At 60.8% G+C, this 114,676-nt stretch carries 107 protein-coding genes and 1 tRNA gene; 51 read left to right on the plus strand and 57 right to left on the minus strand.

Going from position 1 to position 114,676, the window contains the following annotated elements; genetic code table 11:
• Positions 1 to 797 precede the first annotated feature (797 nt).
• The gene (locus FMN63_RS08180) at positions 798 to 2,678 is read left to right on the plus strand and encodes a M23 family metallopeptidase (protein WP_209001015.1); all 1,881 of its coding nucleotides are present in this window, start codon (positions 798 to 800) and stop codon (positions 2,676 to 2,678) included.
• Between the two features lie 229 nt (positions 2,679 to 2,907).
• Here FMN63_RS08180 and FMN63_RS08185 read toward each other — a convergent pair whose 3' ends face one another.
• The 9 genes from FMN63_RS08185 to FMN63_RS08225 all read right to left on the minus strand — a co-directional run bounded on the left by FMN63_RS08185 (position 2,908) and on the right by FMN63_RS08225 (position 17,107).
• Positions 2,908 to 6,141: an efflux RND transporter permease subunit gene (locus FMN63_RS08185; protein WP_148583478.1), complete on the minus strand. Its 3,234-nt coding sequence runs from the start codon at positions 6,139 to 6,141 to the stop codon at positions 2,908 to 2,910.
• The gene (locus FMN63_RS08190) at positions 6,138 to 7,151 is read right to left on the minus strand and encodes an efflux RND transporter periplasmic adaptor subunit (RefSeq protein WP_148583479.1); all 1,014 of its coding nucleotides are present in this window, start codon (positions 7,149 to 7,151) and stop codon (positions 6,138 to 6,140) included. Before FMN63_RS08190 ends, FMN63_RS08185 begins: the two co-directional genes overlap by 4 nt.
• A gap of 13 nt (positions 7,152 to 7,164) precedes the next feature.
• Entirely contained in the window at positions 7,165 to 7,368 is a 204-nt protein-coding gene (locus FMN63_RS08195; protein WP_148583480.1) for a YgaP family membrane protein, read from the minus strand.
• Positions 7,369 to 7,574: 206 nt separating this feature from the next.
• Complete coding sequence (gene clpB, locus FMN63_RS08200; RefSeq protein ID WP_148583481.1) at positions 7,575 to 10,172, minus strand: ATP-dependent chaperone ClpB; 2,598 nt, start codon at positions 10,170 to 10,172, stop codon at positions 7,575 to 7,577.
• Between the two features lie 253 nt (positions 10,173 to 10,425).
• A complete protein-coding gene (locus FMN63_RS08205) occupies positions 10,426 to 11,154 on the minus strand; it encodes a DUF4167 domain-containing protein (RefSeq protein ID WP_205513925.1) in 729 nt (242 codons plus the stop codon).
• Positions 11,155 to 11,545: 391 nt separating this feature from the next.
• Positions 11,546 to 12,394: a peptide chain release factor N(5)-glutamine methyltransferase gene (gene prmC / locus FMN63_RS08210; protein ID WP_148583483.1), complete on the minus strand. Its 849-nt coding sequence runs from the start codon at positions 12,392 to 12,394 to the stop codon at positions 11,546 to 11,548.
• 2 nt (positions 12,395 to 12,396) lie between these two features.
• Positions 12,397 to 13,470, minus strand: coding sequence for a peptide chain release factor 1 (prfA, locus tag FMN63_RS08215; protein ID WP_148583484.1), 1,074 nt, complete (start codon positions 13,468 to 13,470; stop codon positions 12,397 to 12,399).
• Between the two features lie 54 nt (positions 13,471 to 13,524).
• A complete protein-coding gene (gene ptsP, locus FMN63_RS08220; RefSeq protein ID WP_148583485.1) occupies positions 13,525 to 15,792 on the minus strand; it encodes a phosphoenolpyruvate--protein phosphotransferase in 2,268 nt (755 codons plus the stop codon).
• Between the two features lie 64 nt (positions 15,793 to 15,856).
• Positions 15,857 to 17,107, minus strand: a complete 1,251-nt coding sequence (locus FMN63_RS08225) for an aspartate kinase (RefSeq protein WP_148583486.1) — start codon at positions 17,105 to 17,107, stop codon at positions 15,857 to 15,859.
• A gap of 194 nt (positions 17,108 to 17,301) precedes the next feature.
• Between FMN63_RS08225 and ubiG the strand changes: the two genes are divergently transcribed.
• The 3 genes from ubiG (at position 17,302) to FMN63_RS08240 (ending at position 19,531) form a co-directional block, all read left to right on the plus strand.
• Positions 17,302 to 18,063, plus strand: coding sequence for a bifunctional 2-polyprenyl-6-hydroxyphenol methylase/3-demethylubiquinol 3-O-methyltransferase UbiG (ubiG, locus tag FMN63_RS08230; protein ID WP_148583487.1), 762 nt, complete (start codon positions 17,302 to 17,304; stop codon positions 18,061 to 18,063).
• Positions 18,063 to 18,758 carry an alpha/beta fold hydrolase gene (locus FMN63_RS08235; RefSeq protein ID WP_148583488.1) on the plus strand — a complete coding sequence of 232 codons (696 nt, stop codon included), beginning with the start codon at positions 18,063 to 18,065 and terminating at the stop codon, positions 18,756 to 18,758. Before ubiG ends, FMN63_RS08235 begins: the two co-directional genes overlap by 1 nt.
• A 218-nt stretch (positions 18,759 to 18,976) precedes the next feature.
• Positions 18,977 to 19,531, plus strand: coding sequence for a phasin family protein (locus FMN63_RS08240; RefSeq protein WP_148583489.1), 555 nt, complete (start codon positions 18,977 to 18,979; stop codon positions 19,529 to 19,531).
• A gap of 177 nt (positions 19,532 to 19,708) precedes the next feature.
• Here the strand turns inward: FMN63_RS08240 and FMN63_RS08245 are convergent, their stop codons facing one another.
• From FMN63_RS08245 to FMN63_RS08280, 8 genes are all read right to left on the minus strand, one after another.
• On the minus strand, positions 19,709 to 22,255 hold the full coding sequence (locus FMN63_RS08245; protein ID WP_148583490.1) for an HWE histidine kinase domain-containing protein: 2,547 nt from the start codon (positions 22,253 to 22,255) through the stop codon (positions 19,709 to 19,711).
• A complete protein-coding gene (locus FMN63_RS08250) occupies positions 22,242 to 22,811 on the minus strand; it encodes a biliverdin-producing heme oxygenase (RefSeq protein WP_148583491.1) in 570 nt (189 codons plus the stop codon). Before FMN63_RS08250 ends, FMN63_RS08245 begins: the two co-directional genes overlap by 14 nt.
• A 24-nt stretch (positions 22,812 to 22,835) precedes the next feature.
• On the minus strand, positions 22,836 to 23,225 hold the full coding sequence (locus FMN63_RS08255) for a response regulator (RefSeq protein WP_148583492.1): 390 nt from the start codon (positions 23,223 to 23,225) through the stop codon (positions 22,836 to 22,838).
• Positions 23,226 to 23,468: 243 nt separating this feature from the next.
• Entirely contained in the window at positions 23,469 to 24,224 is a 756-nt protein-coding gene (locus FMN63_RS08260; RefSeq protein WP_148583493.1) for a Crp/Fnr family transcriptional regulator, read from the minus strand.
• A 119-nt stretch (positions 24,225 to 24,343) separates the two neighbouring features.
• Positions 24,344 to 24,871, minus strand: coding sequence for a DUF1178 family protein (locus tag FMN63_RS08265; RefSeq protein WP_148583494.1), 528 nt, complete (start codon positions 24,869 to 24,871; stop codon positions 24,344 to 24,346).
• Positions 24,868 to 25,722, minus strand: coding sequence for a carbon-nitrogen hydrolase family protein (locus tag FMN63_RS08270; protein WP_148583495.1), 855 nt, complete (start codon positions 25,720 to 25,722; stop codon positions 24,868 to 24,870). The genes FMN63_RS08265 and FMN63_RS08270 overlap by 4 nt, the downstream gene beginning before the upstream one ends.
• A gap of 47 nt (positions 25,723 to 25,769) precedes the next feature.
• Positions 25,770 to 26,027 carry a glutaredoxin 3 gene (gene grxC, locus FMN63_RS08275; RefSeq protein WP_006932400.1) on the minus strand — a complete coding sequence of 86 codons (258 nt, stop codon included), beginning with the start codon at positions 26,025 to 26,027 and terminating at the stop codon, positions 25,770 to 25,772.
• Positions 26,028 to 26,139: 112 nt separating this feature from the next.
• Positions 26,140 to 26,901 (minus strand): ComF family protein, encoded by a 762-nt coding sequence (locus tag FMN63_RS08280; protein ID WP_148583496.1) that lies wholly within the window; start codon positions 26,899 to 26,901, stop codon positions 26,140 to 26,142.
• A gap of 223 nt (positions 26,902 to 27,124) precedes the next feature.
• On the opposite strand from FMN63_RS08280, the gene FMN63_RS08285 reads away from it, so the two are divergent.
• Positions 27,125 to 28,024, plus strand: coding sequence for a methyltransferase domain-containing protein (locus FMN63_RS08285; RefSeq protein ID WP_209001044.1), 900 nt, complete (start codon positions 27,125 to 27,127; stop codon positions 28,022 to 28,024).
• 109 nt (positions 28,025 to 28,133) lie between these two features.
• On the opposite strand, the gene FMN63_RS08290 is transcribed toward FMN63_RS08285, so the two are convergent.
• The 4 genes from FMN63_RS08290 to FMN63_RS08305 form a co-directional block, all read right to left on the minus strand.
• Positions 28,134 to 28,361: a Flp family type IVb pilin gene (locus tag FMN63_RS08290; RefSeq protein ID WP_148583498.1), complete on the minus strand. Its 228-nt coding sequence runs from the start codon at positions 28,359 to 28,361 to the stop codon at positions 28,134 to 28,136.
• A gap of 29 nt (positions 28,362 to 28,390) precedes the next feature.
• The gene (gene mutT, locus FMN63_RS08295; protein WP_148583499.1) at positions 28,391 to 28,792 is read right to left on the minus strand and encodes an 8-oxo-dGTP diphosphatase MutT; all 402 of its coding nucleotides are present in this window, start codon (positions 28,790 to 28,792) and stop codon (positions 28,391 to 28,393) included.
• 85 nt (positions 28,793 to 28,877) lie between these two features.
• Positions 28,878 to 30,119 carry a bifunctional glutamate N-acetyltransferase/amino-acid acetyltransferase ArgJ gene (gene argJ, locus FMN63_RS08300; RefSeq protein ID WP_148583500.1) on the minus strand — a complete coding sequence of 414 codons (1,242 nt, stop codon included), beginning with the start codon at positions 30,117 to 30,119 and terminating at the stop codon, positions 28,878 to 28,880.
• Positions 30,120 to 30,376: 257 nt separating this feature from the next.
• Positions 30,377 to 31,285, minus strand: a complete 909-nt coding sequence (locus FMN63_RS08305; RefSeq protein WP_286192559.1) for a peptidylprolyl isomerase — start codon at positions 31,283 to 31,285, stop codon at positions 30,377 to 30,379.
• Positions 31,286 to 31,554: 269 nt separating this feature from the next.
• On the opposite strand from FMN63_RS08305, the gene secA reads away from it, so the two are divergent.
• From secA to FMN63_RS08340, 7 genes are all read left to right on the plus strand, one after another.
• The gene (gene secA, locus FMN63_RS08310) at positions 31,555 to 34,326 is read left to right on the plus strand and encodes a preprotein translocase subunit SecA (RefSeq protein WP_148583501.1); all 2,772 of its coding nucleotides are present in this window, start codon (positions 31,555 to 31,557) and stop codon (positions 34,324 to 34,326) included.
• Positions 34,327 to 34,434: 108 nt separating this feature from the next.
• Positions 34,435 to 35,484, plus strand: a complete 1,050-nt coding sequence (locus tag FMN63_RS08315) for a glycosyltransferase family 2 protein (protein ID WP_209001016.1) — start codon at positions 34,435 to 34,437, stop codon at positions 35,482 to 35,484.
• Positions 35,474 to 35,905 carry a GtrA family protein gene (locus FMN63_RS08320; protein ID WP_148583503.1) on the plus strand — a complete coding sequence of 144 codons (432 nt, stop codon included), beginning with the start codon at positions 35,474 to 35,476 and terminating at the stop codon, positions 35,903 to 35,905. Before FMN63_RS08315 ends, FMN63_RS08320 begins: the two co-directional genes overlap by 11 nt.
• Before the next feature lie 6 nt (positions 35,906 to 35,911).
• The gene (locus FMN63_RS08325; protein WP_148583504.1) at positions 35,912 to 37,429 is read left to right on the plus strand and encodes a glycosyltransferase family 39 protein; all 1,518 of its coding nucleotides are present in this window, start codon (positions 35,912 to 35,914) and stop codon (positions 37,427 to 37,429) included.
• Positions 37,430 to 37,498: 69 nt separating this feature from the next.
• Positions 37,499 to 38,689 (plus strand): adenylate/guanylate cyclase domain-containing protein, encoded by a 1,191-nt coding sequence (locus FMN63_RS08330; protein ID WP_209001017.1) that lies wholly within the window; start codon positions 37,499 to 37,501, stop codon positions 38,687 to 38,689.
• Positions 38,690 to 38,742: 53 nt separating this feature from the next.
• The gene (locus FMN63_RS08335) at positions 38,743 to 39,537 is read left to right on the plus strand and encodes an alpha/beta fold hydrolase (RefSeq protein WP_148583506.1); all 795 of its coding nucleotides are present in this window, start codon (positions 38,743 to 38,745) and stop codon (positions 39,535 to 39,537) included.
• Positions 39,538 to 39,666: 129 nt separating this feature from the next.
• Entirely contained in the window at positions 39,667 to 40,629 is a 963-nt protein-coding gene (locus tag FMN63_RS08340) for a hypothetical protein (protein WP_148583507.1), read from the plus strand.
• An 80-nt stretch (positions 40,630 to 40,709) separates the two neighbouring features.
• Here the strand turns inward: FMN63_RS08340 and FMN63_RS08345 are convergent, their stop codons facing one another.
• The gene (locus FMN63_RS08345) at positions 40,710 to 41,894 is read right to left on the minus strand and encodes an NAD(P)/FAD-dependent oxidoreductase (protein ID WP_148583508.1); all 1,185 of its coding nucleotides are present in this window, start codon (positions 41,892 to 41,894) and stop codon (positions 40,710 to 40,712) included.
• A gap of 170 nt (positions 41,895 to 42,064) precedes the next feature.
• Positions 42,065 to 44,071, minus strand: a complete 2,007-nt coding sequence (locus FMN63_RS08350) for a methyl-accepting chemotaxis protein (RefSeq protein WP_148583509.1) — start codon at positions 44,069 to 44,071, stop codon at positions 42,065 to 42,067.
• A 258-nt stretch (positions 44,072 to 44,329) separates the two neighbouring features.
• Between FMN63_RS08350 and FMN63_RS08355 the strand changes: the two genes are divergently transcribed.
• Positions 44,330 to 45,205, plus strand: a complete 876-nt coding sequence (locus tag FMN63_RS08355; RefSeq protein WP_148583510.1) for a DMT family transporter — start codon at positions 44,330 to 44,332, stop codon at positions 45,203 to 45,205.
• A gap of 24 nt (positions 45,206 to 45,229) precedes the next feature.
• On the opposite strand, the gene FMN63_RS08360 is transcribed toward FMN63_RS08355, so the two are convergent.
• A complete protein-coding gene (locus tag FMN63_RS08360) occupies positions 45,230 to 46,120 on the minus strand; it encodes a YihY/virulence factor BrkB family protein (protein ID WP_148583511.1) in 891 nt (296 codons plus the stop codon).
• 163 nt (positions 46,121 to 46,283) lie between these two features.
• Here FMN63_RS08360 and FMN63_RS08365 point away from each other — a divergent pair, with 163 nt between their 5' ends.
• A complete protein-coding gene (locus FMN63_RS08365) occupies positions 46,284 to 47,972 on the plus strand; it encodes an acyl-CoA dehydrogenase family protein (protein WP_502706267.1) in 1,689 nt (562 codons plus the stop codon).
• Positions 47,973 to 47,975: 3 nt separating this feature from the next.
• On the opposite strand, the gene FMN63_RS08370 is transcribed toward FMN63_RS08365, so the two are convergent.
• Positions 47,976 to 48,542, minus strand: a complete 567-nt coding sequence (locus tag FMN63_RS08370; RefSeq protein WP_209001018.1) for an MgtC/SapB family protein — start codon at positions 48,540 to 48,542, stop codon at positions 47,976 to 47,978.
• 88 nt (positions 48,543 to 48,630) lie between these two features.
• The gene (locus FMN63_RS08375; protein WP_148583513.1) at positions 48,631 to 49,062 is read right to left on the minus strand and encodes a DUF4399 domain-containing protein; all 432 of its coding nucleotides are present in this window, start codon (positions 49,060 to 49,062) and stop codon (positions 48,631 to 48,633) included.
• Between the two features lie 205 nt (positions 49,063 to 49,267).
• On the opposite strand from FMN63_RS08375, the gene FMN63_RS08380 reads away from it, so the two are divergent.
• Positions 49,268 to 49,720 (plus strand): host attachment family protein, encoded by a 453-nt coding sequence (locus FMN63_RS08380; protein ID WP_148583514.1) that lies wholly within the window; start codon positions 49,268 to 49,270, stop codon positions 49,718 to 49,720.
• Positions 49,721 to 49,836: 116 nt separating this feature from the next.
• Complete coding sequence (locus FMN63_RS08385; protein ID WP_148583515.1) at positions 49,837 to 50,424, plus strand: exopolysaccharide biosynthesis protein; 588 nt, start codon at positions 49,837 to 49,839, stop codon at positions 50,422 to 50,424.
• 17 nt (positions 50,425 to 50,441) lie between these two features.
• Here the strand turns inward: FMN63_RS08385 and FMN63_RS08390 are convergent, their stop codons facing one another.
• The gene (locus FMN63_RS08390; RefSeq protein WP_148583516.1) at positions 50,442 to 51,473 is read right to left on the minus strand and encodes a sodium:calcium antiporter; all 1,032 of its coding nucleotides are present in this window, start codon (positions 51,471 to 51,473) and stop codon (positions 50,442 to 50,444) included.
• 144 nt (positions 51,474 to 51,617) lie between these two features.
• Between FMN63_RS08390 and FMN63_RS08395 the strand changes: the two genes are divergently transcribed.
• From FMN63_RS08395 to FMN63_RS08405, 4 genes are all read left to right on the plus strand, one after another.
• Complete coding sequence (locus FMN63_RS08395) at positions 51,618 to 51,821, plus strand: hypothetical protein (RefSeq protein WP_148583517.1); 204 nt, start codon at positions 51,618 to 51,620, stop codon at positions 51,819 to 51,821.
• Positions 51,822 to 52,009: 188 nt separating this feature from the next.
• Positions 52,010 to 52,171, plus strand: a complete 162-nt coding sequence (locus FMN63_RS29380) for a hypothetical protein (RefSeq protein ID WP_153297096.1) — start codon at positions 52,010 to 52,012, stop codon at positions 52,169 to 52,171.
• 129 nt (positions 52,172 to 52,300) lie between these two features.
• Positions 52,301 to 52,549, plus strand: a complete 249-nt coding sequence (locus FMN63_RS08400) for a hypothetical protein (RefSeq protein ID WP_148583518.1) — start codon at positions 52,301 to 52,303, stop codon at positions 52,547 to 52,549.
• A gap of 110 nt (positions 52,550 to 52,659) precedes the next feature.
• Positions 52,660 to 53,034: a YkvA family protein gene (locus tag FMN63_RS08405; protein WP_148583519.1), complete on the plus strand. Its 375-nt coding sequence runs from the start codon at positions 52,660 to 52,662 to the stop codon at positions 53,032 to 53,034.
• A gap of 47 nt (positions 53,035 to 53,081) precedes the next feature.
• On the opposite strand, the gene FMN63_RS08410 is transcribed toward FMN63_RS08405, so the two are convergent.
• Positions 53,082 to 53,522, minus strand: a complete 441-nt coding sequence (locus FMN63_RS08410) for a translation initiation factor IF-3 (protein WP_148583520.1) — start codon at positions 53,520 to 53,522, stop codon at positions 53,082 to 53,084.
• 330 nt (positions 53,523 to 53,852) lie between these two features.
• On the opposite strand from FMN63_RS08410, the gene infC reads away from it, so the two are divergent.
• A complete protein-coding gene (infC, locus tag FMN63_RS08415) occupies positions 53,853 to 54,392 on the plus strand; it encodes a translation initiation factor IF-3 (protein WP_148583521.1) in 540 nt (179 codons plus the stop codon).
• Between the two features lie 168 nt (positions 54,393 to 54,560).
• Positions 54,561 to 54,737 carry a hypothetical protein gene (locus FMN63_RS29635; protein ID WP_205513926.1) on the plus strand — a complete coding sequence of 59 codons (177 nt, stop codon included), beginning with the start codon at positions 54,561 to 54,563 and terminating at the stop codon, positions 54,735 to 54,737.
• A gap of 113 nt (positions 54,738 to 54,850) precedes the next feature.
• Here the strand turns inward: FMN63_RS29635 and FMN63_RS08425 are convergent, their stop codons facing one another.
• The 18 genes from FMN63_RS08425 to FMN63_RS08510 all read right to left on the minus strand — a co-directional run bounded on the left by FMN63_RS08425 (position 54,851) and on the right by FMN63_RS08510 (position 74,789).
• Positions 54,851 to 55,441, minus strand: a complete 591-nt coding sequence (locus FMN63_RS08425) for an HAD family hydrolase (RefSeq protein WP_148583522.1) — start codon at positions 55,439 to 55,441, stop codon at positions 54,851 to 54,853.
• A 114-nt stretch (positions 55,442 to 55,555) separates the two neighbouring features.
• Positions 55,556 to 56,569 carry a LacI family DNA-binding transcriptional regulator gene (locus FMN63_RS08430; RefSeq protein ID WP_148583523.1) on the minus strand — a complete coding sequence of 338 codons (1,014 nt, stop codon included), beginning with the start codon at positions 56,567 to 56,569 and terminating at the stop codon, positions 55,556 to 55,558.
• A gap of 7 nt (positions 56,570 to 56,576) precedes the next feature.
• Positions 56,577 to 57,740 carry a dihydrodipicolinate synthase family protein gene (locus FMN63_RS08435; RefSeq protein ID WP_148583524.1) on the minus strand — a complete coding sequence of 388 codons (1,164 nt, stop codon included), beginning with the start codon at positions 57,738 to 57,740 and terminating at the stop codon, positions 56,577 to 56,579.
• A 28-nt stretch (positions 57,741 to 57,768) separates the two neighbouring features.
• Complete coding sequence (locus FMN63_RS08440; protein ID WP_148583525.1) at positions 57,769 to 58,083, minus strand: Dabb family protein; 315 nt, start codon at positions 58,081 to 58,083, stop codon at positions 57,769 to 57,771.
• A complete protein-coding gene (locus tag FMN63_RS08445) occupies positions 58,080 to 59,672 on the minus strand; it encodes a GMC family oxidoreductase (RefSeq protein ID WP_148583526.1) in 1,593 nt (530 codons plus the stop codon). Before FMN63_RS08445 ends, FMN63_RS08440 begins: the two co-directional genes overlap by 4 nt.
• 25 nt (positions 59,673 to 59,697) lie before the next feature.
• Positions 59,698 to 60,456, minus strand: coding sequence for a 3-ketoacyl-ACP reductase (locus FMN63_RS08450; RefSeq protein ID WP_148583527.1), 759 nt, complete (start codon positions 60,454 to 60,456; stop codon positions 59,698 to 59,700).
• Positions 60,453 to 61,937 (minus strand): GMC oxidoreductase, encoded by a 1,485-nt coding sequence (locus tag FMN63_RS08455; RefSeq protein ID WP_148583528.1) that lies wholly within the window; start codon positions 61,935 to 61,937, stop codon positions 60,453 to 60,455. Before FMN63_RS08455 ends, FMN63_RS08450 begins: the two co-directional genes overlap by 4 nt.
• 3 nt (positions 61,938 to 61,940) lie before the next feature.
• On the minus strand, positions 61,941 to 63,050 hold the full coding sequence (locus tag FMN63_RS08460) for an ABC transporter ATP-binding protein (RefSeq protein WP_148583529.1): 1,110 nt from the start codon (positions 63,048 to 63,050) through the stop codon (positions 61,941 to 61,943).
• A 4-nt stretch (positions 63,051 to 63,054) separates the two neighbouring features.
• Positions 63,055 to 63,918: an ABC transporter permease subunit gene (locus tag FMN63_RS08465; RefSeq protein WP_498927068.1), complete on the minus strand. Its 864-nt coding sequence runs from the start codon at positions 63,916 to 63,918 to the stop codon at positions 63,055 to 63,057.
• Positions 63,919 to 63,926: 8 nt separating this feature from the next.
• Positions 63,927 to 64,832 (minus strand): carbohydrate ABC transporter permease, encoded by a 906-nt coding sequence (locus tag FMN63_RS08470; RefSeq protein ID WP_148583531.1) that lies wholly within the window; start codon positions 64,830 to 64,832, stop codon positions 63,927 to 63,929.
• Between the two features lie 165 nt (positions 64,833 to 64,997).
• The gene (locus tag FMN63_RS08475; RefSeq protein WP_148583532.1) at positions 64,998 to 66,242 is read right to left on the minus strand and encodes an ABC transporter substrate-binding protein; all 1,245 of its coding nucleotides are present in this window, start codon (positions 66,240 to 66,242) and stop codon (positions 64,998 to 65,000) included.
• A 239-nt stretch (positions 66,243 to 66,481) separates the two neighbouring features.
• Complete coding sequence (locus tag FMN63_RS08480) at positions 66,482 to 66,676, minus strand: hypothetical protein (RefSeq protein WP_148583533.1); 195 nt, start codon at positions 66,674 to 66,676, stop codon at positions 66,482 to 66,484.
• 54 nt (positions 66,677 to 66,730) lie between these two features.
• A complete protein-coding gene (locus tag FMN63_RS08485) occupies positions 66,731 to 68,251 on the minus strand; it encodes an aldehyde dehydrogenase family protein (protein WP_205513927.1) in 1,521 nt (506 codons plus the stop codon).
• A complete protein-coding gene (locus FMN63_RS08490) occupies positions 68,248 to 69,021 on the minus strand; it encodes an enoyl-CoA hydratase/isomerase family protein (protein ID WP_148583534.1) in 774 nt (257 codons plus the stop codon). Before FMN63_RS08490 ends, FMN63_RS08485 begins: the two co-directional genes overlap by 4 nt.
• Positions 69,018 to 70,592, minus strand: a complete 1,575-nt coding sequence (locus FMN63_RS08495) for an acyl CoA:acetate/3-ketoacid CoA transferase (protein ID WP_148583535.1) — start codon at positions 70,590 to 70,592, stop codon at positions 69,018 to 69,020. Before FMN63_RS08495 ends, FMN63_RS08490 begins: the two co-directional genes overlap by 4 nt.
• A 3-nt stretch (positions 70,593 to 70,595) precedes the next feature.
• The gene (locus tag FMN63_RS08500) at positions 70,596 to 71,594 is read right to left on the minus strand and encodes a Gfo/Idh/MocA family protein (RefSeq protein WP_148583536.1); all 999 of its coding nucleotides are present in this window, start codon (positions 71,592 to 71,594) and stop codon (positions 70,596 to 70,598) included.
• A 333-nt stretch (positions 71,595 to 71,927) separates the two neighbouring features.
• Positions 71,928 to 74,045 carry a sensor histidine kinase gene (locus FMN63_RS08505; RefSeq protein ID WP_148583537.1) on the minus strand — a complete coding sequence of 706 codons (2,118 nt, stop codon included), beginning with the start codon at positions 74,043 to 74,045 and terminating at the stop codon, positions 71,928 to 71,930.
• Positions 74,046 to 74,789 (minus strand): response regulator transcription factor, encoded by a 744-nt coding sequence (locus FMN63_RS08510; RefSeq protein WP_148583538.1) that lies wholly within the window; start codon positions 74,787 to 74,789, stop codon positions 74,046 to 74,048.
• Between the two features lie 212 nt (positions 74,790 to 75,001).
• Here FMN63_RS08510 and FMN63_RS08515 point away from each other — a divergent pair, with 212 nt between their 5' ends.
• The 5 genes from FMN63_RS08515 to FMN63_RS08535 all read left to right on the plus strand — a co-directional run bounded on the left by FMN63_RS08515 (position 75,002) and on the right by FMN63_RS08535 (position 81,634).
• Positions 75,002 to 76,042, plus strand: a complete 1,041-nt coding sequence (locus tag FMN63_RS08515; protein ID WP_148583539.1) for an ABC transporter substrate-binding protein — start codon at positions 75,002 to 75,004, stop codon at positions 76,040 to 76,042.
• Between the two features lie 198 nt (positions 76,043 to 76,240).
• Complete coding sequence (locus tag FMN63_RS08520) at positions 76,241 to 77,269, plus strand: ABC transporter substrate-binding protein (RefSeq protein WP_148583540.1); 1,029 nt, start codon at positions 76,241 to 76,243, stop codon at positions 77,267 to 77,269.
• Positions 77,270 to 77,503: 234 nt separating this feature from the next.
• A complete protein-coding gene (locus tag FMN63_RS08525) occupies positions 77,504 to 79,735 on the plus strand; it encodes an ABC transporter permease (protein ID WP_148583541.1) in 2,232 nt (743 codons plus the stop codon).
• A complete protein-coding gene (locus FMN63_RS08530; RefSeq protein WP_148583542.1) occupies positions 79,732 to 80,793 on the plus strand; it encodes an ABC transporter ATP-binding protein in 1,062 nt (353 codons plus the stop codon). The genes FMN63_RS08525 and FMN63_RS08530 overlap by 4 nt, the downstream gene beginning before the upstream one ends.
• Positions 80,794 to 80,800: 7 nt before the next feature.
• Positions 80,801 to 81,634 carry an inositol monophosphatase family protein gene (locus FMN63_RS08535; RefSeq protein ID WP_286192571.1) on the plus strand — a complete coding sequence of 278 codons (834 nt, stop codon included), beginning with the start codon at positions 80,801 to 80,803 and terminating at the stop codon, positions 81,632 to 81,634.
• Between the two features lie 27 nt (positions 81,635 to 81,661).
• Here FMN63_RS08535 and FMN63_RS08540 read toward each other — a convergent pair whose 3' ends face one another.
• The gene (locus FMN63_RS08540) at positions 81,662 to 82,585 is read right to left on the minus strand and encodes a GlxA family transcriptional regulator (RefSeq protein ID WP_148583544.1); all 924 of its coding nucleotides are present in this window, start codon (positions 82,583 to 82,585) and stop codon (positions 81,662 to 81,664) included.
• A gap of 96 nt (positions 82,586 to 82,681) precedes the next feature.
• Between FMN63_RS08540 and FMN63_RS08545 the strand changes: the two genes are divergently transcribed.
• Positions 82,682 to 83,521: an MBL fold metallo-hydrolase gene (locus FMN63_RS08545; RefSeq protein ID WP_209001020.1), complete on the plus strand. Its 840-nt coding sequence runs from the start codon at positions 82,682 to 82,684 to the stop codon at positions 83,519 to 83,521.
• Between the two features lie 118 nt (positions 83,522 to 83,639).
• Here the strand turns inward: FMN63_RS08545 and FMN63_RS08550 are convergent, their stop codons facing one another.
• Positions 83,640 to 84,647 carry a Gfo/Idh/MocA family protein gene (locus FMN63_RS08550; protein WP_148583546.1) on the minus strand — a complete coding sequence of 336 codons (1,008 nt, stop codon included), beginning with the start codon at positions 84,645 to 84,647 and terminating at the stop codon, positions 83,640 to 83,642.
• 289 nt (positions 84,648 to 84,936) lie between these two features.
• On the minus strand, positions 84,937 to 85,845 hold the full coding sequence (ppk2, locus tag FMN63_RS08555) for a polyphosphate kinase 2 (RefSeq protein WP_148583547.1): 909 nt from the start codon (positions 85,843 to 85,845) through the stop codon (positions 84,937 to 84,939).
• A gap of 222 nt (positions 85,846 to 86,067) precedes the next feature.
• On the opposite strand from ppk2, the gene FMN63_RS08560 reads away from it, so the two are divergent.
• The 9 genes from FMN63_RS08560 to FMN63_RS08600 all read left to right on the plus strand — a co-directional run bounded on the left by FMN63_RS08560 (position 86,068) and on the right by FMN63_RS08600 (position 95,037).
• Positions 86,068 to 86,685, plus strand: coding sequence for a TetR/AcrR family transcriptional regulator (locus FMN63_RS08560; RefSeq protein WP_148583548.1), 618 nt, complete (start codon positions 86,068 to 86,070; stop codon positions 86,683 to 86,685).
• 99 nt (positions 86,686 to 86,784) lie between these two features.
• Positions 86,785 to 88,392, plus strand: coding sequence for a carboxyl transferase domain-containing protein (locus tag FMN63_RS08565; RefSeq protein ID WP_148583549.1), 1,608 nt, complete (start codon positions 86,785 to 86,787; stop codon positions 88,390 to 88,392).
• A gap of 4 nt (positions 88,393 to 88,396) precedes the next feature.
• Entirely contained in the window at positions 88,397 to 88,822 is a 426-nt protein-coding gene (locus FMN63_RS08570; protein ID WP_148583550.1) for an ASCH domain-containing protein, read from the plus strand.
• The gene (locus FMN63_RS08575; RefSeq protein WP_148583551.1) at positions 88,819 to 89,340 is read left to right on the plus strand and encodes an O-acetyl-ADP-ribose deacetylase; all 522 of its coding nucleotides are present in this window, start codon (positions 88,819 to 88,821) and stop codon (positions 89,338 to 89,340) included. Before FMN63_RS08570 ends, FMN63_RS08575 begins: the two co-directional genes overlap by 4 nt.
• Positions 89,330 to 89,659, plus strand: a complete 330-nt coding sequence (locus FMN63_RS08580; protein ID WP_148583552.1) for a hypothetical protein — start codon at positions 89,330 to 89,332, stop codon at positions 89,657 to 89,659. The genes FMN63_RS08575 and FMN63_RS08580 overlap by 11 nt, the downstream gene beginning before the upstream one ends.
• A gap of 3 nt (positions 89,660 to 89,662) precedes the next feature.
• Positions 89,663 to 91,657 (plus strand): acetyl-CoA carboxylase biotin carboxylase subunit, encoded by a 1,995-nt coding sequence (locus FMN63_RS08585; protein ID WP_148583553.1) that lies wholly within the window; start codon positions 89,663 to 89,665, stop codon positions 91,655 to 91,657.
• Positions 91,644 to 93,275: an acyl-CoA synthetase gene (locus FMN63_RS08590; RefSeq protein ID WP_148583554.1), complete on the plus strand. Its 1,632-nt coding sequence runs from the start codon at positions 91,644 to 91,646 to the stop codon at positions 93,273 to 93,275. Before FMN63_RS08585 ends, FMN63_RS08590 begins: the two co-directional genes overlap by 14 nt.
• Before the next feature lie 116 nt (positions 93,276 to 93,391).
• Positions 93,392 to 94,252 carry a hydroxymethylglutaryl-CoA lyase gene (locus tag FMN63_RS08595; protein WP_148583555.1) on the plus strand — a complete coding sequence of 287 codons (861 nt, stop codon included), beginning with the start codon at positions 93,392 to 93,394 and terminating at the stop codon, positions 94,250 to 94,252.
• Positions 94,249 to 95,037: a crotonase/enoyl-CoA hydratase family protein gene (locus FMN63_RS08600; RefSeq protein ID WP_148583556.1), complete on the plus strand. Its 789-nt coding sequence runs from the start codon at positions 94,249 to 94,251 to the stop codon at positions 95,035 to 95,037. Before FMN63_RS08595 ends, FMN63_RS08600 begins: the two co-directional genes overlap by 4 nt.
• A 206-nt stretch (positions 95,038 to 95,243) precedes the next feature.
• Here the strand turns inward: FMN63_RS08600 and FMN63_RS08605 are convergent, their stop codons facing one another.
• From FMN63_RS08605 to FMN63_RS08625, 5 genes are all read right to left on the minus strand, one after another.
• Positions 95,244 to 96,068, minus strand: coding sequence for a hypothetical protein (locus FMN63_RS08605; RefSeq protein WP_209001021.1), 825 nt, complete (start codon positions 96,066 to 96,068; stop codon positions 95,244 to 95,246).
• A 191-nt stretch (positions 96,069 to 96,259) separates the two neighbouring features.
• Complete coding sequence (locus FMN63_RS08610; protein ID WP_209001022.1) at positions 96,260 to 97,081, minus strand: response regulator; 822 nt, start codon at positions 97,079 to 97,081, stop codon at positions 96,260 to 96,262.
• A gap of 442 nt (positions 97,082 to 97,523) precedes the next feature.
• Positions 97,524 to 97,599 (minus strand) — tRNA-Thr (locus FMN63_RS08615).
• 200 nt (positions 97,600 to 97,799) lie between these two features.
• Positions 97,800 to 99,797 (minus strand): heme biosynthesis HemY N-terminal domain-containing protein, encoded by a 1,998-nt coding sequence (locus FMN63_RS08620; RefSeq protein WP_148583557.1) that lies wholly within the window; start codon positions 99,795 to 99,797, stop codon positions 97,800 to 97,802.
• 78 nt (positions 99,798 to 99,875) lie between these two features.
• Positions 99,876 to 101,192 carry a COG4223 family protein gene (locus FMN63_RS08625; RefSeq protein ID WP_148583558.1) on the minus strand — a complete coding sequence of 439 codons (1,317 nt, stop codon included), beginning with the start codon at positions 101,190 to 101,192 and terminating at the stop codon, positions 99,876 to 99,878.
• A 76-nt stretch (positions 101,193 to 101,268) separates the two neighbouring features.
• On the opposite strand from FMN63_RS08625, the gene FMN63_RS08630 reads away from it, so the two are divergent.
• Positions 101,269 to 101,973, plus strand: a complete 705-nt coding sequence (locus tag FMN63_RS08630) for a hypothetical protein (protein ID WP_148583559.1) — start codon at positions 101,269 to 101,271, stop codon at positions 101,971 to 101,973.
• A 20-nt stretch (positions 101,974 to 101,993) separates the two neighbouring features.
• Here the strand turns inward: FMN63_RS08630 and FMN63_RS08635 are convergent, their stop codons facing one another.
• Together FMN63_RS08635 and hemC are read right to left on the minus strand one after the other, a co-directional pair.
• The gene (locus tag FMN63_RS08635; protein WP_148583560.1) at positions 101,994 to 102,713 is read right to left on the minus strand and encodes a uroporphyrinogen-III synthase; all 720 of its coding nucleotides are present in this window, start codon (positions 102,711 to 102,713) and stop codon (positions 101,994 to 101,996) included.
• 7 nt (positions 102,714 to 102,720) lie between these two features.
• The gene (gene hemC / locus FMN63_RS08640) at positions 102,721 to 103,647 is read right to left on the minus strand and encodes a hydroxymethylbilane synthase (protein WP_148583561.1); all 927 of its coding nucleotides are present in this window, start codon (positions 103,645 to 103,647) and stop codon (positions 102,721 to 102,723) included.
• A gap of 129 nt (positions 103,648 to 103,776) precedes the next feature.
• Here hemC and tsaD point away from each other — a divergent pair, with 129 nt between their 5' ends.
• From tsaD to FMN63_RS08705, 13 genes are all read left to right on the plus strand, one after another.
• Complete coding sequence (gene tsaD, locus FMN63_RS08645) at positions 103,777 to 104,847, plus strand: tRNA (adenosine(37)-N6)-threonylcarbamoyltransferase complex transferase subunit TsaD (RefSeq protein WP_209001045.1); 1,071 nt, start codon at positions 103,777 to 103,779, stop codon at positions 104,845 to 104,847.
• 103 nt (positions 104,848 to 104,950) lie between these two features.
• Positions 104,951 to 105,454: an NUDIX hydrolase gene (locus tag FMN63_RS08650; RefSeq protein WP_148583563.1), complete on the plus strand. Its 504-nt coding sequence runs from the start codon at positions 104,951 to 104,953 to the stop codon at positions 105,452 to 105,454.
• 25 nt (positions 105,455 to 105,479) lie between these two features.
• Positions 105,480 to 105,956, plus strand: coding sequence for an NUDIX hydrolase (locus FMN63_RS08655; RefSeq protein ID WP_162855006.1), 477 nt, complete (start codon positions 105,480 to 105,482; stop codon positions 105,954 to 105,956).
• Positions 105,943 to 106,950: an NAD(P)H-dependent glycerol-3-phosphate dehydrogenase gene (locus tag FMN63_RS08660; RefSeq protein WP_148583564.1), complete on the plus strand. Its 1,008-nt coding sequence runs from the start codon at positions 105,943 to 105,945 to the stop codon at positions 106,948 to 106,950. The genes FMN63_RS08655 and FMN63_RS08660 overlap by 14 nt, the downstream gene beginning before the upstream one ends.
• A gap of 173 nt (positions 106,951 to 107,123) precedes the next feature.
• On the plus strand, positions 107,124 to 107,414 hold the full coding sequence (locus FMN63_RS08665; protein WP_148583565.1) for a YciI-like protein: 291 nt from the start codon (positions 107,124 to 107,126) through the stop codon (positions 107,412 to 107,414).
• A complete protein-coding gene (locus tag FMN63_RS08670; protein ID WP_006937746.1) occupies positions 107,415 to 107,840 on the plus strand; it encodes an EVE domain-containing protein in 426 nt (141 codons plus the stop codon).
• 28 nt (positions 107,841 to 107,868) lie between these two features.
• A complete protein-coding gene (locus FMN63_RS08675) occupies positions 107,869 to 108,540 on the plus strand; it encodes a class I SAM-dependent methyltransferase (RefSeq protein ID WP_148583566.1) in 672 nt (223 codons plus the stop codon).
• A 151-nt stretch (positions 108,541 to 108,691) separates the two neighbouring features.
• The gene (locus tag FMN63_RS08680; RefSeq protein WP_148583567.1) at positions 108,692 to 109,864 is read left to right on the plus strand and encodes a M20 aminoacylase family protein; all 1,173 of its coding nucleotides are present in this window, start codon (positions 108,692 to 108,694) and stop codon (positions 109,862 to 109,864) included.
• 122 nt (positions 109,865 to 109,986) lie between these two features.
• A complete protein-coding gene (locus FMN63_RS08685; RefSeq protein ID WP_148583568.1) occupies positions 109,987 to 110,781 on the plus strand; it encodes an AlbA family DNA-binding domain-containing protein in 795 nt (264 codons plus the stop codon).
• A 1-nt stretch (position 110,782) separates the two neighbouring features.
• Positions 110,783 to 111,553: a sulfite exporter TauE/SafE family protein gene (locus FMN63_RS08690; RefSeq protein ID WP_148583569.1), complete on the plus strand. Its 771-nt coding sequence runs from the start codon at positions 110,783 to 110,785 to the stop codon at positions 111,551 to 111,553.
• 180 nt (positions 111,554 to 111,733) lie between these two features.
• The gene (gene leuB, locus FMN63_RS08695; RefSeq protein ID WP_148583570.1) at positions 111,734 to 112,846 is read left to right on the plus strand and encodes a 3-isopropylmalate dehydrogenase; all 1,113 of its coding nucleotides are present in this window, start codon (positions 111,734 to 111,736) and stop codon (positions 112,844 to 112,846) included.
• Positions 112,847 to 112,926: 80 nt separating this feature from the next.
• Positions 112,927 to 113,346, plus strand: a complete 420-nt coding sequence (locus tag FMN63_RS08700; RefSeq protein ID WP_148583571.1) for a hypothetical protein — start codon at positions 112,927 to 112,929, stop codon at positions 113,344 to 113,346.
• A gap of 13 nt (positions 113,347 to 113,359) precedes the next feature.
• A complete protein-coding gene (locus tag FMN63_RS08705) occupies positions 113,360 to 113,749 on the plus strand; it encodes a VOC family protein (protein ID WP_148583572.1) in 390 nt (129 codons plus the stop codon).
• Between the two features lie 3 nt (positions 113,750 to 113,752).
• On the opposite strand, the gene FMN63_RS08710 is transcribed toward FMN63_RS08705, so the two are convergent.
• Positions 113,753 to 114,649 carry a LysR family transcriptional regulator gene (locus tag FMN63_RS08710; protein ID WP_148583573.1) on the minus strand — a complete coding sequence of 299 codons (897 nt, stop codon included), beginning with the start codon at positions 114,647 to 114,649 and terminating at the stop codon, positions 113,753 to 113,755.
• Positions 114,650 to 114,676 lie beyond the last annotated feature (27 nt).

Genomic DNA, 114,676 nt, shown 5'->3' on the forward strand with positions numbered 1-114,676 from the left:
TTCCTTGTATGAAAGATCAGCGTACCTGCGTAACTCCTTAAAACCCCAAACCCCCGAAAGAGCCTGAGATCGCAAGGCCAACGCCGCCTACGCTTCCCTTCCTTCAATAATCAAATTGTCAAAGAACCATTCGCCAATCAGCAAATGCGGCTTAAAAGCCTTCAACCAGAGACGCCTAACCGCTATCCTGTTGCCAGGTCGATGCGGCAAAGTTGTCTGGTAGAACCAACAGCGAAGAGCGCCGTGTTGGCGGCGCCGCCGTCGATGGAGGGCGTTATACGCATGGCCTGAAGATGAGTCAACAGACTTTGTCAAAAAAGATTCACATAGCCAGAAACGCCCAGAATCCCCGAGGTAAATCATAGCCTTACCCCCCGGGGCATCACCGTACCTCGCGATTTTTTCTGGATTCTTTTGCCTCGTTTCTGACTGGGGCGGACCGATTGCTCCAAGGCGGCTGCACGAGCCCCTTATAAAGATGGTGTCAGGTCTCCTTGCGACCACAGAACCGACAAATTCTGCTCGTAACCAACCTTCGCAACGCAGTTCGCCCGAAGGGCATCCGTGCAGAAACAATTGACGATTTAAATCAAACACTGCATGTAGCAGGATCTGTTATGTTTATCGCTGCTGAAACAAACTGGCCGCACCTAAAGGATGCGGCCTTCGGATTGACGCGATAGCTTAAAAGGACCGGACAGGTATTAATGCATTTTGGGCCCTTCCATAGCGCGCAGTCCCTTAGCATAGAGTTGGGTGAGGAACCGCCTCTGCGCGGTTACGAAGGCCGCAGTGGCATGTCTGACCGGCGTCAGGTGTCTCTGCGCTGGTTTGCCGGCACCGTCCTGACTGGCGTCACGTCACTGTTTCTGATGGGTGGCGCTCTCATGGCCGCGCTCGACGGACAGTATAGTGTCGAAGCCGCGCCCTCTTCCGAGGCATTTTGGAACGGCTTTTCTCTGTCCAGCGGCGGCACCAAGGGTGACCGGGCCCTGCGCACCGCGGCCGAATACTCCAGCAAGCATGTCATTGACGTCAACGTGGTCACACGCGACGGCGACCGGGATCATATCCGCGTCCAGCCGCATATCTTCGTCAGCGCGACACTCGCGACCCGCAAGGATCCTGAACTGGCCGAGCAAATTCCGCCGTTCAATCCTTTGAACATGTTCGCCGACAACGACGATGACGGCGGTACAAATGTTGCCGAGACCGGCACACCCCTTCCGGCCGATTCCATATACGGTGCGAAACTGGAAAGCGAAGTCAGCATTTCGCTTGCCCCCTTCCCATCCTCCAGTGAGGATATCGACCTAGACCGGACACCATCTGAGACCGAGGTCGAGCTGGCTGTTCGCGAAACCGCGCGCACCATGTCCATTGACGCTGTCGAAATGGCTGCCAAAACGCTTGTCGACCCGGGTCGCTTCGATTTCAATCTCGCTCTTCAGCCGGATCTGGAACGTTACGCCGTGCGCATCACGCCGGAAAACGTCTCCTTCGTTTCCAAGCAGGACGAGGATGTCCGCTTCGCCGGCATGGACGAAAGCATCGTCCCCGTGACCAAGGACCAGGATCTGGTCGATGTCATGATGGACTACGATGCCACCGAGGACGAAGCCGTTGCCATTTCGGACGCCTTCTCGAACCTGTTCGGCATAACCGAGCTGACAGAAGGCCAAAGGTTGCGGATCGCCTATGCGCCTTCGCCGGACGATATGGAGCGGATGCGGCCCGAGCGCGTCAGTCTCTACGAGAATACCGAACACCAGGCCACCGTCGCCCGTTCCGACAGCGGCGCCTATATCGAAGCCAAGGAGCCGAGCACGTTCCTGGCCGATGCGTTTGAAGAAGCCGACCGCGTCTCCTATGGCGGCCCGACGCCGGCCATCTACGACAGCCTCTACCAGACCGCGCTCGAGCAGGACATGCCGGAAGAAATCATCAACGATCTGGTGCGCATGTTCTCCTTTGATGTCGATTTCAATGCGCGCGTCCAGCCTGGAGATGCTGTCGAGCTGTTCTTTACCGATGGCGACGCCAATTCCCCGCCGAAGATCCTGTACGCCGCGCTTAACACCGGCAACACCACGCGGGAATTCTACCGCTTCCGCACACCTGACGACGGCGTGACCGATTTCTATGACGAAACCGGCCAGAGCGCGAAGAAATTCCTGATCCGCAAGCCGCTCAACGGCGGCAGGTTCCGCTCCGGCTTCGGCATGCGCCGGCACCCGATCCACGGATACACCAAGATGCACACGGGTGTGGACTGGGCGGCTCCGCGCGGGACGCCGATCATGGCGGCGGGCAACGGCACGGTCATCAAGGCCGGCTGGAGTTCCGGCTACGGCCGCCGTGTCGAACTGCGCCACACCAACGGCTACACCACCACCTACAACCACATGAGCGGCTTCGGCAAAGGCATCAAGCAGGGGGCACGCGTCACCCAGGGCCAGATCATCGGCTATATCGGCTCGACCGGCCTGTCCACGGGGCCTCATCTCCACTATGAAGTGCTGGTCAACGGTCGCTTCATGGATCCAATGCGCGTCAAGCTGCCCAAGGGCCGGACGTTGGAGGGTGAAATGCGCACCGCGTTCGAAGCCGAACGCTACCGTGTCGATGCCTTGCTGGACCGTGTCCGCAAGCCTTCCCGGATCGCTGCAGTCAACTGACACGCACGACACCTGTTCGGCCGGGTCTTCCTGACCGCGGCCGAATTGAGGTGTGTGTGATTTCCTGAAAAGTACCGACGACACATCGAACAAATCCGGCGCGACCCGTCCTTGGGCCATCGGTCGGTCGGTTTTCGACCTGCGCTCAGGAGCAGGAGAAAGGACCAAAGCCAGCCTGCCGCGCCCCGGCTGTTTGGAGCCGGGCGACGCTGAATGCTGCGGCGGCCCGTCAACTTTCCGCCTGTCCCGTTTCGGACATCGGTTCCTGAGGCACCCGCCCATGGCGCAAGGCCATATAGATGGCGGGAATCACCAGGACAGTCAGGATTGTCGATGACGCCAGACCGAACAGCAGCGAGATCGCCAAACCCTGGAAGATCGGATCGCTCAGGATCACCGCAGCACCGATCATGGCGGCAAGCGCCGTCAGCAGGATCGGCTTGAAGCGGATTGCCCCAGCTTCCAGCAAAACGTCCAGAAGCGGTTTTTCCGGTGTGCGCGAATGCTGGATGAAATCGACCAGCAAAATGGAATTGCGTACGATGATGCCGGCAAGCGCGATAAAACCGATCATCGATGTCGCCGTGAACGGTGCCGCAAACAGCCAGTGCCCCAGCATGATGCCGATCAGCGTCAGCGGAATAGGCGTCAGGATAACCAGCGGCAGCTTGAAGGAACCGAACTGGGCGACCACCAGAAAATAGATGCCCAGGATCGCGATCATGAAGGCGCCGCCCATATCCCGGAAGGTGACCCAGGTGACTTCCCATTCGCCATCCCAAAGCAGGGTCGGTCGTGTTTCGTCTTCGGGCTGACCGTGAAATGCGATCACCGGTGCTCCGTCGGCGCCCCAGTCCATATCGCGGATCTTCTGGCCAACCGCCAGCATTCCATAGACGGGCGCTTCGAACGCACCGGCCAGTTCGCCGGTCACCATTTCAACCGCACGACCGTTGTGACGGAAGACGGGATAGGACGTCTTTTCCCGGCGAACCGTTACCACATCGCCAAGTTCGATTACGCCCCGGCCGCCAGGCAGAGCGTTGGCCGGCACCGGCGTTGCAAGCACCGCCTCCCCCGTCACCATGTCGCCCTTGGCAAGATGGATCCGGATCGGAACGGGATAACGCGCGCGTCCCCGGTGGGAATAGCCAACGTCGGTTCCAGCATAAAGACGCCGGATCGTGTCAAACACATCACCCTGTTCGACACGGTGATATTCCAGCCGGTCCTGATCAATAGCGATGCGCACCCGGTCAGCCTGAGCTCCGAAGCTGTCGTCGACATCAACAATGAACGGCACATCCTCGAAGGCCTGGCGAACCCTGCCTGCAACAGCCCGTCTGCTGTCGGCATCGGGTCCATAGACTTCCGCAAGCAGCGTTGCCAGAACCGGCGGCCCGGGCGGCGGTTCCACAACCTTCAGAACGGTGCCGTCAGGCAGGTCGACGTCGGCAAGCATGTTCCGGATATCCAGGGCAATCTGATGGCTGGTCCTGTCCCGTTCGCCTTTCTCGGTGAGATTGATCTGCACGTCGCCCTGCTCAGGCAATGCCCGCAGGTAGTAGTGGCGCACTAGACCGTTGAAATTGAAAGGCGATGCGGTGCCGGCATAGGTCTGGAACGACAGGATCTCCGGAACCTCTCCCAATCGGGCAACAATCTCCTGCAGAACCCTGTCCGTGTCCTCGACAGAAGCCCCTTCCGGAAGATCCGCAAGCACCTGCAGTTCCGCCTTGTTATCAAACGGAAGCAGCTTCACGGTGACGTCGGTGGTGTAGAACAGCGCCAGCGAACCTATGGTGCAGATCCCGACGAGCAGCAGAAAGACCCAGGACCGCAGGCGCGAGCCGATCAGCGGCCTGGCTGCCAGAACGTAAAGCCGGCCAAGAGCCCCGCCATGGGCGGCCGGAACGTGGCTATGCCCTCCATCGCGGCCCGCGAATTTCATCATCAGCCAGGGTGTCAGTATCACCGCAACGAAAAAGGAAAACAGCATCGCGGCCGAAGCATTGGCCGGGATCGGCGCCATATAGGGGCCCATCAGGCCCGAAACGAACAGCATTGGCAGAAGCGCGACGATCACCGTCAGAGTTGCGATGATGGTCGGATTGCCGACTTCCGCCACGGCCTCCACCGCCGCTTGAGTACGGCTGCGGCCATCCGCCATTCCCCAGTGCCGGGCGATATTCTCGATCACCACAATGGCATCGTCCACCAGAATACCGATGGAAAAGATCAGGGCGAACAAACTGACACGGTTGATGGTGTAGCCCATCAGATAGGCTGCAAAAAGCGTGAGCAGGATCGTGGTCGGGATCACCACCAGCGTGACCAGCGCTTCACGCCAGCCAATTGCAAGCGCGATCAGGACGACGATGGAGACGGTTGCAAGGCCCAGGTGAAACAGCAGTTCGTTGGCCTTTTCGTTGGCTGTCTCGCCGTAGTTCCGGGTGATCTCCATGTCCACGTCTTCGGGAAACAGATCTCCACGGATCGCTTCCAGCCGTGAGACGATTTCATCGGAAATCACCACCGCATTTGTGCCCGGGCGCTTGGCGATGGCCAGCGACACGGCCGGAGCCCGGGTCAGCTTTCCCTCATCTTTCCGGATGTTGGCAACCCTGTGCTCCGCCGCGTGGGTGGTCAGGCCAATGCGGGCGACATCGCGCACATAAACCAGCCGGGCATCGCGGGCGGTCAGGAACAGGTTGCCGATCTCTTCGGCCGATTGCAGCGTCTCGCCAGCCACCAGCACACGCTGTTCGCCTGCCTCGCGCACATAGCCTGCGCGAAAGGACTTGTTGGCCCCTTCGATCTTGGCAGCCAGTTGCTGCAGCGTGATGCCATAGAGCGACAGCTTTTCAGGATCGGGCTCCACCTGGATGGCTTCCGGCTGCTCTCCGACAATGAAGGTCAGGCCGATGTCCGGCAGCTTGGCGATTTCAGTCTGAAGTTCGCGTGCAATCCGGGTCAAACCGTTCGCGGTCCATCGGTCCGCCGCCTGCGGTGCGGGTGTCAGCGTGACGACGACAATGGCAACATCATCGATACCCCGACCGACGATAAGCGGCTCGGGAATACCGACAGGGATCCGGTCCATGTTGGCGCGGATTTTTTCGTGTACCCGCAAAATGGCAGCATCCGCATCGGTCCCGACGAGAAACCGGGCCGTTACCAGCACACGGTCGTCCTGGGTCTGGGAATAGATATGCTCAACCCCGTCGATCGCCTTGACGATTGTCTCCAGCGGCTCCGTCACCAGTTTGACCGCATCCTCCGCATTCAGCCCATTGGCCTCCACATGAATGTCGACCATAGGCACGGAGATTTGCGGCTCTTCTTCACGCGGCAGGGCGACGAGAGCAATCAGCCCCAGAGCGAGAGAGGCCATCAGGAACAGGGGGGTGAGCGGCGACCCGATGAAAGAGCGGGTCAGCCATCCGGCAAGTCCAAGCCTCATGGCAGCACCACCCGGTCGCCTGCGCGCAGTCCGGTCAGGATCTCGACCAGAACCGTCCCGTCATGAAGAACACGGGCGCCCGGAACAACGGCAACATCCTGTGCGCCGCCGTCTACGGCAACCTGCACGTAATCGACACCGTGCCGGATGGAAAGGGCCGCCTCCGGCACGGCAATGACTTCGCGCGTGCCGACTGGAACATGAACGAGCGTGCGTTCGTTGACGAAATAGTCTCCCAGCCCCTCGACCTCGACGTCCGCCGTGACGCGGCCTTCGGCTATTTCAGGATAGATCTTGACGATGGTTCCGAAGGTTTGCTGGTTCCCGTCTGCATTTTGCGTTGGATCCAGGCCACGCCCGCCCAGCAGAACTTTCGCACCTGACGTGATTTGGGCGGCATGTCGCTCGGGAATGGAGAGGCGCAGGAAATAGCGGCCGCTCGCAATTCTGGCAACTTCCTCTCCCGGCAGAATAACCGAGCCTTCCGTGACCGGCACCGTCAGAACACGTCCGGCATTCGGCGCCAGGATATTCCCTTCGCTGGCACGCTGGCGAATGACCGCCATCTCCGCTTCCGCCGCCACCGTCTGGTTGGTGACCACATCAAACTGGGTCCGTACCTGATCAAGCCTGCTTTGCGCCGCGCTGCCGCGCGCAACCAGTTGCTCGGCCCGTTCAAGCTCGGTGCGGGCGTTGTGAAGCTGGGAGTGCAGAACCTCGATCCGGGCCTTGGCGGCCTCCAGTTCCAGTGCAATTTTTTCGTCGACGACCACGGCGATAACCTGATCCGCCGTCACCATGTCGCCTTCGCGCACGGAAATGGTCTTGATGGTTCCGCCTATCCGGGCGCGGGCGGGCACCACCGTCCGGCTCTTGACCTCGGCAAACACTGCCTTGGTTTCCGGCACGGTGATCGGCTCGGCCAGAAAGTCGTCGGCACGAGCCACCGACACGGCACCGGACGTTACCGCCAGCATCAGCAGCAGGAAAATGGAGATACCGCGCCTCATTTTGTCCCCCACCTTACGAGAAGGCCACTCCCGGCTTCATACCGAGCTTCTTGAGGATGATCGCCGCCGGGCAAAAGCCGGTGACAGATGCCTGCATCAGGTTCAGGCCGACAAAAGCATTGAGAAGGTACCAGTAGGGCGAAACGTAATATCCCAATGCCAGGGACAAGAGCACCATGGCACCCGCGAACATCATTACCGCACGATCGACTGTCATTTGACCCTCCTAAACCGAATTGGCCACCCTCGCGGTTACATCAAGGTACGGCTCTAGTTTCATATTTATGAATGTATGAATACCACATCTTTTCTCGGGCCCGTTTGACAAAACGCAAATGAGGCAGGCAATCGAAGCGCAAAAAGAAAAACCCGCGGAAGTTTCCTTCCGCGGGTTTTCTATTCAATCGGTGCAGGCGGCGCTGATTAGGCGGCGACGCTTTCCGATCCGTCCACCTGGAACATCAGGCGGTCCGAACCGGCCGAGACTTCGACCGTCTGGCCGTCGAGGATTTCGCCGGCGAGCAGTTTCTCGGCAAGCGGATCCTGGACGTCCTTCTGGATCACCCGCTTCAGCGGCCGGGCACCATAGGCAGGGTCGTACCCCTTCTGCGCCAGCCAGCCGAGAGCACCGTCGTCCAGCTTCAGCGTGATCTTGCGATCGCTGAGGAGAGCCCGCAGACGCTCCAGCTGGATCTTGACGATATCGGCCATCTGCGCCCGCTGCAGGCGATGGAACAGCACGATCTCATCGAGACGGTTCAGGAACTCGGGCCGGAAATGGCCCCTCACGGTGCTCATGACCTCGTCGCGAACACCATCTGTATCCTGACCTTCCGGCTGGTTGACCAGATACTCGGCCCCCAGGTTCGAGGTCATGATGATCAAGGTGTTGCGGAAGTCGACCGTCCGGCCCTGACCATCGGTCAGGCGGCCATCGTCCAGAACCTGCAACAGCACGTTGAACACATCGCTATGCGCTTTTTCGATCTCGTCGAAAAGCACAACCTGATACGGCCGCCGGCGAACGGCTTCCGTCAACGCGCCCCCTTCCTCATAACCGACATAACCGGGAGGTGCGCCGATCAGCCGGGAAACGGAGTGCTTCTCCATGTATTCCGACATGTCGATCCGCACCATTGCGCTGTCGTCATCAAAGAGGAACGACGCAAGTGCCTTGGTCAGCTCGGTCTTGCCGACACCGGTCGGTCCGAGGAACATGAACGAGCCGATAGGCCGGTTCGGATCCTGCAGACCGGCACGGGACCGGCGCACCGCAGTGGCAACCGCATGGATGGCTTCTGCCTGGCCAATGACCCGGTTCGCCAGCATGTCTTCCATCTGAAGCAGCTTTTCGCGCTCACCTTCCAGCATCTTGTCGACCGGGATACCGGTCCATTTCGAAACCACCTGGGCAATATGAGCCGGCGTTACGGCTTCATCGACCATGGCATCGGCATCCTCGGAAGCTTCCGCTTCCGCGAGTTTGCGCTCCAGCTCCGGAACCACGCCATAGGCAAGCTCACCGGCCTTGGCCAGATCGCCGCGCCGCTGCGCGATTTCCAGGTCGATGCGGGCCTGTTCCAGCTGTTCCTTGATCTTCTGTTCAAGGTGCAGCTTTTCCTTCTCGCCCACCCAACGGTTGCTGAGTGCCTGCGACTTCTCTTCCAGATCCGTCAGCTCTTTCTCGAGCCTCGTCAGACGGTCCTTGGACGCGTCGTCGCTTTCGGCCTTCAGGGCTTCGCGCTCGATCTTCAGCTGGATGATCCGGCGATCCAGTTCGTCCAGTTCCTCCGGCTTGCTGTCAACCTGCATCCTCAGCCGGCTGGCGGCCTCGTCCACAAGGTCGATTGCCTTGTCCGGCAGGAACCGGTCGGTGATGTAGCGGTTCGAAAGAGCAGCAGCCGAAACGATGGCACTGTCGGTGATACGGACCCCGTGATGGAGCTCGTATTTCTCCTTGATGCCCCGCAGGATCGAGACCGTATCTTCAACCGTCGGCTCGCTCACGAACACCGGCTGGAACCGGCGGGCAAGAGCGGCGTCCTTTTCGACATGCTTGCGGTACTCATCCAGCGTGGTCGCACCGACACAGTGCAGCTCGCCGCGGGCCAGCGCAGGCTTCAGCAGGTTGGACGCATCCATGGCCCCGTCTGCCTTGCCGGCTCCCACAAGCGTGTGCATTTCGTCGATGAACAGGATCACCTTGCCCGCAGCCGCCTGGACTTCGGACAGAACGCCCTTGAGGCGCTCCTCGAACTCACCGCGGTATTTCGCACCGGCAATCAGAGAGCCCATGTCGAGCGCCAGAAGCTGCTTGTCCTTGAGCGATTCCGGCACGTCGCCATTGACGATCCGCAAAGCGAGACCTTCGGCGATCGCGGTCTTGCCGACGCCGGGTTCACCGATCAGCACCGGATTGTTCTTGGTACGGCGCGACAGAACCTGGATGGTCCGGCGGATTTCCTCGTCACGGCCAATCACCGGGTCGAGCTTGCCTTCCCGGGCCACCTGGGTCAGATCCCGCGCAAATTTCTTCAGTGCATCGTACTGGTTTTCAGCAGTCGCGGTATCGGCCGTCCGGCCCTGACGAAGCTGGTTGATAGCCTCGTTCAGTGCATTGGGGGTGATGCCGTGCCGCTTCATCAGCTTGCCGGTTTCACTGTCGGTGTCCATGGCAAGCGCAAGCAGCAGTCGCTCGACGGTGACGAAACTGTCTCCCGCCTTGTCGGCGATCTTCTCCGCCTGCTCGAACAACCGCGCAGTTGCCTGGCCCATGTAAAGCTGTCCGGAACCACCGGATACTTTCGGCATCTTGTCCAGAAGGCCTTCGAGATCGCCCTTCAGTGCCTTGGCGTTGCCGCCGGCACGGTCGATCAGGCCGCTGGCCATACCTTCCTGGTCATCCAGAAGCACCTTCAGGATGTGTTCGGGTGCGAATTGCTGATGGCCCCGCCCCAGGGCAAAGGTCTGAGCAGACTGGACAAAACCGCGCGCACGCTCAGTGTATTTTTCAAAGTTCATAAGATACCTCCTACCCGTTCGCACCACCCGAAGCGTGGGGAACGATCTGGAATACGGACCCCTGATACGGGCATCCGCACAGCCTTTTACCGGGCTGCTCCTTCTATATAGTGTTGCATTTTCACCACAAAAGCCCCTGCGGCATCTTATTCTGCACTGCTGGGACAGATCGCAACAAGCCAAACAAAAACGGCGCCCATAACGGACGCCGTTTTATCTGTTTCAGCTTGTTAGAGGCTGACCCGCTACCGGATTATTCTCCGGCAGGTGCCTCGGCAGGAGCATCTTCAGCGGCCTTGGGGCGGCGCGGACGCGCAACCCGGCGGCGTGGCTTCGGCTGTTCCTCTTCTTCGGAACCAGCGGCAGCTTCTGTGCTCTGCGTGGCTTCGCCAGCGGCCTGACCTGCATCCGCCTGCTCGCCGGAAGCCCGGCGCGGCGTGCGTGCACGAGGTGTCCGGGCCCGGCGGCGCGGTTTTTCATCCGCTTCGTCGTCACCGGCTTCGGCTTTCTCCGCCTTCTTGGCGGCGCCGTTGACCTTGCCTTCCTGATCGATGACAGGCATGTCGTCGATAAAGGGCTGCGGGCTGTCGGCATCCATCAGGTCGCCATCCGAAGCGGACACATCCTGGGAAGGCCGTTCCGGCCGATCTGACCGATCACGATCCGGCCGATCCGCGCCGTTGGAATGGCCAGAGCCATTCGTTACCGCGGCTTCTGAACCGTCTTCGGCTTCGGAGCGGGAAGATGCATGCGCCGTCGGCTGCGGTTGCGGCTGCGCGGCAGCCACAATGCGCAGATAATGCTCCGCATGCTGGTTGTAATTCTCGGACATTACTCGGTCGCCGGATGCCTGGGCATCACGTGCAAGCTGCTGGTACTTCTCTGCAACATGCATCGCAGTACCGCGGATCTTCACATCAGGACCGTTGGATTCGTAAGTCCGGGTTAACGGATTAGGGCCCTTGCGGCCCCGTCCGCGCATACGCTTATTGCTTTGATTTCCTGGTCTCATCCTGCCGTTTTCTCTTGCGGAACGGCGGTCAGCTTTACACTGACCCAACATCGGAATTGCCTAAAACCGACACGAAATACCCGCCGAAACCAACAATGCTGGTTAGCGGCTGTCATTGAAAACATACGCAGCGCGCTAAAGGCCGCAGGCCAACGCGATTGTCTTTTTCTTCGACAGTCCGAAACACCGGATAGTCCGATATACAACGGTTTCCAAAACGCTGAATTGGCGCCGGTACCCTGCTGCCGGATGCGCATGCCCCGCTAAACGCTGATAACATCTCCGGTTTCGGCAAGAGGAACGTACCCCTTTCCGTTACGATTTCCAAGTGCTTTTTCGACTTTGGATCAAATCCGCGAAATTAGGGTCTGCGGGCCACTACAACCCGGTCGTTTCCGGAAAGATCCCTAATGATTTCAATCTCTACAAAGCTATGATGACGCAGCTGTTTTTTTAGATCTTCCGCCTGATCAAAGCCAATCTCGAGCGCGATTCGCCCCCCTGGACGAAGCAGTTTTTGCGCATCCGTGAGAATACTTACGTAGGCCGTCAGCCCGTCTTCGCCGCCATCAAGCGCAAGCTTTGGGTCATGCTGAATCACTTCGCGTGAAAGCTCCGCGAGCACGGCAGTGCGGATATAAGGCGGGTTGCTGACCACCCAGTCAAAACCGCCTTCAGGCCTGAGAGCCGACGTATAATCCGCGCGCACCGTCAGAAGCCGGTCACCGACCCCATGCAGCGCCGCGTTGCCCATAGCGCACTCCAGCGCCTGTTCCGAAAGATCCACCGCGATCATCCGGCTTCGGGGAAGTTCGGCCAGCAAGGTAACGGCGATGGCGCCCGTGCCCGTGCCGATATCGCACATGACAGGCGCCTCATCGGTGGAAGTTCTTTCCAGCACGGCATCGATCAGGGCTTCAGTGTCCGGCCGGGGTTCCAGCGTGGCCGGGTTCAACAGAAACCGTCGGCCGTAGAACTCCCGTTCCCCGAGTATCCGTCCGACAGGCATGCCGGCCAGACGTTTCTGCGCATGGGCTTCGACAAGCCCGGCCGCTGCAAGCGCAGCGTCTTCATGTTCGCGAAAGACAAGATCCGAGAGAGGCAGGCCGAGGGCCGCGCTGACCAGCAGCCTGGCATCCAGGTCCGGCGTCGGCAATCCGGCCGCCCGGAACCGGTCACGCACGGACCGGTAAAGCTGGCCGATGGTCACCCTCAGGCCTCTTCCGTTGCCAGAAGGTTGGCCTGGTGGTCCAGGGTCAACGGTTCGATGACCTCACCAAGCGCTTCGCCGGACAGGATCTGTTCCAGCTTGTAAAGCGTCAGACCGATGCGATGGTCGGTCACGCGGCCTTGCGGGTAGTTGTAGGTGCGGATGCGCTCCGACCGGTCGCCGGAACCAACCTGCAGCCGGCGCGCTTCTGTCCGTTCGCTCGCCGCCCGCTCACGCTCTTCATCGTAAATGCGTGCGCGCAAGAGCTGCATGGCCCGCGCCTTGTTCTTGTGCTGCGAGCGTTCATCCTGAACGGCAACGACGATCCCCGTCGGCAAGTGCGTGATGCGCACTGCGGAATCGGTGGTATTGACGTGCTGCCCCCCCGCGCCGGACGCGCGGTAGGTGTCGATCCGCAGATCGCTCTCCTGAACATCGATATCCACATTCTCGGCCTGCGGCAGCACGGCAACCGTCGCGGCGGACGTATGAATACGGCCACCCGATTCGGTCGCGGGCACACGCTGGACTCGGTGAACACCGGATTCGAATTTCAATTTGGCAAAGACGTTTTCACCCGAAACGGATGCGATCACTTCCTTGTAGCCGCCCACTTCGCCTTCGCTGGCAGACAGGATTTCAACCTTCCAGCCCTGCAATTCGGCATAGCGCTGATACATGCGAAAGAGATCGCCGGCAAAGAGCGCCGCTTCGTCGCCCCCGGTGCCTGCCCGCACTTCCAGAATGGCATCGTTGGAATCCGCCTCATCCTTCGGCAGCAGCCCGATGCGCACATCCTGGGCCAGTTCCTCGACGCGGCCTTCCAGCTCGTCGCACTCCATCTGAGCCAGCTCACGCATTTCCGCGTCGGAAGACGAATCCTGCAGCAGCGCCTTCGCACCGGCCAGATCCTGTTCCGCCTTGATCAATGCACGGATCTTGCCGACAAGCGGCTCCAGCCCGGCGTATTCCCGCGACAGCTTGACATAAGCGCCCGGATCCGGATTGGCGGACATCATGTGTTCGAGTTCCGCGAACCGGTCCAGCAGGGTATCGAGTTTGTGACGCGCCAGCATACGCGCTGATTCTCCAGAAATAATCGCTATGACGGTGAGTTACGCCCGTTAGCGCTAAAGGGCAACATCGGTTTCGGCAGCAAACCGCTTCAACACGTCCCGGATGTTGCTGTCGTCGTGTCCCGGCTCCAGCCGCGGCAGCAACCTGGCAGACAGACGTCCCGCATCAAGGGTTCTCAGCATGGCCTTCACCGGACCAAGAGAAGCCGGTGACATCGAAAGGTCCCGGAAGCCGAGGCCGATCAGCGCCATGGCTTCCAGCGGCCGGCCTGCCAGTTCTCCGCACAACGTCACGGGCACATGAGCCTTATTTGCGGCATCGACGATGGATTTCAAGGCCCGCAGGAAGCCGACGCCCAAAGTATCGAACCGGTCGGCGACGCGTGTATTGCCCCGGTCGACCGCACAGAAAAACTGGAACAGGTCATTGGAACCGACCGACACAAAGTCGACGTGGGACATCAGTTCTTCAAGCTGGAACAGCAGCGAGGGCACTTCCACCATCACGCCCAGGCGGATGTTTTCCGGCGTGGCGTGGCCATGGCGGCGCAGGTGCTTGACTTCCTTGTCCACCAGAGACTTGGCCTGCCGAAACTCGTCGACCATAGCCACCATCGGGAACATCAGCTTCAGGTCCCGCCCGGCAGCCGCATGCAGCAGCGCCCGGATCTGGGTTCTGAGCAAGCCCGGCCGGTCGAGCCCCAGGCGCAGCGCGCGCCAGCCCATCGCCGGGTTTTCTTCCTGGATGGAACGCAGATACGGCAGCACCTTGTCACCGCCGATATCCAGCGAGCGGAAGGTGACCGAACGGCCAGCGGCCGCATCCAGCACCTGGCTGTACTGCGACTGCTGCTCGCGCATGCGCGGGAACGAAGACGCCACCATGAACTGCAATTCGGTGCGGAACAGGCCGACACCGGCCGCGCCCGCCTCGTCCAGATGCGGCAGGTCAACCAGAAGGCCGGCGTTCATCTGCAGCGAGATGTCGACACCGTCCCGGGTAACAGACGGTTTGTTGCGCAAGCGCCGGTACTGGGCCTGGCGCCGCGCCCGGAAGCGAACCTTTTCCGCGTAAGCGTTTTCCAGATCCACGGCCGGGCGCAGATGCACTTCGCCAGAATCGCCATCGACGATGATCGCGTCGCCGCCATCAGCCAGGCTGACGATGTCGTCAACGAGACCGACCGTCGGAATGCCGAGTGCTCTTGCGACAATGGTCACGTGGCTGGTCGGCCCGCCTTCTTCCAGAACCAGACCGCGAATGCGGTCCCGGCCATAGTCCAGCAGTTCCGCCGCGCCCATGTTGCGGCCAACGACAATCGCGTCCTGCGGCAGTTCATCAATCCCGGGGCCGTGCTCGCGGCCCATGAGTTCGCGGATCAGCCGGTGGGCAAGATCATCAAGGTCGTGCAGTCGCTCGCGCAGGTAAGGATCGGTCTGGCGCAGCATGCGGGCTCGCGTGTCGCTCTGCACCTTTTCCACGGCCGCCTCGGCGGTCAGGCCGTTACGGATCGCTTCTTCGATCTTCCGGATCCAGCCGCGGTCGTAAGCGAACATGCGGTAGGCTTCCAGCACCTCGCGATGTTCGCCAATGGCTGCAATTTCACCGCTCGCCAGCAGATCGTCGATGGAAAGGCGCAACCGGTTGATGGCCGCATCCAGACGGCTTTTTTCCCGGTCCGAATCTTCTGCGATCAGGTTGGTGACAACAACACGCGGCTCGTGCAGAACCACGTGCCCAAGACCAACGCCTTCCGCGAGGCCGGTACCTTTGGAGGTGATCGGCCGGGAAAGATCCAGGCCTGTGGCCTTCTGGGAAATGGCTTCCAGTTCACCGGCCGCCACCATTTCGGCAATCACCATGGCGGTCGTCTGCAGCGCTTCGACTTCGTCTTCCAGATAGGTCCGGTGAGACTGATTCTGAACCACTAGAACGCCAAGCGTACGGCCCGCCCGCAGGATCGGCACACCAAGGAACGAGTTGTAGGCCTCTTCGCCTGTTTCCGGCAGGTAGGCAAAGCCCGGGTGGGCACTGGCATTGGGCAGGTTGAGCGGCCGGGCTTCGGCTGCAATCAGACCGACAAGACCCTGGCCGACGCGCAGCGACGCGTTGTGGACCGCTTCGCTCTTCAGGCCTTCGGTTGCATAAAGCTCAAGAACGCCGTCGGCGCGCAGGATATAAACGGAACAGACTTCTGCGACCACGTTCGAGGCGATTAAAACCACGATCTTGTCGAGTCGCTCCTGCGCCGTGATCGGCTCCGCCATGACTTCGCGAAGCCTGCGGAGCAAAAGGCGCGGTCCGGCTAGGTTGCTGCGCATTGCGCCCCCGTTGATCCCGCTTCAAACAGGCCCCATGCTCGCCGGGGCCTGCCTTTCGGATGAACTATCCGTCCAACCCGTATAGCGAATGCAGAGTCCGCACCGCAAGTTCCGCATATGCTGAATCAATAAGCACAGAGATTTTGATCTCGGATGTGGTGATGGCGCGGATGTTGATTCCCTTGGAAGCAAGCCCCCGGAAACACTGTGCCGCGATACCCGCATGCGAGCGCATGCCGATGCCGATGACGGAGACTTTCACGACGTCTCGCGCACCTTCAAGGTTCTGGAAACCGATGGCACCCCGGTTGTTTTCGAGCACCTGATTGGCCCGTTCGAAGTCGCCTTCGGGAACCGTGAACGTGATGTCGGTGGTCTTGCCATCGGGCGAAATGTTCTGGACGATCATGTCGACGTTGATGTTGGCATCCGCCAGCGGGCCGAATACGGATTCAGCGACACCCGGCTTGTCGGCAACGTCACGGAGAGAGATCTGGGCTTCGTCCTTGGCATAGGCAATGCCGGTGACAACCTGCTGTTCCACGAGTTCTTCCTCGTCGCAAATGAGAGTTCCAATCGGAAGGCCGTTCTCGCCGACCTGGGGCGCATCCGGATCGTCAAAGCTGGAGCGCACGAAAGTTCTGACGCCATGAACCATGGCCATTTCCACCGAGCGCACCTGAAGCACCTTGGCACCAAGCGAAGCCATTTCGAGCATTTCCTCGAAAGACACCCGGTCAAGACGTTGCGCCTTGGGCACGATGCGCGGGTCGGTCGTGTAGACGCCATCGACGTCGGTATAGATATCACACCGGTCGGCCTTGATGGCAGCGGCAATGGCAACGGCACTGGTGTCGGAACCGCCGCGACCCAGGGTCGCGATCCGATTGTCCGGCGCCACGCCCTGGAAACCGGCAAGCACGGCCACCTGGCCCTGCTCGAGACGTTCGCTCAGGAAGCTGCCGTCGATGTCGCGGATACGGGCCGCGCCATGGTTCTCGTCGGTATTGATCGGCACCTGCCAGCCCTGCCAGGACCGGGCGTTCACGCCCATGTCCTGCAGCACGATGGCCAGAAGGCCGGACGTCACCTGCTCGCCGGAAGCAACCACGGCATCATACTCGCGGGCATCGTGGAGCGGGGATGCCTCACGGCAAAACTCCACCAGCTTGTTGGTCTGCCCGGCCATGGCCGAAACTACCACCGCGACCTGATGGCCGGCGTCCACTTCCCGTTTGACATGGCGGGCGACGTTGCGGATGCGATCGAGATCGGCAACCGAAGTTCCGCCAAATTTTAAAACCAGTCGGGCCATACCACTCGTATTCTTTATAGTCGTGTCTGGAAGCGCCTGTTGCGCCTCTGGGATCGGCGCACATGCATACAGTCTGTGTTCCATTGCTGCAACTGGGTCTCTTGACAAATAGTCCCAGACCTTGGAACGACTTCGAACCGTTGAATGACCAGGCGAAGCGCAATGCCGCTTCAAGCTCTTGAAAGGACCGTCCGATGACTGGCAGGGCTCAGGAAACCAAAAGCACGATCGACAGCGAGGAAGTCGCGCGCTTTTCCGCCATGGCAGAGGAGTGGTGGGACCCGACGGGCAAATTCAAACCCTTGCACAAGTTCAGCCCGGTGCGGCTGGAGTACATCAAGGATCATGTCAGCCGGCACTTCGGCCGCGACCCGAAAGCATCCGACGCTTTCAAGGGGTTGCGCTTCCTCGATATCGGCTGCGGCGGCGGCCTCCTGAGCGAACCGATGGCAAGGCTTGGCGCTGAAGTGGTTGGAGCGGATCCTTCCGAAACCAACATCAAGATCGCCCGCCTGCACATGAAGTCCTCCGGCCTTGAGATCGACTACCGGGCAGAGACGGCGGAAGCCCTGGCGGCGGCGGGCGAGACCTTTGACGTGGTGTTCAGCATGGAGGTGGTCGAGCACGTGGCCGACGTGCCGCTGTTTCTGGAAGCCAACGCGCAAATGGTCCGTCCGGGCGGTCTGATGTTCGTTGCGACCATCAACCGCACGCTGAAAGCCTACGCACTTGCCATCGTCGGCGCCGAGTATGTTCTGCGCTGGCTGCCGCAGGGTACGCATACCTATGAAAAGCTTGTCCGCCCTTCGGAAATCGAAGGTCCGCTCCAGGCCGCCGGATTGAGCGTGATCGACCGCTGCGGCGTCACCTACAATCCGCTGACCGACACCTGGGCCAAATCGCGGGATATGGACGTGAACTACATGCTGCTGGCGGAACGGGCGAAAGAGAACTGATGAGCGACCCGATCCTGTTCATTCCGGGCCTCCTGTGCACAGAGGCCCTCTATGCTCCGCAGATCGTTGCCTTTGCCGACCGGCCGATCATGGTGGCGAACCACCGCGAACACGACAGCATCGATGCCATTGCCGCCAGTATCCTGGAAAAGGCACCCCAGCGGTTTTCCGTGATCTCGCTGTCGATGGGCGGTTACATCGCCATGGAAATCATGCGCGAAGCGCCCGAGCGGGTCGGCAAGCTTGCCCTCCTGGACACCAACGCCCGGCCGGACACGCCCGAACAGTCCGAACGCCGGCAATTCCTGATCGACCTGACCCGCAAGAAGGGCTTTTCCAAGGTTCCGCATCTGCTTTACCCCGGCTTCGTTCACGAAAAGCGTGAGGAAGACGAGGATTTGAAGGCAATCGTCGTCGACATGGCAAAAGAGACCGGGCCCGAGGCGTTCATCCGCCAGCAGACCGCCCTGATCCAGCGCATCGACGCTCGGCCCCGCCTTGGCGACATCGCCTGTCCGACGCTGGTTCTCGTCGGTGATGGCGACCGTCTGACACCAGTAGACATCTCTGAGGAGATCCACAGCCACATTCCCCAAAGCGAATTGGCCGTGATCGAAGGCTGCGGCCACCTGTCCACGCTGGAAGCTCCTGAAAAGGTGACGGCGGTCCTGCGCGATTTTCTCAATCGCCCATGAAGCCTTGAGGCGCCTGAACACGCCGTATTCGACCAAAGAATCGGCAAGGGATTTGATCCGTGTCAAAGCTTGGCCTTGATGCCAAGCTACAGTAACGTCACCTTTGAGGCGGGGTCCTGCGCGTGTTGCTAAACCGTTTGCAGGTCGGGGGACGGCAAGCCGGCGAAAACCGTCGTGGCCAGCCGCAGGATATCAGACGAACAACCGGAGGATCTATCATGCCGACGAAAAGCAATACCGGTGCCTTCGACTTCAGCGCCATGATGGCCGAATGGCCGAAATTGCCAGAATGGCCGGTACCGACCGAGTGGCCCATGCCCACCTTTTCCAATTGGGCGTTCGCCGAACGGGAAGACCGGATCGAAGCCAAGACAATCGAAAGTTTCCAGAAAATGGGCCAGACCATGTGGTCCCATGCCGAAAAGGCGTTTGACGATCACATGAATTTCGTCAGCCACCGGCTGCACGAAGATTTCGAATGCGCCAAATCCCTGAGCCAATGCGCCGCGCCGGAAGAAACGATGGCGAAGCTGCAGGAATTCTACTCCAGGATGGCAAGCGAATACCAAACCCATTTCGAAAAGCAGGCGACGCTGTTCCGCAACAGCTTTTCCGAAGGCGCAGCCACTGTCGAGGAACTGAACGAGACCGCGATGGAAAGCGTCAACGAAATGAGCCGGGCAGCGGAAGAAAGCCTGACCGAGGTGAAGGCGGCTGCGGCGGCAGCAGCAAAGCCGAAAACCTCCCCAAGGACGTCCAAAGCGAAGTCCTGACACAGACGGAGCATCCGCGTCAGCCCCGCGCGCGCCTTCGGCCCTCGTCCGGCGGCGAGGCTTCTGCCACCGCCGGTCTTGGTGGAAGCCTTGGTCGAACACACTGCCGAACCCGGAAGACGCCGTTGCACCGCTTTTACAATCGGTCAACGGCGCCGCGCAAGGGACGTTAGTCCCTCAAGCTTCAAGCACCTGAGAGAACAGGGACGCCAGCACGTCCTTGTCGTAAGGTTTGCTGATCCTCAAGGCGTTCGCGAGCTCCTCCGGCGCGTCAAGGTCTTCTCCGTAACCGGAGGCAAAGGCGAACGGTACGTTAATCTCCATGAGACGACGGGCGATTTCATAGCTCGTGTCCGACCCGAGATTGACATCCAGAAGCGCGAACTGGAACGGAGACGTCCGGTTTTCGATTTCCATGATCGCAGCTTCGACGGTTGCCACAACGCTGACCTCATCGGCGCCGAGAGACTGGAAGATATCCTCTGCGTCCATGGCGATGATCAGGTTGTCCTCAACGATGAGTATCGATTGGGGAACGTCGATCTGCTGAATGGTTTTCGCGCTTTTCTTTGTGGCCATGGCAACGCCTGCACGGCCCGGGATTACATGGGTCGACGGCAGTTTGAAGGACGCGGTCACACCTTCAACTGGATACTGAATCTCCGCCTCGCCCTTCAGTTCGAAGGGCACCGTGCGCTCGATGATGGTGGAGCCGAAGCCGCGGCGCTCCGGCACCTTCACCGGCGGTCCGTCCACATCTTTCCAGGACACCAGCAAGGCCCCGGCGTCATCGATCTCCAGATCGATTTCGACACTGCCGTGCTGATCCGATAATGCTCCGTACTTCGCGGAATTGGTGATCATCTCGTGCATGACGAGCGCCATGGCGGAAAAGGCCGGCGGCGTGAGCAGGACTTGCGGACCGGTCACGATCACCCGGTCCTTCTTGTCCAGCAGATAGCTTTCCGCTTCCGTGTCGATCAGTTCCAGGAAAGAGGCCGGCGACCAGTTGTGCCGCGTGATCTGGTCATGCGCACGCGCCAGCGACTGAACCCGGCTGTCGAGTTTCCTGACGAAGTCCGCCGTCGAATCGATGCCCGAATTCGTCTGCGAAATCAGGCCGCGCACAAGGCCGAGAATATTGCGAACCCGGTGGTTGAGTTCCGCGATCAGCAGTTCCTGCTTTTCATTGGCAGCCTTCCGTTGTCGCCCGGCTTCGTCGGCCATCCGCAGCACGACTTCAAGCAGCATGATCCGCAGTTGCGACGCCACCCGCATGTCGGAGGAATTCCAGTCTTCGCTCTGTCCATGAACCGTCTGCTGCCAGGCCTCGAAACTCTTGCGAGGCGTCAGGCGCGAATCGTTCGGCCCCACGGTCACCGGCTTTTCCGGGTTGCCCGCCCAATTGACCTTCTGCAAGACTTCCTCGCGGAAAAACAGGATGTAGTCACGGGGCGAGCGGGAAATCGGGATCGCCAGCACACCGGCGATCGACGCACCCCCGCCATCCCATCCTTCGATGATCGACGCAAGGCTGTTGGTCGCGAAAACCTCGTTCCCCGGAAAGGCGTTCAGAGCATCGCACACGGCGCGCACGGCATCGTCTTCGGGGGTCGATCCGGAGTGCTGAATAACATCTTCCTGGACGACGCAGAAACCGTCAGCCTGCAGTATTTCCCTGAAAGCATCCGCAGAAGACCGCAGGACCTCCGGCGAAGACACCTGCGAGGACAAGGCCCGTGAGATTTCCGTGGTCAGTTCGGCGACGCGCGCGTCCTTCGATTTCTCTTCCGCTGCCAGCCGGCTCTGCAAGACAAGTGAGAGCATCTGCCCGAACAGGAGCGCGCAGTTCCGGTAGCGCATGCTCGGCACAAGAGCGGTGTTGTGATGGCAGGCAATCAGCCCCCACAGTTCACCGTTGACGATCACGGAGATCGACATGGACGCACCCACACCCATGTTGCGCAGATATTCCAGATGGATCGGAGAAACTGAACGCAAACGGCTGCCGGAGAGGTCTATCGGCACACCGGCTTCCGACTTACGATGCTCGATTACAGGGTATCCGTCGTCGGCTACGTCCGCGATCAGCCGTATCGGGTTTTCCAGGTAAAGTGCGCGGGCCTGCTTGGGAATATCCGTTGCCGGATAGCGCAGATTGAGAAACGGCTCCATACCGTATTTCTTTGCTTCCGCAACGACTTCGCCGCTGCCATCTGTCGCAAACTTGTACAGCATGACACGGTCGAACCCGGTCACCATCTTGATGAAGCGCACAGCCTGGGAATAGATCGCCTCGACCTTCGGAAGGTCGGCCATCCTGTCGATGGCGTTGCGCACATTGGCAGTATCGTTGCTCTCGCTCTCGCGGGCACCGGCAGGCTCGAACTCCATCACGATGTTGGATTCGAGCGCGTGAATCGAAACGTCGAAAAGACGATCCGTTCCCTCCAGATTCAAATTGTAGACAACCTCCACACCGCGGCGCGGATGGATGAACTGCAGGCGATTTCGGATCGCGTGAATGCTCTCGGCCGGGATGAAGTCAAGCGCCCGCTTGCCGAGCAGGTCCTCTGGCGTAACGGGCACATACTGTGCAACATTTCTGGAAACGTGAGAAATAATCCAGTCCGGTGTCGTCGCGATCAGGAAGCCGAAGGACTGGACCTTACCAAGCAGATGAATCGGCTCTCGGTCACAGTTTGTGAGATCAACTTGTTCCAAACACTCGCTTCCTGTTGTTGTCCTGTTCGAGCAGCGCCTTGAGATAGCTATCGAACACCTGTCTTGCAGAGAAGACGGCCTGGCCGGTCGCTAACCCTGAGCGATCCTGCTCCGTCAACCACGCCAAAAAGGTCTTCCAATGGCTGCGCCCGCTACCGTGACGCAGAAACGCCGTTGGTAGGGTCGCGTCCGATTTGCCAAGCAAGGAGCACAGATAGGCGGCACCCAGCCGGGAGCCCTCAAGCACGTAACAAATACCTACTACGGAGGACTCGTCATTTAAAAAAGACATATCTCGCATCTTGGGCATGGGCAGCTTCAAGGCACTCAGGTCGCGCCGCAACGCATCCGTGCGCAACCGGTCCCGGAACTCGGGCAGGGTTGCAAAGTCGCGAGACCGCAGCAGCCAGTCTTCGACCGCAGGCAAGATCTCGGCGTGCATCGACAAAAACCTTGCGTAACCCGAGAGGGTTTCGATCGGCTGCGCGGAGACCGCATCGTCAAGACGGCGGTGCAGAGGCCCTGTGGCCTCTCGTAGAGCTTGGAGGAGTTGCATGGAACCTGACCCGGGAACCGGCGCCTAGGAGGTGAGGCGGCTGCAGGCGTCTTCAACGACACTCTGAAGCTTGGTCACGTTCGAGGGCTTCAATACCACGCAGGACCCGTCATAGCGCCCCTTCAGATCGACACGATCCGTATTCGCCGTGTGAAATATGATCGGGACGTTCTTCTTGTACAGCGCATCCGCAAGCGGATAGACCGCCCCGTCAGCGAGATCGACGTCCAGAACGGCAAGCTGAGGCTCCTCGCTCATGGCACATGTGCTTGCCTCTGCGACAGTCGCAAACGGCCCGACCACCTCAAGACCCATTCCCGATAGGGCATCTTCCAGCATCCAGGCGATAAGAGGCTCGTCCTCGGCCACGATAACCTTTATACTCTCGGAATTATTCAGCAAGGACAACGACATACTGGGGCCTCGGCACAGATCAGGTATGATTTCTATTTTGCTCTTCGGAAAGTCAACGCCTGAAGTCTATTTGAGTTCCCCTAATAGCAAAAGATTTTCATAAAAAGCAACACATTAACGAATATTAACATTACCTGATAGAATAATAAATATCCGACTTCCTCTACCAGATCAGCAATATTTGCTACGCAAGACTGAAGTAATCGTAATGTTGCATTCGAAAATCTTCTAATATCGCATACATCACAGAAACGGCCGGCTGACCGGCGTAGTATCGCCCCAGCCAGCAACTTTACACAGGCCCTCAATGTCCAGCACTTCACAACGGCTGCCCAGCCAGCGGATCAACCCGCCTTGCGCGAGCTTGCGCAGTGTCTTGTTCGTGTGAACCAGCGACAGGCCGAGCGTGTCGGCCACATGGGCCTGCGTGAGCGGAAGCACCCTGTCCACTTTGGTCAGGTTCTGGAGCTTGTCTATGCGCTGCTGCAGAAAGGCCAGTAGATAGGCGGCGCGTTCCGAGGCCGAGCGCCGTCCGATACTCAGAAGATGCTCGTCCAGGATACGTTCCTCCCGCGCCGCCATCCAGGTGACGTCGAAGGCAAGCGAGCCAAACCGCTCCCAGATCTCCCCCAGCCGGTTCCGGTCGAAGACACAGACCCTCAACGGTGTCAGCGCTTCGACCGTGTGTTGCATTTCACCGAGCAGCGACCCCTGCAAACCAATCAGATCTCCCGGCAGTGCATAGTTCAGGATCTGGCGCCGTCCGTCTTCCAGCGCCTTGGAGCGGAAAGCCCATCCGGACAGGATCGTGTAAAGGTGTGCGGACCGCGCGCCCTCCATCAACAAGGTAGACCCCTGATTGATGGTCAGTTCGCCCGTCTTGAACCGGCTGATGAACGCCAGCTCTTCCGGAGTGAATTCCCGGAAGTGACTGTTCGAACGCAAAGGACAATTGCTGCAGGATATCTTTCCGCCCTTCGCAGCACTTTGCATTTCCATCTTATTGCCCCCGATCGGTCTCCCGAACAGCGAAACCGGTTCCGGGATAGAAACTTCTTTTTGCCGCCCCGCACCCTGTTCGGCAAGTCTGGCGGTTCAACGAGCCGGTACCTTCCGGCTCAGTTCTTGTCTTCCGGAAGAGTTGGCAGTGGCACCACTGCGATTCCTTCTTCCATCAACTCTTGTGCGTCTGCAGGTGTTGTTTGTCCGTATATGCTGCGCTTTTCCGCTTCACCATAGTGGATCTTGCGCGCCTCGTCCGCAAACCCGGAACCAACGTTTTCAGACGTCTCCAGAATGTGGCTCCGAATCAGGCGGAGCGCCTCCACAACTTCACTCTGCCGCAAATCGTTGGGAATCAGCGCAGCCGATTGAGCAGGCGCACCGGAATCGGACACTGGCACCGGATCGGAGCCCGTTGCCGAGGCGGACGGCGTCTCTGCCGCAGGAGGTTGCTCCCGCGGCCGGTTGGCCTTCTTTCTGGAGGTCGCAACCGCTGGTGCCATCAGGGCCTTGCGAACCTCGGCGCTGCCACAGGCCGGACAGGTTACGAGCCTGCGGGCGCACTGCCCCTCGAAATCCTCGGAATTGCGAAACCAGCCTTCAAAGCTATGCGACGCCTCACAGACGAGCGTGTATCTGATCACGCGGGCATCTCCCCGGCGGGTTCTCTCAGCGTGCAGGAAAACCCGCGCTCGTTCGCAATGGCGGGAATGCGCTGGCGGGCCTTGGCGACAGCATCCGTGTCAATGTCCGCGAGCACGTAGCCCGGCTCGTCGTGATCAAGTTCTGCGATCACCGATCCCCACGGATCGACGATCAGGCTGTGGCCGAAGGTCTCCCTGCCGTCTTCATGGGTACCGCCCTGGGCTGCAGAAATCACGAACGCGCCGTTTTCGATTGCCCGGGCCCGTTGCAACACGTGCCAATGCGCTTCGCCCGTCTGTCGGGTAAAGGCCGCCGGCCCGGTAAGAACCTGCGCCCCCTCGCGGGCCTGCGTGCGGAAAATCGCCGGAAACCGGATGTCGTAGCAAACAGCCATGCCGACCTTCGCAAACGGCAGATCGGCGATCACCGACTGCGTTCCCGGCTCATAGGTTGCCGACTCGCGCCAGCTCTCGCCATTGGGCAAATCCACATCGAACATGTGGATCTTGTCATAGGTCGCCAGGATATTGCCATTCGGCTCGATCAGAAAGGCGCGGTTGGCGATCTTGCCATTGCCCGCAAGAACGGCCAGCGATCCCAGATGCAGATAGATCCCCAGGTCGGCGGCAAGCGCACGCGCTCTCTTCAGGAACCGATCGTCTTCGGCATCCGAGATCCGCTCCTGCAATTCCTGACGACTGCGCACCAGAACGTTGGACATCTCAGGCGTTTGCACAAACTGCGCGCCATCCTTCGCCGCTGCCCGGATCAGGCTTTCCGCGACATCCGCGTTGTCCGAAACTGTCTTGCCGGTGCGCAACTGAATGCATGCTGCCGTGAATGAAGTCATCCCACCACTGTCTCCGTCCTGGTAGGTAAAATTATGCAGTCAGTAAATCAGGACGCAAGCAGGGCGTCCAGTTTGCCCGCACGTTCCAGATCGTGAAGATCATCGCAACCGCCCACGTGGGTCTTGCCGACGAAGACCTGCGGAAACGTGGAATGTCCGTTGGCTTTCTGCACCATTTCCTTGCGCAGACCCGGATCGAACGTGGCATCGTGTTCCGTGTAGGCTACGCCCTTCTTGTCCAGCAGCCGCTTCGCCGCTGTGCAGAAGCCGCAGAGCTGGCGCGTATAGATCACCACTTCAGCCATCAGATCTTTTCCTTGTTCTTGGCAGCAGCACGCTTTTCCGCACCGCCGCACACCAATTGCCGGGCGTTATATGCGGGTGCGTGAAAAAAACTCAAGAGGACGCGTAACAAGATCAGGTCTTGTTGCCTGCCCGCAAGGCAGGGTCAACCTGCGCAAACGTGAGCACATCGACAGACGCTGCGCCCGCAGACAGCAGGCATTTGCAGCAGGCGGACACAGTGGATCCCGTCGTCAGAACATCATCGATCAACACAACGTGACGCCCCTGAACCAGATCAGCCCGAGAGCCGTCGACCGTAAAGGCGGACCGGACATTCCTGTGGCGGTCCTTGGCCGACAGGCCAACCTGCCGGCGAGTTCTCTTTTGCCGCCTGAGCAGCTGCGGCTCGAATTGCCCGCCGCATTCGCGGGCAACTTCCCTCGCCAGATCCGCCGCCTGGTTGAAGCGACGGGACAGCAACCGCAACCAGTGCAGCGGCACTGGCACCAGCAGGCTGTCTTTGCCGAGAAGCTCGCTGCCGGAACGCGCCATCCAGCGTGCCATCGGCCGGGCCAGCTCACGCCGCCCGGAAAACTTCAGCGCATGAACCATCTGCCGGGCCGGACCGTCATAAAAGGCGACCGCCCGCAGCCTGTTGAACACCGGCGGCGCAGCAATCGCCTGCGGGCTCCATGCACCTTCACCGACATCATAGGCGAACGGAATGCCGAGCCGCTGACACCAGGGCCGTTCCAGGAAAGGCACCTGAGACCAGCACTCGGCGCACAGTCCGGTCTGCTCGGACACACGCGCATCGCAACTGAAACAGCGTTGCGGCAGCACAAAATCGAGCGCGAACCGCGCCGCGATTTCCGGAAACCCGGCTATGTTCATCGCAAGACTTCGCAAAACCACTCCCGAAAAACGCTTGCAGAAAATGCACCTTCCATCCAGCAGCCACCTTGGCACCGAAACCGCAATCGATGCCAGCCCAAACAGGCAACAACTGTCCTGATGGCACCGGAAGACGGCTTATCAGACAGCCGGTGCGACCTTGCACCTTTGACCTTGGCGAACGGATACCATATGTGACCGCGAGAGTTAGTCCACAGCCGGGATTGCCGTGACCGCACAACCAGATCTCTTCGACCGCCCTTTCTTTCGCGCCTGCCGTCTGCGGGCGCTGAAGGCTGCCAAACCGGGTGCGGATTTTCTTTTGAAAGCTGTCAGCGAAGATCTTCAGGACCGCCTGTTGCTGGTCAACCGACGGTTCCCGGTTGCAGTTGATCTAGGCGGCCACCGTGCGCACGTGGGCGACGCGATCCGGCAGTCCGGCAAGGCTGACCTTGTTCTGCGAGCCGATCTCTTTGCCGCCGACCCCGGCCTGCCCGCGCCTGATCTCATCTTCGATGATGCGCTGATCCCCTTTGGCGACCAGACCGTGGATCTGATGGTCTCGGCGCTCAACCTGCAATTCGTCAACGATCTGCCCGGCACGCTCGTGCAGATCCGTCGTGCCCTCAAACCGGATGGCCTGTTTCTGGCCACCCTGCCGGGCGCCGGCACCTTGAGCGAACTGCGAGACAGCCTCACGCGGGCGGAACTGGAAATCAAAGGCGGCGCAGCCGCGAGGGTTCTGCCGTTTGCCGACACGCGTGATCTGGGCAGCCTGCTGCAGAGGGCGGGTTTTGCCCTGCCGGTAACCGACCTGGACAATCTGACTGTACGCTACGACAGCATGTTCGCTCTTCTGGCAGATCTCAGAGCCATGGGCGCAACCTCCGTCCTGAAAGACCGCAGCAGGCTTCCCCTGTCCCGTCAGGTTCTCTTGCGCGCGGCCCAGCTTTATGCCGAAAACCACGCCGATGCGGACGGACGGATCCGGGCGACGTTTTCGCTGGTGACCCTGTCGGGATGGGCGCCGCATGAAAGCCAGCAGAAACCGCTGCGTCCCGGCTCCGCCAAGACGCGGCTTGCCGACGCCCTCGGCGTCCAGGAACGCAAAGTCGGCGACTAGGGTGTCGGGTTCAGGTGGAAGTATCCTGCATCGCTTTTTGCGTTGAACTCCCTGATTTCAGGCAGTGAAAAGCGATACCGATAAGACGTGGCATGTTCTGAAGAACGGCTTAAGTGGAGCCGAGCACACCTTGAAGGGTGGTCGTGACTTTACCGAAGATGTCGTCACGCATGGTGGTACCGATTGTGGCCATCGAGATCAGGATGATGATGCTGATGAAACCGACAATCAGGCCATATTCAATCATGGTAGCGCCACGCGTATCGTGGACGAACTCCCGCCGCCTGGAAAAGGCCGAAAAAACACGGTCCGTGACGGATTGAAATCGAAACGGCATGCGCCCCCCGGGGAAATGAACAAACGGCCTTAAACAGCATCCTGCAAGTGCGGTATCAGAGGTTCATCGGCGGCAGGCATCGGGTAATCCCTCAACCTGGCAGCACGCACCCACTTCAACGCCTGGTTTTCCTTGCCCTGCGGTGTTCCATTCCACCTGCGGCAAATAAACAATGGCATAAGTAGGTGAAAATCTTCGTAAGAATGGCTGGCAAAGGTCAACGGCGCCAGACACGCTTCGTTAACCTCTATACCGAGTTCTTCGTCCAGCTCCCGGATCAGCGTTTCTTCCGGACGCTCGCCTTCCTCAACCTTTCCACCGGGGAATTCCCACAATCCGGCCATGGATTTTCCTTCGGGCCGTTGCGCCAGAAGAATGCGGCCATCCGCATCCACAAGGGCGCAAGCGGCAACGAGCACGATCTTGGTCATTGGCAAGGTGTCCAATCCTGGAACGCTGGTTTAAGGCACGGTTAAGCACGTTGGCGGACAACACCGTCAGAACTGCGAATGTCGTTCAGCTCCGGTAGTCGCCGTTGATGGCGACATATTCCTTGGTGAGGTCACAAGTCCAGATCGACGCCTGGCCGTCTCCCAGGCCAAGATCGACCCGGATGACGATGTCTTCCTGCTCCATCACGGCAGAGGCAGCAGCTTCGCTGTAGTCGGGATCTCGCTCGCCTTCGACCGCCACCCGCACATCACCAAACCAGATGGCCAGCTTGTCGCGGTCGGCCGGCTCGCCGGCCTTGCCGACAGCCATCACGACGCGGCCCCAGTTGGCGTCCTCGCCGGCGATTGCCGTCTTGACCAGCGGCGAATTGGCAATCGACAGTGCGATCTGCTTGGCGGACGCATTGCTTTCCGCGCCTTCCACCCGCACTTCCACGAATTTGCGCGCGCCTTCGCCATCGCGGACGATCTGATGGGCGAGGTCCAGCATGACGTCACCAAGGGCTGCCCGCAGGATGTCGACACGCGGATCGTCGAGAGAGGCAACGCTCTCCACGCCCTTGTCGGCGGCTGCGCCGGTTGCGAACAGAAGCACCGTGTCGGACGTGGACGTGTCGCTGTCGACCGTGACCGCATTGAAGCTGCCGCCAACTTCGCTGCTGAGCAGCGCTTGAAGAACCGCCGGAGCAATCGGAGCATCGGTGTAGACGAAGGACAGCATGGTGGCCATGTCCGGCGCGATCATGCCGGCCCCCTTGGCGATGCCATTGATCGTCACGGTGACGCCATCCAGCTCGACACTTGCGGTGGAGACCTTGGGATAGGTGTCGGTGGTCATGATTGCCTTGGCCGCATCCAGCCAGCTTGCGCTGCCCTGGTTGGTCTTCAGCTCTTCGATGACGCCGGAAAACTTGTCGGCCGGCAGCGGTTCGCCGATCACGCCGGTCGATGCCAGGAAGATTTCGCCTTCGCTGCAACCAAGCGCCTTGGAAACGATTTCCGCAGACAACTCGACGGCCGCCTTGCCCTTCTTGCCGGTGAAGGCGTTTGCGTTGCCGGAATTGACCAGCAGAGCACGGGCCTTGCCGCCGCCAACCCGCGCCTTGCACCAGTCAACCGGTGCGGACGAGCATTTGGAGCGGGTGAACACCCCGGCCACCGCCGTTCCCTCGGTTACCGTCGCCAGCAGAACGTCGGTCCGGCCCTTGTACTTGATCCCGGCGGACGCGGTCGCGAACTGAACGCCCTCGATCTCCGGCATCTCGGGATAGGACTTGGGCGCAAGGGGAGATACGGTGGTCGACATCGTGGCGGTCCCGGTCAGATGATATTAAGCTCCGGACCAACCGGCGCTCAGTCGAGATCGTTTGACCGTCCGCAAATTGATCCATTCAAATGGATGCGAGCACATTGTCCGCACTCGCCTGAACACAGGATGCTCTTGCCGTAAGCATGTGACAAACGCAAGCCTTTTCAAGCCATGTCGGGCGTGGTGCACAGCGCTGTAAAAAAGCCCGGCAGCCTGGCTGCCGGGCTCATCACGCGTTTCAGGCAAAGCCTGCCTTATTCGGTTTTGGCCGCACCGTCTTCGGCTGCAGCCCCTTCCTCTTCAGCAGCAGCGGCGCCGGCCTCTTCGGCCTTGGCAAGGTTCTCATCGAGGATCTCGACGGCAACCTGATCCTTCAGCTCGGTCATACGGGCGTCATAACGCTCACGCATCAGCTGCTGACGCAGACCGTCGGCAACGGCCTCAAACGGAGGCTTTTCCTGTTGGCGCTTGTCTTCCAGCTTGATCACGTGCCAGCCGAACTTCGTTTCAACCGGTTCCTTGGTGTAGGTGCCGGGTTCCAGAGCGAAGGCTGCGGTTTCGAACGTGGGAACCATCTGGCCCTTGACGAAGTAACCCAGGCTACCGCCGTTCGGACCGGACGGGCCGGTGGACTTTTCGCGGGCCAGTTCAGCAAAATCCGCACCGCCGTCCAGCTCGGCAATGATGGCTTCGGCCTCAGCCTTGTCCTTCACCAGAATGTGGCGGGCGTTGATTTCTTCCGGACCTTCGAAATCGGCGAATTCCTTGTCGTAGGCCGCCTTAACCTCTTCGTCGGTCACTTCAGCGTTGATTTTCTGGGCGAGGTAGGCGTTGCGCAGGGCGCGCAGCTTCAGGAAGTCCAGCTGACGCTGGAAGTCCGGATCCTTGTCCAGGCCATCTTCACGGGCGGCCTTCGCCATCAGCTCCATATCGACCATGACGTCCAGCAGAAGCTTGCGCCATTGTGCCGGCGGGAACCGCTGCAATTCCTTGCCCAGGTCCTGTGCGGCAAAGGCGAGATCGGCTTCGGTGATTTCCGTATCGCCAACTTTCGCGACCACATCGTCCGGCTCTGCAGCGGACAGGACGGTGGATCCGAGCGACAGCGCCAGGAGAGAAACGGCAAGCGCCTGAGCCGGCCTGCGCATCGAAATTCGGAACATGAGTAGTCCTTTACGTATCGGAACAGTAATCTTTCTTACCCCTGTATTACGGGGGCGTGGGTACATTGCGCATTCCTGCGGCGTTGACAAGCATTCAGCCCCCTCTTATCTGTCGGGCGTCCTGGCAGTCGTGCCGGGAAGGCATCTTTTCGGCCGCGATTGCCGGCCAGCGCTCTGCGCCAGGCGGCAACGTGGACAGCAATTGAGACGATTTCATGGGCAGGCGCCTCTTTGCCAGTTGGCGCCGCCTTGTAGGGAAGGACCGCCACATGGCTGGCCTTGGCGCATTAGCACGTAAGATTTTCGGTTCGGCGAACGACCGTAGAGTGAAGTCATTTCGGGCAAAGGTCGATCAGATCAACGCCCTGGAGCCGGAGATTCAGGCTCTGTCGGACGAGGCCCTCAGAGCCAGAACCGACGAGTTCCGAAACCAGCTGAAAAACGGCGCAAGCGTCGACGATCTTCTGGTCCCCGCCTTCGCCACAGTTCGCGAAGCGGCGCGTAGAGCGCTCGGCCAACGTCATTATGACGTGCAGTTGATCGGCGGCATCGTGCTCAATTCGGGCCAGATCGCCGAAATGCGCACGGGTGAGGGCAAAACCCTCGTCGCCACCGCACCGGTCTATCTGAACGCCCTGACCGGAAAGGGCGTTCACGTCGTCACCGTCAACGACTACCTGGCACAGCGAGACAGCGACTGGATGGGCCAGGTCTACAGATTTCTGGGCCTCAGCGTCGGCTGTATTACCCACGGACTGAGTGACGAGGAACGCCGGGCGGCCTATGCCGCCGATGTCACCTACGGCACCAACAACGAATTCGGCTTCGATTATCTCCGTGACAACATGAAACATGACCGTGAGTCCATGGTTCAGCGCGGACATGCCTATGCCATCGTCGATGAAGTGGATTCGATCCTGATCGATGAAGCGCGTACGCCTCTGATCATTTCCGGCCCGCTGGAAGATCGGTCCGAGTTCTACAATTCGGTCGACGCCTTCATTCCGCATCTGACCGAGGAAGACTACGAACTCGACGAAAAACAGCGGTCGACATCTTTTACCGAAGCCGGTAACGAAAAACTGGAACAGCTGCTCGGCGAAGCCGGTCTGTTGAAGGGCGAGTCGCTTTACGACGTCGAGAACGTCGCCGTCGTGCACCACCTGCAGCAGGCGCTGAAGGCGCACAAGCTCTTCCAGCGCGACAAGGACTACATCGTCCGCAACGATGAAGTCGTCATCATCGACGAATTCACCGGCCGCATGATGCCGGGCCGCCGTTTTTCGGAAGGCCTGCACCAGGCATTGGAAGCTCGCGAAAAAGTGCGCATCCAGCCGGAAAACCAGACGCTGGCCTCCATCACGTTCCAGAACTACTTCCGCATGTACGGCAAACTGGCCGGCATGACCGGTACCGCGTCCACCGAAGCCGACGAATTCGCCGACATCTACAAGCTGGAAGTGGTCGAGATCCCGACCAATGTGTCCGTCAAGCGTATCGATGACGACGACGAGGTCTACCGGACCGTTCAGGAAAAATTCCAGGCCATCGTCAAGCTGATCGACGACTGCAAGAAGCGTGCGCAGCCGATCCTGGTCGGCACCACGTCCATCGAGAAATCCGAGTATCTCGCCGAGATGCTCAAGAAGCACGGCTACAAGCAGATCGATCTCAGCGATCCGGCGGCCTTTGCCGCCGCGCAGAAGAGCGAAGGCGGCAAGAGCGAAGTCTTCGCGGTTCTCAATGCGCGCTACCACGAGCAGGAAGCCTTCATCGTCGCGCAGGCCGGTCTGCCGGGCGCCGTCACCATCGCCACCAACATGGCCGGCCGCGGTACCGACATTCAGCTCGGCGGTAACGCCGACATGCAGATCGCAATGGAACTGGGCGACATGCCGGAAGGCGAAGAGCGCACGGCGCGCGAAACCCAGATCCGTGCCGAAGTTGAAGACATGAAGCAGAAGGCACTGGCTGCCGGCGGTCTTTACGTCATCGGCACAGAGCGCCACGAAAGCCGCCGCATCGACAACCAGTTGCGCGGCCGTTCCGGCCGTCAGGGCGACCCGGGCCATTCCAAGTTCTTCCTGTCCCTGCAGGACGACCTGATGCGCATCTTCGGGTCCGAGCGCATGGATTCCATGCTGCAGAAGCTTGGCCTGGAAGAAGGCGAAGCCATCATCCACCCCTGGATCAACAAGGCTCTGGAAAAGGCGCAGCAGAAGGTCGAAGCCCGCAACTTCGACATTCGTAAGAACCTTCTGAAATTCGATGACGTGATGAACGACCAGCGCAAGGTGGTCTTCGATCAGCGTATCGAACTGATGGACAGCACGGCGATCCAGGACGCGGTTGCCGAGATGCGTCACGACGTGATCGACGATCTCGTTTCCGGGCATATTCCCGAACGCGCCTATCCCGAACAGTGGGATACGGAAGGTCTTCAGGAAGAAGCGCGCAAGTACCTGAACCTCGACCTGCCGATCAAGGATTGGGCGGAAGAGGAAGGCATCGCCGACGAAGAGGTCAAGGATCGCCTGCGCAAGGCCGCAGATGCCGCCATGGCCCAGAAGGTCGCCAAATACAGCCCGGACATCATGCGCCAGGTGGAAAAGGCCGTGTTGCTGCAGACACTCGACAATCTGTGGCGCGAGCACCTGGCCAATCTCGATCACCTGCGCTCCGTTGTCGGGTTCCGTGGCTACGCCCAGCGCGATCCGCTGCAGGAATACAAGACCGAAGCCTTCACGCTGTTTGAGTCCATGCTCACCCAGCTTCGCCAGATAACCACCGCGCAGTTGATGCGGGTTGAGCTGGTGACGGAGCAGCCGCCGCAGATGCCGGCCGAACCGGAGATGCACCCGCATCACATCGACCCCTCGACCGGGGAAGACGAAATGGCCATTGCCGACGCCCAGTTGGCGGTGTCCCCGGCACAGCGCGACCCGAACGACCCTTCGACCTGGGGCAAGGTTGGCCGCAACGAGGCCTGCCCTTGCGGCTCCGGCAAGAAGTTCAAGCATTGCCACGGCGTGCTTGTCTGACGGCAATCGACCCAAATGACCATGACGAAGGCCAGCCTGTTAAAGGGCTGGCCTTTTTCGTGAAATTCCGGCAGGTTGCCGCCGACTTCAACCGGCTAACGAATGTTCATGCACACCACAGCGGCTAACACAGTCTATGTCACCCGGCGGGAAAGCGCTCGCCCACAGGCACCGCTGCTGAGCATCATCGTGCCGGTCTACAACGAAGAAGAGGTCATTCTCCCCTTCCTGCAGGCGACCCGCCCGGTGCTCGAGCGGACCGGTCTTCAATACGAATATGTTTTCATCGACGACGGCAGCCGCGACAGGACGGCCGATATCCTCTCCGAACAGCTGGCGAACGACCTGCCCGGACGGCTTCTGGGCCTGTCCCGCAATTTCGGCAAGGAAGCAGCCCTGTCCGCGGGGCTGGAAGCGGCCAGGGGAGATATCGGCATCATCATCGACGCCGACCTGCAGGATCCGCCTGAGCTCATCCTGCAGATGCTGGACGGATGGCGTGCAGGCTACGACGTCGTTTACGGTCTCAGGGTCGACCGCTCTTCCGACACAGTCATGAAGCGCTCCACGGCGGGCATGTTCTACAGCCTTTTCAACCGGCTCGCCAACATCGACATGCCGGCCAATGCCGGCGATTTCCGTCTGATCGACCGCTGCGTGATTGACGCCCTGCTGCGCCTTCCCGAGCGCAACAGGTTCATGAAGGGGCTGTTCGCCTGGGTCGGCTTTCCGGCCATGGCGCTGCCTTACGAACGCCCTCCGCGCCTCGCCGGTACGGGCAAGTTCAATTACTGGAAACTCTGGAATTTCGCGCTGGACGGCCTGACCGGCTTCACCACGCTGCCGCTGCGCGTCTGGTTCTATGGCGGAGCGCTGATCTCTGTCGGTGCCTTCGCCTATGCGCTTTATCTGACCCTGCGGGTTATTATCGAGGGCATCGACCTTCCGGGCTATGCCTCGCTCATGGTCGCGATCCTGTTCTTTTCTGGCGTGCAACTGCTGTCGATCGGCATGATCGGGGAATATGTCGCGAGGCTCTTCAACGAAGCAAAGCAGCGGCCGGTGTTCATCGTTCAGGATGTGATCGAAGGCAGCTCCGCCCCCCAACCCGCCAAACAATCCGCCAAAAAACCGGACGACGCCGCCAATGGTGCCTGAGGCCCGTCACGGCAAGCTGAAATCCGAGACCGCGGCGGCCGGCAAGTTTGCGGTGATCGGCGTACTGGCGACCCTCACCCATGCCTCGGTAGCCGGCAGCCTGCTGCAATCGGGATTGCTATCGCCCTATCCGGCCAACATCTGCGGCTTTCTGGTGGCCTTCTGCGTTTCCTTCACCGGCCATTATTTCTGGAGTTTCTCGCATTTGCGCCGGAAGGGGACCGCGATCAGAAGCATGCTCCGCTTCCTGGTGATCGCCGTTTCCGGCTTTCTACTGAACACCACCGTTCTGGCCCTGTGGCTGACCCTGACACCCTGGCCGGATCTCATCGGCCTCCTCTTTTCCATCGCGATTGTGCCTGCCCTCTCCTTTGCCGGTGCCCGGCTCTGGGCGTTCTCGCACCATCCAGCCGGAACCTGACCCCCGATGCGCCTGATCGACACTACACCCGCACGGGCCGCCGTCTATTACGCTGCAGGTCTCTGCCTGCTCTATGCCCTGGTACCGGCCCTGACCTTTCCCAATCCGCCACTAGATGTGGTGGAGGGTTTTGCCTGGGGACGGGAGCTTCAGCTCGGCTACACCAAACACCCGCCGATGCAGGCCTGGCTTCTGGAGCTGACCTATCGCCTGACCGGTGGCACAAGCGGCGGCTATTGGCTGAGTGCGGCGTCTGTCGCCCTTGGCTATCTGTTCATCTGGCGGCTCGGCCGCCGTCTTGGCCTTTCCGACCAGCAGGCCTTCTGGTCTCTCGTTCTGACCAGCGTCACCTTCTACTTCACGCTGCCCCTGCCCGAATTCAACCCGAACATCCTGCAGATCCCGATCTGGGCCGGCATGATGCTGCTGTTTCACCGGGCATTGGAGAAAGGCCGGCTGCTCGACTGGGTCCTGCTCGGCGCACTTGCCGCGTTCGGTCTCTATACGAAATATTTCGTGCTTCTTCTGATTGGCGCCATTGGACTCTACGCCCTGGTGTTCGCCGACGCCCGGCGGCACATCCTGCGCGCCGGCCCCTGGGTGGCGATTGCCGTCTGTCTCGTTCTCATGCTGCCGCACGCCGCCTGGCTTCTGGATACGGATTTCCTGACGCTGCGCTACGCGGCAAGCCGCAGCAAGCCGGCAACCGGTTTCATCGACCACCTGTTCAATCCGCTGAACTTCCTGGCCGCCCAGATCGGCAATCACGCCGGCCTGTTCCTGGTCATCCTGGCCGGTCTTGGCTGGCGTGGCCTGAAACGGATTCGACAGCGCAGACGCGAAACAATCACGACCCTGCCTGTACCTTCGGACCGCTTTCTGCTCTGGTTTGCCATCCTGCCGCTAGCCGTCGTTCTTCTGGCTTCGGCCATCACCGGCAACGAGTTCGAACACATGTGGGGCACACCCATGTTCGTGCTGTCCGGCATCCTGGCGGTGCGGCTTCTGGCGTTGCCGGATTTGTGGCCCTTTCCTGCCCGCGCGCTCGCAGCGGCCATCGCAATCCAGGCGATTTTTCTCGGTGTCCTCTTCGGGCAGGCGGTTCTGGAGCCCTATTGGAAACACAAACAGACCCGGCTCCACTATCCCGGCAAGACAATCGCGGAAGAGTTGGCCCGTGTCTGGAAAGACCGCATGGGCACCGATCTTGCCTATGTGGCCGGCGACATGTGGTCGGCCGCCAATGTCACCATTCAGGCGCCCGTCCGTCCCTCCATGTTCTATCTTCATGACCTGACCCTCAGCCCCTGGATCGACCCCAAGGACGTTCAGGAAAAGGGCCTGATGATCGTCTGGCGCGGAGACCGGGAAACGCCGCTTGAGGAAATCCGGCGCTACTATCCCGACGCCGTCCGTGAGGGGGCGCAGACCTTCGCTTACCAGACCTACGGCAGCATCCCAGATGTGACCGTCAACTGGCTCATCGTCCCGCCCGGCAAGGTGAATTTCGAACCGGGGCAATAATCGCGCAACGCCCACACAAGCTGTCTGGAAACCGGACGAAAACCCCACTACCTTGGCGCCATGATCAGTATGGCGGAAATTGACAACGTCGAGGACTGGTTGATCGACCAGTCTCTTGGCTCGCCCGATCTCGGGTCCATGTTCGGCGAGATGTGTGAACGCCTGCGCACCTGCAAGGTGCCGGTCGATCGCGCGATGATCGGCTGGTCGACCCTGCACCCGTTGATCGAGGCAGAGACCGCCATTTGGGAAAACGGCTCCGAAATCTACCGCGAACAGATTGCCCACGACGCCGAGGAATCCAACGAGTGGCTGCAAAGCCCTGTCCGTGCTGTGCTCGTGAATCAGGAGCCGGTCCTGCGGCGACGGCTCGCGAATGCCAATTCTGCGCCCGAATTCCCGCTGCTCGTTCGCCTGAAGGAAAGCGGGTACACCGACTACATCGTGATCACCACGGAATTCGACCTGCCGACCATCAAGGACCCGATCTCCGCTTCCGGCATCGTGATCAGCTGGGCAACGCGGGAAACGGAGGGCTTTTCGGACGAGGCGCTGACCGCGATCCGCTACATTCAAAAACGCTTTGCCCTGGCCGCCCGCGCCACGATCCAGGGCCAGATCAACCAGACAATCGCCGAGACCTATCTGGGCAAGATCGCAGGCAACAAGGTGCTGAACGGTCAGATCCGCCATGGCGACGGCCAGACCGTCGATGCCGTGATCTATTTCAGCGACATGCGCGATTCGACCGCCATTGCCGAACTGCTCGGCCCCGATGCCTACCTGTCGTTCCTGAACACCTATTTCGACGCGACAGCGGGCGCGATTCTGGCCAGTGGCGGCGAAGTGCTCGACTTCATCGGCGACGCCGTTCTGGGCGTTTTTCCCATCGGCTCGCAAAGTCTGGACAAGGCCGTGGTGCAGGCGCTTTCGGCTGCCGATGAAAGCCGGCACCGTCTGAAGGCAATCAATGCCGACCCGGGGCTGCCGCATCTTCTGAAGGCGGGCATTGCCCTGTCCGTCGGGTCTGTCATGTTCGGCAACATCGGCGTGCCGCACCGGCTCACCTTTTCGGTGATCGGCCAGACAGTGCACGCTGCTGCCCGTATCGAAAGCCTCACCAAGACCGTTGGAGCCGACGTGCTGATGACCGAAGACGTCGCCCGCTTCGCCAGTGAAAGATCGAAGCCGGCCGGGTCGTTTGACCTCAACGGCTTCACCGATCCCCAACCCCTGTTTATCCTGGAACCGCTTTCCTGAGACGTTTCCCGCCTTCGGACAATTCCCCATTCCCTCGACAAGCAAAGACCGACATGACCGATTTACGTCCCGACGCCCCTTCCCACCTGCCCTTCAGAGACCAGGCTGCCACCGGTCCAGACGACGGCGCTCCGGTCGTGCTTCTGCATGGGTTCGGCGGCGACCGGCAGACGTGGCTCAACATCCAGACGGCGCTGGCCTCGAAGAAACGCTCCATAGCCTTCGACCTGCCGGGTCACGGCGAGGCTCTGGACTGGCCACGGATCGGCAACGCAGGCGTTTCCGCAAAGGCCGTTGGCCAGTCGCTCAAGGCGCTAGGCCTGACGAAGGTCCACCTCGTTGGTCATTCCATGGGCGGCGCGGTCGCCGCGCTGATTGCCCTGCGCAATCCTGAACTGGTCGCCAGTCTCACCTTGCTGGCACCAGGCGGTTTCGGCCAGGAGATCAACCACCGCCTGCTACGCCGCTACGCGGCCGCAACCGATGCCGACACCATGGAAACCCTGCTCGAACAATTCTTCGGGTGGGAGTTCAAGCTGCCGAAATTCCTCGCTAGAACGGCTGCCGAAAGCCGCGCACGACCGGGAGCGGCGGTAACGCTGGAGGCAATTGCGGACGAGATCATCGACGGCAGCGTGCAAAGGACCCTGCCGCGCGACGAGCTCGCAGCCCTGCCCATGCCGATCAAGGTTCTCTGGGGCACGCAGGACCGCGTCCTGCCAACGCGCCAGGCCCACAAGCTGCCGGGCGTCGTTGCCACGCATATCTTCGAGCGAACCGGCCACATGCTGCATCTGGAACTGCCCAAGGAAGTAACCCGGCTCATCCTCCAGAACGCAGGGTGCTGAGCCGGGCCATCGTCCAGCCTCCAGAAATTTTCGCCATGATATGGCCCCCGGGCGCGGTTTGGGATAGGTAGCAGGCCGAAACCCGGGCAGCCAGTCGCCGGGGCCAGTTTGAACCGAGCCGGAGCGCGCATGTCAGCCGAATTGTCCTCAGCCAACGATGTCATCGTCACGGCGGTGTCGGGCTATGAGCCGAAACACATGGCTGCCTGGTACAATTCCCTAAAGGCAACGGGATATCGCGGCCGGACGGTCGCCGTGGCTTATGACGTCAGCGAAGCCCTCGTGGAGTACATGAAGCACATGGGCTCGCTCGTCATCACGTTCAATCATGACGCCGGCAAGAAGCGCTATTCCTACTCGCAGCTTCAGGAAGAGATCGCCGACCATTCCGATGGCGGCAAACTTTATACCGACAGGCGCTGGACCTGGAACAAGCGCTTCCTGCGCTTCAAGGACAAGATCTACGATCGGCGCTTCTTTCACGCCAGCCACCTTGTGAAACAGCGTCTCGATGCAATTGGCGAGCCCGTGCGCTTCGTCGCCTTCTCGGATGCCCGGGACGTGGTCTTCCAGTCAGATCCATTTGCCTGGATGGAAGATAATCTTGCTCCCGCCAAGGATCTGCTGATCGGCGAGGAAAGCATCACCCATGAAGATCCCTGGAACCGTCGGAACGTTCTGAAAACCTATGGTCGCCATGCCTATGATCGTGTGGCCAAGGTTCCCGTATGCTGCGCGGGCTATTTCGCGGGCCGCTATGAGGCCATGATGGATTTCATGCTGGCGGTCTACTATTTCGACCAGACAAAACGCAGTGGCGATCAGGCCGCCTTCAACCAGCTTCTGACCTTTTGCGGCTGGAAGGAAAAGGCAGAGAAGGTGAACTGGCAGGTTCCCTGGCTGCTGCATGCGGTCAGTGCGAACGTCGGCCCGAATGCGCCGGGTTTCTGCATGCCGAGGGAAACCGCACCGGTGTTCGAGGACGGCTTGGTCAAGACCTTCGACAAGCAGCCCTACGCGATCGTCCACCAGTACGACCGCAACGAGGACATGACCGCCTATTTCCTGGAGAAATTCGGCAAGGTCGAATAATCGGCGCTATCGGCCGCGGGCAGTGAGACCACCTGGATCCCAGGCCCGCCGCCTCCGTCAATCCTTTCAGACCGGGGAGCTCAGGCCTCCGGCAGCAGATCGTCGCGCCATTGCTCGCCGACGACCCGGCGGGCCATCATGTGCGAACGCGGCGAATTGATGCTGTCGACAGCAATCAGCCGGCCGTCCTGCAGATAGGCAACATAGAACTTGTTGTTCTCAGTCGACCCCACGACGCGGATATCGTCATAGCCTTCCGACAGACCCGCGATCTGCAGCTTGATGTCATACTGATCGGACCAGAACCACGGCAGCGGATCGTAATCGACCTCGTGCCCCAGAAGGGCCTGGGCAACCGCCTTGGCCTGGTCAATCGCATTGTGCACGCTTTCCATGCGAACCGAGCGCTGGTAGCGATTGGAGTAAAAGCGCGTGCAGTCGCCTGCGGCAAAGATGTCCGGATCGCTGGTCTGGCCGCAGCCATCCACCAGAATCCCGTTGTCGACCTCCAGGCCGGCTTCGGCGGCAAGGTGATCATTGGGCTCGGCGCCAACGGCAACCAGCACCAGCCCGGCCGGAACCGTCTCTCCCGTCGACAACCGCACACCGGTGACGCTGTCACCGCCCTCGATTGCCTCAATGCCCGTGTTGAGAAGCAGGTTGATCCCATGCCCCTTGTGCAGGCCGGAGAAATAGTCGGAGACGGCCTGGCTTACCACACGCTTCATCGGACGGTCCTGCGCCTCGATGACCGTGACCGACTTGCCGAGGGTCTTGGCGACGGCGGCAACTTCCAGACCGATATAGCCTGCACCGATGATGGCAACCCGGCTGTTCGTCTGCAGGATCTCCCGAATCTTGTCGACATCGGCAATCGAACGCAGGGTGACCACGCCCTTCTTGTCGGCACCGTCCAGTTTCAGCATACGGGCGTTGGTACCGGTCGTCAGAACCAGCTTGCCATAGGACAGCGTGTCACCGTTCGCCAGGGTCAGCCGCTTGGCACCCCGGTCGATGGCAACGACTCTCGTGTTGGGAATATGGTCGATGTTGTTGGTCGTGAAGAAAGCCGGCGGGCGCAACCACAGGCCTTCGGCGCCGATCTCCCCGGCGAGAAATTTCTTGGAAAGGGGCGGACGTTGATACGGAGGATGCGGTTCGTCGCCGATCAGGCGCAACGGCCCCTCGAATCCACCCTGCCGCAGGGACTGAGCGACCTGGGCTCCGGCTTGTCCTGCTCCGATGATGACGATGTCTTCCTGCATTCCGCTTCGCCCTCTTTGCGCTTGGCCGGTCCGGCGGAGTGCATGCCGGCCGATTGTTTGTGTGCATGGCTAGCACGAAGAAACGCGGGCCGCCAGAATGGCGAAACGCCGCGTCGGGTTCGACACGGCGTTTTTGTGATTTTCTGCGCTTGAGGCGAAGCAGTTCGGGCTCAGGCGCTGCGCACGCCTTGCAGGAATTCGGCAACTTCCTGCCGGATCAAGGCCCCCTGCTCGCCGAGCGATTCCGCAAGCTGTTCCACCTCGGAACCATTGCAACGCGCAATCTCGGCCGCTGAGCCGACAGCCTCCATGCTCGAAACCCCCTGTTCGGAGCGGGCGGAGGCACTGGACACATTCTGCGAGATCGCCTGAACGGCTTCGTCCTGCTGCTGCACTGCGGCCGAAACGGCCGAAGCCAGGCCTTCCATGTCGGAGATGATCCGGTTGACGTCCTCGATAGCCTGAACCGCCTGACCGGAAGATCCCTGGATGGCCTCAATCTGGATGGCGATATCCTCGGTGGCTTTCGAGGTCTGGTCAGCAAGCTGTTTCACTTCGGCGGCAACCACCGCAAAGCCCTTGCCGGCCTCGCCCGCGCGGGCGGCCTCGATGGTCGCGTTCAGTGCCAGCAGGTTGGTTTGATCGGCAATATCGCGGATCAGCCCCATGACCTCGCCGATCCGGTCGGCCGCGCTGGACAATTGCTGCATGGTGGCCACGGTGGAAGACGCACTCTGCACCGCCTGCTGCGCCACTTCGGTGGATTTGTTGGCCTGCCCCGCAATCTCGGCGATGGACGCGGCAAGCTCTTCTGCCGAATGCGCGGCGGAGGTGACGTTTTCCGCAGCCGTGCGCACGGCCTCGGCCGCCTCTCCGGACTGGGTGGCAACATCGTCGGCCGACTGTTCCATAGACTGGGAGGTCTGGCGCAACTCATCGTTGGCCCGGTCGAGACTGTTCAGCGCGGAAGACACTGTGCCATCGAACCGGCCGATTAGCGCATCGAGACGGGCAACGCGCTCTTCGCGCCGGCGGTTTTCCTGATCCTGAGCCGATGCAAGCTCTGCCCGCTCCACAGCATTGTCGCGGAAGACCTGAACGGTCCGGCTCATGGAGGCCAGCTCGGTGTTGCCGTGATCGTCCGGCAGGTCGAGGTCGGTCTGGCCACTGGCAAGCGCCTCCATGGCCGACTGCAGCCGCGCCAGCGGACGCGCCACCGATTGACCGATCACAAGAGCGATGGCCGGAAGCAGCACAAGCAGGACCAGGATAGTCCCGCCGATTGCGTAGGTTGCGATAGCCCGGGCTGTCTCAAGCTGCTCGGCGGCCTCTGCCTGGATCCTCTTTGCGGCAGCGCTCAGGGCGTCAACATGCGGCGGAACAAGTTCAAACAGGCTTCCCAAAAGCTCCGAATGTTCGCTCCGCTCCTTCTTGGTGGCGGTGTAGTCGTCAAAAGTCGTCTTGTATTTGGCCATGTTTTCGGCCAGCTCTGCCTTGACGGCGTTGGACATGTACACTTTCTGCAAGAACTCTTCGAAGGCGGTGTACTCGCTTTGAAACGCCTCCTGCGCAGCCTCTGTGTTGGCGAGCGTGAACTCCCTTTCGGCCAGTTGTACGGCCAGAATAGCGCGGGCCAGCTTCTCGAAATCCGGCCCACCGCCGAACTTCATCTCTTCCGACAGGCGATGCTTGAACGCCCCGGCGTAGTCGTTGAGCGCCGCCAGATAGCCCTGCGTCGCGTCATATCCGATCTTCTGCTGTGCCGCGTCGAGCATTTCGAAAGCACCTCGGGTGCCTTCCAGCGTATCCCTGACATCGGCAATCTCTGCGGCATAGGCGGCAGCTGCGGGATTGGTCGAGACCGTCTCCAGAACCGCGCCAGCTTCGTCGAGCTTGACGTTGAAGCTCTGGAACGTCTCGACGGACGGTTTGCTGAGGTAACGCTCTTCAATCGCACGCAGTGTCGCGGCGCCTTCCGACAAAGTACCGACCTGCTCAGCCAGTTCCGAACTGCTGCTCATGCGGGCGAAGGCTGAATTCAACTCCCCCTGACTCCAGAAGAAGACGCCGCCGATGGCCAACAGACCGACAATGGTGAAAAGACTCAGGGCCAGGATTCGGGCCTTGACGGACAGGTTTGAGAATAATTGAAAAGACGATTGAGATCTGACGTCCACCAGCGTATGTCCTCTGGACCAACGGATGGGCCATCGCCATCGATGTTTGCATCCACATGTTGATCGATCTGAAAGTGTCCACGCACTTTGTCTACGCTTGTTTTCCCGTAGGGTGAGCAAACACTTATGTTTGCGCGTAAGTTACGATTATAAGTGCCAATTTACGGTTAACATGCCCGTAAACACTGCCGAACCGACGTTAACCTAGGTGTGGACCCTTAACTCTCGTCATCTTCGACATCGTCACTGAGGCTGCAATTGAATCTCCTCGCCAGAGCCGCACCGGCCATTTTTGTTCTTCTGTGGTCCACGGGCTTCGTCGGGTCGAAACTCGGCGCACCCTACATTGAACCCATGGTGTTTTTGACCGTACGCTTCGCTGCGGTGCTGCCGGTGCTTGTCCTGCTGGCAATCGTCCTGTCGAAGTCCTGGCCGAAAACGCCCGCCACAATTCTCCACTGCATCTTCACCGGCATGCTGGTTCACGGAATATATCTTGCCGGCGTGTTCTGGGCGATAAAGCAAGGCATGCCGGCTGGTGCATCTTCGATCATCGTCGGTCTTCAGCCCGTGACGACCGCCCTGATTGCGGTCGCGATGGTTGGAGAAAGCATTTCCCGCAGGCATTGGCTCGCGATGGCTATCGGCGCTATCGGCCTTGCATTCGTTCTTGGCCCGAAACTCGACCTGGCCGGATCGGGCATCACGCCTGTAACGATTTTCGTCGTTCTGCTTTCCGTGGTGGCCATCAGTCTGGGTACCGTCTACCAGAAGCGCTTCGTGCAGCAGACAGACCTCATGTCGGCAACCGTCTGGCAATACGTCGGCGCTCTTCTGGTCACGATCCCCCTCAGCCTTACGGAAAGCTGGCAGATCACCTGGTCGGGTGAACTGATTTTCGCAATGACCTGGCTTGTGCTCGTCCTGTCCGTCGGCGCGATACTGCTGCTGATGCTGCTGATCCGCGAAGGCGCTGTCTCCCAGGTCGCCAGCCTGTTCTATCTGGTGCCCGTGGCAACAGCGGTGGAAAGCTATTTTCTCTTTGAAGAATCTCTTTCACCCATGCAGATCGCCGGCATGGTTCTGGTGATCAGCGCGGTTTTGACCATCCGCAAGCGGCCTGCAAAAAGTTAGAGCCGGCTTACTGCAAATCCGCGGTCAGGCTTCGGTTTCCAGCGCCAGTGCAAGCTGCTCCTGACGGCGGCGCCAGAAGCGCCGCTGGCGGGCAATCGCGGCATTGAGCTCGCCCCCCAGAATGAACACCAGCGAGCAGATATAGAGAAAAATCAGCGCGGTCATGATCCCCGCCAGACCGCCGTAGGTGGAAACGTAATTGGCAAAGCTGGCGAGATAGGCACCGAAGGCGCTGCCTGCGATGATCCACATGAACAAAGTGGCGAACACTCCCGGCCAAAGATCGCGGAAGGTGCGATGCCCCGCCGGCAACAGCCAGTGGGTGATGAAAAGGCCGATGATGAGCAGCGATCCCGCCAGTGTGTATCGGGCGACGTTGATGGACAGCAGGAAGGTCTCGATCTGCGGCACCACAACCTTCAGTCCCTCGATGGCGAGCGGCGCCAGAATCACCAGAAACGTGTAGGAAAGCAGAATAGCGGCCCCCAGCAGCACAAGTCCGATCGACTGCAACCGCAACAGCACGAAGGAGCGGTGTTCGTGCTGCCGGTAGGCCCGGTTGAGCGCCGTGCGCAGCGCCTCCACCCCGTTGGAGGAAAACCACAGGGCGGCAACGGCACCGAACGTCACGAGGTCGCCGCGGCGAATGGTCAGGACGTTCTGGATTTCCTGCACGACCGGTGAGGCAACACTTTTCGGCCAGGCGTCGAACAACAGTTCCGACACCGTATCGGCAGCACCGTTCATTCCCAGAAAGGCCGCCAGAGAGGCGATGAAGATCAAGAGCGGAAAGATGGCCATCAACCCCGACAGCGCCACATGACTGGCCATTGCAAAGCCGTCGTCACGGGCGAAGTGACCTATGGCGTCCTTCAGCACGGCATAGATCAAGAAAACTGTCTGTCTTGCGCTCATGGTTCATGATGTGGCCCGCGCCGGCGCAATTCGTCAAGTCTGGGTGGCGAAAACCGCATCCTCCAAAAGGTCTATAAATTCAGGCTCGACAAATGAGGGTGTGCAACGCAACATAGCTTCAACAAGAAGCGCTGCTGCGCAACAAATGAAAACGGAGACCGCCATGCCAACCGCAGCCATGCCAGCCGCAGACACACCCGCAAGCCTGAGCGAGCGTACGGAAGCCGCTGTCGCTACGCTTGACCATCTGCTCAATCTTGCAGCGCAGCGGGTGCGCGCCCGCGTGAGCAAGGACGGCCGCATCTCCTCCCGGCGGATGGAAGAAGAACAACGGGCAACGCACGGCCTGGCCTGGTTCGCAACCTATGTGGAATCCCTGCGCCAACTGGATGCCTATGCGAAACGGCTGAGTTCCGAGGGCCGCTACGGCACTCTTGAAGACCACATCGTCCAGCTGGGTTTTGCGGAATTCCTGGCTCAGATCTTCGGTGGCATTCCCATGAACCAGGGCGAAATCGTGCGCCTGCCGGATCTGGGCGTTTCGAGCGAAGAAGCGCTGGATTTCCAGACAGCGGAGATCCTGTCCCTGATCGAAAGCGGAAGCCGGCCGGAGATCCGCAGCGAAATCACGCGCCTGATCCGCGACCAGGCCGGTCATTCCACCTTCGGCGACCCCGGTCTCGACGAGACCATGGAGCAGATCCGCAACGAAATGCGGCGCTTCGCGGAGGACAACGTCGTCCCCAACGCCCATGATTGGCACCTGAAGAACGACTACATCCCGCTAGAGATCATCGAGCAGATGTCCGAACTCGGCGTGTTCGGTCTCACCATTCCCGAAGAATACGGCGGGCTCGGGCTTGGCAAGGAGGCGATGTGCGTCGTCTCCGAAGAACTTTCCCGCGCCTACATCGGTGTCGGGTCACTCGGCACACGGTCGGAAATCGCGGCGGAACTTATCCTGTGCGGAGGCACCGAAGAGCAGAAACAGCATTGGCTGCCGAAAATCGCCTCCGGCGAGATCCTGCCGACAGCCGTCTTCACCGAACCCAACACCGGCTCCGACCTGGCCTCCCTGAAGACCCGCGCCGTGAAGGATGGAGACGTCTGGAAGGTATCGGGCAACAAGACCTGGATCACCCATCCGGTCCGCGCCGATATCATGACCCTGCTGGCGCGCACGAACCCGGAAGAGCCCGGATACAAGGGCCTGTCGATGTTCATCGCGGAAAAGCCGCGCGGCACTGACGAGGAGCCTTTCCCCGCGGAAGGCATGAGTGGCGGCGAGATCGAGGTGCTCGGCTACCGGGGCATGAAGGAATACGAAATTGCTTTCGACGGCTTTGAGGTGAAGGGCGAAAACCTGCTTGGGCAGGTCGAGGGCGAAGGCTTCAAACAGCTTATGCAGACCTTCGAGGGCGCCCGCATCCAGACTGCCGCCCGGGCGTTGGGCGTCGCCCAGTGTGCTCTGGACCTCGGGCTGAAATATGCGGAAGAACGTGTGCAGTTCGGCAAGGAACTGGTCAATTTCCCGCGTGTCGCTGACAAACTGGCCATGATGACGGCCGAACTGATGATTGCACGACAGCTCACCTATTTCTCGTCCTGGCAGAAGGATTCCGGCAAGCGCTGCGATCTGGAAGCTGGAATGGCAAAGCTGCTCGGAGCCCGCGTTGCCTGGGCGGCAGCTGACAATGCGCTGCAGATCCATGGCGGCAACGGCTTTGCGCTGGAATATGCGATTTCCCGTGTCCTGTGCGATGCCCGCATCCTGAACATTTTCGAGGGCGCTGCGGAAATTCAGGCGCAGGTCATAGCCCGCCGCTTGCTGGAGACGCGCGGCAACGCCTGATATTCAGCGCGCCGCACGCTCGCCTGCAGGCGTTTCAGCCTGCGCATCGCGATCCCTGTCTGATCCCTTGTCCGGGGCACTGCCCCGGACCTGAGGACCGAGTAAGCCTTGCACACGGCCGATGACCGCCAGGACAATCACCACCATGAGTGTTGCAAGGCCTGCCAGGCCGATCTGACCGACACCACAGGCCGTACCGATCGCGCCGGCAAGCCACATGGATGCACCGGTGGTGACATTCTTCACTGAACCGTTGCGGGAAAAGATCAGACCGGCAGAGAGAAAGGCGACGCCAGCGGTAACCGCTTCGACCAGACGGAGCGGATCCACGTTGACGTTGCTCGCCCCGGAGAAGGGAAGATCGGCAAGTTCCTGACTGATCAGGAGAAACAGGCACGAAGCAAACGCGATCAGCATGTGGGTCCTGAGCCCGGCATCCTTGCCGCGCTCTTCGCGCTCGAACCCGATGACACCGCCCAGAACAATGGCCGCAATCATTCGCAGAACAAGCACGTCCAGAGGCACCGCTCCGAACCCGAGGTCCATCTCAGCGACAAGCCGGTCTACCATGGTCGTTCCTTGTTGCGGGTCAGTCAGCATGAGAGAGCAACGCCGCAACAAGGTGTTCGTTCCGGAAAGCTACCGGCTTTGACAGCCCCTATTCGACGGTAACAGTGATCTTTTCGGACATCACCGGCGGGTTGTGCGGAATGTGCGACCAGTCGCCCAGAACAAGTTGCAACGTGTGCGTGCCTGCCGGAAGCTCGATGGTGGTTTCCGTCTGCCCGCCGCCAAAATGCCTGTGGTTGTCATCGGCCGGAATAGGTTCGTTGAGCTCCTCACCCTCAAGGCTGTCATCGATGATCAGATGATGATGACCGGTGTTTTCCTTTTCCGTACCAGCCGGTGCGACACCCATGCCGGCAAGGCCGAACTTGATGTTGACCGGATTTTTGACGGTATCGCCGTCTTTCATATTGATGAAATAGAGCTTCACGCCGTCCGGCGCCGGGGTTTCCCCAGCCTGGGCAGCAACACTGGCGAGGCCGAACACGGCGGCAGCTGCAAACCCGATTGCAAGTTTCTTCATGGTTTTTTCCTTTCAAGAACGGATTGCGTGATTGGTCCGTATGACCTTTTTCAAATAGGGCGTAACAGCAGTCACCGTAAGCCCCGTTCCGCCTTTCCCGCGCAGGTCGTCTTATCACGCGTCCAAATTGTCACAGGCATTCGCAGGAACGCTTCCGGCAGTTCGGCGTTTTCAGATAACGAACCCAAAACTGCAGGAGTGCGACATGAAGGATTCGATCCGACTGAAACATGATGGCTGGGTGGTCGTCGCCGACGGCTCCAAGGCACTTTTCCTGACCAATGCTGGCACGGCGCAGCATCCCAACCTTACGGTGTTCCGGAAGGAAACGCAGGACAACCCGCCCAATCGCGAACAGACGTCAGACCGCCCCGGGCGCATGAGCGACGGCCCCCAGGGGCATCGCAGCGCCGTACAGGAAGCTGACTGGCACGCACTTGCGGAAGACGATTTTGCCACCGACCTTGCCGACCTGCTTTACAAGCGCGCGCACAAGGGCAAATTCGACGAGATCGTTCTGGTTGCCGCACCTTCGGTTCTCGGGCAGGTTCGCAAACACCTTCACAAGGAAGTCAGCGACCGCATCGTTGCGGAAATCGACAAGGATCTGACCAACCATCCCGTCGATCGCATCGAAAAGCTTGTTTTTGGCGGATAGCCCCAAACCCGGCTGACTACGGACACGCCGCCCGGCAAACTCAGGCCGGGCGGCAAACGGTCGGCCGCAGCGACATCGCTGCCGAACAGATCGCACCCACCCGAACAGGAAAGACGATGACCGCTGATCCGGACACGGACCGGCCCCTGACATCGATTATCGACCGGGTCGCAGAAATCACGAGAGAGGGCCCAGTCTCGCTGGATCGCGTCGTCGGCGCATTCCAGCATGCCGGATTCGCGGCGATGCTGCTCGTGCCCGCGGCAGCAGTCGTGACCCCGCTGAGCGGCATTCCCCTGTTCTCAAGTCTGTGCGGAGTGACCATCTGCCTGATCGCGGCGCAGTGGCTGCTGAAACGTGACCGGATCTGGCTACCGGCCTGGCTGGGCCGGCAGAGCCTTGAGGGCGACAAGGTTCGGCTGGCAATGCTCAAGCTGCGGCCTGCCGCCCGATGGCTGGACGACCACTCCAGAAAGCGGGCCCGGTTTCTTTTCCGGCAACCGTTGCGGGCCCTGTTACCGATCGCCTGCCTCATGTTTGGCGCCCTGATGCCTCTTCTGGAGCTTGTGCCGTTTTCATCATCGCTTCTTGGCGCGGCGGTCTGCCTGATTGCTGTCTCGCTCCTGACGCGGGACGGGCTGTTCGCCCTGATTGCGCTTCTGCCCGTCGCGGCCGTCGCCTGGGCGTTGACTGTCTTGCTGTAACGGCTTCCGCCTACGGATCAACCCAGTGCCTGCAGGGCGATTGCACCGCCATAGATGCCGAGCAGGCTGACACTTTCAAACCCGATCCCGCCTGGGCCGGACTTCTGGCGCACGAGCAACCCCAGAAGAAGGATCGCGGTCATCACCAGCCCGATTGCCAGCCAGAAATAGTCCTGCGAGGAGACGGCCTGATACAGCGAGCCGTCGCGATACGCGATATCCGAGAGGGTGAGAAACAGCGTATCGAAGGTGTTGCCGCCCACAATGCCGCCAATGGCGAGCTGCAAGGCACCCCGATGCACGGCTGCGAGCGTCGTCACAAGTTCAGGCAGCGACGTGACGACGGCGGTCATCAAGGCTCCGACCAGAGACGCATTGAGGTTGAAACGATCCGTCAGCTCACCGGCCACCTCGGCCAGCACCCAACCCATGGAAGCAAGAACAAGCATCAACCCCGAAAAACCGGCAATCAGCCACATGTTGCCGTGCAGATCCTGTTCTGCCTCATCCGGGCTGTCCGGGTGCGTCTCGGACGTATGCACCGCCTGCCACATGGGCTGTTGGTGCACGCACCGTTGCGCCATCAGACCGCCAAAGTAGACAATGACCAACGCATAGGAAGCCGGGTGAACGCCGAGGAACGTTATTTCCGGAGTGGTGTAGGCAACCAACGGTATTGCCAGCAACAACACCAGAAGAGCGCATTGAAAAAGATTGGAAACATCCGCGGCAACATGCTCCAGGTTCGCGCGCCGGTAGACGATATCGGCGATAGCCAGAAAGGCTGTCTGTGCAGCAATTCCGCCCACACCATTCGAAAAAGCCAAAGACGCACGGCCGTCCAGAGCCGACGTCACTGACACAACGGTGCCGGCAAGAGAAGTCGCGGCTCCCAGCAGAACACCACCGACAAGCGCCTCGCCCAGGCCGGTCCGGTCGGCGATGCGGTCGGCCTGCCCCGTAAGGCGAATGCCGCTCACCAGAATGACGCCTCCCGCGCCCGCGAAAATCGCTAGCAAGACCCACAACGGCAGACTGTCGAAACTCATATGAACGGTGTCTCCCTTGAGATGCACGGACGTCTGGGTGGTCAACTTGAGGTGTGGCCCCTGAGGCAAACGGTTGCCGCGATCTGAAGTTCCCTCAGGGAACGATCTGGCGCCTTGTGCGTTTACGAAGCAATGCAGGCTGCAATGCAGGCTGCCAGATGGCAATATCGCGAGGTAGTGACGATGATCTATCACGGCTTTAATGACGATGCGGACAGGCACCTTGCCATACTGCGTGAACGGATCAGAGACAGGGAGGCTTCCAGTTGGAAACAACTGGCACTTGGCTTCGGTTTCACCGGCGTCATTTTTTCGCTGCTCGCTCTGATTTTCCTGATGTCCTACTGACCGGATAGCGAGCGCGACCTGCAGCTCTTGGACTTGAAAATCCGAGGTGAGCGCATCGCGCAGGCTGCAGTACACACGCGGCGCCAGGTGCTTTCGCAAGGCCGAAGCACCGGGAAAGCCTTCCAGTAGAGCGCTGAGCCGAAGACGCCTTCGGCGATTGCCAACCCCTTGAACCAATTGAGGAAGATATGTCTTATAATGATCGTGCAGAAGCACAGGACGAAAAGGTCGTACTGAAAGAGAACGAGGCCAAGCAGGGCCTTGAACTTGGCGAGATGCGCTATGTCCTGGCCATCGGAACGGCAGGTGCTGTGGCCGCGTTGGCGGTTGCTGGGTACGTTTTTCTGTAAGGCACCATTTGTGGAACCTTCATGCCCGCATCAGTGGGGCAAGTGAGAAATGACTTCGCGGGCCCCTTCGGCCAGCGGACATCCACAATACGAACGCCCCGATTGCCTGTTACACCAGGAGTATCCATCATGACCAACACGACCAATGAAGTTATTGCCCATATTCTGAAGGACGACTCGCGCAGCAAGAACGAGCGGGTCGAAGAACTTCTGAAAATGCGTGAAGATGCCCGGGCCCTTCAGCGAGCTGCAACGGAAAGCCCGATGGGCGGCGATACGCCCGACACCTCCGGCCTTCGAGAAATCGACCGTGCACTGGAACGCCTTGGTCAGGACGACCCGGCAGAGGCGGAGGAAAACAGCGCCGCAACGCTCTAAATCACATGTCCTTGAGCACACCTGCATCTCCGGCGCAGGTGTGCTCAAAGTTGAATAGCACGGGCACCAAGCCTATCTTTACCAAAGGGACAACCATCACAGGCGGCACGATGAGCACCACCTTTGAAGACCTTGGCTTCGACCCCGAGATCCTCGGACCGGAAGAAGAGCAGAAGAAAACGATCCGGCAGAAGCTGATGTCGACAGCCCGAAAGGCTGCGCGTCAGGTGCCCTTCATGGAAGATGTGGTGGCCGGATATTTCTGCGCACTCGATCACACGACGCCCAGCAAGGTGCGCGCGACGCTGTTGGCGTCACTGGCGTACTTTGTGCTGCCTCTGGATACGATCCCCGATTTTCTGATCGGCATCGGCTTTGGCGATGATGCCACCGTGCTTCTGGCCGCAATTGCGATGATCCGCAGCCACATCCGGCCGGAACACTATGAAGCGGCGAAGGAAGCTTTGAGAGACGGCGAAATCTGACTGCGCTCTTGATGCGGAGGCGCTTGGCCTGATCGCTCCATGCCCGGTCAGGCTCCCTTGGGCCTGTCCCTTTGCTCCACCCCCTTGCCTCCAAACCAGCAGCCGGACGTCCTTCCGGCAATCAACCAGTAAATGCCACCGGCGATGAAGCCGGCTGCAAGCGCAACGGCGCTGCCGGGCCTGAAGGCAGTGTCCGGGGTCTCGGCACCAAGTGTCCAGACAGCAAACGCGATCAGGCCGGCTGCGCCAACATGAAACAGGAAACTGCGCAGCCTTGCCGCCTCCGCCACAGCAATTGCCACGGCGGCTGGTGCCAAGGCCGTGGCACCGACAACGCTTGCGCCGACGAGACCGCTGCCGACCATGGTCGCAAACGCGATTGGATCGGTTTCAGGATGCCCGGCCCGGAAAAAGCCCCAGGCCAGGAACAAGCCGCAAGACAGAACCGCGAAGATAAAACCGAACGCGATTCTGAGAAGCTGCAACATGAATTTCCCGCCGTCCAAATCGGTATCCTTCCTTGATATGGGCAAGCTGACTGCTTACTTGACCATCTGCCGGTGCGATTGCAACCTTTGCAAACCGGCAGGCACCTGACTGGCCCTGAACCGGCTGGCCAGCGCTTGAGGCCCTGAAAATGTGACCGCCTGTCGAAAACGGTGTTTTCGCTTGACTTTTTGCCGGTTTCGCAGGACTTTGAGAGATGGTGTTAGGCCATAACCATATCAGCACCTTGGTACCAGCGTTCCGAGGTTTTTTGTGTATGGATCGTAGCCAAGACCTAACGCCAAGTAGAAACGAAAGAGGAGTTTGCGACCATTCGCCGTCCGTTCCGCGCCCCGCCTCCTACGAAGGAAGGCCCGCGCACAAACCATGAAATTCGCGTTCGCGAAGTCCAGTTGATCGATCATGAAGGCGCCAACCGTGGCGTCATCCCGACAGAAGAGGCGATGGGCATCGCCATGGATGCCGGGTTGGATCTAGTTGAAATCCAGCCGAATGCGAATCCGCCTGTCTGCAAGATCCTGGACTATGGCCGGTACAAGTACCAGGCTCAGAAGAAAGCAGCAGAAGCCCGCAAGAAACAGAAGACCGTCGAGATCAAAGAGATCAAGATGCGTCCGAACATCGACACTCACGACTACGAAGTGAAGATGAAGAGCATGTTGCGGTTCTTTGACGAAGGCGACAAGGTGAAGGTCACACTCCGTTTCCGGGGCCGCGAAATGGCCCACCAGGATCTGGGCATGAACCTGCTCAACAAGGTCCGTGAGGAAACCAACGAAATCGCCAAGGTCGAATCCTCGCCGAAGCTGGAAGGCCGCCAGATGGTGATGGTGTTGGCGCCGATCAAGTAAGCTTCAGCGCACTAGCGCATTCGAATGTCTGAAAACCCCGCTTCGGCGGGGTTTTCTCGTTTTCAGGCGGAAAACTCACCCTTTTGAAAAATGCTCTTCCGGCATGTCACATCGACTGCAGCTGTCTTGTCATTCCCCGCGAGCCGCAAGCGTGTGCAGGAGAAGATGATGAGGAACGAAGGGAATGCCTTGACCGGACTTCGAAAGCCAAACCCGGCGAACGATCGTGAAAAGATAGACATCGCCGTCGTTTTTCACAGTGGCTATGGGCACACGGAACGTCAGGCAGCGGCAGTCAGGAATGGTATCGAGGATATCGACGGACTGCCGGGATTCGGTGACTGAGGAAGATGGCGGCATCGTCCAGACCACCGCGCTGCAGATCCGGGACGGCAAGAGGCCGAGAGCAGACCCATTTTTTGACCTGAGCAGCACAGGTCGTAACACGTCTTGCAGCTTTATCCGATCAGCAGGTTCACATCCACGACTGGCATCCCAGCGTTATGCGCTGCCTCAAGTCCCTGGTGGCTGTCTTCGAACACAAGGCACTGCTTGGCCGCAACACCAAGCCGGGAAGCAGCCTCAAGGAAGAGATCGGGCGCCGGTTTGGCGTGGGCAACATCATCGATAGTGACCACCGTTTCGAACAACGGCAGCAGCCCCGTCTCCTTCAGCGACGCCAGCACCACCTCCCTCGGCCCGCCCGAGGCGACCGCCATCGGCATTTTGCCGTGAAACCTCCGCGCGATAGAGCTTATGACTTCGATCTCGCTGACGTCGCCAATCCGGGCCAGCACCGCCGAGCGCATTTCGCGAACCGCCAGATCGCGATCCACCGAAACCCCATGCTCGGCGTCATAGTCATCCAGAAGCACATGTTCCGACATGCCGGCGCGGGCATGGTACCAGTCCGGCTCCATATGATGACCGGCAGCCTTGAAAGCATCCTGCCAGGCGCCGGCATAAAGGGCCGGCGTTTGCACCAGCGTTCCGTCGCAATCGAAAATCAGGGCCTGCGCCTGTTGAAGACGCGTCTCCAGCTCGTTCATGTCAGTCAGCTTTCAGTGTGGCTTGTACGCAATTCGATATTGCCAAGGATAGTTGACGGGTCGGAGCGAAGCCGCCCGTCAATGCCGGCAACGAGGCCTCGCGAGAACACCCGGTCATTCATCGAAGCCCAGTGTTGACTGCCGTTTTATCAGTTCAACCGGATAATGTTTCGTGTCCGGCGGCCTGACGCCGTCGACAATCCAGGCCAACATCGCTTCGGCAGCATTGCGGCCGAACAACGCGGTGTCGCACCGGACTGAGCTCAGCCTGGGATAGGCCAGCGAACATTCCTCGATATCGTCAAAGCCGATGATCCTGAATTCCTGGCCGACCTTGACGCCAAGTTCGGCAAAACCGCTGAGCATGCCGAGGGCAACCAGATCGCTGAAACAGATCGCGGCTTCCAGACCCTCATGTTCTTCCAGGATCTTCAACGCGATTTCCCGGCCGGACTGTCTGGACGGCCGTCCGTGAAAGATGGTCGGCGCAAGTCCGTTCGCCTGCATCACGCTTCGATAGCCGGACATGCGTTCCAGCGTGATCGGCCGGTCCGCAAGACCGCCGGCAAAGGCGATCCTACGACATCCCGTATCGATGAGGTGCTGCGTGGCAGCCTCGCCTCCAAAGGCATAGTCATGCGAGGCGAAGGGAAACAAATCCGTGCGGTCGTCCAGCTGGCGCAGCACCTGCATGGTCGGGATGCCGGCCCGCTCGATCCGCTCGAACGGGCTTTCGTCACCGCCATAGGTCGGCGAGATGACGAAGGCCGATACGCCATGCTCGATCATGCTGTCGATCACCTGCGCCTGGATTTCCGGATCCTCGTCCGTGTTGGCGATGACGGTGGAGTAGCCCTTGCTGGCGAAAGTCATCTGCGCACTGGCGGCAAATTCGGTGAAGAACGGGTTGCGCAGGTCGTTGATGATCAGGCCGATGAGACCGGAGGCTGCCCCGCGCAGGCCCGCTGCGGAGCGGTTATAGACGTACCCCAGCTCATCGATGGCCCTGGTTACCTGGTCCCGCGTCGACTGTTTCACCAGCGACGAATTCTGAAGCACCAGCGAAACGGTTGATTTCGAAACCCCCGCCTGTCTCGCAACATCCAGAATTGTCGGTCGCTTTTTCATGAAAGGTCTATCCGATCCCGTGCAGTTTCAGAAGCAGCCCCATGCGCTCCTCGGCGATCTCCGGCTTTGACAACAATCGAGCCTCATCTGCAAGCCGGAAGACTTCCGCATAGTGAGCAATTTCACGCGAGGACTGGAAACCGGCCGGCATGATGAAGTGGCTCTGGGCATCGTTCAACCAGGCAAGGAAGGCGATTCCGGCCTTGTAGAACCGGGTCGGCGCCTTGAAGATTTCCCGGCTCAGCGGAACGGTGGGTGCAAAGAGGGCGTGATAGGTTTCAAGATCACCTTCCGCCAACGCCTCCAGGGCCTGGCTCGCCACCGGCGCAATCGCCGCGAAGGCACCGAGCAGCGCATGCGAATAGTGTTTGCCGTCACCTGCGATCAGATCCGCATAGTTGAAGTCGTCACCGGTATAAAGCCGCACACCGTCCGGCAGACGCGCCCGGACGGCTTCTTCGTGCGCCTGATCGAGCAGCGAGATCTTGATGCCGTCGACCTTGGCCGCATGGTTTTCGATGATGGCAAGAACAGCGTCGGACGCAGCAGCAACATCCGTCGACCCCCAATAGCCGGTGAGCGCGGGATCGAACATATCGCCGAGCCAGTGCAGGATAATCGGCTCCCGCGCCTGCGTGATCAGCCGGCCATAAACGTCGGCATAATCGTCCGGCCCCGCGCCGATGGCGGGAAGCGCCCGCGAGGCCATCAGGATCGCCTCCCCGCCTGCCGCCTCGATCGCCTCAAGCTGAACGGAATAGGCCGCGACGATGTCGTCGTTGGTCCTGAGCTTTTCAAGCGGCACCTGATCCGTGCCAGCACCGCACGCAACGCGCGGCTTCAGCGGATGCGCCTTGGCCTCTTTCATGGTGCGTTCGATCAGTTCCTTCGCCGTTGCCCAGTCAACGCCCATGCCGCGCTGTGCCGTGTCCATGGCCTCGGCCAGTCCGAGGCCCTGGTCCCACAGCCAGTGCCGGAATTTCAGCGTGTTTTCCCAATCGACCGCCGGAGACCCGACCCAGGGATCGCGCTCGCGCAGAGGATCGGACACCACATGCGCCGCGGCAAAAGCGGTTCGGGTCAGCGGCACGCGCGGTGCGCGCGGGGTCAGGGCGTCGCCGGTGAGGCTGTAAGGTTCCAGCTGGTTTTCGTAAGTGGGCAGGGTCAGCATGATACGCTCCGGAAAACTTGGCGGCCGGTCAGGCCGGAACGGGAATGTCGAGGACGAGAATGCCGTCGATCCCGCCGATGGCATTGGCGACCAGCCTGGCGCCAAGCGCCTTGTGGTCCGGATGGGTCTGGTAGGCTTCCAGCGCATCCCAGCTTTCGAAATCGACGGTGAAACCGTGCATATAGCCGCGTTCGATCTGTTCCGGGCTCTCGCTGCGGCCCGAAACGATCTCGCCGATGCCGGACACCTGGTCGCGAATGCTTCTGAGCTCCTGAAACAGGCTTTCGATCAGCTCTTCGGTAACGTCCGGCTGAAACTTGATGAGAACGATATGACGGATCATGACAGCGCCCCGTGGTCTTCGCGGATCATGTCGGAGGCTTTCTCACCGATCATGATGGCCGCGGCATTGGTATTGGAAGAAATGACCCTCGGCATGATCGAGGCATCGACCACACGTAGCCCCTCGATGCCGTTGAACCTCAGGCGTGGATCGACCACCGCCTTGTCGTCGGACCCCATGCGGCAGGTGCCTGCCGGATGGTGGGAGGTCTTTGAGTGTTCGCAGATGAAGCGGAAGTAGTCTTCGTCCGTCTTCACTTCCGGTCCCGGCAGGTGCTCGGCCTTGATGAAAGGCTTCAGCGGGGCCTGCGCCAGAATTTCCTGCGTCAGTTTCAGGCCCCGGATCGACATGTCCCGGTCCTGGCTGTCCTGCAGGTAATTCGGGTCGATCAGTGGTGCATCGGCTGGATTGGAGCTCTTCAGGCGCACGCTGCCGCGCGAGCGCGGGCGCAGATAACAGGAATTGAGGGTCACGCCGCCATCGGGCATGGCGGCAACACCGGATTCAATCCCCGTACCGAGACCGAGATGAAACTGCAGGTCCGGCGAGCGCGCGTCCGGGTTCGCGTACCAGAACCCGCCCGTCTCGAAGAGGCTGGAGGACACCGGCCCGCGCCGGGTGAGCAGATACTGCAGGCCCGCCAGCACCGACAGATGCGGCTTGGCATAGCGGTCGTAGGTGTGTGGACCACTGACCTCGCAAATGCAGTAAAGGTCCAGATGGTCCTGCATATTGGACCCGACCTCCGGCTGATCATAGATGATATCGATACCGAGCTTCCTGAGGTCGTCCGCCGGACCGATGCCGGAAAGCTGCAGCAGCCTGGGCGAGCCGATGGAGCCGGAAGACAGAATGACTTCCGTCCCGGCCGTCAGGCGGGTCCTGTCGATCAGCTCGACACCTGTCGCCCTGCCCGTCTCAACCACAATGCGGCGCACCTGCGCACCGGTCTTGATGTGGAGATTGGGCCTGCCCTTGTTGGGTGCAAGATACGCCATGGCGGCGGAAGACCTGCGGGCATTGCGCTGTGTCAGCTGGTAGTAGGCAACGCCGTCCTGCTTTTCCCCGGTCACATCCTCGTTCTTCGGAATGCCGAGCGCGGCAGCAGCTTCGAAATAGGCTTCGCAGATCGGCAGCGGGGCACAGGGCCTCGACACTCCGAGCGGGCCGCCCTTGCCATGGTAGCGGTTGTCGTAGGTGTCGTTGTCCTCGGCCTTGCGGTAATAGGGCAGAACGTCTTCATAAGCCCAGCCCTCGCAGCCCATCTGACGCCACTCGTCGTAATCAAGTGCGTTGCCGCGAGTGTAGATCTGCGCGTTGATGGCCGAACCGCCGCCGATCACCTTGGCCTGGGTATAGCGGAACACCCGGCCCTGCATGTGCTTCTGCGGCACCGTGTGCCAGCCCCAGGACCCGATGCCCTTGGTCATTTTCGCAAAGCCGGCAGGCAGGTGATAAAACGGATGCCAGTCGCGTCCGCCCGCCTCCAGCAGCAGCACGGAAACGTCCGGGTTCTCGGTCAAACGTGCGGCAACAACCGAGCCGGCGCTGCCACCACCGATGATGATGAAGTCGTAGCCTGTTTCCATCTGCAATCTCTCAGAACAACTCGCTCTAAAGCCGGGGGATCGACAGACCGCCGTCCACCGCGAAGGTCGAGCCGGTTGCAAAGGCCATGTGGCCTTCGACAATCGGCACAATGATTGAGCCGACATCGGCGGGCTGCCCCCAACGGGCAGCAGGCACCAGACCATCTTCGATCCGGGCCGTGTATGTGTCTTTCAAACCGGCCGTCATGCCGGTTTCGATAATGCCTGGCCGGAGTTCGAAAACCCCGATGCCATGCGGTGCAAGCCGGACAGCGAAAAGCTCTGCCATCATGGCGGCGCCTGCTTTCGACAGGCAGTATTCCGCCCGTTCGATCGACACCATCTCCGCGCTGACGGAAGTGATGAAACTCATCGAGCGATAGCTGTCGGACGGCTGCTTCAGCATGCGTCTCGCCACTTCCTGCGCCAGGAAGAACGCTCCGCGCAGATTGACGCCCATGACGAAGTCGAAACTGTCGGGCGCAAGATCCAGCATGTCGCCCCGGATCCTGGCCGGAACCCCCGCGTTGGAGACAAAAGCCGTCACCGGTCCGAGATCCGCTTCCACCCGGTCGAGCAGGACCGTGCAATGGTCAATGTCCAGAAGATCGTGCCGGAAATAGGTGCCTTTGCCGCCGAGGCTGTTCAGGGCGTGAACCACCTCCGAAGCCTCCGCCGCTTCCTGCGCGGCAATGGCCACTCTGTAGCCCGCGTCCGCGAGCGCCCGTGAAATGCCGAGACCGATGCCGCGCTGACCGCCGGTCACAAGTGCGATCCTCGTCATGCCGCCAGATCCTTCTTGATGGTTTCGGCGGCGCGCAGCGCCAGGGCCGCGACAGTGAGGGCCGGATTGACAGCGGCCGAGGTCGGCAGCGCACCGGCATCCGTCACGAAAAGGTTCGGATGGTCCCAGGACCGGCACTCCGGATTGAGCACGGAGGTCTCGGGATCATCGCCCATGCGCACAGTGCCGCACTGATGCGACGGTACCCTGCCGTCGAACAATCGCGACAGCACCATCGGAAAACCAGCCTCTCGCAGAGTTTTGCGAGTCTTTTGGACCAGCTTCCTGTGCGCCGTCATGTTGGACCGCCGCCAGATCAGCTGGATCTTGCCGTTCTTGAGGACAACCCGGCTTTCCGGATCGGGCAGATCTTCTGAAATCAGATAGAGATCGAGGGCGTGGCCGGAGATCCAGCGGGCGGCGACTTTCGGCAGCCGTGGCACCTGAATCTTCAGGATGTCCGGGGTCACCCGGCCCAGAAGCTGGACGTTGCCCAGAGGCATGCCGTCCTCGCCATCATCAAGATACCAGTCATTCAGGCCGAAGGTCTTCTGATAGACGGAGGTGTTGCGGAAGCGCGGATCGATGGCAATCATCGCCGTCGCGTTGTGGTTCATGAAACAGCGGCCGACATTATCCGACAGATTGGCAACACCGGACCGCAACAAGAGCGCTGCGGACTGGACCGCGCCCGCGCACAGGGCGACGACACCCGGTGTCAGGCAGTGATCTTCGCCGTCCTTGCGGTAGTGAACTTCCTCGATCTTGCCGAACATGGCTCCTGTCTTAAGCGCGGTGACGTCCGCGCCGGTGACAAGGGTCACGTTGTCATGGGCAAGAGCGGCCTCCAGTGCGCAGGTTTCCGCATCCATCTTGCCGCATCGAAGATCAGGATACCCGTCCCAGCCGGTCTGCCCGGCATCGAGCCATCGGTCGATATCGACCCCCAGCGGCAGACTGAACGGCCGGACACCAGCCTGTTCCAGCCGCCGTCTGGCAATGCGGATCGCGTCTTCGTCCGGGACCGGTGGAAACGGATAAGGCTTGCCGTGCGGCGGTTCTGTCGGGTCGGAGGCCGTATCGCCCCGGACCTGGAACAACTGCTCCGCAGCATCGTACCAGGGCGACAGTTCGTCATAGGAAAGCGGCCATGCCGGTGAGAGGCCGTCATAATGCTCCAGCACCCCGAAGTCCTCTTCCCGGTAGCGGATCAGCACCGCACCGTAGAGCTTCGAGTTGCCGCCGACATTGTAATAGTTGCCGGGCTCGAACGGATTGCCTCGCCCGTCGAGCCAGGTTTCCGGTGCCCGGAAAGCGCTGTTGGTATAGATGCGCCAGGGGTCCCGGGCCGGTGCATCGTCCGGTATCCGGTAGCCCCGCTCCAGGATCGTGATCCTGGCTCCGGTCGGAGCAAGACCGGCAGCAAGGGATGCACCGCCCATGCCGCTGCCGATAATCACGATGTCGGGCACAGTGGTCATGGGTCAGGCGATCCGGTTTTCGGTCTTCGGGTCGAAGGCGACCGCCTTTTCCATGTTGAAGGCAAACGGGAACACGTCCCCTGCCTTCACCGCAACATCAGCCCGGAAACGGCCGGTCACATCCTTGCCGCCGATCTGGCTGACGACGAATGTGTCGGAGCCGGCCGGCTCGGTGACTTCCACCGGCGCTTCAACGAGGTGAACTGCCCTGGAATTGCGATCCGCACCATCCCTGTCCGTGATGGCTTCCGGTCGGATGCCGAGAATGATGTCCCGGCCGATGCTGGAAGACAGGGCGTCGGAGGCGAACGGAATGGCGGCCTTTTTGCCGTCGGCCAGCGTAACTTCCGCGGCCGGCTTGCTGTCCGCAGAGACGACCTTGGCCGGGAACAGGTTCATGGAAGGCGATCCCATGAAGCCGGCCACGAACATGTTGGCCGGATTGTCGTAGATCTCCTTTGGCGTACCAAGCTGCTGGACATAGCCACCGAACATGACCGCGATCCGGGTCGACAGCGTCAGTGCCTCGATCTGGTCATGGGTCACATAGACGATTGTGGTGCCAAGCTTCTGGTGCAGCTTCTTGATTTCCGTGCGCATGTCGACACGCAGCTTCGCATCCAGGTTCGACAGCGGTTCATCGAACAGGAACACATCCGGCTCGCGCACCAGCGCCCGGCCCATGGCGACACGCTGCCGCTGACCACCGGAAAGCTGGCCTGGCTTGCGGTCGAGCAGATGGCTGATCTGCAGGAGATCGGCCACCTGTCCGATGCGCTTTTCGCGTTCCGGCTTGGCGATGCCGTGCATTTCCATACCGAAGGAAATGTTCCCGGAAACGGTCATGTTGGGGTAAAGCGCGTAGGACTGGAACACCATGGCGATGTTGCGGTCCGCCGGCTTGACGCCGTTCATGCTCTTGCCCTTGATCGCGATCTCGCCGGAGGTGATGTCCTCCAGGCCCGCGATCATGTTGAGCAGGGTGGACTTGCCGCAGCCGGAAGGGCCGACGAGCACGAGAAACTCGCCCTCTTCGATGGAGATGTCGGTTTCATGCAGGACCCGCAAGGATCCATAGGACTTGGTCGCCTGCTTGATGTCGAGAAAGCCCATTGTCTTATCCTTTTACCGAGCCTGCCATCAGACCGCGCACGAAGTAGCGGCCTGCGACGATGTAGACGAGAAGGGTTGGAAGCGCGGCCATGATCGCACCGGCGAAATGCACGTTGTATTCCTTCACCCCGGTGGAGGATTGCACCAGGTTGTTGAGGGCAACGGTCATCGGCTGGCTGTCGAAATCGGAGAAGGACGCGCCGAACAGGAAGTCGTTCCAGATGTTGGTGAACTGCCAGATGACGCAGACCACGGCAATCGGCCCGGACGACGGCAACAGGATGCGCCAGAAGATCCGGAAGAACCCGGCCCCGTCGATCTGCGCCGCTCGCACAAGCTCCGTCGGGAAGGCCGCGTAGTAGTTGCGGAAATAAAGCGTCGAAAAGCCGATCCCGTAGACGAAGTGCACGAAGATCAGACCCGGCACCGTGCCGGCGAGCCCCATCAGCCCCAGCATCCGGGCCATCGGGATCAGAACCATCTGGAACGGAATGAAACAGCCGAACAGCAGAAGGCCGAACAGGATGGTCGCCCCGCGGAAGGTCCATTTGGTCAGCACGTAGCCGTTCAGCGCGCCAACCAGCGTCGACAGGGCCACCGCCGGAACCACCATGATGATGGAATTGAGGAAGTAGGGCTTCAGACCCGTCGCCTCGACGCCGACCTGTGCGGTCGACCAGGCGCTTTCCCACGGAGCGATGGTCCATTGCTTTGGCAGGGACATCATACCGCCCGACGTGATCTCGGACAGCGGCTTCAGCGAGTTGACCACCATCACGTAAAGCGGCAGCAGGTAGTAGATGCAGAACAGTGCGAGCAGCAGATACAGGATCACGCGGGCCGGACGCAGGGAGGAAGACCTGGACATCGTCGACATCACTTTTTCTCCCTGAGCTCGGACCAGAGGTACGGCACGATGATCGCGGCAATCGTCATCAGCATGATCACGGCGGAGGCCGCACCGATGCCCATCTGGTTTCGGGTGAAGGTGTAGGAATACATGAAGGTTGCCGGCACTTCGGTTGCGGTTCCCGGCCCGCCGCCCGTCAGGGCGATGACCAGGTCATAGGACTTGATCGCCATATGGGCGAGCACCACGAAGGCCGACATGAAGGCAGGCCGCAGCTGCGGGATCACGATCCGGCGGTAAAGCGCGAAGGTGGACGCCCCGTCGATCTGGGCGGCTTTCATCATCTCGCTGTCGATGCCGCGCAGGCCCGCCAGGAACATCGCCATGACGAAGCCGGACGTCTGCCAGACCGCAGCGATCACGATGGTGTAGATCGCAAAGTTCCGGTCCTTGATCCAGTTGAAGGTGAAGGTTTCCCAGCCCCAGCCGCGCACCACGGCTTCGATGCCGATGCCCGGGTCAAGGAACCATTTCCAGGCGATCCCGGTCACGATGAAGCTGAGCGCCATCGGATAGAGATAGATCGTGCGGATGAAGCCTTCTGCGCGGATCTTCTGGTCCAGCAATATCGCCAGCAGCAGCCCAAGGACGCAGCAGATGGTGATGTAGAGAACGCCGAACACCACCAGATTCGAAACGGCCGTATCCCAGGCACGGATCCTGAAGAGGTTTTCGTAGTTGTGCCAGCCGACCCATCCGAAGGAGGGCAGAATGCGGCTGTCCGTGAACGACAGGTACAGCGTGAAGGCGATGAAGCCGTAGACGAAGATTGCCACGATGGCGATCGTCGGGCTCAACACGAGTTTGGGCAAAGCATCACGCAGTCTGTCAACAACGGAACCGCGCGGGTTCGCCGTTTCAGAGAGAGACATCTTGAGTTCCCCGACCTGGAGCACTGGTGCCGGCGTTCGAATGAACGCGCCTGGCAGCTCTGAGACTTGGGATCCGGCCGACCCGGGAACGGTTGCTCGCAACCGCGCGTCGGTCCGCCGAACCGGTGGGAGAGCGGTGAAGAATCACCGCTCTCCGCGTGGCCGTTACTTGTTGATCTGTACGGCGGTCACGAGTTCCTCAACAGCGGTTTCGCTGTCGTATTCCCCGTTGAAATGTGCCGTGATCACGTCGTACATGGCATTCTTGATGGCCGCCGGGTTGGCGTGGCCGTGCGCCATGGAGCCATAGAGGTTGCCGCTGTCGGCAGCCTTTTTCAGATCCGCCATCCCCTTCTTGCCGCAAGCATCGAAGGCCTCGTTCGAGACGTCCGTCCGGGCCGGAACGGAGCCCTTCACGACGTTGAACGCGGACTGGAAGCTCGGCGACAGGATCGCCGTTGCAAGTGCAGCCTGCTCCTTGCCGACTTCCGGACCCTGCGCGAACATCGCAAACTGGTCGGCGTTGAAGGTTACCTGGTCCTGGGTGCCCGGGAAGCGGAAGCAGAGGAAATCCTCATCCGGCTTCTTGCCGGCATTCAGGAACTCACCCTTCGCCCAGTCGCCCATCATCTGGAAGGCCGCATCGCCGTTGATGACCATGGCGGTCGCAAGGTTCCAGTCACGGCCGGAGAAGTTGTCATCCACGTAGGAGCGGATCACGGCCATGCGGTCGAAAGATTCCTTCATGGTGTCGGAGCCAAGTGCTTCCTCGTCCAGATCGATGAAGGCCTTCTGGTAGAACTCGGGTCCACCGGTGGCCATGACGACTGCGTCGAAGATGGTCGCATCCTGCCAGGCCTGACCGCCATGAGCGATGGCCGTCTTGCCGGAGGCTTTCACCTTCTCCAGAGCGGCAACGAATTCGTCCCAGGTCTGCGGAGGCTCGATGCCGAGCTCGTCGAGGATGGCCTTGTTGGCCCAGACCCAGTTCGTGGAGTGCACGTTCACCGGTGCGGCGACCCACTTGCCGTCATACTTGGAGAATTTCTGCAGGGCTTCCGGAACCACTTCGTCCCAGCCTTCCATACCGGCCAGGATGTTCAGGTCGGCAAGCGCGCCTTCCTTGGCCCAGTCGGTAATGTCAAAGCCAAGCATCTGCACGGCGGTGGGCGGGTTGCCAGAGGTGACGCGGGCGCGCAGCACGGTCATGGCCTGCGTCCCGCCACCACCTGCGACAGGCATATCCTTCCAGCCGATGCCCTGGCTTTCCAGATCCTGCTTCAGAACGTTGAGGGCGGCAGCTTCACCGCCGGACGTCCACCAGTGCAGAACTTCAACATCGGCGGCGGACGCCATGCTTGTGCTCATTGCAAGGGCGGCAAGGCCCAGCTTCAGCGATTTCAAAGACATTGTATTCCTCCCATAGAGTGCCCTGAGGCGTTTCGAGTGCCGGAGCCCGGCATTCGAGTGTCACGCAACGTTGCTCGCAACGTTGCAAACTGGAGCGCATTCAGCGATTTTCATTGCGCTCGAGAATCGGCAAGTTTCGTTTGTTCTCCAGACCATTAAGGCGCGTGTTTCAGTGCCGTATGGCAGCGTATTTTTCCGTTGTAACTTTTGAAAGCCTCCACTTGGACGTGACTGGCTTTTCACGCCAGAATGCATCGGCTCAAGTGAACGGGCATGACGCGAAAACCCTTTGACCCTGCTGGCGGACGCCACGCGGAAAAACGGCCACGCCCCACCTTGCGCGCAGTGGCGCAGGAGATCGCCTTTGCCGCAACGACGGTTTCCAGCGCTCTTGCAGGCCCCCCCAAGATCGGCAGCGCCTCCAGGAAGGACATCCAGGTCCTCCTGAATCCCGTGGGCGCTTTCTCGATTTCGCACCAGCCTGATCATCATGCCACCCAGGGAGCCCGTGTCTTGCCGATGCGCATGGTCACGGTCTTGGCTTCTAGAAATTCGTCCAGTCCGTATTTGCCAAGCTCCCGTCCCTGACCGCTTTCCTTCATGCCGCCAAAGGGAAGTTCGGCAAAACCGTCCATCCAGGTGTTGGTCCACACCGTGCCCGCATGGGCCCGGCGTGCGAATTCCAGGCAGGTGTGCACGTTCTCGCTCCAGACACCGGCGGACAGGCCGTAATCGGCGTCGTTGACGAGTTCAATCGCCTCATCCAGCGTCTTGAAAGTCAGCACCGACAGCACCGGTCCGAACACTTCGTCACGGGCAATCGGCATGTCGCTTTTCACATCCGCAACGACCGTGGGCTGGTAGAACTGACCGCCCAGACCCGGCACTGACAGAGCCTCACCACCCAGACGGACGGTCGCCCCGGCCTCTGCGGCATCGCGCACATATTTGTCGATCTTGCTCTGGTGGTCGGGCGTGATGATCGCCCCGACCTTGGTCGATGGGTCCAGAGGGTCGCCGAAGGGCACCTTGCGCGACAGCTCAACCGTCGCCTTCACGAATGCCTCGGCAATGTCTTCGTGCACGATGATCCGGGATCCGGAATTGCAGCATTCGCCGGCATTGAAATAGACACCGAAGACGACCGCATCGACGGCGCTTTCAAGATCGGCATCGGGGAAGATGACCTGCGGGTTCTTGCCGCCAAGTTCCAGCGACACCTTCTTCAAGGTTCCGGCGGCCGCCTTGACGATGGCCTTGCCGACACCGGTCGAGCCGGTGAAAGTGACCATGTTGACCCGCTTGTCGGCCGTCATCGCCGTTCCGACCGGATCACCATAACCAAGGACAATGTTGACGACCCCGGCCGGAATACCGGCTTCGATGCAGAGTTCACCTAGAATGACCGTCGTTGCCGGGGTCATTTCGGAGGGTTTGATAACCGCGGCGCAGCCGGCGGCGAGCGCGAAAGGCAGTTTCTGCGACACGATCAGGAACGGGAAGTTCCAGGGCGTGATGATAGACACCACCCCAACCGGCTCCTTGAGCACCAGACCAAGCATATCGCTGCCGAGCGAATTGTAGCTTTCGCCATGCATGGTGCGCGCCAGCGAGGCAGCAAAGCGCCAGATGTCGGACGCACCTTCGATTTCCGCCATGGCCTGGCTGATCGGCTTGCCGGATTCCAGCGTTTCCCAATAAGCGATCCGCTCCCGTTCACGGTCGATCAGGTCAGCGATCTTCAGGAGAAGCGTTGCCCGCTCCTTGCCACTTGTGCGCGACCAGCGCCCCTTGTCGAAGGCAAGCCGCGCCGCGGACACCGCTGCATCAACGTCGCGAGCACCACCCTTCGCAGCCCGCGTGACAACGCTGCCATGGGACGGGGATACGCGGTCAAAGGTGGCCCCGTCAGCGCTCTGGCGCCAGTCGCCATCGATCAGGTGGCGGGCAACGAAGGGCTCGACCGGCAGTTTTGCTTCGCTGATGGAAACGACGTTCAGGTCACTCATGACTTTACTTCCAGGAAATTCGGTTTGCGCTTTTCGCGAAAGGCGGTAACGCCCTCGTTGCGGTCTTCAGTCGGGCTGATCATACCGGAGCCAAGCGCCTCGATCATGGCGCTGCGATCTTCGCCGACGGCTGCGTGGATCATGTATTTGGCCACTTCCACGGCCCGGGACGATTTGCCGGCAAGCTTCTCGGCCATTTCGAAAGCAGCTGATGCCGGGTCGTCGGAAATCTCCGCGGCAAAGCCCGCAGCAAAGGCGCGTTCTGCAGAAATCCGCCGACCAAACAGAGCCATTTCCTTTACCATCGGCTCCCCCAGCAGGCGGATCAGCCGCTGCGTGCCGGACCAGCCCGGCACGATGCCGACAGACGCTTCCGGCAGCGCCAGCGTTGCCCTTGGCGCCATCACGCGAATATCGGCAGTCGCCGCGAATTCCAGTCCGCCGCCAAAGGCGTGGGCGCCAAGCACGGCCACTGTCGGCTTGGAAAGTCGTGCCAGCCGGTCGAAAACCCGGTGGCCTTCGCGCACCCAGTGGCGGGCAAAGTCATAAGGCGAAAGCTCGGACCATTCGAGAATGTCCGCTCCAGCGCAAAAGGCCTTGCTCTCTGCCGCCCTAATTACCACGGCAAGAATGGACGCATCGCGTTCCAGCTCGTCGCAATAAGGCTCGACGGCTTTCAGCATGTCGAGCGTGAACGCGTTCAGCTTGGCTGGATTGTCCAGCTTCAACTCGGCAATCGACCCGTGACGGATGAGATGCAATGCGCTCACAGGCTCAGCTCCATCCCGCTTCTGGACAGAAGAGCTTTCGGCATCTCGACCAGATCGTTGGCAAGCCGGACCCGGCCCCTGGAGGCATCGACAATGTCCCGCGCCGGATCGATGCCCGGCATGACCTCCGTTGCGACCAGTCCTGCGTCCGTCAGATGGATGACACAGCGCTCGGTCACATAGATGACGTCCTGGCCGAGTTCCTTCGCCCTGCGGCCGGAGAACGTGACGTGCTCGACTTCGTCCACCATCTTGGTGAACTTGCCCGGCGTCCGGACCTTCAGCGTGTCTTCCGTCAGCTCCAGATCGGCGCCCGCTTCAAACAAGCCCGAGAACACGATCTTGCGCGCATTCGCGGTGATATCGACAAAGCCGCCGCACCCAGCCGTCAGATACGGCTTCTTGCCGAGCTTGGAGACATTGACGTTGCCGTCCAGATCGATCTCCAGGAAAGACAGGAAGGAAACATCGAAACCACCGCCCTGGAAATAGGTGAATTGCTGAGGCGACGGCATATAGGCATCGGCGTTGGAGGCACAGCCGAAGGCAAACCCCGTCAGCGGCATGCCGCCGGTCGCACCCTGTTCGATGGCCCAGGTGACGGCCTGTTCCTGACCGGCTTCCAGCAGCACCCGCGGCACCATGGCCGAGATGCCAAAACCGAGGTTTGCCGTCTGGCCGGACTTGAGTTCCATTGCCGCCCGGCGCGCGACAACCTTCTCGATGCCATGCTCCGCCAGCGAGAAACTGGACCAGGGCCGCATGATCTCACCGGAGATCGCCGGGTCGTATCCGGTTTCCGTGGTCTGGCGCTGATCGGGATCGACGACGATGAGATCAACCAGGTGACCAGGCACACGGACATCATGCGGACGCAGAGAACCCGAGGCTGTTACGCGCTTGACCTGCGCGATCACCAGACCGCCATGGTTGCGCACCGCGATTGCCTGCTCGAGGCCACCAAGGTAGGCGCCTTCATGTTCATAGGTGAGATTGCCGCGCTCGTCTGCTGTCGTTGCCCGGATGATCGCGACATCCGGCACGATATTGGGAAAATGCAGCCAGGTTTCGCCGCCAAGCTCCAGCCGCGACACGATCGGCCGCTCGGCAGCGACATCATTCATGGCACAGCCCTGGCGGATCGGATCAACGAAGGTGTCGAGACCGACCTTGGTCATGACACCCGGACGCCGGGCAGCAACATCCCGATGCATGTCGAACAGAATGCCGGAGGGCACGTTGTAGGCAGCCACCCGGTTTTCCACCAGCATCTGCCAGATCGCCGGCATCGGCAGGTTGGACGGACCCGAGGGATAGGAGCCTGCGACGATGGTCGACAACAGGCCGTCCTTGGCAAGGTGATCAATCCCCTTGATGCCGTACATGTCGCCGGCAGCAATCGGATGGAGCGTCGTAAGGTTTCGCGGGTGCCCTTCAATGTCGAACCTTGCGCCGATGGCCTCAAGGATCTTGTCCGGGCACCCGAGACCGGAGGAAGAGGAAACGGTGATGACCGCGCCGTCCTGAATGCGGGCGGCGGCATCCGCCATGGAAACGGTCTTGGAGGCCATTGCTCAAAAGCCTCCATAGTTGACGGCAACGACCTTGCCGGACTGAGCAGCTTCGCGCACGGCGAGCGCGACGGCGAGCGACTTGATCCCATCGACGCCATCCGCGGAAGGACGCCCCTTGCCGTTGACCGCATCGGTAAAGAGACCCAGCGCGCGGTGGTAGAGATTGTGCGTGTCGTAGGAGATCGCGTGTTCGCCATCCGCATCGACCAGCCGAACCTCGCCAACAGGCTCCTGGGTCATGACATTGCGAGCAAAGATCGACCCATCCGTGCCGTGAAACTCGATCCCGGTTCCGGCAAATTTGTGCGTGAAGCTTTCATGGGACTGCACCATGGCACCCGAGGGCATCGACCAGACGGACATCACGCTGTCCTCGACCCCGTCTCCCAGGCCTGATGCCGCAGCCTTGGCAACGACCTCCTGCGGGTCTTCGCCCAGGTGGAAACGGATCGTGTCTGCGTCATGCACGGTGATGTCTGGAATGACGCCACCACCGGCAGCCGCGTCGTTGATACGCCAGCCACGCAGCGCGTCCGGCAGATTGACCGCATGGAAGACACGCGCACTCAGCACCTTGCCGATGCGGCCGGACGCGATCAGTTCCCGGATGGCGAGATGGGACCCGGCATTGCGCAGATGGTGGTTGGTGGCAAAGACCACACCCTTGCCAGCTGCGGTGCGCACCATGTCACCGGCCTCGTCCAGGGTCATGGCCAGCGGCTTTTCGCACAGCACATGCTTTCCGGCAGCTATCGCGGCCAGTGCCTGCGCATGATGTTTTTCATTGGTGGTGGAAATATAGACCGCGTCCACGGTGTCATCGGCCAGAAGCGCATCCAGATCCGTGAAGCTCTCGGCAATGCCATGCTCACGGGCATAGGCTTTACCGCGGGTTGCGTCCGAGCTCAGGACGGACTGGATGTCGGCATCCTGCGAACGGATGGCATCGATCATGTAACTCGACGCAATACGGCTCGCACCGATAAGGGCCCAACGCATCCATTCCTCCCGAAAACTTATTATTTTGGAACGTTCCAATTTCTTGATTGGAAGAATTACTGGAACGTTCCAAACGAGTCAAGAGTGGAATACTACGCAGACGTAAATTGCGGAGCGAAGGACGCGATCGGCAGTTGGATGACCCAGGCTTCAACCGAGCGCTCGCGGTGCCCGCAATCCAAACACGCCCCATCATTTCCGTCGGCGGAACAGCAAGCTGATCAGAGAGTAGTCCCCGGATCTGCGCTTCGCTTGTCCGGGGGTGACACAGGTGGTGAGGCGCTCTCAAATACGATGAGCCGGCAAACCTTCCGCGGATGAATATTCAGCGCCTCAGGAGACCGCTTCGATGCTCGGGGTAGCCAACCCGACCTCTTCCACGTCCTTCGGAAACCGCAGCTCGACGGTCGTGCCCTTGCCCGGCTCGGAAAAGATATTTGCCGTGCCGCCGCTTTGCCGAACGAAACCATAGACCACGGCAAGCCCGAGCCCGGCGCCGCCTTCGCTTGTCTTGGTGGTGAAATAGGGTTCGAACGCCTTGTCGACCTCTTCCCGGCTCATGCCGATGCCCGTGTCCCGGACGGAAACCACGACAGCTTCGCCAGTCGAAAAGGTGGAGACCTTGACCTCACCGCCATCCGGCATCGCCGCCGCCGAATTCAGGCAGAGGTTCAGTACGGACTGCTCGAACAGTTCCGGGTCCAGCACCAGCGGCGGCAAGCTCTCGTCCAGCTCCAGTGTCAGGCTGCATTTCTCGCCAATGGCGATTTCCAGAATGTCAGCCATGCCGCGCAGCAAAGACGACATGCCGATGCGGCTGAGATTGGCCGGTTGCTGGCGTCCGATGGTCAACATGCTGCTGGCAAGCGAGCGCCCGCGGTCGGCCGCCTTGCGGATGCGCGCGATGTTTCGGGCCTGACGGTCGTTGAACCCGCCCTCCCGCTCCAGCAGCCCGAGGCTACCGGTAATGATGCCGATGGTGTTGCCAACCTCGTGGCTGAGCTGGTGCGTCAGCCGCATGATACCATCAAGCCTCTGGGCCTTGGCCGCCTCTGCCTCCTGCCGGTCCAGAAGCGTTACATCCCGGGCGAGCAGAACGACACCGTCGTCGCTCTGCCGCGACAGAGAGATTTCCGTAACGGTCCCGTTTTCAGAACGATGGCGCACGGAAAAAGGCGCGCTCAGGGGCCTCCCGTCCGGGGCGCCCGGAAGCAGCTCTGTCCGGACTTCCGGAACAGGCTCCAGAAACTGGACCAGCGGCAGCTTGCGCGCCGCACCCTTGTGGCCCAGCAGCTCGATGACCCTCCGGTTCATGGTAACCGGCTGGCCGGTGGCATCGAAGATGGCAATGCCTTCGTTCATGCTGCGGAAGGTGGACCGGATCGTCCGCGCCGCAGCTTCTGCAGTACGCCGCAACCGGGTGACCCGGTCGACGCTTTCCTTGAAGGCGAGAAAGGCCTGCTGCAGATCCAGGAGTTCCGTTTCATTGCCTTGATAGACCGGCGGCCCGACATCCTTCTGCCCCTTGGCAAGAGCGTTCATGCCGCTGGCCAGGGAGACGATGCCCTTCGACACCCGGATGACCGAGCGGATCGATATCACCGCCATGGTCAGCACCAGCAGCGAAGCCACGGCAACGATCACCAGAAGCTGCTGCAAGGTAGCCGAAGTCGACTGGAAATCCCTGTTGAGCGTTTCCGTCACGATGCCCGACTGGGTCTCGGTGGCAAGGGAGAGTTCGCGCGCAACCGTGTGCAGTCTGGCAATCGCAGCGCGCACGGCGAACATCTCCAGCAGATAGCTGGTCTGTGCCTCGAAAACCCGCTCATAGGGCCTGAGGTCTGCCGGTGGCAACGAGGCCGAAGCCATGCCTGCCACATAGCGCCGCTCCAACTCGCCTAGCTGAAACAGGCTGCCCGCGCTCGAGACCGAATGCACGATGGCGTTCAGCCGCTGGCGAAGTTCCTTCTGGCTCGCCGTGTCTGCAACCGCGATCACGCCCAGCGCGGAGGACACCTCCTCCTTGTAATGTTGCGCGGTTTCGGCCTTGGCAGACAGCGCGAGCGTCTGCGCACGGATCTGGCCGAGCAGTTCGAAGATCCGCGTGTTGGCGGCCCGGTAGGTTTCCTTGCCCGGCGGATAGTCGGGCAGCGAACTCAACAACTGGTCGACCTGCTCCACCAGCAGCCGGCTCTTGCCGGAGACAGTGTATGGCGAGGTCGCATTCATCAGAAAGGGCGCGCTGGAGACAAGGTCCGACACCTGCCGGGAAACGAGCGCGGCATCGGCCAGGCTGGTGAAGGCCTGCAGCCCATAGGCGGCGGTTTCGTCGCGCGCCTTGAGAAGGCCGTAGATCGCGATGGCCGACAGGGTAAAGGCGACGGCACAGATCAGCGCAATGGCGGCAGGCAGCCTGAAGGCGATGGAGGAAAGAACCGACCGGCTGATCATTTAAGATACATGGGCCGGATCCCGATGCAGGATGTAGCCCTTCCCCCGCCGGGTCTTGATGTGTTGTGGCAGATCCGGATTGCGCTCGATCTTGCGGCGAAGGCGCAGGACCAGAACATCGACGTTGCGGTCGATCAGTCGGTCCGTTTCCGCCCCCAGCTGTTCCAGGATCTTCGTCCGGCTCACCGGTTCGTTCGGCGTCGCGGCCAGGATCTCCAGCAGAGAGAACTCCGATGACGTGAGCGTCCGTGTGGGATGAGACGTGCAGACGGCCTTGCGATTGACGAGATCGATCACCCAGTCGCCCAGAAGCAGAGCGGTCGGTTCGTGCTGAACGTTGACCGTCTCCTTGTCGGCACTCCGCAGGGACGGGTGCAATCGCCGGAGCACCGCCTTGATCCGGGCCGTGAGTTCAATCGGCTCGAACGGCTTGACTACATAATCGTCGGCAGCGGTTTCAAGACCCAGCACACGCTCCGCCGCGCTGCCGGCAGCCGTTACCATGACGATGCCGATATCCGTCTGCGATCGCAGCTTCTGGGCAAACACCCGCCCGGACATGCCAGGCAGGTTATGATCGACCAGAACCAGGTGAAAAGCATGCTCCGGCAGGATCCTGGCGGCCTCCTCCGCCGAACGCGCGGCAACCGGCAACCAGCCCTCGGCTTCCAAGAGGTCCGATATCAATTCCGCCATATCCTGATCGTCCTCCACGATCAGGATCTTGATGCCTTCGTTCAGCAAACCTATGTCCTCCCAAGTGGCATCATATGCATAGAGCCGCGTTATGCAAATCCTTGGTTTTTCAATTGCTTGTCACAATTGTAAGGCTTGTAATATTTGTAACTCTTTTCTTTCGCCAGCGAAACAACAGTAACCATTCTCCTGTTGCGAACACTGCCACGTCTGCCATGGTAACAGCTGTCCGGGACCTGGGTTCCGGGCTGGGAGGAAACATGAAATTCATCACGTCACTCGGAGCGGGTGCGGCCGTATGGCTGTCGCTTTCGCTCAACGCCGCTTCGGCGCAGGACCTGAATGTCCTGTGCGCGGTGCAGGTCGAGTGGTGCCAGATGATGGAAGCCGTCTTCGAGGAGAAGACAGGCCTTGATGTTTCCATGGAACGCAGAAGCACCGGCGAGATCCTCGACAGGATCCGGGCCGAACGTGACGCGCCAAAGATCGACGTTTGGTGGGGCGGCACCGGCGACACACATCTGCAAGCTGCAGGCGAAGACCTGCTTGCCCCCTACCAGCCGGCAAACTTCGATGACACGCTGCCCTGGGCGCAGAATTTCTTTCTGATGTCGGGCGGCAAGGCCGCCGGCATTTACGCGGGCGCTCTCGGCTTTGGCTATAACTCGGAAACGCTGGCCCGCCTTGGCCTTGAAGCGCCGTCCTGCTGGAAAGACCTGACAGCCCCGCAGTACAAGGGCCTTGTTCAGATGCCCAACCCGAATTCCTCGGGAACCGCCTATACAATGCTGGCAACGCTCGTCCAGCTTCTGGGTGAAGACGAGGCTTTCGAGTATCTGGCCGCTCTCGCACAGAATATCGACCGTTTCACGGTCTCCGGTGCAGCGCCGGTTCAGGCAGCTGCCCGCGGTGAGACGGGGATTGGCATCTCCTTTATCCATGATGCCGTGACCCAGAAACTCGAAGGCGCCCCCATGGTCATTGTCGCCCCCTGTGAGGGTACCGGCTACGAGATCGGTGCCGTCAGCATCGTCAAGGGTGCCCGCCATCCGGAAGCCGCGCGCCGGTTCGTCGATTTTGCTCTGAGCCCGGAAGGCCAGGAAACCTGCGCTGCCTCGGGTCAAAACCAGATACCCGCCAATGCCAGAGTATCTCTGCCGCCGGCGGCCCCCGATATCTCACTCATTCGCATGGTCGACTATGACTTCGCTACCTTCGGGTCGCCCGACCAGAGACGAAGACTGCTCGACCGTTTCGACAAGGAGGTGCTGCAGACGGCAACCCCTGTAGCCATCCAGTAAAAGACGAGGTCCCGCCCGGCAAGCGCTCGGGAGAGACCTGACATTCGACATTCGAAATTCGACCGGCAACGGACCGTGGAGGCGGCTCCGAACGGGCAAGTTGTGCCTCAAGCCGGTCAACACATCAGCCCCCGGGCTGAAAGAAACGCCTGCCCGTCCGGGCAGGTAAAAGGCTGAAAGCCAAAAGTGGAGGAAACCATGTCTTTGAAAACACTCTCCGTCGCACTGCTTGCAACGGCAGCAACCTATATGGTCACACCGGCCATGGCAGAGGGCGATCTCAACGTCATCTGCTCGGCGGACGTCGTAATCTGCGAACAGCTGCAGGGCGACTTCGAAGCAAAGCACGACATCAAGGTCAACATGGTGCGTCTGTCATCGGGCGAAAGCTATGCGAAGATCCGCGCCGAATCCCGGAATCCGAAAACCGATATCTGGTGGGGTGGCACCGGTGACCCGCATCTTCAGGCAGCTTCTGAAGGCCTGACCCAGGAGTACAAGTCGGCAAAGCTCCCCGAGCTTCATGAATGGGCCCAGAAACAGGCGGAAAGCTCCGGCTTCAAGACCGTCGGCGTTTATGCCGGTGCCCTCGGCTGGGGCTACAACACCGAGATCTTCAAGGACAAGGGCCTTGCTGAACCGACCTGCTGGGCAGACCTCCTGAAACCCGAACTCAAGGCTGAAATTCAGGTCGCCAACCCGAATTCTTCCGGCACCGCCTACACCGCGCTCGCCTCCCTGGTTCAGATCATGGGCGAAGATGAGGCTTTCGACTATCTGAAGGAACTCAACAACAACGTTTCCCAGTACACCAAGTCCGGGTCGGCACCGGTGAAGGCGGCCGCCCGTGGCGAAACCGGCCTCGGTATCGTCTTTATGCATGACGCCATTGCGCAGGCCGCTTCCGGCTTCCCGGTCAAGGCCATCGCGCCTTGCGAAGGCACCGGTTACGAAATCGGCTCCATGTCCATCGTCAAGGGCGCCCGCAACCTGGAAAACGCCAAGGTCTGGTACGACTGGGCCTTGTCTCCGGAAGTCCAGTCCCGCATGAAAGACGCGAAGTCCTTCCAGCTTCCGTCCAACAAGGCAGCCGAAGTTCCGCCGGAAGCGCCGAAGTTCGAGGACATCAAACTGATCGACTACGACTTCGCCACCTACGGCAACCCGGACACCCGCAAGAGCCTCCTGGAGCGTTGGGACCGTGAGATTGGCGCTATCGCCAACTGACCCCAACACCCGAAGAAGCCCGCACTGGCCCTGAAAGCCTGTGCGGGCTTCACCCGGAGGACCGACGGCGCAGCAGAGCGGGCATTCCGCACCATGACATCTGCCGCCACCGGCATCTGACAGATCATGTGCGGCGCCATGGCGCGTCCGCAGTCTCGGCCAGCTTTGCCGGCGCATCGACAAGGATGCGGCGAGGCTTGTCCGTTGTTGAAAACCGAAAATACAGGGGTGGCCATGCTGAGTGGCAACAAACGGCTGAACGCTCTACTCGGGCTGGGGATCGGCGCCTTTCTGATCGTGCCCTGGTACAGGGTGGACCGGGGTTTCTTTTCCTTCGAATGGCCATCGGACTTTCTGGTCTCCTCCGATCTCGCGCCCGGCCTTCTGCAGATCTTTGCCGAAGGTCGTGTCTGGCTTGCGCTCGCGCTGGCGCTGTTTCTGATCGGCGGCAGTGCCCGCTTCATGACAGACGCCAACAAGCGCGGCCGGTTGCTCGTCGTCACCGGCAGCATCGGCATTCTCTTCATGGCGCTTCAGGGGCTTGCCATCAGCTTCACCGGCTGGGCCTGGACATTTCCCGAAACCACCTTCGGAGCCTTGCCGCTCGGTCAGCCTGCCATGGGGGCAGGCGCCATCGTCACCTCTCTGATCTTCGTGCTCTTCATCGCTTTCGGACTTGCCGAACGTGGCTTCATGAAGGGCGATGCCTTTGTCGTCGGATCGATCTCCATCCTGATCTTCCTGGTGACGGTTTTCATCTTCTACCCCATCGGCTCGATGTTCGCCGGCTCGGTGCAGGATTTCGACGGCTCCTTCAAGCCGGACGGGTTCATCCGCAACATGCAGGACCCGGCCATCTGGAGCCTTGATTGCGTCTTTGGCGGCAACCGCTGCGGCGTTGCATGGCGCACGCTGTTCCTGGCCGTATTGTCAGGCCTCGGCTCCACCACGCTCGGTCTTGCCTTTGCGCTGGTCGCCACACGCACCCGTTTCCCGTTCAAGAAGGGCCTGCGGCTCCTCACCGTCCTGCCGATCATCACCCCGCCCTTCGTGATCGGCCTCGCGCTCACGCTGCTTTTCGGCCGCTCCGGCGTCGTCACCCAGGGTCTCGACACGCTGTTCGGCATCGAGCCAAGTCGCTGGCTTTACGGGTTGACCGGTATCTGGATCGCGCAGGTTCTGTCCTTCACGCCAATCTCCTTCCTGGTGCTGATCGGCGTTGTCGAAGGCGTCAGCCCCTCGATGGAAGAAGCCTCGCAAACTCTGCGGGCCGACCGCTGGCGCACCTTCTGGCGGGTTTCGCTGCCCCTGATGAAACCGGGTCTCGCCAACGCCTTCCTGATCGGGTTCATTGAAAGCATGGCCGATTTCGGCAACCCGCTGGTGCTCGGCGGCAGCCACGGCGTGCTCTCGACCGAAATCTTCTTTGCCGTCGTCGGCTCGCAGGTCGATCCGTCCCGCGCCGCCGTGCTGGCGATCATCCTGCTCAGCTTCACGCTGACCGCCTTCCTTGCACAGCGCATGTGGCTGTCGGGCAAGAACTTCGCCACCGTCACCGGCAAGGGCGACAGCGGCGCCCATGCCGGTCTGCCGAAGAGCCTCTCCCTCACCGTCTACGGCATCGTGCTGCCGTGGATGGGGTTCACCATCGTCGTCTACGGCATGATCCTGTTCGGCGGCTTCGTGAAGACCTGGGGTCTCGACAATTCCCTGACGCTGGAACACTACGCCAGGGCCTTCTCGGTCACCTTCCAGGACGGCGCACTTGTCTGGACCGGCGTTGCCTGGAACTCCTTCTGGACGACCATGGAAATCGCGCTCATCTCCGCACCACTGACGGCGGCCGTGGGTCTGCTGACGGCCTATATCATCGTGCGGCAGAAATTCGCCGGCAAGAACGCCTTCGAATTCGCCCTCATGATGAGCTTCGCCATTCCCGGCACCGTCATCGGCATCAGCTACATCATGGCCTTCAACCTGCCGCCCATCGAGATGACCGGCTCGGCCCTGATCCTGGTTGCCTGTTTCGTCTTCCGGAACATGCCGGTTGGCGTGCGCGGCGGCATCGCGGCCATGAGCCAGCTCGACAAGAGCCTGGACGAAGCGTCGCTGACGCTGAGGGCAAACAGCGCCCGTACGCTGCGCAAGGTGATCCTGCCGCTGCTGCGGCCAGCTATCACCGCGGCGCTGGTCTATTCCTTCGTCCGGGCCATCACCTCCATCAGTGCGGTCATCTTCCTTGTCAGCGCGGAATACAACATGGCGACCTCCTACATCGTCGGCCTCGTCGAAAACGGCGAATACGGCATCGCCATCGCCTATTCCTCCATGCTGATCTTCGTGATGATCACGGTTATTGCGGGCTTCCAGTTCCTGGTCGGCGAACGCCGCCTGCGCCGGGAAAACCGCGTCTCCGGCATGGCCAAATCCAGTAAAATTCGTATCGCGCAGGAGAAAACTGCATGACTGACCTCAAACCCGGCTCCGTCGTTTTTGAAAACGTCCGCAAGGACTTCGGCACCTTCACCGCCATTCCGGACCTGTCGATCACCATTGAACCCGGCACGCTGGTAACCCTGCTCGGCCCATCCGGCTGCGGCAAGACCACCACCTTGCGCATGCTGGCAGGCCTTGAACATCCGACCTCGGGCAGGATCCTGATCGGCGGACGGGACGTCACCATGGTTCCCGCGCATGAGCGCGATGTCTCCATGGTGTTCCAGTCCTACGCCTTGTTCCCGCACATGAATGCGCTGGACAATGTGGCCTACGGGCTGGAATCCTCCGGATACAAGAAGCGGGAGGCCCGCGAACGGGCCGAGGAAGGTCTTACCCAGGTAGGCCTTTCCGGCATGGGCCACCGCCTGCCGGCGGAACTGTCCGGCGGCCAGCAGCAGCGTGTCGCGGTTGCCCGTGCGCTGGTGCTGAACCCGCAGGTGCTGCTGCTGGATGAACCCTTGTCCAACCTCGATGCCCGCCTGCGCCGACGCGTGCGCACGGAAATCCGCGAGCTTCAGCAGCGTCTCGGCTTCACTGCCGTTTATGTTACCCACGACCAGGACGAAGCGCTTGCCGTGTCCGACAGGATCGTGGTCATGAAAGACGGCAAGATTGCCCAGGAAGGCGCCCCGCGCGAACTCTACGAAGAGCCCGTATCCGAATTCATTGCCGATTTCATGGGCGAAGCGAATGTCGTTTCCTGCGAGATCGTCGGCCGGGACGGTGACGACGCCCTGATCGATGTCGGCGGCCTGCAGCACCGCCTGCGCGCACGGCAAGCCACCAGCGGCCAGGCCAAACTGGCCGTGCGGCCCGGCTCCGTGATGCTCAATCCGGAAGGAGCGGCAGGTCTCGGCGGTGAAATCCTGACGGCTGCCTATCTCGGCGATCACGTCGAATACGAGATCGAGACCCCGGTCGGAAATTTCTTCGTCATCGATCACTCGGTCGAACGATCCTTCGCGCCCCGCACCGCCGTCTCACTCGGCTTCCGCAACCGGGGCCTCGCCCTGATCGAGGCCTGACGTGACAATGGTTACTGAAGACATGAACCCATCGACTGACGCGCTGACGGCAAGGTTCGCCGCGGCGCGGGACATTGCAGAAGAAGCCGGTTCCCTGGCACTGGATTATTTCCACCGGCGCGAGGATCTGACCATCGAGATCAAGGGCGGCCTGCAGGACGTTGTCTCGATTGCCGACAAGACTGTGGAAACGCTCATTCGAGACAGGCTGCACACGTCCTTTCCGGAAGACGGGATTCTGGGGGAGGAACATGGGGTCGAACAAGGCAGCAGCGGATTCACCTGGGTGGTCGATCCCATCGACGGTACCTCCGCCTTCGTCCACGGCCTGCCCAGCTGGTGCGTCTCCATCGCGCTGCTGCACGGCACGGATCTGGTCATGGGTGTTATCCGTGTGCCCTGCAGCGATGAAAGCTTCGCGGCCGTCAGGGGCGGCGGCGCAACACTGAACGGCGAACCGCTCCGCCTTGACGCATCGAAGACACTGCAGAACAGCTTGACCGGCATTGGCGCCAACAATGCCGTACCGCCGGAAATGATCGGCGCGCTCATCACGGGTCTGATGGCGCGCGGCGGCAATTACATCCGCACCGGTTCGGGCGCCCAGATGCTGGCCCTGGTGGCCGCCGGCAGGCTGGCAGGGTTCTACGAGCCTTCCATGCATGCCTGGGATTGCCTTGCCGGCTATTGCCTGGTTGCCGAAGCCGGTGGCAGCTACCGCCCCTTCCCCGTTGAAGGCGATGCCATTCTGGAAGGCGGCCCGGTCCTCGCAGCCGGTCCCGGCGCTTTTGAGGAGCTTTCTGCTCTGGCAAGCGAAAGCGAGCGCCTGCTGAACACTTGAGACCATGGTTGTCCGATAGGACGCTCCTCAATCGGCAAGCTTGAGATCCTCCCGCCTGTACTGGTCCCGGAACGCCCCCGGCGTCAGGCCGGAAAGGCGGGAGAACAGACGGACGAAGGACGGCGGATCGTTGTAGCCAACAGCAAAGCAGATCTCCGAGACTGCCCAATCCGTTTCAATCAGGAGATCCCTGGCCCGCTCGATGCGCAATTCCTGCAGATAGTGTTTCGGGGCAAGACCCGTTGCCGCCTTGAAGCGCCTTTGAAAAGTCCGCCCCGGCACCCCGCTTTCCCGCACCATATCGGCCACCGACACATCCTCGCCGGACCGAGCTTCCAGAAAATGCTGCACCTTCAGGACGGCCGCATCGCCATGCCGAAGATCGGGCAGGAAGCGCCGGAACCGGCGCTGGTCACGGCGGCGGAAGTCGACAATGAAATGCCGCGCCGTGGCAACGGCCACAGGGTACCCCAGAAAGCGCTCGATCAGCGCCAGCGCTAGATCGACCCAGGCCATCAGGCCGCCGGCCGTAATCAGGTCGGAATATTCGATCAGCAACCTGTCCGTATCGAGCCTCAGGTCCGGATAGGCTGCTGAAAGGCGCTGCTCCAGCCCCCAATGGGTCGTGACCTTGCGCCCTGCCCCCAGCCCCGCGGCCGCAACGAATGTCAGCCCGGTGCAGGCAGAACACACGACGGACCCGTTGCCGTGCATATGCTGCAAAAACCCGGGCAGCGCCGGAACGTCTTCCAGGCGAACCCGTCCGGCCGAAGGCGGCAGGATCACCGCATCGTAGCCTTCCACCACCACGGAGAAATCTGCCAGAACATCCAGCCTCACCTCAGCACCACTAATGCCTGCGGCATGACCAAGAACGTCCTGCAGCCCGTAGACAGCGGATTTGAGGGATCCCGGATAAGCGAGAATGGCTATGGCAAGCGACTGACCCATTTGGCCGATTTAGCACATTCTTTGTCATTTGCGCCAATCGTTCCCGAAGGCACCCGAAGCTAGGTTTCCGTCCGGCAAACAGACATGGAGACCCCAATGCCCGGCACTCTCGAAAAATCCGGCACCCGCCTTGCGCTTGGCGACCTGGCCCTCACGGCCCTGTCGGACGGTTATCTCGACATTCCCGCCGCCTATTTTTCCAACGTAACGCAGGCCGAACAGCAGGCTGTCAGCCCCAGCACACGCTTTGGAGCCAACACCTGGCTGATCGAGACGGGCACGCGCAAGATCCTGATTGATGCCGGATCGGGTGATTGTCTGAAGGAGCGTTTTCCGGCAAGTGGGGCCCTCACCTGGCAGGCTCCGGAAAGGGCCGCAGAGCGCGCAGCGGTGACCGACATCGTCATTACTCACATGCATGCCGACCATATTGGCGGCCTGTCCGTAAACGGCAGCAGTCTCTTTCCGAATGCGGTCATCCATGTTCAGGCGACAGAGTGGGACTTCTGGACCGACGAAGCCCTGCTGACCACTGCGCCGGAAGACAAAAGACCGATGGTTGGCCTCATTCAGGCACTGGCGAAGCCGGTCGGCAATCAGCTGCGCCTTCATCGCGGTGATGCCGATCTCGGCAACGGCATCACCCTGCTTTCAGCGCCGGGTCACACACCGGGTCATCAGGCCGTGCATCTTTCCGCCGGCTCCAGGGAAATGATCCTGCTGGCAGATGTCGTCGTGTCCGATGCGCTGCAATTTGCCAACCCGGAGGTTCGCTATGCGCTCGACAGCGATCCTGCCTTGGCCGTTGAGACACGAAAGACGTTGTTCGACCGACTGTCAGCAGACAGGATCCCCTTTGCGGCAACCCACCTGTCGACGGAGCGGTTCGGATATCTGGAGACACGCGGCAACGGGTTCACTTTTGTGGAGGTTTGAACGCTGGGGACCTTTGCCGACGTTGCCCAACGCCCCAACTCCTACCTCGGCCCGCTCAAAAACAAGTCCCGGCTCAAGGCCGGGACGGCACATTAAGAAGATCAAACGTGCATTTGGATCAGTCGATGCTGACCCAGCCGTCTTTTTCCGCCGATGCGAAGATTGCGTCGAGGATCTTCATGTTCTGAACCGCGTCTTCCGCGCGATAGGGCAGCGGCGCTTCGCCGGTAATCGCCCGGCCGAACACATCCACCAGTTCGCCATACTGGTCGCACGGCGCGATGATATCCGACTGCAGCGAGGCATCGCCGAGCAGGGAGCCGTCATCAAGCCGGATCTGCACTGCCTCGCCTTGGGGTGCGTTGAACGGGATGACGATTTCCAGACGCTTCTTCGTGCCGACCAGTTGAATGCGCTGATAAGGCGTGAGCTGGGTCGAAACAGTGAAGTTGAGATGCCGGTTGTTGCCGAAGTCGAGCAGAGCACTGGTCATCCGGTCCGTACCGAACTCCGGATCCCGGTCGATCAGCGACACCACCCGCTGCGGTTCGGCATCGAAGAAGTAACGCCCGGCCAGCATGGTGTAGCAGCCGATGTCGAGCAGCGCGCCGCCGCCGATGTCGGCCTTGTTGCGGATGTTGCCCGGATCGTCGTTGTAATAGCTGAAGAAGGTGTGGATCGCTTTCAGTTCGCCCAGGTCGCCGGAGCGCACGATCTCGCGCGCCTTGATCCACTGCGGATGGGCCCGCACCATGAAGTTTTCGGCCACCAGCTTGTCTTTTGGCAGTTTCAGAAGCTGCGCTGCTTCTTCGGCATTAAGTGCCACCGGCTTCTCGCACAGCACATGTTTGCCGGCATTCACCGCCTGGATCGTCACGGGCACATGCATGTGGTTGGGCAACGGATTGTAGATCGCATCGATCTCCGGATCTGCGAGCAGTTCCTCATAGGACCCGTAAGCCTTTTCGATGCCAAGTTCCCTGGCAGCTTCCTGCGCCCGGCCGAGATCGCGCGAGGCGATTGCATGGGCAATACCCGTCGCCGATTGCTGAATGCCCGGAATGACCTTTTCGAGACCGATTTTCGCGGTTGAAACGATCCCCCATTTGATAGTCTTTTCCGTCATGCCGGCATCCTTCCCATATTTTTGAGGTACGCACCCCAGATGACATAAAACGATTTAACTCCGCAAGGGCGGAAAGGCAGGATAGAGGCCTGTTCTCGTTGTCAGCGCAGCATTCAGGAAGCAGACCAGGCCCCATTTCTGCGTCACCCCGGACAAGCGTAGCGCAGATCCGGGGCCTACTCGCAGAACCACCTGCTGAAACATGCGTAAGTCCGGTCGACACCTGTGGTATCTGGAGAGATCTACCCGAAGCCAGCAATCGCACCCATGAAGGGCGCAGCTGCCCGCCTCAGAATTTCTCCGGCACGTAGAGGTGTTCCGGCAGCACCTTGCGTTCATAGTCGGAGTTATAGACACGTTCCGGCAACTCGATCGGATCGTGCGGCACTTCTTCGTATGGGATCATCGACAGAAGATGGCTGATGCAGTTGAGGCGGGCCTGTTTCTTGTCGTTGCCTTCCACGATGAACCACGGGGCTTCGGGAATATTTGTCCGCTCGAAGGTCTCTTCCTTGGCCTTGGTATAGTCTTCCCAGCGCACCCGGGATTCCAGATCCATCGGCGACAGTTTCCATTGCTTCAGCGGGTCGTGGATCCGCATCAGGAAGCGGAGCTGCTGCTCCTCGTCGGTAATCGAGAACCAGTATTTGATCAGCCGCACGCCGGAGCGCACGATCATGCGCTCGAATTCGGAAACGTCGTTGAAGAACTGCTCGACCTGGTTTTCATCGGCAAACCCCATCACCCGCTCGACGCCGGAGCGGTTGTACCAGGAGCGGTCGAACAGCACCATTTCCCCCGCTGCCGGCAGATGCGGCACATAGCGCTGGAAATACCACTGGGTTTTCTCACGGTCGGTTGGCGCCGGCAGCGCAACCACGCGCGCGACACGCGGATTGAGCCGCTGGGTGATCCGCTTGATGACACCGCCCTTGCCGGCCGCGTCACGGCCCTCGAAGATGATCACGATCTTCTCACCGGTGTGCTGAACCCAATCCTGCAGCTTCACCAGTTCGGCCTGCAGGCGCAGCAACTCGTGAAAATAGGTGTTCCGGTCAATTGACGACTTGTGTTTCTTGTCCGAGATGAAGGCGAGATCCCTGGCGATGAGAAAATCGTCGATCTCCATCTCCAGCTCTTCGTCCAGGCTGTCTGCCCATTCCGCTTCAACCCAGGTTTTTGCGCTTTCGTCGGTCATCAATCGGTTCCTTTGAAATACATCCCCTAGGCACGACCCAGATCGGCGGTGCGTTCAACCGGATGCAGAATGCCCAAGGACTGTGAACAGGTTATCCATGAAAGTTTTTTGACAGTCGTACGTATTCCTCTGCCATTCTTTGTAGCAGCAACGCCTTCGCACTCAAATTGCCCTTGAAAATGAACAAACGTTCATTTACTTTTGCGGTCAGGGAGGATTGAAATGGCAAGCGCTGCTGCAAAACCGCAAAGCCGCTCCAGAACGGGCGCCAAGGGCCAGGAGACTGCCGCGCGTGTGCGCAAGGCCGCCCTGAAACGCTTTGCCGCCAACGGCTATGCCGCAGTGTCGATGCGCGAGATTGCCGCCGATGTCGGTGTTCAGCCAGGCGCGCTCTACAATCATTTCCCGACAAAGCAGGACATCCTGAAGGACCTGATGCTGGCCCATATGGGCGAGCTTCTGGCCGCCTGGGACGAAGCCCCCTTCCCCGTCGATATGGACCCGCTGGAGCGTTTCGTGCGGTTTCACATCCGATATCACCTGGAGAGGGCAGACGAGGTTTTCATTTCCTACATGGAGCTTCGCAATCTCGAGCCTGACAATTTCGACGCCGTCGAGACAGAGCGCCGCCGCTACGAAGGCATCCTGACGGACATTCTCGAAAAAGGCTCGCGGCAGGGCCGCTACAGCCTGCGCGAACCCAGGGTCACGACCCGGGCGATCATCGCCATGCTGACCGCCATTCCAAGCTGGTACCGCGAAGGTGGGCGCCTCTCCAGACAGGATATCGAAGAGATCTACCTCGACCTGGCGCGCAAGTCCGTCGCGCCGGAAGAATGAGACATACCGGCCCCTCAGACGTCCAACCGGACGCATGGGGAGCCAACACGAGAACGAGATCAACCGCCCAGAGGGTTGTTCCAAGGGAGACCGGGTGACATGAGCATCCTGAAATCGAGCCTATCGCCGAGAAGCGAACAGTTTGCAGCCAACCGTGCCGCCCACGAGGCGGCCATGGACACCGTCAAGGCAGCCGCCAGAACGGCATTGGACGGCGGCGGTGAAACCGCCCGCCAGCGCCACGTGTCCCGCGGCAAGATCCTGCCCCGCGAACGCGTCTCCCGTCTGCTCGATCCGGGCTCGCCTTTTCTGGAAGTCGGCATGCTGGCCGCCAACGACATGTATGACGGCGCAGCGCCCGCCGCCGGCATGATCGCAGGCATCGGCCGGGTTGAAGGCCGCGAGGTGATGATCCTAGCCAATGACGCCACCGTCAAAGGTGGCACCTATTATCCGATGTCGGTGAAAAAGCACCTGCGCGCCCAGGAAATTGCCTCGGAAAACAATCTGCCCTGCATCTATCTGGTCGACAGCGGCGGCGCCAACCTGCCCAATCAGGACGAGGTCTTCCCCGACCGAGACCATTTCGGCCGGATCTTCTTCAACCAGGCCAACATGTCAGCCAGGGGCATCGCGCAGATCGCGGTCGTCATGGGTTCCTGCACAGCAGGCGGCGCCTATGTGCCGGCCATGTCGGACGAAACCATTATCGTCAAGAACCAGGGCACCATCTTCCTGGCCGGCCCGCCGCTGGTGAAGGCCGCCACCGGCGAGGAAGTCACGGCGGAAGATCTCGGCGGCGGCGATGTCCACACGCGCCTGTCCGGCGTTGCCGACCATCTTGCCCGAGACGATGCCCACGCGCTGGCGCTTGCCCGCCGCGCCATCGCCAGCCTCAACCGCACCAAGACACCGTCCGTCGCCCTGCAGACCCCGGAAGACCCGCTCTACGATCCGGAAGAAATCCTTGGCGTCGTTCCGGCCGATCTGAAGACGCCCTACGACATCCGCGAGGTGATCGCCCGCACGGTCGACGGATCGCGCTTCGATGAGTTCAAGGCCCGCTACGGCACCACTCTGGTCTGCGGTTTCGCCCATATCCATGGCATGCCTGTCGGCATCATTGCCAACAACGGCGTGCTGTTTTCCGAGAGCGCGGTGAAGGGGGCTCATTTCGTTGAGCTCTGTTCCCAGCGCAAGGTGCCGCTGGTGTTCCTGCAGAACATCACCGGCTTCATGGTCGGCCGCAAATACGAAAGCGGCGGCATTGCCAAGGACGGCGCCAAGCTGGTGACGGCGGTTGCCACCACCTCCGTTCCGAAGATCACCATGCTGGTGGGCGGCTCCTTCGGCGCCGGCAACTACGGCATGTGCGGCAGGGCCTATTCGCCGCGGTTCCTGTGGACCTGGCCCAACTCCCGCATCTCCGTCATGGGCGGCGAACAGGCGGCCGGCGTTTTGGCCACCGTCCGCCGTGACGGTATCGAACGCAAGGGCGGCAGCTGGTCGGGGGACGAGGAAAAAGCCTTCAAGCAGCCGATCATCGACCAGTTCGAAGAACAGGGCCACCCGCTTTACGCGACCGCCCGGCTCTGGGACGATGGCATCGTCGACCCGCGCAAGACCCGGGATATCCTCGGTCTCTCCCTGTCGGCAGCCTTGAACGCCCCGATCGAAGACACGCGCTTCGGTCTCTTCAGGATGTGATCCGATGTCCATCGACGCGTTGAAAGCAAAATACCCGGATGCGGAAACCTTCAAGTTTGGCGACAGCGCGGACCTGTGCGCCCAGCTCATCGCCCTGGTGCGCGCCGGCAAGAAAACCGCCACATGCGGCGACTTGCACAGTTTTGAAGACGGCGACGAGGTCCTGCCCGTCGTTGGACGCCGGGATATTGCTCTCAACTGGGACGGCACCCCCGCACTGGTGATCGAGACGGTGGCAGTAACTGTCCAGCGCTTCTGCGATGTCGGAGAGGACTTCGCCCTGGCGGAAGGCGAGAACGACGACCTGGCCGGCTGGCAGCGGGATCATCAGATGTTCTTTGAACGCAACGGCGGTTTTGATCCGGAAATGGAGCTCGTCTGCGAGCGCTTCAAAGTTGTCGAGGATCTACAGCCGGAGCTGAAGCCATGAGCAGGATTGAGACACACGTCGGCGACATCACCCGGCTTGCCGTGGATGCCATCGTCAATGCAGCCAATTCATCGCTTCTTGGCGGCGGCGGTGTCGACGGGGCCATTCATCGCGCGGCTGGCCCGGAACTCCTGGCCGAATGCAGGACGCTCAACGGCTGCGAGACCGGCAGTGCCAAGATCACCAAAGGCTACCGCCTGCCGGCCCGCCATGTCATTCACACGGTCGGCCCGGTCTGGAAAGGCGGCACGTCCGGCGAAGCGGACCTCTTGGCGTCCTGTTACGAAACCAGCCTGCGCCTTGCGGCCGAAAATGGCTGCAGGACAATTGCCTTTCCGGCCATCTCCACCGGCGTTTACGGCTATCCGGCCGACAAGGCCTCCTCGGTTGCAGTCGCAACGCTCACGCGGGTTCTGGAAGACCTGCCGGAGATCGATTGCGTCACGCTGGTCGCCTTTGACGAGGCCAGCCATGCCCCTCTTCTGGAAGCGCTCGGGAGGACGCCCGATGAAAGGTGAAGTCCGCTCCATGGTGGAATGCGGTCCGGATATCGAAGCCGCATTTCGTGACCAGCATCCTGAAGTTCATCTCACGCAGCCACTGACCGCCATCCTGGTCGCGCTCAACGAAGGCAGCATCGACAAGGGCGACACGCTGTCCGTCGGCGGCCTGAAGGTGGACGTGCTGGCAACCGGGCGAAGCGCCCTTCTGGCAGACGGCAGCCGGAACTCGGTCACGGTTTTCAGCACGCTGCCGATACACAATATGCCGGACCTTGCTCCGGACCGAGATGCCGATACCCCCGGCGCACTTGTCACTCCCTGGGAGGAGAGCTGAGAAATGTTCAAGAAGATCCTCATTGCCAACCGCGGCGAGATTGCCTGCCGGGTCATGACGACGGCCCGGAAGCTCGGCATCAAGACCGTCGCGGTCTATTCGGACGCCGACGCCAGGGCAAAGCATGTGGCCATGGCCGACGAGGCGTTCCGCATCGGCCCGGCACCCGTTTCGGAAAGCTATCTGAAGGCCGACAAGATCATCGAAGCCTGCAAGCTGAGCGGCGCTGAGGCGGTACATCCGGGCTACGGTTTCCTGTCGGAAAATCCGGACTTCGTTGATGCTCTCGACAAGGCCGGCATTGCCTTCATCGGGCCAAGCGCCTCATCCATCCGCGCCATGGGCCTGAAGGATGCCGCCAAGGCGCTGATGGAAAAGGCCGGCGTGCCTGTGGTGCCCGGTTACCACGGCGACAACCAGGATGCGGATTTCCTGAAAGAGCAGGCCGACCAGATCGGCTATCCGGTGCTCATCAAGGCGCGTGCCGGCGGCGGCGGCAAGGGCATGCGCAGGGTCGACGACCCGCAGGATTTTGCCGAAGCGCTGAAAGGCGCCCAGCGCGAAGGCGCAGCCAGTTTTGGCGATGGCCGCGTGCTGATCGAGAAATATCTCACCAAGCCGCGCCATATCGAAATCCAGGTTTTCGGCGACAGCCACGGCAATGCCGTGCACCTGTTCGAGCGCGATTGCTCGCTGCAGCGCCGCCACCAGAAGGTGATCGAGGAAGCCCCCGCCCCCGGCATGCCGGAAGAAATGCGCCAGGCGATGGGCGACGCTGCCGTGACAGCGGCAAAGGCCATCGATTACTCAGGTGCCGGCACCATCGAATTCATCGCCGATGTCTCCGAAGGCCTGCGCTCCGACCGCTTCTATTTCATGGAAATGAACACCCGCCTTCAGGTGGAGCACCCGGTGACCGAACTGATCACCGGCGAGGATCTGGTGGAATGGCAGCTTCGCGTTGCGTCCGGTGAAACCTTGCCGAAACGCCAGGAAGATCTTTCCTTTGACGGCTGGGCCTTCGAAGCCCGGCTCTATGCTGAAGACGCGCCAAAGGGCTTCCTGCCCGCCATCGGCACGCTGGAGCATCTGGCCCTGCCGGAAGACAGTGCCCGCGTCGACAGCGGCGTGCGCCCCGGCGATGAGATCACCCCTTATTATGACCCGATGATTGCCAAGGTAATCGTCCATGGCCCGACCCGTCAGGCCGCCCTCGGCAAGCTGCTGGCAAGTCTGGAGGCGACGGAAGTTGCCGGTTGCGTCACCAATGCCGGGTTTCTGGCGGCCCTGTGCCGCCACAAGGGCTTTGCCGCGGGCGATGTCGACACCGGCCTTATCGACAGGGATCTGGCGCAGCTCATCGAAGAGCCGTCCATTCCGGTGGATGCAATTGCCCTTGCCGCCCTCAAGGCGCTCGGCCTGACCAAGCCGGCAAGCGGCAACGATCCGTTCGACAGGCTGGCCGGATGGCGGATCTGGAGCGCCTCGCGCCAATACGCACTGCTGGAAATTGCCGGCGAGCGCCGGGATGTCGAGGTTCATGCGCTCGGCCACCAGCGATTTGCCGTACACCTGGAGGAAGGCTCGCGCGAATACGCGCTGGTGAAGGTCGACGCCGGTGCGATCACCTATGACTGCGACGGCCACCGGGCCCGCGCCGTGGTGGTTGAAGACCGCAAGGGGCTGACGGTCTTCCTCGGTGGCCATGCCTTCCCGGTTGCCCTGCCGGACACTCTCAGTGCCGACGAGGAAGCCGGCGGCGCGGACGACCAACTCATCGCGCCCATGCCCGGCCTTGTGAAGGTTCTGAACGCAAAGGCAGGCGAAGCTGTAACAAAGGGCCAGCCGCTGCTGATCCTGGAAGCCATGAAGATGGAACACACGCTGAAGGCCCCGCGTGACGGTGTCATCGGCGAGGTTCTGGTGGCCGAAGGCGAGCAGGTCACCGACGGCACCGTTCTTCTGGCACTCGCGGAGGAAGCCGATGCTGCCGCATGACGCCACAAGTTACGATGACCTTTCTGACAGGTTCAAATGGCAGATCCCCGACCGGTTCAACATCGGCGTTGCCATATGCGACGACTGGGCCGCGCGCGAGCCGAACCGGGAGGCGCTGGTCTATACGGACGAGGACGGCACAGCCACCAGCTACACCTATGACGACCTGAGACGGCTTTCCAATCAGCTTGCCAACCTGCTGACTGCCCGAGGCGTCCAGCCCGGTGACCGGATCGGCGTCCTGATGCCCCAAAGGCCCGAAACCGCCTTTGCCCATATCGCTGCCCTGAAACTCGGCGCGATCACCATTCCGCTCTTCACCCTTTTCGGTGAGGAAGCTCTGGAGTATCGGCTGAAGGATTCCGGTGCCAAAGCGGTGATCACGGACGCGAGCGGTGCGGCCAAGCTGGCGACGATCCGCGATCGGTTACCTGAGCTGACAACGATCTTCTGCGCTGACGAAGATGTTCCAGGGGCGGAGAGCCTTCACCACCACATGGCCGGGCACGAAGGCAAATTCACCCCTTTCGACACAGCCCCGGACGACCCGGCCATCATCATCTACACCTCCGGCACCACCGGCCAGCCGAAGGGCGCCCTTCACGGCCACCGTGTGCTGCTCGGCCATTTACCCGGCGTGGAAATGAGCCACGACTTGCTGGGCCAGCCGGGTGACCGGATCTGGACCCCGGCGGACTGGGCCTGGATCGGCGGCCTGCTCGACGTGCTGATGCCCGCGCTCTACCTCGGCGTGCCGGTGGTGGCCTGCCGGTTCCGGAAATTCACCGCGGACGCCGCCTTCCAGCTTCTGCAGGACCAGAAGATCCGCAACACCTTCCTGCCGCCCACCGCACTGAAGATGATGCGGCAGGTGGAGGCTCCTGAAGACCGCTGGCAATTCGCCCTCCGCTCTGTTGCCTCCGGCGGCGAAACGCTCGGCGCGGAACTGATCGACTGGGGCCGCCGCACATTCGGCCTGACGATCAACGAGTTCTACGGCCAGACCGAGTGCAACATGATCGTTTCCAGTTGCGCCAGACTGATGGAAGCGCGCCCCGGCATCATGGGCCGTCCTGTTCCCGGACACCACGTCAGCGTTGTCAGCGATGCGGGTGAAGAACTGCCTGCTGGCACACTCGGCAACATTGCCGTCAAACGTCCTGATCCGGTGATGTTCCTGAGCTACTGGAACAACATGGAAGCGACGGAAAAGAAGTTCGCAGGCGACTGGCTTTTGACGGGTGACACCGGCATCAGGGACGACGCCGGCTGGATCCGTTTCGTCGGCCGGGATGATGACGTCATCACGTCATCGGGCTACCGCATCGGGCCGGGGGAGATTGAGGATTGCCTGATCAGGCACCCGGCGGTTGCCATGGCCGGTGTCGTTGGCAAACCCGACAGCCAGCGCACGGAGATCGTCAAGGCGTATATCGTTTTGAAAAACGGTATCGAACCGTCCGACAAACTTGCCGGGGAAATTGCGGACTTCGTCAAGACGCGGCTTGCCGCCCACGAGTATCCGCGCGAAGTCGCCTTTGTCAGCGCCCTGCCCCTGACCACCACCGGCAAGGTGATCCGCCGCGAACTGCGTGCCAGAGCCGGGCAGGAAGGGTGACTGCGCCCCGATGCCCGACGAACGCCTCCAGGACTTGCCTGCTGCCGTCCTTCCGGCGAAGCGCGTCAAACCATTAGGCTCAGTGTTAGGCCTCACGAGAAGCTAGAGAAGAAAACATGTCTGAATTTGTCACCCTGTTTGAAATGGGCCCGCGCGACGGTCTGCAGAACGAGAAGACCTTTGTGCCGACCGCGCAGAAGATCGACCTTGTGGACCGCCTCTCCACCTGTGGCTTCCGCAAGATCGAGGTGACCAGTTTTGTCAGTCCGAAGTGGGTGCCCCAGATGGCCGACGCCCAGGAGGTGATGGAAGGCATCTACCGGCATCCGTCCGTGACCTATGCTGTGCTGACGCCCAACGTCAAAGGCTATACCGCCGCCAAGAAAGTGTCGGCGGATGAAGTCGCCATTTTCGGCTCGGCGTCGGAAGGCTTTTCCAAGAAGAACATCAACTGCTCCGTGGCGGAGAGTATCGAACGCTTCAAGCCCCTTCTGGAAAAGGCACATGAGGACGGCATACCAGTGCGCGGGTACGTCTCTTGCGTCACCGACTGCCCCTACGATGGCCCGACACCGCCGGAAAAGGTTGCGGAGGTCGCCAGCGCGCTGTTCGATCTCGGCTGCTACGAAATCTCTCTTGGCGACACGATCGGCGCTGCAACGCCGGAAAACACTGGCCGGATGCTGGACGCGGTGCTGACGGCGATCCCGGCTGGCAAGGCTGCCGGGCATTTTCACGACACCAAGGGCCGGGCGATCGAGAACATCGAAGTCAGCCTCGAAAAGGGCTTGCGCACCTTCGACAGCGCGGTCGGCGGTCTTGGTGGCTGCCCCTATGCACCGGGTGCCAAGGGCAATGTCGCAACCGAAGCCGTGCTCGACCTGATGACCCGCAAGGGCTTCGAGACAGGCATCGACCGGGCCAAACTCGCTGAAGTCGCCGATTTTGCCCGCACCCTCAGGAGCGTTGACGCATGAGCTTTGAGACAATCTCCCTCGCCGTTGATGAAAGGGGCGTCGCAACCCTGACGCTGAACCGCCCGGACAAGCACAATTCGCTTTCCGCCGGAATGATCTTCGAACTGACGGAAGTCGCCAGGCAACTGGCTGCAGACGATACCGTCCGAGTCGTTGTCCTGACCGGGGCCGGCGCAAGCTTCTGCGCGGGCGGTGATCTCGGCTGGATGCGCGAGCAATTCGAGGCTGACCGCGAGACCCGCATGACTGAAGCGCGCAAGCTCGCCATGATGCTGCAGGGCCTCAACAAACTGCCCAAGCCGCTGATCGGCCGCGTGCAGGGCCAGGCCTTCGGCGGAGGGATTGGAATGATGAGTGTCTGCGACACCGTGGTTGCGGTCGACACTGCCAAATTCGGCCTGACAGAAGTGCGCCTCGGCCTCATCCCGGCAACCATCAGCCCCTATGTGCTGGCCCGCATGGGCGAGGGCAAGGCGCGCCGCGTGTTCATGTCCGCCCGCCTGTTCGGCGCGGAAGAAGCACGGGATCTCGATCTTGTGGCCAAGGTCGTGGACGCAGCCGACCTCGACGCGGCCATCGAGAAGGAAATCAAACCCTATCTCTCTGCTGCGCCCGCCGCCGTCGCCGCCTCCAAGGCGCTGGCGCGCAGCCTCGGCCCGGAAATCACGGAAGAGATCATCGACGACACCATCCGCCGTCTTGCCGAAACCTGGGAAACCCCGGAAGCCCGGGAAGGCATCTCCGCATTCTTCGAAAAGCGGAAGGCGAACTGGGTCAGTTCGTAGTTTGCAGCGGCTGATGTCGGCACCCGGGCTTCAGACCATCAAACTCCCCAACTCCTCATCCTGAGGAGCGCGCTAGCGCGCGTCTCGAAGGATGGGCCACACAGAACAAGCGGCCAATGCTTCGAGACGGACCTGACGGTCCTCCTCAGCATGAGGGTGAATTTGCGGTGAGCTTCACCAGATAGCTGATAACAAAAAACCCAGCCTCAACGCCCGGTACTGCGCCTTGCGTGCTCGATCAGGGCCGCGATACGGGCGACTTCCTTCTCTTCAGACTGCGGAGGTTCCAGCTCGGGACCGCCATACATGCGTTCGCGCCGCTGGCGGATCTTCTTGCGCTGATATTCGCTGATCCCGTCGGGCAGCTCCATGCCGGCCCTGTCGATGTTGATCAGCACGCGCTGCAGGTCCGGAACCAGTTCGGAAGAAATGGTGAAGGTTGCGCCGTCCTGCCGTTTGAAAACCAGCGTCGTCGTAGTCTCCGCCCCGTTGAGCAGAACGGCGGATCTTGGACCGATTGAACCGATGGTGGACTGGAACCAAGCCGCCCAGCCAGAGGCCTGCCAGAGGCGGATGTCGATCTTCTTCAGATCCTCATACATCACCCGGACGCGTCGTCCGAACTGGGTGAACTCGAACCCGTTGCTGAAGAAGCGGACCCAGGACGTTTCCTGCCGGGCGGAGACGGTGAACAGCAGCGGCGCAATCGAAGCAGGGATAAGACAGAGAAGCGCAATCAGCGCTGCGCCGCCAGCCCAGTCGGCCATGCCGATGAACGCGATGGAAAAGAAAACGGCGCCGAAAGCAAAGCCGACCGCATCCAGCACGAGAACGGGCGGATGGCACACCGGCTTGACGGAACCGGACGGCACGTTCGGCCGCGGCAAGGCGGCATAGATCCCGGCGGCGGCGATGATGCAGAGCAGGCTGCTGAGCACCGATATGAAAAAATACCCGCCGACAATACCGAGTACACACAGACCGAGAGGCAGTATCCGGCGTAGTAATTCCAATTTTGCTGTTTTGCCCACACCGCTCTCCATGCATTCAGCCAGTGGAACCGATACGAACTGGGAGGAACTTCTGATTCTGTCATTGAATCAACTGAAGCAGGCTAAATCAAGAATCCTGACAAACTATCCAGTCCTGACTTCCATAAACTGGCGACGTGCACCCACGAAAACGAAGTATGAGCACGCTATACCAGCCTGCTGGACGACACTCAGGACGCCTTGCGATCACGTTCCATGAAGCTGAACATGTCGCGCACCTTGCCGAATTTTGGCGTGTCCAGTTCCAGGAACTTGTGCATGAGCGTGTCGATGTCCTGCGCGGAGAACGGCTTTTTCAGAAAACCGTTTATTCCGACGAAGGCGGCAGACCGCTCAAGGTAGGTCGTGTCGTTGGTCGACATCATGTAGATGCCGATCCTGCTGGAAAGATCCCGGATCGACCCCGCAAGCTCGAGACCATCGACATCCGGCATGTGGAAATCCGTGAGCACTACCCGGAATTTGCCTGATGACAGGGTGCGAAGGGCGGCCGCCGCACTGTCGGCCTCCGAAATCTCGAAGTCGAACCGGCTGGCCTCCAGAACCTTGCGCGTCAGTTTGCGCATGGTTGCGCTGTCATCGACAATCAGGATCGGATAGGTGGTTGTCATCGTCATGTAGGTGGCGATGATTTCCGAGACCTCTGACTGATTGAACGGCTTTTTCAGGAAATGATAAGCCCCGAATTTCTTCAGCGTGTTGGCATTGCGGTCGTCGAGGTCGCTTGAAATTGCAACAGTCAGGCACTCGGTCGACTTTGTCTCGCGCATCGCGGCGATCACTTCCGGGCCATTCAACCCGGGCATGTTGATGTCGATAAACGCCATGTCGATCTGCTTTTTCTTCAGAACCTCGACGGCGGAGCGGCCGTTGTCGACATTGTCTATCTCAATGTAGCGCTTGGCCCGGTGAACGGCGATGCCGTTGTTGATGACTTCGCGCGCGACGCCGCTATCATCAGCGACAAGAATACGGATCATTTTATGCAGCACGTCTCATCACCTTTGTGCGGCGCCCGCATCAATTTCTGACGCCAATCGGAAGATGTGCGCACAATAAACAAACATTTGTATATTTTCGGTTACTTAAAATTGTCAGGTAGACAACAACCAGCGATTTTATAAAACCGCGCACCCCATCTTAAACCGCACCCAGATTTCTTTTACATATTACTTGAAAACGGTTCTCCAGCTGCGGAAGACGTTTGATATGTCTGGGCTGAGTGTCGCCCCGTACCCGACCACGGGATGACATGACACAGGCCGTACAGTGCGTTCCTCATTAAGGTCGCAAAAGCACCGGCTCGCTTCATGCTGCCTGCAACGGTTTGAACTTGCGTATTTCAGTCTCAAAGAGCCAAGCAACAAGCAGCGGGGGGCAGAGGCTCTGTCTTACCTCAGATATCCGGCTGAACTTTTCTGAACTCTTGGAAAGTGGTGCCGCTGATAGGACTCGAACCTACGACCCCATCATTACGAATGACGTGCTCTACCATCTGAGCTACAGCGGCATTTTCCGGCAAGTGCCGGGCGTCGCGCGATTTGGCGCGGACACTCAGGCCATGCCCGAGTGCGCCGCTAATTACCGGAGCTTGGCGTCAGATGCAAGAGGCTAAAACCGGTTCTTTCTGGAAGATCACATCTTCCCTTTTCGCAAGACCCGGCAAATAGCCGCCCAACGACGTTTTCCAGTCCTGACAGCTGCAAGCACTCAGTTGAAAAAGCGCGGACGCGGGGTCTTGGTCGACTCACTGTCTTCGTCCTCGTCCGGGCCCGGATCGTCCGGCATCCGCGACAGGGGAAACTCGATCGGCCCATTGAGGTTTCCTTTGGAGCTTCCGGATTTCGCTTCGCCCGACTTAGCATCACCAGACTTCGTATCGTCCGGCTTTGTATCGCCAGCCTTTGCCTCGGCGGTCCTGGAAGCATCCTCAGCCTTGGCATCTGCCTTGGATGATTTCTCCGAACCACTCCCGCCTTCAGCTTTGCTGGCGTCTTCGCCGGCCTCGGAAGATGGTTTGGCCGCGGCCACCGGCTCAGCATCCGCCTTTGCAGGAGCTGCTTCGGGCTTTGCCTCTTTCTTCGGTGCGGCTGCTGCACCTTCGGCGTCGGGCAGGTCCGTCAAGGCCGGGGTAAACTTGACGTCGTCCGTCGTGCCCTCATAGCCCTGTTTGCCAACCGGCACGGTTGTCTTCTCAGAGGTCGCCCCAGCGGCCTTGGTCTCATCGCTCTTGGGCTCAGGACGCTTCGGATCGGCGGACTTGGTAACGGGCTCCGCTTCCAGAACCACGGCGTTGTCATCCGCGTCTGCGACCGGCGGAACCGGTTCGGCAGCAGTGGCGGACGGCAGAGCCGGTGCATCGAACAGGCTGTCCTCAAGCAGCGGACCATCCTCATCCGTCAGGCTGCCCGGCGTTGCCCACTGGAACGCGTCGAGCTTGCCCGTAACCGGTGAAACCGGCTGCCATTCGGCGGAAATGATCCCGTCCGCCATCCAGACCTTGTCCAGCGGCGCACTGACGGCACGGGACAGCCAGTCGCGCATGCGGCCCTTGTCGCCGTGTTCTGCCTCCTCCACTTCCGCCATCAGCAGGAACGCCTGACGAGTCGGTTCGGACTGCAGCACCTTTTTCAACTGCTGGCGCGCTTCCTCGAATTCGCGCGCCTCCATGGCGGCGCGGGCAATGGCCAGCGCGCCTTCGGCGGTATTGGCTCGCTGAGCAGACAGCGATTTCACCCGCTTCAGCCGGTCGACGGCCGAATCGCCGGTGCGGACATGGGCATAGGTTTCCGCCAGATCCGGATGCGGGAACAGACGCCACGTGGCTTCCAGCACCTTGGACGCCTTGCGGATATCGCCCCGGCGCGTTGCCAGACGCGAGGTCAGCACGGCTGCCGGCACAAGATCGAGCGCCAGTCCGTGAGCTTCCTTGGCCAGCGAATAGGCCCGCTCCGGCTCGCCATCCTCAAGCTTCATGGCGAGAGCTGTCAGAATGACAGCGCGCTGACGCCGGTAGGTTTTCTTGTCGAGCATCTTGGCGGCGTAATTGCGCTCCAGCGTCTTGAGCGCTTCGTCCCAATGATGAGCAACCGCCTGATATCCGAGCACGGCCTTGCCTGCCCATTCCAGGCCCGGCGAGGTCTTGGTAGCTTCTTCCGCATAGTGTCGTGCAGCAACCGGCTCCCTGTGCCGCTCGGCCTCCACAAACAGGCCGTGCAGACCAAGGGCCTTGGTGGCGGGGTCTTCCAGCATCGCTTCGAACCGCTGGCGGGCCTCGTCGTCCTTGCCTGCAAGCTGCGCCGTCTGCGCCAGCAGCAGTTTTGCGGCGGGTTCATCGTTCAACAGCTTGTCGGCATCCAGCGCGTAACGGCGTGCCAGTTTGGCATTGCCCGTTCCCAGCGCGATCAGGCCCTGAGACAGTGCATTGTAACCATTGTCTTTCCGGCGGCGCCGAAAGAAACGGCTGGCAATCTGCGGTGATTTCAGAACCACGCGGATCGCCCAGACAACGACCAGGAAGACTGCCAGGAATACAGCGGCGGCAAGGCCGACGATGACAGGCGACTGCTCCCAGATGTCCGTCCCGACCTGCTGACCGTTTTCATAAACCGGCCAGGAAATCTGGATTGTTCCGGGCAGGTCCGCCATCCAGGCAAAGCCCAGGGCAACGGCAAACAACAGCGCGAAAAAGACCAGAACGCGGATCATTCAGTTCGCTCCCTGCGACGGCCGGCTCCTACCGGCACTTGGTTCCATTGACGGGCGGGCAAGTGGGCCGGCCTGCATTCAACTATCCTTCGCAGCAAGCGCATTAAGTACTTCCTGCGACGCCTTGTTCGTGAGGTCATCGACCTCGACACGGGCTTCGGCGCGGGTTGCCCAGTCGGCACCTGCGGCCTGCGCCTGTTCCGGCAGATCCTTGTAGGCGACAAGCGCCTTTTTCAGATCACCCTTGTTGACAGCATTTTCCATGCGCTGCAGGGCAGCAGCAGGGCCATCGCCTTCCCCCGAGCCAGACCGGCGAACGGTGAAAAGCGATTGCGCGCTGGACACCAGGCTGTCGAGCATATCGCCGGAACGGTCCGGTTCGGAAAAGGTCTGGTAGATCGAACGCGCGACCGGCGGAAACTGTGCAATCAGCACCGGCACCGGTTCAACACCTGTCTTGGCATTGGCTTCCAGCGCCGACAGGTCGAGATCGCCCGGCAGGCCAGCCTTCACGGCGGCCAGCTCGGTTTCATAGGGACGTCCGGAATCGACAGCCGACTTCAGCGCGGAAACGGAAAGCGCCCGTGCAGCAACTTCTCGCGCGGTGGCATCGCCCATGGTCGCCTCGACAGCGGCAAGGCGCGAGGAAATCGAATCGAGTTCGGAGCGCAAGCCTTCCAGGGCCGCCTTGTTGGCCGCCCCGACGGACTTGATGTCGGCTGCGAGCGAAGACAGGGTGCCGGTGGCCCGTGCCTGACTGTCGGCAAGGGTTTTCAGCGACACATCCGACGTCGAAACGGCGGTCTGCGCCGCTTTCGCGGTTGCTTCTGTGTTGGAAAGACGGGTTTCCACATCCGAAATCGTCGACTTCAGATCCGAAAGCTGGCCTTCAAGCCCTGTAACGGACCCGGAAAGCTTGTCGGCTTCGGAAGAGGTCGAGCTGGCTGAGGTTTCCAGCTTGGCAAGGCGTGTCTCAAGTGGTGCCAGATCAACCTGGTTGCCGCTCTTGAGGTTGTCTTCCAGCGCGGCCACACGGTTTTCCAGCGGTTGAAGATCAGCCGGCACGCCTTCGCCCGTGCTGCTGCCGCCGCCTGCAGAAGCTACGGTGTTGCGCAGTCCTTCGACATCCTTTTTCAGGGCATCGACCGTGGCACTGAGATCGGACGATGACGAATCCTGCAGCTTGGCCTCAAGCGAGGAGACCTTGCTCTCCAGTTCCGAAAGGTCGCTGGAGCTGTTCTGGCTGGAAATCGAAGACGTCACGTCGCCGAGTTTTTTCTCCAGGTCGGAGATCTTGCTTTCCGCCGCGCTGAGCGCACTTGTCACCTGCTGGTTCGGCTCCGGCGACAATTTGATGAGCCCGGCCTGATAGAGACCGAAGCCCCCGCCGACCACGAGTATGCCGCCAATAACCGCTGAAAGCAGAACGCCGAAGGCGCCGACGCCGCCGCGGTCTTGAGCGGCAGGTGGATTGGAAAAGCTGCTCGATGACCCACCCGGCCCGGAGCTGCTGCTTGTCGAGGACTTTCCAGGCTGGCTGGCGGAAGAGGTTGATGAGCTTGCCGGAGACGCCGGTTTGCTTGCTGCTGACGACGACGCGCCGGTGCTGGCGCTGGTGCCCGAAGGCTTGCCGGCGGTGGAAGACCCGGCAGCGGTGGAAGATGTCGAGGTAGAAGCACTTCCGGTCGAAGACGACGTCGGCTTGGACGAGAAAGGCGACGATGCACTGCCTGAACTACCGGAACTGCCGGAACTGCCGGCGCTCCCTGACGACGAAGTGCTACCGGTGGAAGACGGACTGCCGGACGCCGAGGTGCTGCCAGTAACGCCAGGCTTGGAGGCACCGGCAGACGTGCTGCTGGACGCCGATCCCGACGACACCCCGGAGGCCGGCTTTGTGTCAGGCTTCGTGTCCGCCTGTTTGGCGCCGACCTTTTCCGCGGTCAGATCTATCGTCACCGGCCGCTTGCCGCTGCCAGAGGAAGACGGGGTGCTGCTGCCGGGCTTGTCCTTGCCGCTGGCGCTGCCACTGCCCGATGAGGATGTCCCGCCCGGGGATTTCTTGTCCGTCGTCATCTCATCTCCTCCTGAACCCTGCCGGTCCCAAGACCTTCACTATACACACCTCTTTGCGAAGCGGTACCGCTACAGCAAAGACTTTTGCGCGCTGCAATAGAACGACTCCACCGGATCCGGTTAACACTGTGTTAACGCCAGATCCAGCAAGAAGGTTTCATTCGGCTCAGCCGCAACGCGCACGCGGCTTACCCTGGATATGGGCTCGGCCGACTGCCGCGAAAGGGCATAGACAGGCAAACCGGACAAAATATGGTCGAGACCGTGGCTGCGCACCAGCGCCAGAAAAGCCTCGGCCGTACGTCTGGAATAGATGAGTACACCGTCAAAGGCATGGCTGCTCAGGCCCTCCACCACGGCGACGGGCAAATGCTCCACCGCGTCCATGCGGTAGACCACGACGGTTCGGCAGGAGACGCCGCCTGCGGCGAGAAGCCCTTCCAGATCCCCGGCCCGGTCCTCTGCCGCGGGATAAAGCACGTCGCCGGAAAGCAAACCGCTTCGTTTATCGAGAATCAGTTGCGCCAGTGCACTGACGTTGCCGCTGGCCGATTGGACCTGTGAGAACCCCGCCTCTCGGCAGGCAAGCGCGGTTGCGTCGCCAACCGTGAAGACCGGCAAATTCCGAAAAGTGTCGAACTGGCTGTGCGCCGAAAGAATGGCAACCGCCCGCCGGCTGGAAAAGGCCAATGCCGACACGCCCTCAAACCCGATGGCCGCCGCATCCCGTGCCTCGACAGTCTTCAGCACGGGGGCCTCTTCGGCAACATGCCCCAGGGCCCGCAGTTTTTCTGCGGTTCTCCGGCAATCCGGTTGAGGACGCGTCACCAGAAAGCGCATGACCGGGTCAGGCTCCCGTCATGAAGTCCGGCCCCATGCAGGATTTCAGATCTTCCCCGACCGATCGGCCGATCTGCACGGCGTCTGCCTTCACCCCGCTGGCCGAAGCTTCATGGGCTTCCGATCCATCCGGCTTCAGCACGATGCCCTTGAAGTGGAGCGTATCGCCCTCGAGCGTCGCAAGACCGCCGATTGGCGTGCGGCACGATCCGTCCAGAACCGCAAGAAAGCTCCGCTCGGCATCAAGGCGGATCTGGGTTGTCTCGTCATGAATTGCTGACAGCATCTGAAGGGTTGCCGTGTCACCCTCCCGGCTTTCGATGCAGATCGCACCTTGCCCGACTGCCGGCAGAAACTCGCTGGTTTCCAGAAGGCTGGTGATCTCCGCTTCGAGGCCCAGCCGGCGCAGACCGGCCGCCGCCAGAAGCGTTGCGTCCACCTCGCCGTCCGCCAGCTTGCGCAAGCGGGTCTGCAGGTTACCGCGATACATCACCACTTCGATGTCGGGGCGCAGCCGCTTGATCATCGCCTGGCGGCGCAGTGAGCTGGACCCGACGACGGCCCCCTGGGGCAGGTCGGTCAGGGTCTTTGCCTTGGGCGACAGGAAAGCGTCGCGCACATCCTCGCGCGGCAGGAAGGCGGTCAGCGCCAGTCCATCCGGTAGAACCGTCGGCATGTCCTTGGACGAATGAACGGCAAGATCGATGCGCCCATCCAGAAGCGCTTCCTCGATTTCCTTCGTGAACAGCCCCTTGCCGCCGACTTCCGACAGCGGCCTGTCCTGGATCCTATCGCCGGATGTCTTGATGACCACGATCTCGAACGCGTCTTCGGTCAGACCGTGGGCCGCCATCAGCCGGTCGCGGGTTTCATGGGCCTGTGCCAGCGCCAGCGCACTGCCCCTTGTTCCGATACGCAAAGGATTTGATTGCAAGGTTTACCGTCCAGATGCTACGCCCGGCAGAAATGACGGGCACCGATTTATGTCTTTTCGGATGTCCTAACACAGGCCACCGCATTTAGACCAATGACCTCAGTCAAAACAGATGACAATGCGACCAATCTGACGGTTCTGGGCATTGAAACCAGCTGCGACGAGACAGCAGCGGCGGTGGTGTGCGGGCCTTCACACAAGAAAATCCTGTCCAACACGATCCGGTCGCAGATCGACGAGCACACAGAATTCGGCGGTGTGGTGCCGGAAATCGCTGCCCGCGCCCATATCGAGATTCTCGACAGGATCGTCGCGGAAGCCATGGACGAAGCCGGTTGCGGCTGGGACGATATCAACGCCATTGCCGCGACCGCGGGGCCGGGTCTGATCGGCGGGGTCATCGTCGGCTTCATGACGGCCAAGGCCATTGCCATGGCTGCAGGCAAGCCGATTGTCGGCGTCAATCACCTGGAAGGTCACGCCCTGACCGCCCGCCTGACCGACGACCTCGAATTCCCGTTCCTCCTGCTGCTGGTTTCCGGCGGCCACAGTCAGTTTTTGCTGGTGCGCGGGGTCGGCGATTATGAACGCCTCGGCACGACCATCGACGATGCCATCGGCGAAGCCTTCGACAAGACTGCCAAGCTGCTGGGCCTGCCTTATCCCGGTGGCCCGCATGTAGAGAAGATGGCTGCACGGGGAGATGTCACCCGCTTCCGCCTGCCGCGCCCGCTACTCGACCGGCCTGGCCTCGATATGTCCTTTGCCGGGCTGAAGACAGCTCTTCGAACCCAGGCGAAAAAGCTGGAACCCGTTGACGAGCAGACGATTGCCGACCTTTGCGCCGCCTTCCAGCGGTCTGTTTCCGATGTATTGTCGGCCCGCACCCGCACGGCACTCGACCTCTTCCGGACGCGCCATCCGGGCGTCAAACCCGCAATTGTCGTGGCCGGCGGCGTCGCGGCAAACCAGGAAATCCGCAACAGCCTTCTGGCCGCGGCAGAAGAGGCGGACGCCCGCTTCATCGCCCCGCCGCTGAGCCTTTGCACCGACAATGCCGCAATGATCGCCTGGGCCGGCATCGAACGGCTGCAGAAGGGGCCTGTTGACGACATGGGCCTGTCGCCGCGCCCGCGCTGGCCGCTCGATGCGGCCAATGCCGGCGTGCTCGGCGCGGGCAAGAAGGGCGCCAAGGTTTAGGCTGCAGCCCAATAAAACGTCGCCCGAACAGGCGCCGACCCTTTTGCGCGGCCAAAGACCCTGTTAGGAAACTTCAGCCTTCCAACAAGGACTGTTTTGAAAGATGCGCGTCTACCACAAGGCCTATGTCTATCTGACCTGCGGCACGGACCTTCTGGTCTTTGATGAACCGGACACGCCCTGGCTCGGCCTTCAGGTGCCTGGTGGAACAATCGATCCGGGGGAAAGCTTCCTGCATGGCGCCATGCGGGAATTCACCGAGGAAACCGGTCTCGAGCTGGATGTGGCTTTCGACCAGTTCTTCGCCCAGGATATTCCCTTCGAGACGATCCCGCCCGTTGGCCAGTATCGGCCGCATCCGGATCGACCTCTGCGCGGTCGGCACATCCGGCGCAATTATCACGTTCGGCTCGCCTCCCGGCCCGACACCGAGTGGGAACATTACGAAATGCATCCCAGCAGCGGTGGTGATCCGATTCGCTACCGGTTTTTCTGGGTCGACCTCTTTGGGGACAGGGCCCGCAACGAGGAAAACTTCTTCGCCGCCTTCGGCGCGCCCCTGGATGCCCTGCGTGAGCGCGTCGCCTCTGTCGCCAAGGCGGCATAAACAACCGTTTTTCGAGGATCTGTCGGTGCTGATCTACCAGAAGGCCTATGTTTATCTGACCTGCGGAACAGAGCTTCTTGTGTTTGAGGAACCGGATTTCCCCAATGCCGAAATTCAGGTTCCCGGTGGAACGCTTGACCCCGGCGAGAGCTATCTGCAGGCAGCCAGGAGAGAATTTGCCGAGGAGACAGGACTTTCGTTGGATATCGCGCTCGAATCGTTCGCCGACCAGGACCATTTCTTCAAAGATGTTCCACGTTGTCTCGACGGCTTGCATCGCCGGCGGCATTTTCACGGCCGTATTCGTGAAAAGCCCGCGAGTGAATGGGAACATTTCGAAACGTCACCGAATGCAGGCGGGCCTCCGATAAGGTTCCGTCTGTTCTGGATTGACCTGTTCACCATGGATGCGCCGACCGAGGCCCGCTTTTTTGAAGGGTTTGGAGCGCAGCTTGAAACATTACGGACGCGCGTGGAAAGGCAGAGCAATGGGCGCCATTAGGTCTATCGGCGTCGTTGGCGGAGGTGCGTGGGGCACGGCCCTGGCCCTGACCGCGGCACGTGCCGGCCGAGAGGTGCGCCTTTGGGCGCGCGATCCCGGCACGGTTTCCGATATCCGGGTCCGCCGGCAGAACCCGCGCTATCTGCCGGGGATCACCTTCGATGAGGATTTGGACGCAACCTCCTCGCTGGACGAGATCGCCGATGCCGATGCCATCTTGCTGGTGACACCGGCCCAGACCACCCGCGCCATGCTGGCTGCCCTGAAACAGACCGGCAAGGTGCGCGGACCTGTGGTCCTGTGCGCCAAGGGGATCGAACAGTCCTCCGGCAAGCTCCTGTCCAAGGTCATGAGCGAGGAACTGCCCGGCATCGAACCCGGCGTCCTGTCCGGCCCGAGCTTTGCTGACGATGTCGCCAAGGGCCTGCCGACGGCAGTGACTGTCGCCGCCAATTCCGCGAAGTCGGCGTTGAGCCTGTGCGAAGCCCTGCAATCGCCCTGCTTCCGGCCCTATGCCTCCATCGATATTCTCGGAGCCCAGATCGGTGGCGCCCTGAAGAACGTACTTGCGATTGCCTGCGGCGCCGTGGTTGGCCGCAAGCTTGGCGCCAGCGCCCAGGCGGCCCTGACCGCACGCGGGTTCGCCGAACTGTCCCGCCTCGGCACCGCCATGGGCGCTCAGGGAGAAACCCTGACAGGCCTTTCCGGTCTGGGCGATCTGGTGCTCACCTGCTCGTCCAGCCAGTCACGCAATTTTTCCTTCGGGCTAAGGCTCGGCGAAGGGTTCATGGCGTCCGAGCTGATTTCGGCCGGCGGTAAACTGGCGGAGGGAGCCTATTCCGCCCGCGTCGCCGTGAAGCTGGCGAGCAAATATGATGTCGAAGTGCCCATTTGCGACACTGTTGCCAAGATGATCGACGAGAACCTGACCATCGATGACGCCCTCAACACCCTGATGGCCCGCCCGCTGAAGTCGGAAACGACAGGGCTTTAGGCCAGTCTCCAAGAACGCCGCTTGTTCCGGATGTCACCTATCCTTGAAGATACGCAGAAGCGCTCTTCTGAGGGGATTGATGCGATGACATCCACTTGAAACAATACCCCATTGAGTTTCCCCCGCCCCGGCCCTACGTTCGACGCAGATTCGACCAACCCGGGGATTTTTTCATGCTCTATGCCCTGATCTGCACCGACAAGCCCGGTGCCCTGCAGACGCGTCTCGACAATCGCGCCGCGCATCTCGACTTCCTGAAAGGCCTCGGCGACAGCCTCAAGGCCGCCGGTCCGTTTCTTGACGACGACGGCAACATGACCGGCTCGCTGGTCGTCATCGAAGCGTCCAACCGCGACGAGATCCTGGCAATCTCCCAGGAAGATCCCTATGCCCGTGCGGGTCTGTTCGAAAGCGTCGAGATCCGCCCCTGGAACTGGGCGGTCAAGAACCCGGAGGCAAACTGAGTGCAGTACTGGCTGATCAAGTCCGAGCCTGACAAATGGTCCTGGGAACAGCAGAAGGCCCGGGGTGACAAGGGCGAACAGTGGGACGGCATCCGGAATTACCAGGCGCGCAACAACATGCGGGCCATGGAAATCGGCGACAAGGCGTTCTTCTACCATTCGAACATCGGCAAGGAAGTCGTGGGCATCGTTGAAGTCTGCAGCGACATTCATCCCGACACCACCATTGACGATCCGCGCTGGGAATGTGTGGACTTCAAGGCTGTCTGCGACATGCCGAAGCCGGTGACCCTGGCCGACGTGAAGGCCGAACCGCGCCTTGCCAAGATGTCGCTGGTCACCTCCATGCGCCTTTCGGTTCAGCCGGTCACGGAAGAGGAATGGAAAATCGTCTGTGAAATGGGCGGCCTGAAAGAGCCTGCGTAACTTCCTCTTGTCAGGAAACCTGCCCTGAATGGCTCTTATCAAGGATCCGGTGGCCTTCATCCGCGAGGAAACCAAGGTCAAACCTGTGCCGCATGCGGAGGAAATCCTTCTGCATGTGGCCGACGAAGCCATGGATCTTTGGCAGAAGACCGAAGACGAACTGGGCGAACTCGGCCTGCCGCCACCGTTCTGGGCTTTTGCCTGGGCAGGCGGGCAGGGCCTTGCCCGTTACGTGCTCGACACGCCGGACCTGGTTAAAGGCAAGCGCGTCGTCGATTTTGCCTGCGGGTCCGGTCTTGTCGGCATTGCCGCCATGAAGGCCGGAGCCGCGTCCTGCCATGCTGTCGACATCGACACCTTCGCCCTCACGGCAACCCGGCTGAATGCCGCGCTGAACGATGTCGAAATCTCGACAGAGACCGCGGACATCACCGCCGCAGAGCCGCCACAAGCCGACCTCGTCTTTTGCGGTGACGTTTTTTACGACAAGCCCATGGCCGACAAGGTACTGGCCTTCCTCGACAGATTGCTGGCGAACGGCATCGAGGTTTATGTCGGCGACCCGGGCCGGTCCTACCTGCCGTCGGCTCGCTTGAGCGAACTGGCTGCCTTCAGCGTTCCGGTGGTCGGTGCGCTGGAAGACAGCGAGATCAAACGCACGCGCGTATACCGGTTGGAGCAAAAATCATCCGCCAAATGATGCCCTGGCGGATCAGACTTGCAATCGACTGCCTGGTGGAAAACTTTTTCTGCAATTCCACTTCCTCTTTTTGCAGCTTGCGATAGGTTAGGAACCTAACCCTTCAAGCTTCAAGCGCTTTCCCGTTCAGACGTGTTTCTAGGAGTCCTTCATGCCCATCGTTAATCGCCTCGCGGATCTGGCCGACGAGATCACTGCCTGGCGCCGCGACATTCACGAAAACCCCGAAATCCTCTACGAAACGGTGCGGACCGCCGAAAAGGTCTCCGAGCTGCTGCAGAGCTTCGGTGTCGACGAAATTGCAACGGGCATCGGCAAGACGGGCGTTGTCGGGGTGATCAAGGGACGCAACGGTGGCGCAGGCAAGACCATCGGTCTGCGTGCCGATATGGACGCACTGCCGATCGAGGAAATCACCGGCAAGGAATATGCCTCCAAGATCCCGGGCAAAATGCACGCCTGCGGCCATGACGGCCACACCGCCATGCTGCTGGGTGCTGCGAAATATCTCGCCGAGACTCGCAACTTCGACGGCACCGTTATCGTGATTTTCCAGCCCGCTGAAGAAGGTGGTGCAGGCGCCAAGGCAATGATTGAAGACGGTCTTCTGACCCGCTGGCCGATTGAGGAAGTCTACGGCATGCACAATTTCCCGGGCCTTCCGGTTGGCGAATTCGCCATCCGCAAGGGCCCGATCATGGCCGCGACCGATGAATTCCGCATCGTGATTACCGGCCGGGGCGGCCACGCCGCCAAGCCGCACGAAACCATCGATCCGATCGTGATCGGCTCGCAGATGGTCTCCGCGCTGCAGACCATCGCCAGCCGCAACGCCAATCCGCTCGATTCAGTGGTTGTGTCGGTCACTGTTTTCCAGGGCGGCAACGCCTTCAACGTCATTCCGCAGGAAGTGCTCTTGCGCGGTACGGTCCGCACGCTGAGCCCGGAAATGCGCGATCTTGCCCAGGCCCGGATGGAATCCATCGTCAGCTCGGTCGGCGATGCGTTTGGCGCCAAGGCGGTTCTGCAGTTCACGCGCGGCTACCCGGTCACGGTCAACCACGATGAACAGACCGATTTCGCGACGTCGGTTGCCGAAGGCATTGCCGGGGTCGGCAAGGTCAACCGCGAGATCGACCCGATGATGGGCGGCGAGGATTTCTCCTATATGCTGGAAGAGCGTCCGGGCGCGTTCATCTTCGCCGGCAACGGCGACAGCGCCGGCCTGCATCATCCCGCTTACGACTTCAACGACGACCTGATCCCGGTCGGATGTTCCTATTGGGTGAAACTCGTTGAAACGGCCTTGCCTGCGGCAGCTTGACGCTTTTCGCTGCCTTCACCGTCATCCCGGCTCACCTGATGCCAGCCGGGGATGACGGCGGGCAGGTTTTGGCTTAACAGTGACGCCGGTTCCGACCGGCGTTTTCATTTGGATTTTCGGATATGGCACTTTCCCCGTTCAAGCTTCCCTTCCTGGTAGTCTATGTCGCGGTCGGGGCCATCGTCGGGGTCCTGGTGATCCACCCGCTGAACCTGCTGGTGGTCTGGTGGGAACTGGCACGGTTCTCGGACTCCGCGCCCAGTCTTCTTGAATTTCTGATGGCCCGCCTGTGGCTGGTGCTGCTTCCCCGACATCTGGACGTGGCGACGGCCTACGCCGCGCTCGGTGCGGTTGTCGGCCTCGCCTTCGGCATTTTTACCCGCAACTACATGCGCACCAGCGAAGCCTACCGGTCTCTGCGCGAGGAACAGACCACCCTGATTCCCGACCTGTTGAAACAGGGCGAAAGCGGACGTGTGGAATTCAAATCCTCGCTGCGTTGGGACCTGATCGAAAACCGGACCAACAGGTCGCTTGAAAAGGTCATCGCCAAGACCCTGGCAGGCTTCTTCAACGCAGATGGCGGCCATCTTCTGATCGGCGTCGATGACAACGGCACACCCCTCGGGCTCGACAAGGATCTGGCAACGCTGAAAAGCCCCGACCTCGATTCTTTCGAGCGCACGGTCAACGACATCGTCTCCAAAACACTCGGTGGCGACCTCTGCCCCTACATCCACACGGTCTTTTCGAGGGTCGAGGGAAAAGATGTGGCCATGGTGATTGTCAGCCCTGCGCCCCGCGCCGTCTACATGGAAGAGAACAAAGCTTCGGTCTTCTACCTGCGCAGCGGCAATTCCACACGCGCGCTGGATGTCCGCGAAGCGATCAATTACGCCAACAAGAGATGGCCGTGACATGCCGGACATAGCCGGTTTCTTCTTTCCCGATCAGCTGCACCTTGCCGCTTCGCTGACGCTGATCGTCGCCAGTTTCTTCACCTCTGCCCTGGCTGCAGCCGTCGGCCTTGGCGGCGGGGTGGCCTTGATCGCGATCATGGCGACCCTCATGCCGGCCACTGCACTGGTGCCGGTGCATGGTGTCGTCCAGCTCGGGTCGAATGCCGGGCGCGCCTTGGTTCAACTCAAGCATGTCGACTGGCTGATTGCGCTCTGGTTTGCGATCGGGGCCGCATTCGGTGCTGCGGTCGGCGGTTCAATTGCCATGGAGTTGCCCCCCACCGTTCTCAGGGCGGGCATCGGCCTGTTCGTCTTGTGGGTCGTCTGGGGCAAGGCACCTCGCTTCGGCAAGGCCCCGAAAAGCGCCATGGCGGCTGCGGGCTTTGTCTCGACTTTCCTGTCCATGTTCTTCGGTGCGGCCGGCCCTATCGGCGCCGCCGTGCTGTCCACCCTGGGCTTGACGCGCCACCAGTTTGTCGCCAATCAGGCGGTCACCGCGCTGATCATGCATGTCTTCAAGATCATCGCCTTCGGCGCCCTCGGCTTTGCCTTCGCGCCCTGGTTCGGACTGATCGTTCTGATGATCGTCAGCGGCTTTCTCGGCACGCTTTCCGGCAGCCGCCTGCTCGGCCGCATGAATGAAAAGAGCTTCAAGACCGGCTTCAAGTGGGTGATGACCCTGCTCGCACTGAATCTCCTGTGGCAGGCAGCACGCGGATGGCTCGGCTGACGGCTGCCGGCGCCCTCGGAAAAATGGTCGCAACGCCATCACAGCCGTAAGCGTACTGCCGTTCTTGACCTTTCCCGACGGCTTGCTTGAGTTCTTCGCAACTGGCTTCATCTTGAAAGACAACGGCCGACGCGCTAACCCATCGCCATCAGATTTCTCAAAATGCGGGATGGAACACCCATGGCTTCACAAAACCTTCTGCTTCTGCCGGGTGACGGCATTGGCCCGGAAATCATGCAGGAAGTGAAAAAGGTTATTCGCTGGTTCAACGAAAAGGGCGGCATGTCCTTTGAAACCGACGAAGGCCTGGTCGGCGGCTCTGCCTATGATGCACACGGTCAGTCGATCTCCGAAGAAGACATGGCCAAGGCCATGGCAGCCGACGCCGTGATTTTCGGTGCCGTGGGCGGCCCGAAGTGGGACGACGTTCCTTACGAGGCACGCCCGGAAGCCGGCCTGCTGCGCCTGCGCAAGGACATGCAGCTTTTCGCCAACCTGCGCCCGGCCATCTGTTATCCGGCACTTGCCGATGCGTCTTCGCTGAAAAAGGACGTGATCGAAGGTCTCGACATCCTGATCGTGCGCGAGCTGACCGGCGGTGTCTATTTTGGCGAGCCGAAGGAAATCATCGACCTCGGCAACGGCCAGAAGCGCGGCATCGACACCCAGGTCTATGACACCTACGAGATCGAGCGCATTTCCGGCGTCGCCTTCGAGCTGGCGCGCACGCGCGGCAACAAGGTCACGTCCATGGAAAAGCGGAACGTGATGAAGTCCGGTGTTCTGTGGAACGAGGTCGTGACCCAGACGCACAAGAACGGCTACGAGGACGTTCAGCTGGAGCACATGCTGGCCGATGCCGGCGGCATGCAGCTCGTCCGCTGGCCGAAGCAGTTCGATGTCATCGTGACGGACAACCTCTTCGGCGACATGCTGTCCGACGTTGCCGCCATGCTGACCGGCTCGCTCGGCATGCTTCCGTCTGCATCGCTTGGCGCTCCGGACGGTGTCACCGGCAAGCGCAAGGCACTCTATGAGCCCGTCCACGGCTCGGCTCCGGACATTGCCGGTACGGGCGCAGCCAACCCGATCGCCATGATCGCCAGCTTCGGCATGGCGCTGCGCTACTCCTTCGAAGAAGTCGCGGCCGCCGACAAGCTCGACAAGGCCATCGCCAACGCCCTCGACAAGGGCCTGCGTACCAAGGACATCGCGGCGGCTGGCCAGGCAACCGTTTCCACCGTGGAAATGGGCGACGCCATCATTGCCGAACTGGACGCCTTGAGCGCCTGATAGGCAATCGCCATTTGCAAGCAGGGCCGTCACCGGTTATCCCGGTGGCGGCTTTCCCTTTTCAAGACACCATTGGTCCCATGATCGAAGACAAACTCGCCCCCTTTCTCGGCACCTGGATCCTCGACACGGAGGAAAGCGACTTCGAGCAGGGTGAACCGCCCCGAAGCGCCACGCTGAAGATCGAAGACAATTTCGGCGTTGCGGTGTTCATCATGAACCAGGTCGCCGCCGACGGCGAAGTGACCAATGACACCTTCGAGGCGATGCCTGACGGGCCTGAGGTACGCCTCGGCAAAAGCGGACTGGTTGATGCCATGCGTCTCGTCTTCAACGGCGACCGCAACCTGATTTCGGAAGCCCGCCGCGGCGGACTGACCATCATGAAGGCCGACCGGGAACTGTCCGAAGACGGCAGAACCCTGACCGTGACCCAGACGGTTCACCTGGTGGATGTCGCAAGTTACACGAATGTGTCCGTCTACCGGCGCGCGCAGTAGGACCCGGTCTTCAATGAAACAGATGATTGGAGCGATTGCCCTTGTCGTCCCCGACTATGACGAGGCCATCGCCTATTACACCGGCAAGCTCGGCTTCGATCTGATCGAAGACACACACCTTAGCGTCAACAAGCGCTGGGTGCTTGTCGCCCCAAAGGGCAGTACCGAGACCCGTCTTCTGCTTGCAAAGGCCGATGGAGACAGCCAGCAAGCCGCCATCGGCAACCAGACCGGCGGACGCGTGTTCCTGTTCCTGCACACCGACGACTTCGACCGCGACCACCAGGCGATGCTCGCAGCCGGCGTCACTTTTCTGGAGGCTCCCCGCCAGGAAGCCTATGGCAAGGTCGCCGTCTTCCAGGACCCGTTCGGCAACAAGTGGGATCTGATCCAGAGGGTCTGAGGTCTATATCTCCACCGCGGCGAAGATACCGGCCACCCATTCGACGAAGACACGAACGCGCGGTGAAAGCTGGCGGTTCTGGGGGTAGAACGCAGCCAACGGCAACGAGGTCGGCGGCAAATCCGGCAGAACCTGCACCAGCGCACCGCTTTCCAGATCTTCGGCAAGCCGGTAGCGAGGCGCCTGGAACAGCCCGAACCCAAGACACCCGAGTTGGTGTACCGTTTCGGCATCGTTGGCGACGATCCGGCTGGGCAGCATTATTTCGCGCACGCCTGCGGACGTCCGGAAGTCAAGCGGCATGACAGCGCTCGTCCGTGACGACAGGAAGCCGACCATAAGGTGCCCTTCCAGATCCTCAAGCCTTGTCGGCGTGCCGTGCGTGGCGAGATAGTCCGGGCTGGCGCATGTGATCTCCGCGATCTCCGTCAACTTGCGCATGATCATGCCGCTGTCGTCCGGCACGCCGGCACGGAGCACGCAGTCAACCCCCTCGCGGACCAGATCCACCAGGCGCTCTCCCTGACCGAGCTGCAGGTCGATCTTCGGATAACGCGCCATGAAGTCCGGCAGGTGCGGCAACAGGAAGGTGCGGGTCAGCCGTCCCGGCACATCGACCCGCAACTGTCCGGCAGGCTCGTGCCCGCGCAGCGCGCCCTCCGCTTCCTCCACTTCCGCCAGGATTGACACACATCGCCGGTAATAGGCTTCGCCATCCGGGGTCGGCGTCACATGGCGTGTGGTTCGCTCCAGCAACCGGCAGGCGAGATCACGCTCGAGACGCTGGATCACATCCGTGGCAGTGGACCGTGGCAGGTTCAGATCTGCCGCGGCAGCAGTGAAGCTGCCCCGTTCGACCACCCGGACAAAGAGCTGCATTGCGTCGAACTTGCCGTACATTTGTTCTTATTATCCGGATTATCTTTT

The sequence above is a fragment of the Stappia sp. BW2 genome, assembly GCF_008107695.1.
Lineage (GTDB): Bacteria > Pseudomonadota > Alphaproteobacteria > Rhizobiales > Stappiaceae > Roseibium.

Bases quoted from the DNA above. Each gene is read 5' to 3' on its own strand.
- FMN63_RS29635 (WP_205513926.1), top strand. From the start codon at position 54,561: ATGAGGAACGAAGGGAATGCCTTGACCGGACTTCGAAAGCCAAACCCG.
- mutT (WP_148583499.1), bottom strand. From the start codon at position 28,792: ATGACCAAGATCGTGCTCGTTGCCGCTTGCGCCCTTGTGGATGCGGAT.
- FMN63_RS08460 (WP_148583529.1), bottom strand. From the start codon at position 63,050: ATGGGCTTTCTCGACATCAAGCAGGCGACCAAGTCCTATGGATCCTTG.
- FMN63_RS08395 (WP_148583517.1), top strand. From the start codon at position 51,618: ATGCAGGCTGCCAGATGGCAATATCGCGAGGTAGTGACGATGATCTAT.
- FMN63_RS08430 (WP_148583523.1), bottom strand. From the start codon at position 56,569: ATGAAAAAGCGACCGACAATTCTGGATGTTGCGAGACAGGCGGGGGTT.
- FMN63_RS08340 (WP_148583507.1), top strand. From the start codon at position 39,667: ATGTCAGCCGAATTGTCCTCAGCCAACGATGTCATCGTCACGGCGGTG.
- FMN63_RS08375 (WP_148583513.1), bottom strand. From the start codon at position 49,062: ATGAAGAAACTTGCAATCGGGTTTGCAGCTGCCGCCGTGTTCGGCCTC.
- FMN63_RS08325 (WP_148583504.1), top strand. From the start codon at position 35,912: ATGCGCCTGATCGACACTACACCCGCACGGGCCGCCGTCTATTACGCT.
- FMN63_RS08315 (WP_209001016.1), top strand. From the start codon at position 34,435: ATGCACACCACAGCGGCTAACACAGTCTATGTCACCCGGCGGGAAAGC.
- FMN63_RS08550 (WP_148583546.1), bottom strand. From the start codon at position 84,647: ATGACGGAAAAGACTATCAAATGGGGGATCGTTTCAACCGCGAAAATC.
- FMN63_RS08570 (WP_148583550.1), top strand. From the start codon at position 88,397: ATGTCCATCGACGCGTTGAAAGCAAAATACCCGGATGCGGAAACCTTC.
- FMN63_RS08565 (WP_148583549.1), top strand. From the start codon at position 86,785: ATGAGCATCCTGAAATCGAGCCTATCGCCGAGAAGCGAACAGTTTGCA.
- FMN63_RS08500 (WP_148583536.1), bottom strand. From the start codon at position 71,594: ATGCGTTGGGCCCTTATCGGTGCGAGCCGTATTGCGTCGAGTTACATG.
- FMN63_RS08370 (WP_209001018.1), bottom strand. From the start codon at position 48,542: ATGGTAGACCGGCTTGTCGCTGAGATGGACCTCGGGTTCGGAGCGGTG.
- FMN63_RS08435 (WP_148583524.1), bottom strand. From the start codon at position 57,740: ATGCTGACCCTGCCCACTTACGAAAACCAGCTGGAACCTTACAGCCTC.
- FMN63_RS08710 (WP_148583573.1), bottom strand. From the start codon at position 114,649: ATGTACGGCAAGTTCGACGCAATGCAGCTCTTTGTCCGGGTGGTCGAA.
- FMN63_RS08205 (WP_205513925.1), bottom strand. From the start codon at position 11,154: ATGCGCGGACGGGGCCGCAAGGGCCCTAATCCGTTAACCCGGACTTAC.
- FMN63_RS08190 (WP_148583479.1), bottom strand. From the start codon at position 7,151: ATGAGGCGCGGTATCTCCATTTTCCTGCTGCTGATGCTGGCGGTAACG.
- secA (WP_148583501.1), top strand. From the start codon at position 31,555: ATGGCTGGCCTTGGCGCATTAGCACGTAAGATTTTCGGTTCGGCGAAC.
- FMN63_RS08540 (WP_148583544.1), bottom strand. From the start codon at position 82,585: ATGGGTCAGTCGCTTGCCATAGCCATTCTCGCTTATCCGGGATCCCTC.
- FMN63_RS08380 (WP_148583514.1), top strand. From the start codon at position 49,268: ATGAAGGATTCGATCCGACTGAAACATGATGGCTGGGTGGTCGTCGCC.
- FMN63_RS08360 (WP_148583511.1), bottom strand. From the start codon at position 46,120: ATGAGCGCAAGACAGACAGTTTTCTTGATCTATGCCGTGCTGAAGGAC.
- FMN63_RS08240 (WP_148583489.1), top strand. From the start codon at position 18,977: ATGCCGACGAAAAGCAATACCGGTGCCTTCGACTTCAGCGCCATGATG.
- FMN63_RS08390 (WP_148583516.1), bottom strand. From the start codon at position 51,473: ATGAGTTTCGACAGTCTGCCGTTGTGGGTCTTGCTAGCGATTTTCGCG.
- leuB (WP_148583570.1), top strand. From the start codon at position 111,734: ATGGCTTCACAAAACCTTCTGCTTCTGCCGGGTGACGGCATTGGCCCG.
- FMN63_RS08705 (WP_148583572.1), top strand. From the start codon at position 113,360: ATGAAACAGATGATTGGAGCGATTGCCCTTGTCGTCCCCGACTATGAC.
- FMN63_RS08700 (WP_148583571.1), top strand. From the start codon at position 112,927: ATGATCGAAGACAAACTCGCCCCCTTTCTCGGCACCTGGATCCTCGAC.
- FMN63_RS08475 (WP_148583532.1), bottom strand. From the start codon at position 66,242: ATGTCTTTGAAATCGCTGAAGCTGGGCCTTGCCGCCCTTGCAATGAGC.
- FMN63_RS08595 (WP_148583555.1), top strand. From the start codon at position 93,392: ATGTCTGAATTTGTCACCCTGTTTGAAATGGGCCCGCGCGACGGTCTG.
- FMN63_RS08580 (WP_148583552.1), top strand. From the start codon at position 89,330: ATGAAAGGTGAAGTCCGCTCCATGGTGGAATGCGGTCCGGATATCGAA.
- FMN63_RS08440 (WP_148583525.1), bottom strand. From the start codon at position 58,083: ATGATCCGTCATATCGTTCTCATCAAGTTTCAGCCGGACGTTACCGAA.
- ppk2 (WP_148583547.1), bottom strand. From the start codon at position 85,845: ATGACCGACGAAAGCGCAAAAACCTGGGTTGAAGCGGAATGGGCAGAC.
- FMN63_RS08425 (WP_148583522.1), bottom strand. From the start codon at position 55,441: ATGAACGAGCTGGAGACGCGTCTTCAACAGGCGCAGGCCCTGATTTTC.
- FMN63_RS08330 (WP_209001017.1), top strand. From the start codon at position 37,499: ATGGCGGAAATTGACAACGTCGAGGACTGGTTGATCGACCAGTCTCTT.
- FMN63_RS08195 (WP_148583480.1), bottom strand. From the start codon at position 7,368: ATGACAGTCGATCGTGCGGTAATGATGTTCGCGGGTGCCATGGTGCTC.
- FMN63_RS08255 (WP_148583492.1), bottom strand. From the start codon at position 23,225: ATGTCGTTGTCCTTGCTGAATAATTCCGAGAGTATAAAGGTTATCGTG.
- argJ (WP_148583500.1), bottom strand. From the start codon at position 30,119: ATGTCGACCACCGTATCTCCCCTTGCGCCCAAGTCCTATCCCGAGATG.
- FMN63_RS08185 (WP_148583478.1), bottom strand. From the start codon at position 6,141: ATGAGGCTTGGACTTGCCGGATGGCTGACCCGCTCTTTCATCGGGTCG.
- FMN63_RS08495 (WP_148583535.1), bottom strand. From the start codon at position 70,592: ATGGCCTCCAAGACCGTTTCCATGGCGGATGCCGCCGCCCGCATTCAG.
- FMN63_RS08410 (WP_148583520.1), bottom strand. From the start codon at position 53,522: ATGTTGCAGCTTCTCAGAATCGCGTTCGGTTTTATCTTCGCGGTTCTG.
- FMN63_RS08465 (WP_498927068.1), bottom strand. From the start codon at position 63,918: ATGTCCAGGTCTTCCTCCCTGCGTCCGGCCCGCGTGATCCTGTATCTG.
- FMN63_RS08405 (WP_148583519.1), top strand. From the start codon at position 52,660: ATGAGCACCACCTTTGAAGACCTTGGCTTCGACCCCGAGATCCTCGGA.
- FMN63_RS08335 (WP_148583506.1), top strand. From the start codon at position 38,743: ATGACCGATTTACGTCCCGACGCCCCTTCCCACCTGCCCTTCAGAGAC.
- FMN63_RS08590 (WP_148583554.1), top strand. From the start codon at position 91,644: ATGCTGCCGCATGACGCCACAAGTTACGATGACCTTTCTGACAGGTTC.
- FMN63_RS08345 (WP_148583508.1), bottom strand. From the start codon at position 41,894: ATGCAGGAAGACATCGTCATCATCGGAGCAGGACAAGCCGGAGCCCAG.
- FMN63_RS08680 (WP_148583567.1), top strand. From the start codon at position 108,692: ATGCCCATCGTTAATCGCCTCGCGGATCTGGCCGACGAGATCACTGCC.
- FMN63_RS08305 (WP_286192559.1), bottom strand. From the start codon at position 31,285: ATGTTCCGAATTTCGATGCGCAGGCCGGCTCAGGCGCTTGCCGTTTCT.
- FMN63_RS08530 (WP_148583542.1), top strand. From the start codon at position 79,732: ATGACTGACCTCAAACCCGGCTCCGTCGTTTTTGAAAACGTCCGCAAG.
- FMN63_RS08455 (WP_148583528.1), bottom strand. From the start codon at position 61,937: ATGACCACTGTGCCCGACATCGTGATTATCGGCAGCGGCATGGGCGGT.
- FMN63_RS08635 (WP_148583560.1), bottom strand. From the start codon at position 102,713: ATGCGCTTTCTGGTGACGCGTCCTCAACCGGATTGCCGGAGAACCGCA.
- FMN63_RS08585 (WP_148583553.1), top strand. From the start codon at position 89,663: ATGTTCAAGAAGATCCTCATTGCCAACCGCGGCGAGATTGCCTGCCGG.
- ptsP (WP_148583485.1), bottom strand. From the start codon at position 15,792: ATGCGCAGCAACCTAGCCGGACCGCGCCTTTTGCTCCGCAGGCTTCGC.
- FMN63_RS08400 (WP_148583518.1), top strand. From the start codon at position 52,301: ATGACCAACACGACCAATGAAGTTATTGCCCATATTCTGAAGGACGAC.
- FMN63_RS08520 (WP_148583540.1), top strand. From the start codon at position 76,241: ATGTCTTTGAAAACACTCTCCGTCGCACTGCTTGCAACGGCAGCAACC.
- FMN63_RS08665 (WP_148583565.1), top strand. From the start codon at position 107,124: ATGCTCTATGCCCTGATCTGCACCGACAAGCCCGGTGCCCTGCAGACG.
- clpB (WP_148583481.1), bottom strand. From the start codon at position 10,172: ATGAACTTTGAAAAATACACTGAGCGTGCGCGCGGTTTTGTCCAGTCT.
- FMN63_RS08675 (WP_148583566.1), top strand. From the start codon at position 107,869: ATGGCTCTTATCAAGGATCCGGTGGCCTTCATCCGCGAGGAAACCAAG.
- FMN63_RS08235 (WP_148583488.1), top strand. From the start codon at position 18,063: ATGAGCGACCCGATCCTGTTCATTCCGGGCCTCCTGTGCACAGAGGCC.
- FMN63_RS08480 (WP_148583533.1), bottom strand. From the start codon at position 66,676: ATGTCCTTCCTGGAGGCGCTGCCGATCTTGGGGGGGCCTGCAAGAGCG.
- FMN63_RS08450 (WP_148583527.1), bottom strand. From the start codon at position 60,456: ATGACGAGGATCGCACTTGTGACCGGCGGTCAGCGCGGCATCGGTCTC.
- FMN63_RS08690 (WP_148583569.1), top strand. From the start codon at position 110,783: ATGCCGGACATAGCCGGTTTCTTCTTTCCCGATCAGCTGCACCTTGCC.
- FMN63_RS08385 (WP_148583515.1), top strand. From the start codon at position 49,837: ATGACCGCTGATCCGGACACGGACCGGCCCCTGACATCGATTATCGAC.
- FMN63_RS08180 (WP_209001015.1), top strand. From the start codon at position 798: ATGTCTGACCGGCGTCAGGTGTCTCTGCGCTGGTTTGCCGGCACCGTC.
- FMN63_RS08470 (WP_148583531.1), bottom strand. From the start codon at position 64,832: ATGTCTCTCTCTGAAACGGCGAACCCGCGCGGTTCCGTTGTTGACAGA.
- FMN63_RS08535 (WP_286192571.1), top strand. From the start codon at position 80,801: ATGGTTACTGAAGACATGAACCCATCGACTGACGCGCTGACGGCAAGG.
- FMN63_RS08290 (WP_148583498.1), bottom strand. From the start codon at position 28,361: ATGCCGTTTCGATTTCAATCCGTCACGGACCGTGTTTTTTCGGCCTTT.
- FMN63_RS08685 (WP_148583568.1), top strand. From the start codon at position 109,987: ATGGCACTTTCCCCGTTCAAGCTTCCCTTCCTGGTAGTCTATGTCGCG.
- FMN63_RS08250 (WP_148583491.1), bottom strand. From the start codon at position 22,811: ATGCAACTCCTCCAAGCTCTACGAGAGGCCACAGGGCCTCTGCACCGC.
- FMN63_RS08660 (WP_148583564.1), top strand. From the start codon at position 105,943: ATGGGCGCCATTAGGTCTATCGGCGTCGTTGGCGGAGGTGCGTGGGGC.
- FMN63_RS08620 (WP_148583557.1), bottom strand. From the start codon at position 99,797: ATGATCCGCGTTCTGGTCTTTTTCGCGCTGTTGTTTGCCGTTGCCCTG.
- FMN63_RS08515 (WP_148583539.1), top strand. From the start codon at position 75,002: ATGAAATTCATCACGTCACTCGGAGCGGGTGCGGCCGTATGGCTGTCG.
- FMN63_RS08575 (WP_148583551.1), top strand. From the start codon at position 88,819: ATGAGCAGGATTGAGACACACGTCGGCGACATCACCCGGCTTGCCGTG.
- FMN63_RS08650 (WP_148583563.1), top strand. From the start codon at position 104,951: ATGCGCGTCTACCACAAGGCCTATGTCTATCTGACCTGCGGCACGGAC.
- ubiG (WP_148583487.1), top strand. From the start codon at position 17,302: ATGACTGGCAGGGCTCAGGAAACCAAAAGCACGATCGACAGCGAGGAA.
- FMN63_RS08505 (WP_148583537.1), bottom strand. From the start codon at position 74,045: ATGATCAGCCGGTCGGTTCTTTCCTCCATCGCCTTCAGGCTGCCTGCC.
- FMN63_RS08320 (WP_148583503.1), top strand. From the start codon at position 35,474: ATGGTGCCTGAGGCCCGTCACGGCAAGCTGAAATCCGAGACCGCGGCG.
- FMN63_RS08270 (WP_148583495.1), bottom strand. From the start codon at position 25,722: ATGACTTCATTCACGGCAGCATGCATTCAGTTGCGCACCGGCAAGACA.
- FMN63_RS08525 (WP_148583541.1), top strand. From the start codon at position 77,504: ATGCTGAGTGGCAACAAACGGCTGAACGCTCTACTCGGGCTGGGGATC.
- FMN63_RS08485 (WP_205513927.1), bottom strand. From the start codon at position 68,251: ATGAGTGACCTGAACGTCGTTTCCATCAGCGAAGCAAAACTGCCGGTC.
- FMN63_RS08225 (WP_148583486.1), bottom strand. From the start codon at position 17,107: ATGGCCCGACTGGTTTTAAAATTTGGCGGAACTTCGGTTGCCGATCTC.
- FMN63_RS08560 (WP_148583548.1), top strand. From the start codon at position 86,068: ATGGCAAGCGCTGCTGCAAAACCGCAAAGCCGCTCCAGAACGGGCGCC.
- prfA (WP_148583484.1), bottom strand. From the start codon at position 13,470: ATGCTGGCGCGTCACAAACTCGATACCCTGCTGGACCGGTTCGCGGAA.
- FMN63_RS08365 (WP_502706267.1), top strand. From the start codon at position 46,284: ATGCCAACCGCAGCCATGCCAGCCGCAGACACACCCGCAAGCCTGAGC.
- FMN63_RS08545 (WP_209001020.1), top strand. From the start codon at position 82,682: ATGCCCGGCACTCTCGAAAAATCCGGCACCCGCCTTGCGCTTGGCGAC.
- FMN63_RS08260 (WP_148583493.1), bottom strand. From the start codon at position 24,224: ATGGAAATGCAAAGTGCTGCGAAGGGCGGAAAGATATCCTGCAGCAAT.
- FMN63_RS08280 (WP_148583496.1), bottom strand. From the start codon at position 26,901: ATGAACATAGCCGGGTTTCCGGAAATCGCGGCGCGGTTCGCGCTCGAT.
- FMN63_RS08445 (WP_148583526.1), bottom strand. From the start codon at position 59,672: ATGGAAACAGGCTACGACTTCATCATCATCGGTGGTGGCAGCGCCGGC.
- FMN63_RS08600 (WP_148583556.1), top strand. From the start codon at position 94,249: ATGAGCTTTGAGACAATCTCCCTCGCCGTTGATGAAAGGGGCGTCGCA.
- grxC (WP_006932400.1), bottom strand. From the start codon at position 26,027: ATGGCTGAAGTGGTGATCTATACGCGCCAGCTCTGCGGCTTCTGCACA.
- FMN63_RS29380 (WP_153297096.1), top strand. From the start codon at position 52,010: ATGTCTTATAATGATCGTGCAGAAGCACAGGACGAAAAGGTCGTACTG.